General features: G+C 50.5%; 94 protein-coding genes (1 of these 94 only partly in view). 39 read left to right on the forward strand and 55 right to left on the reverse strand.

Annotated features, from left to right (window positions below; translation table 11 throughout):
- The 3 genes in view from NT073_RS19760 to NT073_RS19770 are tightly spaced (each overlapping or abutting the next) and all read right to left on the reverse strand, a layout consistent with a single transcriptional unit that may run on beyond the window.
- Positions 1-24, reverse strand: the beginning of a protein-coding gene (locus NT073_RS19760) for a xanthine dehydrogenase family protein molybdopterin-binding subunit (RefSeq protein WP_297376841.1). 2,223 nt of this gene lie to the left of the window's left edge; the window shows 24 of its 2,247 coding nt (coding positions 1-24); its start codon is at positions 22-24; its stop codon lies off the left edge, out of view.
- Positions 21-1,016, reverse strand: a complete 996-nt coding sequence (locus NT073_RS19765; protein ID WP_297376843.1) for a xanthine dehydrogenase family protein subunit M — start codon at positions 1,014-1,016, stop codon at positions 21-23. Before NT073_RS19765 ends, NT073_RS19760 begins: the two co-directional genes overlap by 4 nt.
- Positions 1,013-1,555 carry a 2Fe-2S iron-sulfur cluster-binding protein gene (locus NT073_RS19770; RefSeq protein ID WP_297376844.1) on the reverse strand — a complete coding sequence of 181 codons (543 nt, stop codon included), beginning with the start codon at positions 1,553-1,555 and terminating at the stop codon, positions 1,013-1,015. The genes NT073_RS19765 and NT073_RS19770 overlap by 4 nt, the downstream gene beginning before the upstream one ends.
- 228 nt (positions 1,556-1,783) lie before the next feature.
- Between NT073_RS19770 and NT073_RS19775 the strand changes: the two genes are divergently transcribed.
- Entirely contained in the window at positions 1,784-2,749 is a 966-nt protein-coding gene (locus NT073_RS19775; RefSeq protein WP_297376846.1) for a YihY/virulence factor BrkB family protein, read from the forward strand.
- Between the two features lie 12 nt (positions 2,750-2,761).
- Here NT073_RS19775 and NT073_RS19780 read toward each other — a convergent pair whose 3' ends face one another.
- The 6 genes from NT073_RS19780 to alaS form a co-directional block, all read right to left on the reverse strand.
- Positions 2,762-4,621 (reverse strand): STN and carboxypeptidase regulatory-like domain-containing protein, encoded by a 1,860-nt coding sequence (locus NT073_RS19780; RefSeq protein ID WP_297376848.1) that lies wholly within the window; start codon positions 4,619-4,621, stop codon positions 2,762-2,764.
- 50 nt (positions 4,622-4,671) lie between these two features.
- Positions 4,672-5,727 (reverse strand): FecR domain-containing protein, encoded by a 1,056-nt coding sequence (locus tag NT073_RS19785; protein ID WP_297376850.1) that lies wholly within the window; start codon positions 5,725-5,727, stop codon positions 4,672-4,674.
- Entirely contained in the window at positions 5,706-6,347 is a 642-nt protein-coding gene (locus NT073_RS19790; protein WP_297376852.1) for an RNA polymerase sigma-70 factor, read from the reverse strand. Before NT073_RS19790 ends, NT073_RS19785 begins: the two co-directional genes overlap by 22 nt.
- 160 nt (positions 6,348-6,507) lie before the next feature.
- Positions 6,508-7,350: a glutamate racemase gene (murI, locus tag NT073_RS19795; RefSeq protein WP_297376854.1), complete on the reverse strand. Its 843-nt coding sequence runs from the start codon at positions 7,348-7,350 to the stop codon at positions 6,508-6,510.
- Positions 7,350-8,765 carry an amidohydrolase family protein gene (locus NT073_RS19800; protein WP_297376856.1) on the reverse strand — a complete coding sequence of 472 codons (1,416 nt, stop codon included), beginning with the start codon at positions 8,763-8,765 and terminating at the stop codon, positions 7,350-7,352. The genes murI and NT073_RS19800 overlap by 1 nt, the downstream gene beginning before the upstream one ends.
- Positions 8,766-8,901: 136 nt before the next feature.
- A complete protein-coding gene (gene alaS / locus NT073_RS19805; protein WP_297376858.1) occupies positions 8,902-11,559 on the reverse strand; it encodes an alanine--tRNA ligase in 2,658 nt (885 codons plus the stop codon).
- A 119-nt stretch (positions 11,560-11,678) separates the two neighbouring features.
- On the opposite strand from alaS, the gene NT073_RS19810 reads away from it, so the two are divergent.
- The gene (locus tag NT073_RS19810; RefSeq protein ID WP_297376860.1) at positions 11,679-12,053 is read left to right on the forward strand and encodes a MerR family transcriptional regulator; all 375 of its coding nucleotides are present in this window, start codon (positions 11,679-11,681) and stop codon (positions 12,051-12,053) included.
- Between the two features lie 53 nt (positions 12,054-12,106).
- On the opposite strand, the gene NT073_RS19815 is transcribed toward NT073_RS19810, so the two are convergent.
- Positions 12,107-12,580, reverse strand: a complete 474-nt coding sequence (locus NT073_RS19815) for a YdeI/OmpD-associated family protein (RefSeq protein ID WP_297376861.1) — start codon at positions 12,578-12,580, stop codon at positions 12,107-12,109.
- Positions 12,581-12,791: 211 nt separating this feature from the next.
- Between NT073_RS19815 and dprA the strand changes: the two genes are divergently transcribed.
- The 3 genes from dprA to NT073_RS19830 all read left to right on the forward strand — a co-directional run bounded on the left by dprA (position 12,792) and on the right by NT073_RS19830 (position 15,220).
- Entirely contained in the window at positions 12,792-13,904 is a 1,113-nt protein-coding gene (dprA, locus tag NT073_RS19820; protein WP_297376863.1) for a DNA-processing protein DprA, read from the forward strand.
- A 99-nt stretch (positions 13,905-14,003) separates the two neighbouring features.
- Positions 14,004-14,996 carry a glycoside hydrolase family 43 protein gene (locus NT073_RS19825; RefSeq protein WP_297376865.1) on the forward strand — a complete coding sequence of 331 codons (993 nt, stop codon included), beginning with the start codon at positions 14,004-14,006 and terminating at the stop codon, positions 14,994-14,996.
- A gap of 95 nt (positions 14,997-15,091) precedes the next feature.
- Entirely contained in the window at positions 15,092-15,220 is a 129-nt protein-coding gene (locus tag NT073_RS19830) for a 30S ribosomal protein THX (protein WP_297376867.1), read from the forward strand.
- Between the two features lie 68 nt (positions 15,221-15,288).
- Here the strand turns inward: NT073_RS19830 and NT073_RS19835 are convergent, their stop codons facing one another.
- Positions 15,289-17,928: a hypothetical protein gene (locus NT073_RS19835; RefSeq protein WP_297376869.1), complete on the reverse strand. Its 2,640-nt coding sequence runs from the start codon at positions 17,926-17,928 to the stop codon at positions 15,289-15,291.
- Positions 17,929-18,106: 178 nt separating this feature from the next.
- Here NT073_RS19835 and NT073_RS19840 point away from each other — a divergent pair, with 178 nt between their 5' ends.
- Positions 18,107-18,391, forward strand: coding sequence for a hypothetical protein (locus NT073_RS19840; protein ID WP_297376871.1), 285 nt, complete (start codon positions 18,107-18,109; stop codon positions 18,389-18,391).
- A 144-nt stretch (positions 18,392-18,535) separates the two neighbouring features.
- Here the strand turns inward: NT073_RS19840 and frr are convergent, their stop codons facing one another.
- The 6 genes from frr to dusB all read right to left on the reverse strand — a co-directional run bounded on the left by frr (position 18,536) and on the right by dusB (position 23,500).
- Positions 18,536-19,096 (reverse strand): ribosome recycling factor, encoded by a 561-nt coding sequence (frr, locus tag NT073_RS19845; RefSeq protein WP_297376873.1) that lies wholly within the window; start codon positions 19,094-19,096, stop codon positions 18,536-18,538.
- Positions 19,097-19,209: 113 nt separating this feature from the next.
- Complete coding sequence (pyrH, locus tag NT073_RS19850; protein ID WP_297376875.1) at positions 19,210-19,944, reverse strand: UMP kinase; 735 nt, start codon at positions 19,942-19,944, stop codon at positions 19,210-19,212.
- Positions 19,945-20,006: 62 nt separating this feature from the next.
- Positions 20,007-20,960 (reverse strand): sugar phosphate isomerase/epimerase family protein, encoded by a 954-nt coding sequence (locus tag NT073_RS19855; protein ID WP_297376877.1) that lies wholly within the window; start codon positions 20,958-20,960, stop codon positions 20,007-20,009.
- A 16-nt stretch (positions 20,961-20,976) separates the two neighbouring features.
- The gene (locus NT073_RS19860) at positions 20,977-21,483 is read right to left on the reverse strand and encodes a biotin/lipoyl-containing protein (protein WP_297376879.1); all 507 of its coding nucleotides are present in this window, start codon (positions 21,481-21,483) and stop codon (positions 20,977-20,979) included.
- Positions 21,484-21,560: 77 nt separating this feature from the next.
- Positions 21,561-22,469, reverse strand: coding sequence for a DMT family transporter (locus NT073_RS19865; protein ID WP_297376881.1), 909 nt, complete (start codon positions 22,467-22,469; stop codon positions 21,561-21,563).
- Positions 22,470-22,510: 41 nt separating this feature from the next.
- Entirely contained in the window at positions 22,511-23,500 is a 990-nt protein-coding gene (gene dusB / locus NT073_RS19870) for a tRNA dihydrouridine synthase DusB (RefSeq protein ID WP_297376883.1), read from the reverse strand.
- 266 nt (positions 23,501-23,766) lie between these two features.
- Between dusB and NT073_RS19875 the strand changes: the two genes are divergently transcribed.
- The 8 genes from NT073_RS19875 (at position 23,767) to NT073_RS19910 (ending at position 33,839) form a co-directional block, all read left to right on the forward strand.
- Positions 23,767-24,666: a CPBP family intramembrane glutamic endopeptidase gene (locus NT073_RS19875; protein ID WP_297377067.1), complete on the forward strand. Its 900-nt coding sequence runs from the start codon at positions 23,767-23,769 to the stop codon at positions 24,664-24,666.
- Positions 24,667-24,715: 49 nt separating this feature from the next.
- Positions 24,716-24,934, forward strand: coding sequence for a DUF2007 domain-containing protein (locus tag NT073_RS19880; protein WP_297377069.1), 219 nt, complete (start codon positions 24,716-24,718; stop codon positions 24,932-24,934).
- A complete protein-coding gene (locus tag NT073_RS19885) occupies positions 24,915-25,748 on the forward strand; it encodes a phosphatidate cytidylyltransferase (RefSeq protein ID WP_297376885.1) in 834 nt (277 codons plus the stop codon). Before NT073_RS19880 ends, NT073_RS19885 begins: the two co-directional genes overlap by 20 nt.
- Positions 25,749-25,859: 111 nt before the next feature.
- A complete protein-coding gene (locus NT073_RS19890) occupies positions 25,860-26,588 on the forward strand; it encodes a carboxypeptidase-like regulatory domain-containing protein (protein ID WP_297376887.1) in 729 nt (242 codons plus the stop codon).
- An 81-nt stretch (positions 26,589-26,669) separates the two neighbouring features.
- The gene (locus tag NT073_RS19895) at positions 26,670-28,385 is read left to right on the forward strand and encodes a tetratricopeptide repeat protein (protein WP_297376889.1); all 1,716 of its coding nucleotides are present in this window, start codon (positions 26,670-26,672) and stop codon (positions 28,383-28,385) included.
- Between the two features lie 251 nt (positions 28,386-28,636).
- Complete coding sequence (locus tag NT073_RS19900; protein WP_297376891.1) at positions 28,637-31,432, forward strand: TonB-dependent receptor; 2,796 nt, start codon at positions 28,637-28,639, stop codon at positions 31,430-31,432.
- 27 nt (positions 31,433-31,459) lie between these two features.
- A complete protein-coding gene (locus tag NT073_RS19905) occupies positions 31,460-32,731 on the forward strand; it encodes a right-handed parallel beta-helix repeat-containing protein (RefSeq protein WP_297376893.1) in 1,272 nt (423 codons plus the stop codon).
- 85 nt (positions 32,732-32,816) lie between these two features.
- A complete protein-coding gene (locus NT073_RS19910) occupies positions 32,817-33,839 on the forward strand; it encodes a phytase (RefSeq protein WP_297376895.1) in 1,023 nt (340 codons plus the stop codon).
- Positions 33,840-33,884: 45 nt separating this feature from the next.
- On the opposite strand, the gene NT073_RS19915 is transcribed toward NT073_RS19910, so the two are convergent.
- Positions 33,885-34,667, reverse strand: a complete 783-nt coding sequence (locus tag NT073_RS19915; RefSeq protein WP_297376897.1) for a UDP-2,3-diacylglucosamine diphosphatase — start codon at positions 34,665-34,667, stop codon at positions 33,885-33,887.
- Between the two features lie 130 nt (positions 34,668-34,797).
- Here NT073_RS19915 and NT073_RS19920 point away from each other — a divergent pair, with 130 nt between their 5' ends.
- From NT073_RS19920 to NT073_RS19930, 3 genes are all read left to right on the forward strand, one after another.
- Positions 34,798-36,120 carry a hypothetical protein gene (locus tag NT073_RS19920; protein WP_297376899.1) on the forward strand — a complete coding sequence of 441 codons (1,323 nt, stop codon included), beginning with the start codon at positions 34,798-34,800 and terminating at the stop codon, positions 36,118-36,120.
- An 87-nt stretch (positions 36,121-36,207) separates the two neighbouring features.
- Positions 36,208-36,978 carry a hypothetical protein gene (locus NT073_RS19925; RefSeq protein WP_297376902.1) on the forward strand — a complete coding sequence of 257 codons (771 nt, stop codon included), beginning with the start codon at positions 36,208-36,210 and terminating at the stop codon, positions 36,976-36,978.
- Positions 36,979-37,114: 136 nt separating this feature from the next.
- Positions 37,115-38,017 (forward strand): Nif3-like dinuclear metal center hexameric protein, encoded by a 903-nt coding sequence (locus tag NT073_RS19930; RefSeq protein ID WP_297376904.1) that lies wholly within the window; start codon positions 37,115-37,117, stop codon positions 38,015-38,017.
- 111 nt (positions 38,018-38,128) lie between these two features.
- On the opposite strand, the gene bioB is transcribed toward NT073_RS19930, so the two are convergent.
- The 7 genes from bioB to NT073_RS19965 form a co-directional block, all read right to left on the reverse strand.
- Positions 38,129-39,121, reverse strand: coding sequence for a biotin synthase BioB (bioB, locus tag NT073_RS19935; RefSeq protein WP_297376907.1), 993 nt, complete (start codon positions 39,119-39,121; stop codon positions 38,129-38,131).
- Between the two features lie 107 nt (positions 39,122-39,228).
- On the reverse strand, positions 39,229-40,416 hold the full coding sequence (locus tag NT073_RS19940; protein ID WP_297376909.1) for an acyltransferase family protein: 1,188 nt from the start codon (positions 40,414-40,416) through the stop codon (positions 39,229-39,231).
- A 118-nt stretch (positions 40,417-40,534) separates the two neighbouring features.
- Positions 40,535-41,734: an AraC family transcriptional regulator gene (locus NT073_RS19945; protein ID WP_297376910.1), complete on the reverse strand. Its 1,200-nt coding sequence runs from the start codon at positions 41,732-41,734 to the stop codon at positions 40,535-40,537.
- A gap of 103 nt (positions 41,735-41,837) precedes the next feature.
- The gene (gene sppA, locus NT073_RS19950) at positions 41,838-43,607 is read right to left on the reverse strand and encodes a signal peptide peptidase SppA (protein ID WP_297376911.1); all 1,770 of its coding nucleotides are present in this window, start codon (positions 43,605-43,607) and stop codon (positions 41,838-41,840) included.
- A 119-nt stretch (positions 43,608-43,726) separates the two neighbouring features.
- Positions 43,727-44,329 carry an inorganic pyrophosphatase gene (locus NT073_RS19955; RefSeq protein WP_297376913.1) on the reverse strand — a complete coding sequence of 201 codons (603 nt, stop codon included), beginning with the start codon at positions 44,327-44,329 and terminating at the stop codon, positions 43,727-43,729.
- Positions 44,330-44,379: 50 nt separating this feature from the next.
- On the reverse strand, positions 44,380-45,375 hold the full coding sequence (locus NT073_RS19960) for a glycosyltransferase family 2 protein (protein ID WP_297376915.1): 996 nt from the start codon (positions 45,373-45,375) through the stop codon (positions 44,380-44,382).
- 84 nt (positions 45,376-45,459) lie between these two features.
- Entirely contained in the window at positions 45,460-46,206 is a 747-nt protein-coding gene (locus NT073_RS19965; protein WP_297376917.1) for a methyltransferase, read from the reverse strand.
- 593 nt (positions 46,207-46,799) lie between these two features.
- Between NT073_RS19965 and NT073_RS19970 the strand changes: the two genes are divergently transcribed.
- From NT073_RS19970 to NT073_RS20005, 8 genes are read left to right on the forward strand one after another with little or no spacing between them, the layout of a single operon-like run.
- Positions 46,800-49,889 (forward strand): TonB-dependent receptor, encoded by a 3,090-nt coding sequence (locus NT073_RS19970; RefSeq protein WP_297376919.1) that lies wholly within the window; start codon positions 46,800-46,802, stop codon positions 49,887-49,889.
- 18 nt (positions 49,890-49,907) lie between these two features.
- Positions 49,908-51,350, forward strand: a complete 1,443-nt coding sequence (locus NT073_RS19975; protein WP_297376921.1) for a RagB/SusD family nutrient uptake outer membrane protein — start codon at positions 49,908-49,910, stop codon at positions 51,348-51,350.
- A 36-nt stretch (positions 51,351-51,386) separates the two neighbouring features.
- Positions 51,387-52,520 carry a glycoside hydrolase family protein gene (locus NT073_RS19980; protein ID WP_297376923.1) on the forward strand — a complete coding sequence of 378 codons (1,134 nt, stop codon included), beginning with the start codon at positions 51,387-51,389 and terminating at the stop codon, positions 52,518-52,520.
- Between the two features lie 34 nt (positions 52,521-52,554).
- Positions 52,555-55,128 (forward strand): glycerophosphoryl diester phosphodiesterase, encoded by a 2,574-nt coding sequence (locus tag NT073_RS19985; RefSeq protein WP_297376924.1) that lies wholly within the window; start codon positions 52,555-52,557, stop codon positions 55,126-55,128.
- A 27-nt stretch (positions 55,129-55,155) separates the two neighbouring features.
- Positions 55,156-56,880, forward strand: coding sequence for a sodium:solute symporter family protein (locus tag NT073_RS19990; RefSeq protein WP_297376926.1), 1,725 nt, complete (start codon positions 55,156-55,158; stop codon positions 56,878-56,880).
- An 18-nt stretch (positions 56,881-56,898) separates the two neighbouring features.
- Positions 56,899-58,953, forward strand: a complete 2,055-nt coding sequence (locus NT073_RS19995) for a glycoside hydrolase family 2 TIM barrel-domain containing protein (RefSeq protein WP_297376927.1) — start codon at positions 56,899-56,901, stop codon at positions 58,951-58,953.
- Positions 58,931-61,225 carry an FAD-dependent oxidoreductase gene (locus NT073_RS20000; RefSeq protein ID WP_297376929.1) on the forward strand — a complete coding sequence of 765 codons (2,295 nt, stop codon included), beginning with the start codon at positions 58,931-58,933 and terminating at the stop codon, positions 61,223-61,225. The genes NT073_RS19995 and NT073_RS20000 overlap by 23 nt, the downstream gene beginning before the upstream one ends.
- Positions 61,226-61,250: 25 nt before the next feature.
- Complete coding sequence (locus tag NT073_RS20005) at positions 61,251-63,191, forward strand: cellulase N-terminal Ig-like domain-containing protein (protein ID WP_297376931.1); 1,941 nt, start codon at positions 61,251-61,253, stop codon at positions 63,189-63,191.
- A 78-nt stretch (positions 63,192-63,269) separates the two neighbouring features.
- Here the strand turns inward: NT073_RS20005 and NT073_RS20010 are convergent, their stop codons facing one another.
- The 6 genes from NT073_RS20010 to NT073_RS20035 form a co-directional block, all read right to left on the reverse strand.
- Positions 63,270-63,908 carry a ribonuclease H family protein gene (locus NT073_RS20010; protein WP_297376933.1) on the reverse strand — a complete coding sequence of 213 codons (639 nt, stop codon included), beginning with the start codon at positions 63,906-63,908 and terminating at the stop codon, positions 63,270-63,272.
- 124 nt (positions 63,909-64,032) lie between these two features.
- A complete protein-coding gene (locus NT073_RS20015; protein ID WP_297376935.1) occupies positions 64,033-65,001 on the reverse strand; it encodes an MBL fold metallo-hydrolase in 969 nt (322 codons plus the stop codon).
- Between the two features lie 75 nt (positions 65,002-65,076).
- Positions 65,077-66,339, reverse strand: a complete 1,263-nt coding sequence (pepT, locus tag NT073_RS20020; protein WP_297376936.1) for a peptidase T — start codon at positions 66,337-66,339, stop codon at positions 65,077-65,079.
- A gap of 62 nt (positions 66,340-66,401) precedes the next feature.
- On the reverse strand, positions 66,402-66,875 hold the full coding sequence (locus NT073_RS20025; protein ID WP_297376938.1) for a nucleoside triphosphate pyrophosphohydrolase family protein: 474 nt from the start codon (positions 66,873-66,875) through the stop codon (positions 66,402-66,404).
- A 99-nt stretch (positions 66,876-66,974) separates the two neighbouring features.
- The gene (locus tag NT073_RS20030; protein WP_297376941.1) at positions 66,975-67,538 is read right to left on the reverse strand and encodes a hypothetical protein; all 564 of its coding nucleotides are present in this window, start codon (positions 67,536-67,538) and stop codon (positions 66,975-66,977) included.
- Positions 67,539-67,624: 86 nt separating this feature from the next.
- On the reverse strand, positions 67,625-68,671 hold the full coding sequence (locus NT073_RS20035) for a cytochrome c peroxidase (RefSeq protein WP_297376943.1): 1,047 nt from the start codon (positions 68,669-68,671) through the stop codon (positions 67,625-67,627).
- A gap of 223 nt (positions 68,672-68,894) precedes the next feature.
- Between NT073_RS20035 and NT073_RS20040 the strand changes: the two genes are divergently transcribed.
- On the forward strand, positions 68,895-69,806 hold the full coding sequence (locus tag NT073_RS20040; protein ID WP_297376945.1) for a hypothetical protein: 912 nt from the start codon (positions 68,895-68,897) through the stop codon (positions 69,804-69,806).
- 20 nt (positions 69,807-69,826) lie between these two features.
- Here NT073_RS20040 and NT073_RS20045 read toward each other — a convergent pair whose 3' ends face one another.
- The 6 genes from NT073_RS20045 to aroQ all read right to left on the reverse strand — a co-directional run bounded on the left by NT073_RS20045 (position 69,827) and on the right by aroQ (position 76,958).
- Positions 69,827-71,011 carry a M20/M25/M40 family metallo-hydrolase gene (locus tag NT073_RS20045; RefSeq protein WP_297376946.1) on the reverse strand — a complete coding sequence of 395 codons (1,185 nt, stop codon included), beginning with the start codon at positions 71,009-71,011 and terminating at the stop codon, positions 69,827-69,829.
- A 108-nt stretch (positions 71,012-71,119) separates the two neighbouring features.
- Positions 71,120-73,309, reverse strand: coding sequence for a glutamine synthetase III (locus NT073_RS20050; protein ID WP_297376948.1), 2,190 nt, complete (start codon positions 73,307-73,309; stop codon positions 71,120-71,122).
- 128 nt (positions 73,310-73,437) lie between these two features.
- Positions 73,438-74,472, reverse strand: a complete 1,035-nt coding sequence (locus NT073_RS20055; RefSeq protein ID WP_297376950.1) for a glutamine synthetase beta-grasp domain-containing protein — start codon at positions 74,470-74,472, stop codon at positions 73,438-73,440.
- A gap of 331 nt (positions 74,473-74,803) precedes the next feature.
- Positions 74,804-75,379 (reverse strand): MarC family protein, encoded by a 576-nt coding sequence (locus tag NT073_RS20060; protein ID WP_297376952.1) that lies wholly within the window; start codon positions 75,377-75,379, stop codon positions 74,804-74,806.
- Positions 75,380-75,454: 75 nt separating this feature from the next.
- Positions 75,455-76,465, reverse strand: a complete 1,011-nt coding sequence (locus NT073_RS20065; protein ID WP_297376954.1) for an aminotransferase class V-fold PLP-dependent enzyme — start codon at positions 76,463-76,465, stop codon at positions 75,455-75,457.
- Positions 76,466-76,529: 64 nt separating this feature from the next.
- The gene (gene aroQ / locus NT073_RS20070) at positions 76,530-76,958 is read right to left on the reverse strand and encodes a type II 3-dehydroquinate dehydratase (protein ID WP_297376956.1); all 429 of its coding nucleotides are present in this window, start codon (positions 76,956-76,958) and stop codon (positions 76,530-76,532) included.
- Between the two features lie 78 nt (positions 76,959-77,036).
- Between aroQ and xerD the strand changes: the two genes are divergently transcribed.
- Positions 77,037-77,954 (forward strand): site-specific tyrosine recombinase XerD, encoded by a 918-nt coding sequence (gene xerD, locus NT073_RS20075; protein ID WP_297376958.1) that lies wholly within the window; start codon positions 77,037-77,039, stop codon positions 77,952-77,954.
- A gap of 1 nt (position 77,955) precedes the next feature.
- Here xerD and NT073_RS20080 read toward each other — a convergent pair whose 3' ends face one another.
- Positions 77,956-78,492, reverse strand: a complete 537-nt coding sequence (locus tag NT073_RS20080; protein WP_297376960.1) for a hypothetical protein — start codon at positions 78,490-78,492, stop codon at positions 77,956-77,958.
- A gap of 76 nt (positions 78,493-78,568) precedes the next feature.
- On the opposite strand from NT073_RS20080, the gene NT073_RS20085 reads away from it, so the two are divergent.
- Positions 78,569-79,765: an aminotransferase class V-fold PLP-dependent enzyme gene (locus tag NT073_RS20085; protein WP_297376962.1), complete on the forward strand. Its 1,197-nt coding sequence runs from the start codon at positions 78,569-78,571 to the stop codon at positions 79,763-79,765.
- Between the two features lie 51 nt (positions 79,766-79,816).
- Here NT073_RS20085 and NT073_RS20090 read toward each other — a convergent pair whose 3' ends face one another.
- The 3 genes from NT073_RS20090 to NT073_RS20100 are packed head-to-tail and all read right to left on the reverse strand — an operon-like array spanning position 79,817 to position 80,972.
- Positions 79,817-80,206 carry a VOC family protein gene (locus tag NT073_RS20090; RefSeq protein ID WP_297376964.1) on the reverse strand — a complete coding sequence of 130 codons (390 nt, stop codon included), beginning with the start codon at positions 80,204-80,206 and terminating at the stop codon, positions 79,817-79,819.
- An 11-nt stretch (positions 80,207-80,217) separates the two neighbouring features.
- Entirely contained in the window at positions 80,218-80,412 is a 195-nt protein-coding gene (locus tag NT073_RS20095; RefSeq protein ID WP_297376966.1) for a hypothetical protein, read from the reverse strand.
- A 56-nt stretch (positions 80,413-80,468) separates the two neighbouring features.
- Positions 80,469-80,972, reverse strand: coding sequence for a histidine phosphatase family protein (locus tag NT073_RS20100; protein WP_297376968.1), 504 nt, complete (start codon positions 80,970-80,972; stop codon positions 80,469-80,471).
- A 259-nt stretch (positions 80,973-81,231) separates the two neighbouring features.
- Here NT073_RS20100 and asnS point away from each other — a divergent pair, with 259 nt between their 5' ends.
- The 4 genes from asnS (at position 81,232) to NT073_RS20120 (ending at position 85,708) form a co-directional block, all read left to right on the forward strand.
- Complete coding sequence (gene asnS / locus NT073_RS20105; protein WP_297376970.1) at positions 81,232-82,671, forward strand: asparagine--tRNA ligase; 1,440 nt, start codon at positions 81,232-81,234, stop codon at positions 82,669-82,671.
- A gap of 89 nt (positions 82,672-82,760) precedes the next feature.
- Positions 82,761-83,843 carry a complex I subunit 1 family protein gene (locus tag NT073_RS20110; RefSeq protein ID WP_297376972.1) on the forward strand — a complete coding sequence of 361 codons (1,083 nt, stop codon included), beginning with the start codon at positions 82,761-82,763 and terminating at the stop codon, positions 83,841-83,843.
- Positions 83,844-83,942: 99 nt separating this feature from the next.
- Positions 83,943-84,758, forward strand: coding sequence for an ion transporter (locus NT073_RS20115; protein WP_297376974.1), 816 nt, complete (start codon positions 83,943-83,945; stop codon positions 84,756-84,758).
- A 257-nt stretch (positions 84,759-85,015) separates the two neighbouring features.
- Positions 85,016-85,708 (forward strand): phosphatase PAP2-related protein, encoded by a 693-nt coding sequence (locus NT073_RS20120; protein ID WP_297376975.1) that lies wholly within the window; start codon positions 85,016-85,018, stop codon positions 85,706-85,708.
- On the opposite strand, the gene NT073_RS20125 is transcribed toward NT073_RS20120, so the two are convergent.
- Entirely contained in the window at positions 85,687-86,736 is a 1,050-nt protein-coding gene (locus NT073_RS20125) for a BamA/TamA family outer membrane protein (protein ID WP_297376977.1), read from the reverse strand. The two genes, NT073_RS20120 and NT073_RS20125, sit on opposite strands and share 22 nt — an antisense overlap.
- 268 nt (positions 86,737-87,004) lie before the next feature.
- On the opposite strand from NT073_RS20125, the gene NT073_RS20130 reads away from it, so the two are divergent.
- The 5 genes from NT073_RS20130 (at position 87,005) to NT073_RS20150 (ending at position 93,629) form a co-directional block, all read left to right on the forward strand.
- Positions 87,005-87,820, forward strand: coding sequence for a phytanoyl-CoA dioxygenase family protein (locus tag NT073_RS20130; protein ID WP_297376979.1), 816 nt, complete (start codon positions 87,005-87,007; stop codon positions 87,818-87,820).
- A 120-nt stretch (positions 87,821-87,940) separates the two neighbouring features.
- Positions 87,941-88,714, forward strand: a complete 774-nt coding sequence (locus NT073_RS20135) for an SDR family oxidoreductase (RefSeq protein WP_297376981.1) — start codon at positions 87,941-87,943, stop codon at positions 88,712-88,714.
- 282 nt (positions 88,715-88,996) lie between these two features.
- The gene (locus NT073_RS20140; protein WP_297376983.1) at positions 88,997-90,454 is read left to right on the forward strand and encodes a DEAD/DEAH box helicase; all 1,458 of its coding nucleotides are present in this window, start codon (positions 88,997-88,999) and stop codon (positions 90,452-90,454) included.
- A 123-nt stretch (positions 90,455-90,577) separates the two neighbouring features.
- Positions 90,578-92,734: a PQQ-binding-like beta-propeller repeat protein gene (locus NT073_RS20145; RefSeq protein ID WP_297376985.1), complete on the forward strand. Its 2,157-nt coding sequence runs from the start codon at positions 90,578-90,580 to the stop codon at positions 92,732-92,734.
- Between the two features lie 121 nt (positions 92,735-92,855).
- On the forward strand, positions 92,856-93,629 hold the full coding sequence (locus tag NT073_RS20150; protein WP_297376987.1) for a DUF2490 domain-containing protein: 774 nt from the start codon (positions 92,856-92,858) through the stop codon (positions 93,627-93,629).
- Positions 93,630-93,664: 35 nt separating this feature from the next.
- Here NT073_RS20150 and NT073_RS20155 read toward each other — a convergent pair whose 3' ends face one another.
- The 5 genes from NT073_RS20155 to NT073_RS20175 all read right to left on the reverse strand — a co-directional run bounded on the left by NT073_RS20155 (position 93,665) and on the right by NT073_RS20175 (position 103,735).
- A complete protein-coding gene (locus NT073_RS20155; protein WP_297376989.1) occupies positions 93,665-95,614 on the reverse strand; it encodes a heparinase II/III family protein in 1,950 nt (649 codons plus the stop codon).
- Positions 95,615-95,832: 218 nt separating this feature from the next.
- Entirely contained in the window at positions 95,833-97,455 is a 1,623-nt protein-coding gene (locus NT073_RS20160; protein ID WP_297376992.1) for a RagB/SusD family nutrient uptake outer membrane protein, read from the reverse strand.
- A 36-nt stretch (positions 97,456-97,491) separates the two neighbouring features.
- Positions 97,492-100,614, reverse strand: coding sequence for a TonB-dependent receptor (locus NT073_RS20165; RefSeq protein ID WP_297376994.1), 3,123 nt, complete (start codon positions 100,612-100,614; stop codon positions 97,492-97,494).
- Between the two features lie 537 nt (positions 100,615-101,151).
- Entirely contained in the window at positions 101,152-103,038 is a 1,887-nt protein-coding gene (locus NT073_RS20170; RefSeq protein WP_297376996.1) for a heparinase II/III family protein, read from the reverse strand.
- Between the two features lie 37 nt (positions 103,039-103,075).
- Positions 103,076-103,735: a GDSL-type esterase/lipase family protein gene (locus NT073_RS20175; protein WP_297376998.1), complete on the reverse strand. Its 660-nt coding sequence runs from the start codon at positions 103,733-103,735 to the stop codon at positions 103,076-103,078.
- A gap of 447 nt (positions 103,736-104,182) precedes the next feature.
- Between NT073_RS20175 and NT073_RS20180 the strand changes: the two genes are divergently transcribed.
- Complete coding sequence (locus NT073_RS20180) at positions 104,183-105,175, forward strand: beta-1,6-N-acetylglucosaminyltransferase (RefSeq protein ID WP_297377000.1); 993 nt, start codon at positions 104,183-104,185, stop codon at positions 105,173-105,175.
- Positions 105,176-105,179: 4 nt separating this feature from the next.
- Here the strand turns inward: NT073_RS20180 and NT073_RS20185 are convergent, their stop codons facing one another.
- The 8 genes from NT073_RS20185 to NT073_RS20220 all read right to left on the reverse strand — a co-directional run bounded on the left by NT073_RS20185 (position 105,180) and on the right by NT073_RS20220 (position 113,474).
- Positions 105,180-106,202 (reverse strand): glycosyltransferase, encoded by a 1,023-nt coding sequence (locus tag NT073_RS20185; protein WP_297377001.1) that lies wholly within the window; start codon positions 106,200-106,202, stop codon positions 105,180-105,182.
- Between the two features lie 110 nt (positions 106,203-106,312).
- Positions 106,313-107,323 (reverse strand): polysaccharide deacetylase family protein, encoded by a 1,011-nt coding sequence (locus NT073_RS20190; protein WP_297377002.1) that lies wholly within the window; start codon positions 107,321-107,323, stop codon positions 106,313-106,315.
- A 5-nt stretch (positions 107,324-107,328) separates the two neighbouring features.
- On the reverse strand, positions 107,329-108,093 hold the full coding sequence (locus NT073_RS20195; protein ID WP_297377004.1) for a methyltransferase domain-containing protein: 765 nt from the start codon (positions 108,091-108,093) through the stop codon (positions 107,329-107,331).
- Between the two features lie 27 nt (positions 108,094-108,120).
- Positions 108,121-108,990, reverse strand: coding sequence for a glycosyltransferase (locus tag NT073_RS20200; protein WP_297377006.1), 870 nt, complete (start codon positions 108,988-108,990; stop codon positions 108,121-108,123).
- A 3-nt stretch (positions 108,991-108,993) separates the two neighbouring features.
- Positions 108,994-110,259 carry a glycosyltransferase gene (locus NT073_RS20205; RefSeq protein WP_297377008.1) on the reverse strand — a complete coding sequence of 422 codons (1,266 nt, stop codon included), beginning with the start codon at positions 110,257-110,259 and terminating at the stop codon, positions 108,994-108,996.
- The gene (locus NT073_RS20210) at positions 110,256-111,551 is read right to left on the reverse strand and encodes an ABC transporter ATP-binding protein (RefSeq protein ID WP_297377010.1); all 1,296 of its coding nucleotides are present in this window, start codon (positions 111,549-111,551) and stop codon (positions 110,256-110,258) included. Before NT073_RS20210 ends, NT073_RS20205 begins: the two co-directional genes overlap by 4 nt.
- Before the next feature lie 10 nt (positions 111,552-111,561).
- Positions 111,562-112,422 (reverse strand): ABC transporter permease, encoded by an 861-nt coding sequence (locus NT073_RS20215; protein ID WP_297377012.1) that lies wholly within the window; start codon positions 112,420-112,422, stop codon positions 111,562-111,564.
- A 380-nt stretch (positions 112,423-112,802) separates the two neighbouring features.
- Positions 112,803-113,474: a glycosyltransferase family 2 protein gene (locus NT073_RS20220; RefSeq protein WP_297377014.1), complete on the reverse strand. Its 672-nt coding sequence runs from the start codon at positions 113,472-113,474 to the stop codon at positions 112,803-112,805.
- 1,392 nt (positions 113,475-114,866) lie between these two features.
- Between NT073_RS20220 and NT073_RS20225 the strand changes: the two genes are divergently transcribed.
- Positions 114,867-115,199 (forward strand): YegP family protein, encoded by a 333-nt coding sequence (locus NT073_RS20225; RefSeq protein ID WP_297377016.1) that lies wholly within the window; start codon positions 114,867-114,869, stop codon positions 115,197-115,199.
- Positions 115,200-115,343 lie beyond the last annotated feature (144 nt).

Consider the following 115,343-nt stretch of genomic DNA (forward strand, 5'->3'; position numbering starts at 1 on the left):
ATTGGTTACTAATGGCGTACTCATGCAGTTGGTTCAAGTTTAGCGGCCTGGCCCAGTGCCCGCACAATGGCGCGTTTTGCCAGTTCGATTTTAAATGCGTTATGTTCATAACCCTGTGCTCCGGCCAGCAGCAATTCGGCTGCGGCCTGAAAGTTTTCTTTGGTAGCGGGTTTTCCTACCAGTGCGGCTTCGGCTTCGGGCTTGCGCCAGGGTTTATGCGCTACCCCACCCAGGGCAATCCGGGCAGCGGTGATGGTCCCGCCCTCTATTTCCAGCGCAGCCGCTACCGACACCAGCGCAAAGGCATACGAGGCCCGGTCGCGGAGTTTCAGATACTGGAAGTATTCGGGAAACCCTTTGGCGGGCAGATCTATGGAGGTGATCAGTTCGCCCGGTTCGAGCGTATTGTCGATGTTGGGGGTATCGCCGGGCAAGCGGTGAAACTCCGCAAACGGAATAGTTCGCTCGCCATTACTGCCCGTCACCCTGACCTCCGCTTCGAGAGCCGCCAAGGCTACACACATATCAGACGGGTGGGTAGCAATGCAGTGGTTACTCGCCCCCAGAATGGCATGGATTCGGTTGTAGCCGTTAAGGGCTGAGCAACCGGAACCGGGTTCGCGCTTGTTGCAGGGTGTGGCCGTATCGTAAAAATAGTAGCAACGAGTGCGCTGGAGCAGGTTTCCGCCATCGGTAGCCATGTTGCGCAACTGGGGCGATGCCCCCGCTAATATAGCCTGCGACAAAAGTGGATAGCGCTCAATAACTTGCTCGTTATAGGCCGTATCGGCATTTGTGACCAGCGCTCCTAACCGAAGGCCGCCGTTTACGTTGTCCGAAATGGTGGTCAAAGGCAGCCGGGTAATGTCGATCAGATGCGTTGGACGTTCTACATTTTCCTTCATCAGGTCAATAAGATTGGTGCCACCGGCAATGAATTTGGCGGTTGACTCCGATGCCCGTTCGCGCACGGCGGTATCTACGGCATCCGTTCGGGAGTAGGTGAAGCTGTTCATGCGTTTTTCTGGTTCATTACGTCCTCAATGGCATCCACGATGTTTGTGTAGGCCCCACAACGGCAGATGTTGCCGCTCATCAACTCCTGGATATCGGCTGTCGTTTTCGCTTTGCCTTCGTTCATAAGGCCCACTGCTGAGCAAATCTGGCCGGGTGTACAGTATCCGCACTGAAACGCGTCGTGCTCAATAAACGCCTTTTGGAGCGGATGTAGTTGATCCCCACTGCTGCTGTTTTCAAGATGGGCGATTCCTTCGATGGTCGTAATCTGAGCGCCTTCCTGCATGATGGCGAGTGTCAGGCAGGAGTTGATGCGTTTGCCATTTACCAATACGGTGCAGGCACCACATTGTCCATGATCACAGCCTTTTTTGGTGCCGGTCAGGTCCATATACTCCCGCAGCGCATCGAGTAAGGTGGTCCAGGGAGAAATTTGCAATTCGGTTTCGGTGCCATTAACCGTCAGTTTCACAGCGTGAACGGGAGGCAGAGAGGGAGGCCGCACATCGGGCGGGTAGGATTCCACAGCAGGATTCATAACAGTTAAAGTAAGTCGAGATATACTGTCGAAACTCCTGTGTAGGTCGGTTGTTTTGAAATCTAACCAAATGGTAAAATATCCGATAGACTTAATTCATCAACTTTTCCGAAACCAGTCCGCCAACAACTCCCCCGCATTCTGGTTGTTTCTACAGGAATCATAGGTATCAGCCGTCCACCCTCGCAGGTGTCGTTTGCCGGTACCGACGCAAACCACTCAACGAATATGACTGCCAACACGCTTAAACTCTTCTTTACCAACGCCTGGATCGTTATCAGGGACGCCTTCAATGGCTTTTTAAATGATCGGTGTTTGAAGCTTAGCGCAGCCCTGGCGTACTACACCGTCTTTTCGCTGGCCCCGCTGTTAGTATTGATCATTTCGGTAGTGAGTATTTTCCTGGGGCAGGACGCCATTCAGGGTCAAATTTTCTCGCAGATAAACGGGCTGGTGGGCAACGAGGCCGCCAAACAGATTCAGGACATGATCAAAAGTGTGAGTCTGTCCGGTAAAACCAACACCGCTCTGGCCATTGGCATCATTACGCTGGTGATTGGTGCCACTAGTATTTTTGTCGAAATACAGGATTCAGTCAACCTCATCTGGCGGGTGAAAGCGAAACCAAAACGGGGCTGGCTGAAACTGATTAAAGACCGGCTTTTGTCGTCGTCACTGGTTGTCAGTCTGGGTTTTCTGCTGCTTGTTTCGCTGATTGTAAACGGTCTCATATTAGCCATGAGCGACTTTCTGTCGCGCTATCTGCCCGGCATTGGCGTTTATCTGGTCAGCGGTTTTAACTTCCTGATCAGCACGGCGGTGGTGAGTGTTTTGTTTGCCATTATTTTCAAGGTGCTGCCCGACGCCAAAATCTCCTGGAAAGATGTGCGCTGGGGTGCCTTTTTTACCGCCTTACTCTTTATGCTGGGGCGCTACCTGATTGGGCTGTACATCGAAACAACCAGTACCAGTTCGGCCTACGGGGCCGCCGGTTCGCTCATCGTAATCCTGACCTGGATTTATTACACGGCGGCTATTCTGTACTTCGGGGCGGAATTCACCCAGGCCTATGCCAATCATTTCGGGATAAAAATCGAACCGGCCGACTATGCCGTGTATGTAGAACAGACTGAACGGGAACGGGATGTAGCAGTGATCCCTATCGAAAAGAAGGTTGAAGAAAGCAAAAAATAGCCTTCCTAACTCCTACGAATTCCCGAACCGAAGCCCCACCTGAAATCCTACCCAACCCCAGTGGTGGCTGGTACTGAAGCCATCCGTGCCTTCGGAGAAAATCGGGACGTTTGGCCGACGAGGAGGTGGCGTTGTGGTATCACCACTGAAATACCAGTTGAAGGAGGGGCCATAGGCCAGAGACAGGAGCCTGCTGACTTTTGTCTCGAAGAGAGCACTCAGTCGAATCTGATTGTTCCAACCGCCATTTGTGGGCTGGTTGACATAGAAATGATGATGGTGCGTTCCTTCGAGCGTAAAGAGGGTCGATCGCGACAGCGAGAAGCCCGTACCCAGTCCATAGCCTGCGGTTAAATCTGAACTCCCCTCCCGCTCAAAATTATAGCCTGTCGTAATAACATTGTAGAACTGGCGAACACCTGTTCGATAGGTCAGGTTAAGCAGGCTGACTTCAGTAGCCGCCACTTCAAACCGTCGATAACCCCCTTTTTTCACGTGGCTGAACAGGCCAATCGGGACACCACCTACGGAATCGGCTAAATTGATGAGGCCAATCTGGTGCCCATCCCGAACCGACCGCGCCCGGTTAACGATGCCGCTCACCTGCCAGCCCTGAACGTCACCCAGCGCCACGTTGGCCAGCCCCGCCAGCTGAAGCCCGTAAACCGACTTCCCGGCCACATTGAACAAACCACCGACCTGAATGATGTGCGTCAGCTCACCCGCGTTTACATTAAACAGACCACCCAGCTGAACACCCTGCGCCTGTTGCATATTGGCGTTAAATAATCCGGCGGCCTGTACACCCTGCACCGTACCACCATCGAGATTAAACAGGCCGCCCAGCTGCACACCACTGACGTTGCTCCCTACTATATTCCCCAGACCACCTGCCTGAAAACCAGCCACATCGGCCCGAACGAGATTGAACAAGCCACCAACTTCAAACGCCCGCACACCAAACGAATACCCAATCAAGGCATTGACCGAGATGCGGTTGCTGATGCGTCCGCTCAGGCGGTGATTGGTACCGATAAAGGGTAGAAACGATACCTGCCAGTCGCGGTAGAGGGTATCACGGTTCAGGTTTACATCGTGGATGGATTGCTGGGCCGTTACAAAAAGCCGAGTAAGGTGCTCACGTCCCTGTTCCAGAACGGATTTTGGTCGTGGCCGAACCGTTGAATCCTGTCCGGGAGCGGGCAGGTCGACCGTTACGGTGGCCAGCGTATTCACGGGACGGATCGTATCTTCCGTTACCCGGATGGGTAGTGTTTTCAACGATAGCCGGGGCGGAATGGGCGTCATCCGAATACTTACCGAATGCGAAGTCCGCGAGCGAATCAGAACAGTTTCGCCCACATACGCCTGCTTTCGAACGTCCAGACGAACCGCGGAAAGATCTGTTGGTAGCCGAAGGCGGTAGTAGCCAAAAGGATTACTTACGGTAGAGGCCAGGGTCGACTTTTCAAAAATACTGGCCTGAGCAATTCGTTCACCGGTTTGCTCGTCCAGAATGTAGCCGTCGAGCAGAAAGTTTTTTAGGCTTGGTTCAGGCGCGTCATTACGCACCAGAATGACGTGGTTTGCCCGAGATTTAAATGTTACCTGACTTTGAAAGACTCGGTAGAGCACTTCGCGAATCGGTACGTTTGTTAGCCGGACCGTAACTACCGCTTTGCCGTCGATGCGAGCGGGGTTGTACGAAAACTCGAAACGCCCGGCCCGGCTAATCTCGCGCAGCGCATTTTCAAGGGTCGCGTTTCGGATGTCGACCGTTATAAGGCGTTCAAGCGGTGGAACGCCCTGGGCCACTAGTCGGGTTTGGATAAAAATAGACAGCAGTAGAACACAAAGTCGAAGAGAATTCATCAGAAGGTTATTTTTCACCTCATGACAGCTGTCGGCCTGTTTACCCCTATTCACTGGCAACCGGCTCCTTCTAAAATTACCTGTCTACCCACATAACGTACCTGTAAGCCAAGGGTTTCGGCGGTCACATTCAGAACGGTTGCCAACGGCATTTTATCGAAACGAGTTGTCAGCAGACAGTTGCCGAGTTTGGCATTGGCCAGTTGAACATCGGCATTATAGTACTGATTGATGGCCTGAACGACGTCGCGCAGCGGTTCTTTATCGAACACCAGCACACCCGTTTTATAGGCAAAAGCGTTTGGTGAAGCCGGTAACCGTCGCATGGTATCGACCGAAGCTTCAAAAGTGGCTTTTTGGTTTTTCGTCAGCAAAACAGCTTTTCGACCACTCGAAAACCGGACTTTCCCGGTCCTTACGGTCACGCTTACATTCGCATCGTACGCCCGAACAGTAAATGATGTTCCCAAAACTTGGACGACACTCTGGCGGGCGGCAATATGAAATGGTCGGGAAGCATCGGGGGTTACCTCGAAGAATGCCTCACCAGTCAACGTAACGTCCCGGCGTTCCTCGGCAAAAGCTGTCGGATACCGCAATGTCGAGTGCCGGTTCAGAAAAATATGAGTGCCATCGGGCAATGTCTTGCTAATTGGCTGCTCATTGGCCGTCAGCGCCACCATTCCTTCGGCCGGGTGGTGCTGACCATAAAACCTGAGCTTAACTATCAGCCAGCCCATACCTGCTAAGAGCGTCAGCATGGCCGCCATACGCCATAACGATATCATGCCAGGCACTCGCCGTTCCGGCTGCAAAACGGGCAGCGGTTTGACAATCGGGCCCTGCCGTCTGGCTGGATTTCGATCCGATACGCGCATTTTTTGCTGAACAGACCGCCAGGCTGCATCAGTATCGACCTCGGTGGGGTCCGGCTCTGCCGCATCCCAGATGTGTTCGAATCGGTCGAAATCGTCGGGGTTGGGCTCTGTAGGGCCGGAGGTTCGGGTAGAAAGCCACTGCCTCACCCGCGCCGATTCGGCTGGATCGGTTTCGCCCGCCAGAAACTTGCCCAGCAGGGCGTCGTCTATGGGTTGTTGATCGGCCATTGCTCAGGGTGACTTAGCAGCCACAGGATTAAAAGAGGTAAATACTCACTCAGTTCAGTACGTAAAATGCGCAGGGCCTTCCCAATCTGGTTCTCAACGGTTTTAATTGAAATACCTAGCTGATCGGCAATTTCCCCATATTTCAGCTCGTCGAACCGACTCAGCGTGAACACCAGCCGGCATTGTTCGGGTAGTTTCTGAATCGCCCGCTGTATCCGGTCAGAAAGTTCATCGCCCAGGAGCGTCTGCATAGGCGACTCCCCCAGTGTTTCGCCCAGGTACCGGGTATGCTCACGGTGCTCATTCCGTACGGAAACGTGCTTGATTCGGTTCAGGCAGCGATTATGGACGGCCCGGTAGAAATACGCTTTCAGCGAAATGGCAATGTTTATGTTCTCTCGTTTTTCCCAAACGGTCAGAAACATGGCCTGCACTTCCTCTTCGGCTTCGTCTGGGTCGGGCACCAACTGGCGGGCATAACGGCAAAGGGGTGCGTAGTACTGCCGAAAGACAGCCTCGAACGCACGCTCATTGCCATCGCGAATGGCCGAAAGGATGTCCTGTTCGTTCGGTAGCACAACGAAAGGTTTGTGGATGATAGGAGGCTGTAAAGCTATCATTTTTCGCGCAACACACAATTGGTCGGCCCTATGACAACTGGTCGGCGGTACACCCCTACGGGCGTTGACACTATTTTTTTGGTGGACTACGAAGATGAGCTGTCAGGATGGTTACTGACTAGGCGGAAAGCAGATTTTTAGGGCAGCCGCGGAGTTCTCGTTATAAAGCCAGATGAATCGACTGGATGGCTTCGCCGTAAAAAACAGTTGCCTGCCGGTCAAAATCCTCGGTTGAATCGGTAGTTAAAAATGTTCTATGCCCGTGTTTGCTGCACTTGGCGTCAATTTCGGGGTGCCGAACGAGGTAATCGGCCAGGCTATTGGACACGATACCACCCTGGCTCAGGATAGTTGTGCTGGGTGGTGCATACTGTTTTATTTTATCAAGCAATAGCGGGTAATGGGTGCAGGCCAGCAGGATTGTATCTATGCCGGGGGCTTGTGCCAGCAGGCGTTCGATGTGCTGATTAACGAAATAGTCAGCGCCGGGACTATCGTATTCGCCATTCTCGACCAGCGGCACCCACATGGGACAGGCTTCCTGAAAAACGTGCAGGTCTGGAAAGAACTTCTCAATTTCAACCAGATACGACTCCGACGTTACGGTGCCACGCGTCGCCAGAACGCCAACGTTTCCCGTTTTCGAGTACGTGCCAATGACTTCGGTAGTGGGTCGAATAACGCCCAGCACGCGTCGGTCGGGACCATCCAGTCCGGGAGCGAGCGTGGGTAAGTCGAGTTGTTGGATATTCCGCAGGGCTTTTGCCGAAGCGGTATTACAGGCCAGAATAACCAGTTGGCAGCCCCGGTCGAAGAGGTGCTGGACGCATTCGAGGGTATATTGGTAAACAGTATCGAACGAGCGGGTGCCGTAGGGCGTCCGGGCGTTGTCGCCAAGGTAGATGTAGTCGTACTGGGGTAATTTCTGGACGATTTCGCGCAAAACGGTCAAACCACCGTAACCGGAGTCAAACACGCCAATGGGTTGAGAAGATACTGTCATTAATTTGTGCTGGCCTTCTTTTTTGCGTCGGCCAGTAACGTATCCAACGCCGTTCGGTTGTACACGGTTCCGCGCAAAATGACCGTATTTATCGCCTGGGTAGCGCTTATATCGAGCAATGGATTTTTGTCGAGCAAAACAATATCGGCGCTCTTTCCAGCCGAGATACCGCCGAACTGCTTCGTTTTTGCCAGGAACTCAGGCCCCGGAATAATGGCCGATTGTAGGGCTTGCAGGGGTGTTAATCCGGCTTTTACAAAATACTGAAGTTCATGGTGCAGCCCTAAACCCGGATACACGTAAGAATTCAGGAAGCCCGAATCCGTACCGGCCATGATCGTCACCCCCGCTTTGTGCAGCAATGGAAGCAACGAACTGGATTTTTCATAAACCGCGTGTCGTTCAGCAATGGCTTCGGGGCTATCCTTTGCCACCCGATTGACCCGCCACGCATAGGTGTTTTTCAGCCCCTGGCCAATGTATTGCAGGTAGCTGTCCTGCTGGTGATTATCCTGATCCAGATAGGCCACGGTCCGGCTAATCGTGAGCGTTGGCACGACGAACGTTCCGTTTTTAGCCATTCGCTGATAAACAGCCAGGGCAGTGGGTTCGTCGAAACTTTGCATCACCATTGGCGATGCAACGCGGGCGGTGAGTTGCCCGGCGGCCACTTTTTCGGCCACTTCCTTATCGCGGGTCGAGCCGGCTTTGAGCACGTAGCTCATGTGCTCAACAGACCCCAACCCCGCCGATGATACCTGATCCATCGTTAACGCAAACGGCACGTGACCGGAGGTTTTCATGCCCCGTTTGCGGGTTTTCTGCAAAATGTAAAGGTAAATTTTGGGCGTGATGGTGTTGTCGGTAATCTTCACAAAATCGACTTTCAGGCCTTGTAGCGAGTCGAGCATGTGGTCGACTTCGGCGGGTGTACTTACTTCCAGATCACCAATCCAGCTTGATTTATACCCTTCCAGTTTGGGGCCGGAAGTGAACAGGGTCGGCCCCGCCAGGGTGCCTTTATTGATTTCGTCGCGCCATTGCAGAACCGATGGACTCAGGTCGGCAGCGGCATCCCGAATGGCAGTAATGCCGTGGGCGATGTAAAGCGGGAACAGGTTTTTATTCTCTTCGATGAGGGTGTCGCCACCGCCAAAATGGACGTGCATATCCCACAATCCCGGAATGATGAACTTTCTCTTTGCGTCGACAATCGTTTTAGCCTGGAAGTTTTTGGCCTGTGCTTCATCAAAAACGCCAACAATCGTTTTACCTCGAATGACGATGATTTTCTTCGTCAGAATGTTGCCGGTTCGTACTTCAATCAAGTTTCCCGATTTAATCAGGATATCAACGGTTTGCTTCTGGGCTAACGCGAGGTTGGTGATCAGGAGACAAAAGAGAATGCTTCGCATGAATGGTGGAGGTTAAAGGTTATTACACAGAGATGCACAGAGAGAAACGGAGATGCACAGAGATTTTTTTATTAATTTCTCCGTGCATCTCCGTTTCTCTCTGCGAATCTCTGTGTAATAAAAATGTGAAATAATCTTACCCGAGCAATTCTTTACCCTGCGCCAAGGCCGCATCAAGGCCCGATAGATCAGTGCCGCCCGCCGTCGCGAAAAACGGCTGACCACCGCCACCGCCTTTGATATTTTTAGCTAGCTCTTTTACAACCTGACCAGCATTCAGTTTTTTGTCCTGAATGAGTGAATCGGGCAGCATGACCGCCAGTTGGGGTTTGCCGTTGATGTCGGCACCCAGCACCAGGGCCAGGTTATCGACTTTCGCTTTCAGGTCGTAGGCCAGTTGCTTGAGGGCATCGGCGTTAGGGACTTCCACGCGCTCCACGAGTACCATATGGCCGTTAACAGCCTGTACTTTGGTGAGCAGTTCGTTTTTCAACTGCTGGACTTTCTCGTTCTGCAATGCTTCGACCTGCTTTTGTAAAGCCGCCCGTTCGTCGAGTATTGACTGAACCGCTTTCACGACGTCTTTGGGCGCTTTCAGCAACTCCTTCAACTCCGAAACGACGGCCATCTGTTCATTCACCAACGCTTCGGCACCCTTCGACGTTTTACCTTCGACCCGACGAATACCCGTCGATACAGAGCCTTCGCCCGTGAACTTGAACAGACCGATGTGGCCCGTTGCCGGTACGTGGGTGCCCCCACAGAGTTCGACTGAATAATTTGGGTCGAAGGTGATGACCCGAACGAAATCGCCGTACTTCTCACCAAACAGGGCCGTGGCGCCTAATTCTTTTGCCTGAGCGATGGGTACGTTTCGCTTCTCATCCAGCTTTATATCCTCGCGGATTTTTTCGTTTACGATGCGCTCCACTTCGGCGAGTTGCTCATCCGTCACTTTGCTGAAGTGCGAGAAGTCGAAACGCAGGGCATCGGGACCAACGTAGGAGCCTTTTTGTCCCACATGGGTGCCTAACACCTCACGCAAGGCAGCGTGAAGCAGGTGAGTTGCCGAATGGTTGCTGCTGGTCAGGCCGCGACGATTGGTGTTGATAACGGCATAAACCGAATCCGCTTCGGTGAGCAGTTCGTCAATGCCCGTAACATCCTGAACGATATGAATGGTCAGGTCATTTTCTTTTTTGGTGTCCAGCACAGTCAGGGTACCGATTTGGTCGGAGCCAGCAAAAAGTTCAAGCGTACCGGTATCGCCAATCTGGCCACCCGATTCAGCGTAGAATGGTGTTTTGTCAAGCACCACCTGCACCTGCGTTCCCTGCTTGTTCTGAATCTTGCGGTACTTAACAATCTGGGCGTAGGCTTCGGGTTGATCGTAGCCGACAAACTCAACGCGGTCTGTTTCGTTCACGTCAAGCCAGTCGCCCGCCGACGAGGACGCATCTTTCCGCGACCGGGCTTTCTGCTCCTGCAAGGCTTTCTGAAAACCGGCTTCATCAATCGAAAGTCCTTTTTCGCGGGCAATCAATGCTGTGAGGTCGGCCGGAAAACCGAAGGTGTCGTTCAGTTCAAAGACCGTTTCGCCGGGGATCTCCGTCTTGCCGTCGGTCGTTAGCTGGCCGATGATCTGGTCAAGGCGACCCAGGCCGGTTCCGAGTGTCCGCAGAAAGGAAATTTCCTCTTCCCGAATTACCGTTGCGACGAAATCCCGCTGGGCGGTGAGTTCGGGGAATACATCGGCAAACTGCATGGCCAGCGTTGGCACGAGCTTGGTCATGAACGGCTCGGTCAGGTTCAGGTACGAATAGCCGTACCGGATAGCCCGGCGCAGAATCCGCCGAATTACGTAACCGGCTTTGGCATTGGAGGGAACCAGTCCGTCGGCAATGGCGAAGGAAACAGCCCGGATATGGTCGGAAATCACGCGCATAGCCACGTCCGTCATGCCAGTACCGGCGGTATACGCGATGCCCGAAATTTCTTCGATCACCTTGATGGTGCCTGTAAATACGTCGGTATCGTAGTTTGACCGTTTGTTCTGGATGGCCATGCACAGGCGCTCGAAACCCATACCCGTATCGACGTGGCGGGCGGGTAGTGCCTCCAGTGAGCCATCGGCTTTCCGGTTAAACTGCATGAACACGAGGTTCCAGATTTCGACAACCTGCGGATGGTCAGCGTTGACAAGCTCCTTGCCGGGCTTTTCGGCGATTTCTTCAGGCGTGCGCAAGTCGACGTGAATCTCCGAGCAAGGACCGCACGGGCCTGTATCGCCCATTTCCCAGAAGTTATCTTTCTTGTTGCCGTAAATGATCCGGTCTTCGCCCACGATGGGTTTCCAAAGGTCGAACGCTTCCTGATCGAAAGGGACATTATCTTTCGCATCACCCTGAAACACCGACACATACAGCCGATCTTTGGGCAGTTTATAGACCTCCGTCAGCAACTCCCACGCCCAGGTAATGGCTTCTTTCTTGAAATAATCACCGAACGACCAGTTGCCCAGCATCTCGAACATGGTGTGGTGGTAGGTGTCGAACCCAACATCTTCCAGATCGTTATGCTTACCCGATACGCGCAGGCATTTCTGGGTATCGGCCACCCGTTTGGACGGGGGCGTTCCGTTGCCTAGAAAGAAATCTTTAAATTGAGCCATCCCCGAATTGTTGAACATCAGCGTCGGGTCGTTTTTAGCGACCAACGGAGCCGAGGCAACAATCAGGTGTTGTTTAGATTGGAAGAAGTCGAGAAAATGCCGACGAATTTCGTGGGAAGTCATTTTTTAGTCAGTAAGTCTTTATAGTCAGTAAGTCGGTAAGCGGCTTACTGACTTACTGACTGTTCTGCAAATTTACGCCAAAACTTGCGTTTATTAAGAGGGCTTTCCAAGTTTGCGGTATGGAAAACGGCGGCAAGTTGTATTATGGGATTAAGGAAGTGGCAGAAATGTTTGACATTAATGCATCTAAACTGCGGTACTACGAAAAGGAATTTCCGACCTTTCAACCCAAAAAAAACCGCTCCGGCGACCGGGTGTACACTCAGGCCGACATCGACCATCTGAAGGAGATCCTTGAGCTCACTAACGAAAAAGGCTACACCCTGCCCGGAGCACGTGAGTACCTCAAAACGCGCGAAGCCAACCGACGCGAACACGCGCTATACATCAACAAACTCAAACGTATAAAGACTTTTCTGGAGAAAATGCGGGCTGGACTGGATAAGCCGGAACCCAAACTCGAGGAAGAGAAAGAAGACGCAGACGTTGACTGATGGTTGCCACATTCCTGGTTACGAGACACTACGTCCAGCACCATTCATGTTGATTAGCGCTTGTTCCTAACCAGCTTATCAATTGTTTCGGCTATGCGCTCAATTTTCGCTGCTTCCGTTTTAGCCGAATAGATCCAGTCAATCAGGTCACTTTGTTCAGTCTCCGAATACGTTAAAAACGTTTTGTAGGCGGCTGGTTCGTCCTGTAAACAAAGGTGCAGTTCTTCGGGAAGCGCCGTTGGCAGGTCATCGGCATACAAAATCACCAGTATCGAATCGCCAGCCTGCTTGCCAATCTTTTTACGGATTTCAGCCCGAACGGGTAAAAAAAGCTTCCCATCACCCATGGGCATCAACTTATGGCGACTTATGGCAAAGCCATCAATCGTCCCCCGAACGCGGACCCACCCAAAGTACGCATGGGGGTTTGGCAGAATTTCCGGGATAGCCGCATAAGTCCAGCCACCTTTACCAGGAAATTTTTCGAGGATGTAGGTTTTATTGACCAGGGGCGTTTCCAGTTTCATAGTATCTTTTTAAAAATGATCATCGCTGAAATGTCAGTATTGTCCGGTTTTCCAGAGCCTTCTCTAGTTAATTACCGCCAGACCTGAATCTACTGAATTACATCTAAACGTTCATCAATACAGATCAAACTGGTTTTTCACGACAGAAAACCGTAAGCTTGCAAACGTCACGTATCTCTCCTGTTTGTATACATAACCTGATTTCTGTTTCGTGTCCACCGATTCTCACCATCAAATTGCCCTGACGCTTGTTCCCGGTGTGGGTAGTATTCTAATCCGTCAGTTGATCAGTTATTGCGGCTCGGCAGCAGATGTCTTTACATCGCCATTAGCCCGTTTGATGAAGGTTCCGGGCATTGGCGAAGTTACAGCCCGCGCCATTCTTCGGCCCGATAGTCTGAAGGAGGCCGAACAGGTGATCAAAAGACTGGAGAAGCTGAACGCCACAGCGTTGTTTTACACCGACAAAGCGTACCCCGCCCGCCTGAAAACGCTGTACGATGCCCCTGCCCTGCTCTACTTTCAGGGCACCGGCAACCTGAATGCCCCGCGTACGATCGGGCTGGTGGGCACCCGGCAAGCCACCGATTATGGTCGACGGATCACCCACGAGATCGTAGAAGCAGTAGCGCCGTTGGGTGTTCATGTCATCAGTGGGCTGGCATACGGGATCGACATTGCCGCTCACCGGGCCAGCCTGACGCACAATTTGCCTACCATTGGCGTAATGGCCAGCGGACTGGATGTTATCTATCCGAATGTTCACCAGCGAACAGCGGCAGAAATGCTCGTTCAGGGCGGCTTGCTTACCGAAAGTCGCCCCGGCACGAAACCCGATGCGCATCTGTTTCCAGCCCGCAACCGGATCATCGCTGGCCTGAGCGATACCGTCGTCGTGGTGGAGGCAGCAGCCAAAGGAGGTGCGCTGATTACGGCCGAATACGCTAACAATTACCACCGTGAGGTTTTTGCCGTGCCCGGCCAGTTGAATCAGGCTTTTTCGGCGGGCTGCAACAAGCTTATCCGGGAGAACAAAGCCCAGATCTATACCAACCCGAAAGACATCATCGAAGCCATGAACTGGGATCAGTCCAGTGGGTCAGCCTCCCGAACGAAAACGCTTCCGACCTTGCCCCTGTCTATTACCGAAGAAGAAAGTCAGATTCTGGCTTTACTCCGGCAGGTTACCGACCTGCACGTGGATGAGTTAAGCTGGAAAAGTCAGATTCCAATGGGCCGACTGGCGTCCCTCCTGCTGACGCTCGAATTTCAGGGGTTCATTCGTTCGTTACCGGGCAAAAAGTATGCAGTCGTTTATAGCTGAATAATGTAATTACACCACCCAAGGACTTTAGCAGTGTAATTACATTATTCGCGCATTCGGCTTTACTTTTACAGCATTCCTAACAAATGTATATATTGTATGTCCCGCTTCAGTTTCATTCTTCTTCTGCTTACTCAACTCTCCATTTGTTCATTTGCCCAACAACCAGCCTCGGCAAGTAAAAAAAGTGGCAACCCTATTTTCCCCGGCTGGTATGCCGACCCTGAAGGTGTGCTTTTCAAAAAACAATACTGGGTCTATCCAACGTATTCGGCTCCCTACGAAAAACAGGTCTTTTTCGACGCCTTTTCGTCACCCGATCTAGTTACCTGGACAAAACACCCCCGCATTCTTGACTCTACGGCCGTTAAATGGGCAAAACGGGCCATGTGGGCGCCGGCTATCGTTGAAAAAGGTGGTAAGTATTTTCTGTTCTTCGGTGCCAATGACATTCACGACGACAAAAAAGAAGTTGGTGGCATTGGTGTAGCTGTTGCCGACAATCCGGCCGGTCCGTTTCGGGATTATCTGGGCAAACCGTTGGTTGGACAGATTCATAACGGAGCGCAGCCCATCGACCAGTTTGCATTTAAAGACAAAGACGGCCAGTATTACCTGCTCTATGGCGGCTGGGGACACTGCAACATTGCCCGGCTGAAGAACGACTTTACCGGTTTCCTGCCATTTGCCGATGGCACCATATTTCGCGAAATTACTCCCAAAGGATATGTCGAAGGGCCGACGATGTTTGTCAGAAACGGTAAATATTACTTCATGTGGTCGGAAGGGGGATGGACGGGACCTGACTACTCCGTTGCCTACGCCGTAGCCAACTCACCCTTTGGCCCCTTTGAGCGGGTGGGCAAGATTTTGCAGCAGGACCCCAAAGTAGCTACCGGAGCCGGCCACCACTCGGTTATTCAGGTTCCCGGCAAAGATGAGTGGTACATTGTCTATCACCGGCGCCCCTTGACAGAAACGGATGGCAACCACCGCGAAACCTGCATCGACAAAATGTATTTTAATTCCGACGGGACGATAAAACCCGTTAACATAACGGTTGAGGGCGTGGAAGCCCGGTTATTGAAGTAACGTAACCTTGTTTGTGGCCTAATTTCCAGCTCCGGCAAAACAATCGAAGCGGTTTTCGGTAGTGAACTATACACTAAACGAAAACCGCTTCGATTATGGGAAAAGGCGATAAGAAGTCAAAAAGAGGAAAAATTTCGAGGGGTTCGTACGGCAAAACTCGTCCCAGCAAATGGAACGATTCCACCTACAAAAAGCCGGAAGCAGACTCAACTAATTCATTGTAATACTGACCGTCCCGGTTGGGTGAGAATAGTTTTTCTCACCCAACCGGGACGGTTGCTGTTATATGTACCTACCGAGACTTGGCTCCTTTTGGATTTGCTCCTCCCGATTTTGGTTTTGCTGACTCAGCGACGGGTGTTACTTCAATCGGCGTTACAGGCAATACAGGTTCGGGCTCGTTTACAGGCTGTCCACGTCGGCGTCGGCCTTCAGTAAAGATTGTAAAACCGATAAGGCAAATCAGCAGCACATTACAAATCAAGTCGATGGTGTCGCCGGTATGCGCCAACGGAGGGTCGAACCGAAACTCAATAGTATGTTTACCGGCCGGAATCCGCAACGCCCGCAGCACATAGTTGGCCTGAAGATGGGGCACTGCCTTTCCATCGATAAACGCCTGCCAGTCTTCATGTCCCCGGTAGTAAACTTCCGAGAAAACAGCCAGTCCATCGCGGGCAGCGTTCGCCGTGTAGATCAACTTATCCGGCCGGTAGTTCGTCAGCTGGATAGTGCTGCCCGTATGGTCCATTGTGGCGGGTAGGTTACCCAGTTCAGCCGCGAATCGTTTATCAACAACGGCCGAATCCCGCGGATTGAGCGTTTTCATAGCCGCCAGTTCGTCGTCGGCATTAGCCACTTGCTGCACCGTACCCACAAACCAGGCCGCACCGAGTACGTCGGGGTTGGGAATCACCACCGGTCCCGGTTGCTGCTGCGGATTGGCCGGATCAGGCTGCCCCGGCTGGATCACGTACTTCGCATGCAGCATGTTCAGGATATGCAGCGTATTGGATTGAAAGGCATAATTGATCAACTCGTTGTAGCGACGTAGGCGCGTCGTGTTATAGCCCCCTACGGATCGGTGAAAGTAAGACGTCCGGTTCGTTTCCATGAACGAGCCCGTCTGATCGAACACCCGGTACCCCAGCGACTTATCCTGCAAAATCTGCTGATCGGCGGGCGTGGGCTCAAAGGGAACACTAGCTGCAGCTTTCGACACAAAATCAGCATTATTCAGAAAGCGCTTATCGACCGAAAACAGATCGAAGATGACAATTGCCAGCACAATCGGATAAAACAGACCGGCTTTAATCTTATTTGTCAGAAACAGCCACAGGGCTGCGGCTGTCAAAACAATTAAAATAACCGATCGGAACGCATCGGACCGCAACAGGCTCTGCCGGTCGCTGATAAGCGCTGACTGAAACTCACGGCCCGCTTCGCCGAAGATTCTGGACAGCATATCGCTGTCGTTCGGTGCCTGGAAACTAAAGAATGCACCACCAAGAACGGCCAGGACAAGTGCCACACCCGCCGTCAGGCCCAGACTAATAAGCAAAGGCTGCCGGAGTTGGGCCAGGGTCATTTTTTGCGTAATGATCGTTTGCAATCCCAGCGCAGCCCCGGCGGCAAAGAACAGTTGAGCCAGACAGAACGCCATCGTCATGGCCCGAAACTTATTGAGGTAGGGCAAATAGTCGAACAGAAATTCGTTGAAGAACAGTAGGTTTTTACCCCAGGCGAGCATGATCATCAGCACTGCGGCACTCAGCAGCCACCACCGGATTGGCTTTCGAATCACAAATAACCCCAACACAAATAGAAATAACAGAGCCGCCCCGGCATACGCAGGACCACCCACAATGGGCTGATCGCCCCAGTAGGTTGGCGCACCCAGTTCGGCCATTTGTTTAGCTGCCGCCGGGTCGATACCTCGGCTGGCCATGGCTTTATAAAACTCGGAATCGGTGGTCAATCCACCCCCCGCCGACGAGCCGCCCGCAGCGTTTGGCACGAGTAGCGTCAGCGTTTCGGCTTTGCCATAACTATACGTAAACGCGTAATTTTTGTCCAGACCGCCCGTCGATTCGCTGGCGGGTGCTTTTCCGTCCGGGTTAGTCGTTTTAGCCGTCAGTTCCGATTTACCGCGAATGGTCTCTTTTGTATACTGATTCAGGACCAGTACCCGCTTGGCAAAACTCCCGGCCCCCAGCGCACCGGCAACAGCCAGTGTAGCCAGCCCCAGCGCCATTTGCCGCCCTTTTCCGGCGCGGATCAGGGCAATGCTTTCGATGAGCACATACAGGCCCACCGTCATGAACAGGTAATAGGTGATCTGGATGTGGTTGGCGCCAAATTCCATACAGGTAAAGAAGCCCATGAGCGCAGCGCCAAGCCAGTATCGGCCCCGAAGTGCCAGAATTACCCCGGCCAGTACACCGGCTCCGTAACCCAGCGCAAATAGTTTGGAGACGTGCCCGGCTTCGAGACTTACAATACCGAATGTCCCGAATCCATAGGCGACGGCCCCCAGCACCGAAAGCCAGGGATTACAGCCAAGTACGACCAGCAGCACGTACATGCTCAGAAGTACGACGAAAATGACATTGGCCGTATTAGGCAGCGTTTCCACGACACCCATTACAGCTTTATAGACCAGAATATAAGGGTACCGGTAATCGATCATATAGGCGGGCATACCGCTGAAGACAGCGTCTGTCCATTGAGGTTTTTCGCCGGTTTGTTTAGCGATTTCGCGAATCTCGCGGGCTGATGCGACAGATTCCTGCACATCGTGCATGGCGAGCGTTTTGCCGGACATGACCGGCGAGAAGAAAACAACGGCCAGCACAAAAAGTCCAAGCACGGCAATCAGGTGCTGGACCAGGCCGGTTCGCCGGTTCGGTTGTAGTAAGGTTGGTTGGTTCATAAAATCAACTGGTACGTAGCCCAAAGATACGTCTTTGTACCAAAACGGATAACCTACCCGTCCGATTGTTAGACCAGAAAGCCCGCCGACACTTTTTATACCATCGTCAGTATCAGCTACAAACTAAAATTTAGGCCTGATACGCAACCCTTTGACACCACATTTCGTATAGGCTGACATGCGTTATATCGTTGTTTTTGCTCAGCAGGAAATAGGATATGCCGTCGGGTTCGACGACTCGTCCGACGCGTTCGACTTCTTATTTTGGGGGTATGAAGAATATGAATTGCTCCCCTACGGTATTTTCGACATGCTCACGGGCGATATCATGCCCTATGAGCATCGGGGCGAACGCACAGCCGACGTGGAGGAGCCCGTTATCCGTCGCATCGCGATGGATTATGTCAAATCGGCTGTTCGGCAGACGGGTTCAGGGCAAGTTAAAAAGAAGCTTAAACAATAATTTTAGTCGACCTAAATACGTTTCATTGCCCGCTACATATTAACTAAAAATAGTCTGTCTTAGCTATTCAGTGTAAACCAGCAAAAGCCGCTTCCTTTTAGGGTAAGCGGCTTTTGCTGCACTGGTAGTTTACCCGATACAGGGTTACACCACCATGATATCTTTCTCTTTTGCGACAAAGGTTTCTTCGATACGGGCAATGAAAGCGTCGGTTAGTTTCTGAACGCGCTCCTCGCCTACTTTCACAGCATCCTCCGACACGCCGTCTTTTACCAGTTTGCGAATGTCGTCGTTGGTATCCTTACGGATGTTACGGACGTTAACTTTTGCCGTTTCAACTTCCTGCTTTACTTTTTTCACCAGATCGCGCCGACGTTCTTCGGTAAGTGGCGGAATACTCAGGCGAATCTGTTCGCCGTCGTTGTTTGGGTTGAGGCCTAAGTTGGAGTTACGAATCGCCTTTTCGACCTCGCTGATGAGCTTTCTCTCGAACGGCTTGATAACAATGGTTCGGGCATCGGGGGTATTGATGGACGCAACCGTGTGGAGCGGTGACAGCATTCCGTAATATTCTACCTGTATCCCGTCGAGCATACCCGCGTTAGCCTTTCCTGCGCGAATTTTTGTCAGTTCAATGGCCAGGTGCTTGAGCGCCTTTTCCATTGTATCTTTTGCATCGTCGAGAAATAACTCGATTTCTTCCATGTTTTTAAGGTTATAAGTTATTGAGTTATTGGGTCATTGAGTTATAAAGCTATTACGTGCCAATAAGGCCCATTTAACTTACTAACTTACTAACTCTATAACCCTATAACTCTTTATTCAGGTAATTTCATGGTAATGAGTGTACCCTGATTGCCGTCGCCCTGTACCAGTTTGAGCAGACTTCCCTTCGTGTTCATGTTGAAAACGATAATAGGCAGGCTGTTTTCCTGACAGAGCGTAAAGGCTGTTAAGTCCATCACGCTCAGTTTCTTTTCGTAAACGTCTTCGAAGGTGATGGTGGTATACCGGGTAGCCGTTTTGTCTTTCATGGGGTCGGCTGTGTATACACCGTCAACTTTGGTGCCTTTCAGTACCACATCGGCTTCAATCTCGATAGCTCGTAGACTGGCCGTGGTATCGGTGGTGAAATAAGGACTTCCGGTACCGGCCGCGAAGATCACGACACGTCCTTTTTCGAGGTGACGCACCGCCCGCCGACGTACGTAGGGTTCGCAGACCTGCTCCATTTTAATGGCCGACATCACGCGGGTGTACATGCCGTGCTTTTCAAAGGAACTTTGCAGCGCCATAGCATTGATGACAGTTGCCAGCATACCCATGTAGTCGCCCTGAACCCGGTCGATACCCGAACGCTCACCGGATACCCCGCGGAAGATGTTCCCCCCACCAATTACAATGGCTACTTCGACACCTAAGTCAACGACTTGCTTAATTTCCTGGCTGTATTGCTCCAGTATAGCCGGGTCAATATTGTATCCGTTAGGCCCAGCCAGAGCCTCTCCGCTCAACTTGAGCAGGATGCGTTTATACGTTGTTTGCGATGTCATGAAGGGAAAATTTGCGGGCAAAGATAAGAAAAAGGCCGAACGTTCGGCCAGCAAAATTAATCTTAAGCTGATTTCCAGAGTTCATGAAGCCGATTTAAATCCCGTTTCATGGCGTTAAACACCTCTTTTTGGGGGACGGTCAAGCGGGTTGCGCCATGTTCGGCTCCACCCACCGGATACTCAATATGCAGAGAGACAGGCATCTGAATCTCATATTTCTTGAGCAGCGTAAAGTAACGCTTAAAATCAACGATACCTTCGCCCAGCGGTACGTCCTGTACGGTTGCTACCCCACTTTTCGTCGACCAGATAAAATCTTTAATGGCAATCGACTTGATAGACGGCTGTAGTAAGCGAAGGCCGTTGGGCCAGGACTGGCCACCCTCTACGGTGGCATGACGGATGTCATATTGTACGCCCATATACGATGGTACGGCCGTTTTCAGCATTTCCCAGATTTCCCAGACGGAGGCTCCTACCAGCAAACCCGCATGATTCTGGTAGCAGCCAATCAGATTCAGCGACTTGTTCAGTTCACCAAGTGCCCGCAGTTGCTGCTGAAACCCCACAATCGACTCCGGAATGGATTTTTGTTCGCCATACTGATACCACTTCATTCGGTACAGCTTAAATCCGGCTTTCGAAGCTGTTTTGAGCAACCGAACGTCAACGGCATTTGTGGCATCGCCCACCGCCGTTGTCATGAGCTTGGGCGGCAGACCTGCTTTTTTCAGGGCTTCGGCCGCTTTCGGCAAGTCATCATCAACCCGCTCAGGCCGCACATGCCCATCCGGCCGAACGGTTAAATCGACACCAGCGAAGCCCATTTCGGCCGCGGCACTGGCCATATCTGCATAGTTGAGAAACTGCAAATGCTTCGAGAAAATATGCACGTCGGGCAGCGGCAGGTCGGCTTTCTCGGTTTGTGCGGGAAGCGATGCGGTTACCAGCGGGAGCGCACTAGCGGCCAGGGCCGTTTGCTTAACAAAGCGTCGTCGGGTGTAGAGGGTATCCATACTAGCAAAAGCCAGCTTACGCAAATTCTACCAGTACCTGTCCCTTTTCGACTCGGTCACCTTTGTTAACGCGGATGCTTTTTACAGTACCCTCGCCGGGTGCTTTGAGCAGGTTTTCCATCTTCATAGCTTCCAGAATGAGCAGGCTATCTCCTTTTTGAATCACATCACCCGGTTGCACGCTGATGCCAACGATCAGCCCCGGCATGGGGGCTTTCAATTCATTGACCTTGCTGCTGGCTACTGAGCTCATTCCCATTTTTTCGAGCAGCAGATCGAAGCGATCTTTTAGCTGTACATGGTGAATATGGCCGTTTATCTTTAGGCTAACCGTTTTGTCAGCGGAATTGAGATCGATCACTTCGGCCGTAAACGACATATTCTTGTGCAGAATATGAAACGTCCGGTCGTTAAGTTTCACCAGATCCCAGTCAAAGGGCTCGCCAGTAACAACGGGCTGACCGTTCATAAAATCAATGCTAACGGATGGGGTTTCTGTATTGGTCAGGGTTGCCGTATACATATTCAAAAGCTTATTGTGTCGTATTGAAGTGGGGGCAGCGTTTGATCATTGACGCCTGCCATCGGTAAAATCACAAACTACGATTTATTTACTAACCAGATGCCGATTAAGCAGATACCCATCCCTGCAAATTGCACCAGATAGATTTTTTCGCCATCCAGCACACCCCACATGAGTGCCACAATGGGGATTAGGTACGTGACCGAGGCCGCAAATAAAGGCGAGGCCAGTTGCATGACTCGGTTGAAGAAGATTGACATCAGCCCTGAGCCAAACACGCCCAGCGTTACTAGCGCCCATAACGACCAGTTGCTGTGGCCCTCTACAACCCGACTAAAAAAATCGGTAGGGATCAGCGTGAGCAAGGCGATGGGTCCGGCAAAGGCAAAGAGCCAGGCCGTTGACACCAGAGCAGGCAAATGACTCAGATACCGGCCAATCAGGTTGGTATTCAATCCATAACAGATGGTAGCCAGGACAACCAGGAGCGCGTAGCCGTTAATCTGAAAGGTGCCGGTGGCACTGAAAAACACCAATAGCAGTGAACCCGCCAGCCCGAGTAAAATCCCGGCAACCTGTTTCAATTTCAGCGCCTGACCGAAGAATACAGCCCCCAGAATGAGCGTAAACAACGGGCTCAGTGAGTTGAGCGCACCAGCTAATGAACTGTTAAGGTGAGCCCCTGCTTCGGCAAAGAGGAATGCCGGAATCACAAACCCGATGATAGCCGATGCCAGCAACGCCACCCAGCGATGCCGGACCATAGTCCGAATATCCGGCTGCTGGCTTTGCCTGGCCAGAAAAGGGGAGAAAAATAAGAGCGCAAACACCAATCGACCAGCGGCTACCTGTTCGGGTGGGAAAGCCCCCAGACTTCGCTTGATGAGAATAAATGAACTCCCCCAAACCAGGGCCAGCGCACACAACAACACCCACGCCAGCAGAGGCCGATTTTGGGGAACAACAACAGGTTCTTCAGTAGTCATCAGCCATAAAAACAGAGTCGCGGATGTGTTCCGCGACCCTCTTAAACAAGTTCTGTAATGTAATTCTCCCGAATTTCGTCGAGAATATCACTCACGCCACTGTACGAATCGGTGGTAACCAGACGCATCCGGTAGGGTTTGAAATCAGGCAAGCCTTTGAAATAATTGGCGTAATGACGTCGCATCTCGAACAGACCCAGAATTTCACCTTTCCATCGGATCGAGAAATCCAGATGCTGGCGGCATACGGCAACCCGGTCGGCTACAGTTGGCGGGGGCAGGTGCTGACCCGTTTGGACGAAATGCTTGATCTCGTTGAAAACCCAAGGGTGTCCAATGCTGGCCCGGCCAATCATTACCCCATCCACGCCAAACCGGTTTTTGTACTCCACCGCTTTCTCGGGCGAGTCGATGTCGCCGTTTCCAAAGATTGGAATCTGGATGCGGGGGTTTTCTTTAATGCGCCCAATGAGCGTCCAGTCGGCTTCGCCTTTGTACATCTGCACCCGCGTGCGGCCGTGCACGGTGAGTGCTTTGATGCCAATATCCTGCAATCGTTCGGCCACTTCGCCCACGTTTTTGGTAGACTCGTCCCATCCCAGCCTGGTTTTTACTGTTACAGGCAAGTGGGTTGCTTTGACAACGGCATCGGTCATGCGCACCATCTTGGGAATATCCTGCAACAAAGCCGCTCCAGCACCCCGGCATGCCACATTTTTAACGGGGCAACCGTAGTTAATATCGATCAAATCCGGATTGGCGCGGGAGGCAATCCGGGCACATTCGCCCATCGTTTCCACATCGGAGCCGAAGAGCTGTATGCCAATTGGCCGTTCGTACTCGAAGATATCCAGTTTCTGCACACTCTTGGCGGCATCTCGAATGAGGCCTTCCGACGAGATGAATTCTGTGTACATCAAATCGGCGCCGTTTGCTTTACAAACCGCCCTAAAGGGTGGGTCGCTCACATCCTCCATAGGAGCCAGTAATAACGGGAAATCCGGTAGTTGTATATTGCCAACGTTGATCATTGTCTGTTTATGAGAGATGTCAGGTATTGAACCTGACCTGATTTCTAAAATTGATACCCAAAAATCTGTTCAATCCTAAAACCTGGCCCCGTCCTGATAGTGAATTTGGAGCAGGACACAAGCTAAGTTTTAGCACAATGCAAAGGCCAAATAGGTTCCCTAGCAAGATTTTTGCGAACTAGTCTGTAAATTTACAGGAAATTATGCAACCAAGTTATACGCCCCAAGGCGCTACATCACGACCACCCACACTCGGCGGCTTGTCTATGCTCGTCGGATTTGTGCTCATCGGGGGTGTTGTCAGCACACTAATCCTGTTTGTTCTCCTGGCGGTTGGCAAAGGCATGGGTCTTGCTGAAGCCCAGACATACCTGGCAGCATTGGCCACCCAACCAGCGAAATCGCCCGGTAGCTGGTACGAGTTAATGACACTGCAGGCCGTTAACCACCTCGGTACGTTTCTTTTGCCCAGCCTCGCCTACTGGTATTTGATCGAACGTCGCACCTGGTCGCAATTCAATCACCGGTCTTTATGGCATGTAGCGGGCATAGGGTTTGTCGCCGTTATCGTAATTGCCTTCATGCCGTTCGATGGGCTGATCATCGACTGGAACCAGAATCTGCATTTACCGGAGACACTCGCGCCGGTTGAGCAGTGGATTCGGGATAAGGAGAAGGGGCTGGAAGATATTACCAAATACCTCACGACCTTTCGCACGCCGGGGCAACTGCTGATGGCTTTTCTAGTGATTGCCATTATTCCAGCCATTGGCGAGGAAACTTTATTCCGCGGTATTCTGCAACGCAACCTAAGCTACTGGACGGGCAATGTTCACGTCGGCATTTGGCTGGCAGCTGCCTTGTTTAGTGCAATTCACGTACAATTTCTCGGTTTTTTTCCACGGATGCTCCTCGGAGCATTGTTTGGTTACCTTTATTTGTGGTCGGGTAATCTGTGGATTCCCATTCTGGCTCATTTTGTCAATAATGGCTTCACTGTGTTGATGGTTTATCTGCATCAGCAGAAAGTGACATCCATGAACATTGAAGATACGGAAACAGTACCTTTAGCTGGTGCATTGATTTCGGGAGCCTTTACGCTGGTATTACTTTATTATTTCAAAAAAAGTAATGACCAGCAGGAGGCAATTAGCTCGGAGCGCTGACCACATCAACCAATGAGCACTTCTACCGACAACCTAACCTCACATGAATATGACCGAAAAGTGGGAAATAATTTATTCAACACCGCTGCCTCACCGGGCCGAACTGGTAAAAGCGCTGTTGCTCGAACATGAAATCGCAGCCGTAGTTATCAACAAACAAAGCAGTAGCTACCCTACCTATGGCTGGGGCAAAAGCGAAGTGCATGTCCTAACCCAAGACGCTATTTTAGCCAAAGTAATCCTGGAGAATGAAGCAACGTTTAGCTAAACTTACGAACCTTCAACAACGGGTCATTGCGGCCGTAGCGGGAGTTCCCTTTATTTTATTCATGATCTGGTATGACGACTGGACGTTTGCCCTCCTCTTTTGTCTGGTGAGTGCGCTAACCCAGCGTGAATTTTACCGACTGCTCGGCCTCGACGGCTTCGAACCGCTAACGGCCTATGGTACGGTGGTGGGCACCATGATCTGCGTATTGGCTTATTTTATCGAAACGGACCGGATGGGCACGGGAAACTACTTTCTGATTTGCCCTGCTTCTTCGATGATCTTCCTCATTAAGCTGTACAAGAAGAAGGATATGAAGCCCTTTACCAATATTGGCTTTACGTTTCTGGGGATTATCTACGTAGCCATGCCGTTTGCCCTGCTCATCATTCTGGCGCTTCAGGGGGGCAAGTTTCACCCCATGATCATTACCGGCTGTTTACTGCTTCTGTGGGCAAGCGACATCGGTGCTTATTTTGCCGGGACCAAATTTGGCCGACGTAAACTGTTTGAGCGGGTATCGCCCAAGAAATCCTGGGAAGGCAGTATTGGCGGAGCAGCCGCTGCCGCACTGGTTGCCCTGGGCCTTACCTTTTGGGCACCCGAATTACGGCCCTGGCAATGGTACTGCGTAGGCGGCATTATCGTCGTAACCGGTACCTATGGCGACCTGGTAGAGTCATTATTTAAACGGAGTATCGCCATCAAGGATTCTGGCAGCAGTATTCCCGGACACGGCGGATTTCTGGATCGGTTCGATGGGTTGTTGCTGGCCGCCCCCTTTATTATCACGTTTCTGAAGCTGTTCGCCTGACATACTTGGAATTAAATTAAGACCTGAAAGCCTAAATCTTCTTAAAATTCGGGTAACAGAAACCATAACCTGCCTTTTCCTCGTTTACTTTGTAGTATGGTTCATTTGTCTATGAAGAAGTCATTGACGTTTTTGGTCTGTCTTCTGGTGCTTTCGGCGCTGGCGGGACTCTTTTCCACCGCGCAGGCGCAGGGGCAGGAACGGCAAATCACGTTCACCGGCTTCATTACCGGCGGCAAATCAAATGATGCCCTTCCGGGTGCGTATATTTATATACCCAAAGCAGGAAAAGGCGTCCTGTCCGCTCCCAATGGCTATTTTGCCCTGCCGGTATTTCCGGGCGATAGCATCATTTTCAGCTATGTCGGCTTCAGAACCCAGTACCATATTATTCCCCGTCGCCTAACTGAGCTTACGTATTCGGCGGTCGTAGCGTTGCAGGAAGATGTAAAAACGCTGGCCGAAGTGAAGGTTTACCCCTATGCAACGGAAGAATTGTTTAAGGAAGCCTTCGTTAACCTAAAGCTCCCCGACGAAAAAGAGCGCGAGAACTTAGCCCGCAATACCAGTCCTGAAGCCATTATGCGGCAAGCGGCCACCATGCCCATGGGTGCCCTGGCCAACCACCAGAACTTCGTGAATCAGCAGTTTTTTGGGCGGGAATCGCTAATTGGCCGTAGTGCAACGCCAACCTTCGCCTTTACAAACCCCTTTGCCTGGGCCAACTTTATTCGCTCCGTCAAGCGGGGTGATTTAAAGACCAAGGAATGGCGGAGTGAGCTGAACAAAGCCCCGCGCGAGAACATGACGCGGAAAGATATTCTCCAGGAGAACAACTGAGTACCTTATTTAGTAATAATTCCTTCACATTCCGAAAAGTCTGCGCCCTGTATCTTTATGGATTAAACTAATCCATATGGGATGCGCTACTTCTTTGCATTCAGCTCGCCCGCTCTCCTGCGCGTAAAACCGAACGTTTGCCTAAAGCCTGTTTATCTGGTTACGCTGTTTCTGTTGACTTCACTGGCCAGTGCCCAGTCAATCAGCAGGGAGACGGTGCAACTGACACAACAAAATCCTGACTCCACCTACCGGTTTCTGAAAAGCCAGTTAGATCGGACCATTAGCGAACAGAACACTCTCGCATCCGGTGACTATCTACAACGAATAGGCATACTGCTGTATCATCAGGGCAGCTACGCGCAGGCCATAGATCACCTGCTCCAGGCTCAGAAAATATTCCGTGCTGCCGAAGATGGCTACCGACTGGCCCGAAACCGCAACGAACTCGGCACCGTTTATTACTACAATGAACAGGTCGACCAGGCCCTAACGCAATTCAACGAGGCACTTGACTTCTACCAGCAGGAACGGAATCCCGCCGGGCTGGCCCAGACCTACGCTAACATTGGCCATATCTACGAAAAAAAGAAGGCGACCAAACAGGCTTTTTTTTACCAAAGATTAGCACTACAGTACGGCCGGATTATCAACGACTCGGGAAGCCTGACTAAGATATACGAGAATCTGGGGAGTATTTTTGAAGACGAAGCCCGCTATGATTCTGCTTATTTTTACTACCGGAAAGCCCTGACCCTCTCCCGAAAAAACGGCGACGAACTAGGTCAGATCGAAATTATCAATAATCTAGGCGACATTTTCCGGAAAACAGGCCGTTATCAGCAGGGTATGGAACTCTCCCGACAAGCCTTACAACAGGCCCGGCAGCACGGGGAACGCTACCAGTTAAGTGCCGCCCTTCGCGATATGGCCAAGACGTTTAAGCTCCTCAACCAACCCGATAGCGCCTATAAATACATTGAGCAAAGTCGGGATTTGACCGATGAAATCTATGCTGCCGCCAATAACCGGCAAATCACTCTGCTTCAAACCTTGTATGACGTGGAGCGGAAAGACAGCGAAATCACTCAACTCAATGCCCAAAAACGGATTGACCTCATCATCCTGTCGGCCAGTGGTGTGGTGCTGTTGTTGATCGGGGTTCTGGGCGTGGTGGTGATCAGTCGGCAGCGTCTCAAAATACGAAACGAGCGGGCTACCAATCAACAAAATCAGCAGATTTACCAAACGCAACATGAACTGATGCAGGTGGCCTTGAAAAACAAACAGTTGCAGGAAGAAAATCTGAAAGGACAGCTTGAGTTGAAAAGTAAAGAGCTAACCACCCACACACTACAAATCATTCAAAAAAATCAGGTACTGGAAGAAATAAAGAATGACCTGGCTACTATTCTGAAAGATGAAAAACGGGATCAGAAAAAGCAACTGCGGGCATTGGTCGATAAGATAAGTCTAAGCTTTAACCAGGATAAATACTGGGCTGATTTCCGAACCATTTTCGATCAGGTGCACCCGGCCTTTTTTCAGCAGTTGACCCAGCGTTTTCCGGAGTTGACCGCTACCGACATGCGGCTGGTTGCCTTACTGAAAATGAACATCAGTTCCGCGGATATAGCCACTTTACTCGGTATCTCGACCGATAGCCTCCGGGTGACGCGCTATCGGTTACGTAAAAAAGTCGGGCTTTCAGAAGGCGAACCCCTATCCACCTTCATTCACAGCTTTCCAGTACAAAGCCAGCTTTCACCCGGAAACAAGCTAATTCCAGTGTCTTAACAACTGGGTAACAGCTTGATAACAATAAGATAATGGCTATTTATACCCATAAAAATACGTTGATTACCAGACATTTATCTTAATTCACTTCATACTGTTGCCTGTCTGTTAACGCGTTTACACCCGTTGTTGCCTCTTTGTTAACGGGTCAAATTTGTCCGGCGCCCTGACTTTCCCACACCTTTGCAGCATCAATTCCAAAAGCGATTGAGCAACCCCAAAAACGTGGAATTGCCATTTTGCCAAACCGGATGAACCGACTTCTTCTACTCCTCACATGCCTTCTCGTTGTCGTTAACGCCCTTGCCGGAACAATCCGTGGACGGGTCGTTGATGCAACCACTGGCCAAACCGTTATTGGTGCCACGGTACAAATTGACAACACAAACTTCGCTTCGGTTTCGGGGCTCGACGGCTCGTTTATAATCAAAAATATTCCCGTCGGGTCGTATCGAATCCGCATCAGCTACGTTTCGTATCAAACCTTATTTCGTGACTTTGTTCTGAATCGTGATGGCGAGACAATAACGCTTGACTTACCCCTCGAAACGGAAACCAGCCGGGAAATCACCGAAGTGACTGTAAAAGCAAAACGGGATGGATCAGGTGACCAGACTGCCCGCGACCTCGAACGGAACGCACTACAAGTTACCAACATCGTTTCGGGGCGGACCATCGAACTATCTCCTGACTTGACGGTCGCCAATGTCATTCAACGCGTATCCGGCATTTCTATTGAGCGGAACAGCAATGGCGATGGGCAGTATGCTATTCTGCGGGGTATGGACAAACGCTACAATTACACGCTCGTTAACGGGGTGAAAATTCCCAGCCCCGACAATCGGTACCGATACGTACCGCTCGATATTTTCCCATCGGAACTCCTCGACCGGCTGGAAGTGTACAAAGCGCTGACCCCGAGTATGGAGGGCGATGCCATTGGCGGGGCCATCAACATGGTCATGAAAGACGCGCCGGATCACCCTACGGTTCTGGCCAATCTGGCTACGTGTTATAGCGAACTGTTTATGAACCGCCCGTTTGTTCATTTCGATGCAAAACAGATCAACAGCCAGTCGCCCTACGAGCAGTTTGGTAATCAGTACAGCACCCGCTTCGCTGACTTCAACAAAGCATCTTCAACCTATACTAGTCAAAGCCCACCACCCAACCTTATTGGCAGCTTCGCCATTGGCAACCGTTTCTTCGACCAACGTTTCGGTATTATGTTGGCAGGTAGCCTCCAAAACACGTACCGGGGCAGCAACAGCCTGTTTTTCAATGGCGACGTGGTCGATACCCTGCGCGGCATTACACTCAACAAGCAAAGTGAGCGGCAGTATTCGGAGTTGCAAACGCGGTATGGCCTGCACGCTAAAATGGACTTCCGCATCAATCGAGACGGCGGACCAGAAAACAACAAAATTCAGTGGTTCAACGCCCTAATCAGCCTGACCAACCAGCAGATACGGGAAACGAAATCGACGGAACTGGGCATTGGTGGTTTCGACCCGGTACTCGGTAACGCAACCCTCGGCTTCGAAACCCGCTCCCGACTTACGAAACAGAAAATTTATACGAGTACCCTTCAGGGTACGCATCAACTAACGCCCATTTTTGGTGTAACCTGGTCGGCGGTTTATTCGCTGGCCACCAACGAAGTGCCCGATCAAACGAATATCTCCCTGCTGGGTATCCGCACCAATTTCGTTGAAACCCGAACAACCGTTCAGGACGGGGCTCGCCGGTGGGAGCATAACTCGGATACTGATCTGGCCGGATACCTGAACCTCAACCTGAAAACAACCTTGGCCGGTATTGACGTTGAGTGGATGGCAGGGGGACTTTTTCGGGATAAGCAGCGCACTAATTTTTACAATAACTACACCATTCGGCCAGCGAATCCCTTTGCCAAATACGGCGTCGACTTCACTAGCTATAACCAGATCGTTTATTCCGTCCAGAATCCGTTAGGTTCAGTAGCTTCGGCGCTCAACTACGATGCCACCGAGCAGACCACCTCGGGTTATCTGCAATTTCGCACAACCGACCGGCCGCTCGAAGTAACCGGCGGGGTGCGCATCGAGCATACCAATCAGGGTTACGCCATGAAATTCCCGATTGGCGAAGACCAGCCCACCGGCAGCCAGATTTATACCGATGTGTTGCCGAGTCTGCACGTGCGGTATCGTCCCAACGTGCGCACAAACTGGCGTCTCTCCTACTTCCGGTCGTTGAACCGCCCCGGCTTCTTTGAAATCGTACCGTATCGGATCGTTAACGAAGAATACCAGGAACGCGGCAATCCGAACCTGAAACGAGCCCTTGCCAACAACATCGACCTGCGATACGAGTTTTTTCCCCGACCGCTGGAACAGTTCATGGTTGGCGTTTTTTACAAAGGCATTCAGGACCCTATCGAATACACCCTTCAAAAAGACGCCATTCGCGGCCAGGACTTGTATTATGGGCCGGGCAACTTCGGCAACGCAACCAACGTTGGCCTCGAACTGGATGCCATAAAGTACTTTCGGCAGTGGGGAATCAAGGCGAACTACACATATACAAATTCGAGCATCACAACGCCCAAATCGAAGCGAATCCGAAACGCACAGGGCGACCTGCAAACTATCACCGTCAATCAAACCCGCTCGCTATACGGCCAGTCGGCGCACGTAGCCAATCTTTCATTACTCTATAAAAACAGCGAACATGGGTGGGACGGCCAATTGGCGGCCAGTTACACCGGTCGTCGCATCAACACAGTATCGCAGTTTGTAAATAACGACCTGTACCAGAAGGGCTTCGTTCAAATGGATGCCTCGCTCGAAAAACGGTTTGGCAGAGCCAGCGCAGGCAATTCTTCATCGGGTTTTCTGCTGTTCATCAAAGCTAACAACCTGCTCAATACACCTACGGAGATTTTCATCAACAATCAAAGCAGCCGGAATTCTGATGTACCGAATCAGGATGTGTCGGGCAAAACCCTCATCCGGCGCGATTTTTATCAGCGCTCGTATGTGCTGGGCGTACGCTATAAGCTTTAATAAGTCATTACTAACCAATAAATTACCATGAAGAAAGTACTAATCCTGGCCGCATTTTCGGCGGCATTGCTGGCTGGTTGCTCCAAAAGCTCCGATACGACCACTACCGTTACGCCGACACCGGTTCCGGTGGTAAAAGAAGCTGTTTCGGGCGATGTGTCCGGCACCTGGGCCAAAGGGAGTACCTACAAAATTACCGGGCATTTACAGGTGCCTACCAGCCAGTCGCTGGTGATTGAAGAAGGCGTAAACATCGTATTCAGTGACTCGACCGTTAAGCCGGAGTTGATCGTCCGGGGAAATCTTTACGTGATGGGTACATCGGCAAGTCCAGTGAAATTTACGGTGCCTGATGCCTGGAAAACAACGGCCAACCAATGGGGTAACTTATGGGGCGGTATCATTGCCGCGCCAACCTGTGCTGAAATGCTGATCGACAACGCCATTCTTGAATACGGGGGCGCCGTAACGACCGAAAGCTCACCCTCGGTGAAAGCCGGTCTGTATAAAGCTACCGCCGGAAGTCACGTACCGGCCGTCAACTATTCCAATGTGAACGGTAAACTGGTGATTGTCAATAGCCGATTGAATAACCAGAACGAAGACGGTTTTTATGTTGAAGGCGGTAAAGTGATCATTGCCAACAACAAAATCTACACACAGGGCGTCTCAGGTGGCGATGCCATCAATATTAAATCGGGTGTTCAGGCCGATGTGGCCTTCAACCTGGTTTATAGCCCAAACACAAACGCCCTAAAGCTCTCGAATGCCGGCGACCGCTCGCCACAAGCGTACATTGTTGCGTATAACAACACGATTGTGAACGCGGGCTGGCGCCGACCAACGATCAAAGGCGGTTCGATTTGGGTAGAACTGGGCGTACGGGCCGATTTGTACAACAACCTGCTGGCCAATGACCGATTCGGTTTTAAGCGTGATCCCAAGAATGCGGAGGATGCTCGCTCGAAGGTCAGCAATAACCTGTACTACGGCTATACGCAGGATGGCGTTACGGGTTTCCAACCCACAACCGAAATCCTGGCCGGTACCAGTGATATCATCAGCAAAACCGTTGGCGATAACGATCCAAAATTTGTGAATTACCCACTTTCGACCGATTCTAAAAACGCGGTGTTCAACACAGCCTGGGATTTCCGACTACAGAGCGGTTCGCCAGCTGTTGGCAAAGGCACATCGAGCTTCACGCGGTTGTATGCCGACGGACTTTCGTTTGCGAATGGTACACTGTATAAATCACCAGCTCCATCAACGACCATTGGTGCTTTTGGAACCAACTAAGTGAGCGGCAACTAATCAAAACCGGGTTACGCTGAGTAGAACCATGAAATTCACTCGGCGTAATTCGCTGGAATACTCTTTATACATGAAACATCAACTGCCGTTACTTTTTATCTTTTTTTTAGTTGCCTGCCAGTCAACAGCCCAGAAAGTTGTTCAGCCGGTTTTTATTACGGATACCGTCCGGCATGACACCGACGACCCCGCTATCTGGATTAACCCAGCCGATCCGGCTAAAAGTCTCGTTATTGGAACAGATAAGGATCAGGACGGCGGTTTGTATGTCTTTGATCTGAAAGGCAAGATTGTGCGTGAGGTTCACGACCTCAAACGTCCCGACAATGTTGACGTGGCTTATGGGTTGATGCTGGGCGGCAAACCCACCGATATTGCCGTTACAACCGAACGATTTACGCACAAGCTCCGGATTTTCTCGCTACCCGACATGAAACCCGTAGACAACGGTGGCCTCGACATGTTTGTGGGCGAAACCGGGGAAGGGTTTCGGGATTTGATGGGCATTTCGCTCTATACAAATCCAAAAGGTATTCTTTATGCTATGGTAGGTCGCAAATCCGGCCCGACAGATGGTTCATACATTGGCCAATATCAACTCGAAGACGATGGTGCCGGACAGATTAAGGCTTCGCTGATCCGGAAGTTCGGTCAGTACAGCGGCAAAAAGGAAATCGAATCCATCGCCGTGGATAATGAGTTGGGCTTTGTTTATTATTCCGATGAAGGCGTTGGTGTCCGGAAGTACTATGCTGACCCTGAGAAAGGGAGTCAGGAATTAGCGCTTTTTGCAAAAACAGGCTTTGCTGAAGACCATGAGGGTATTTCTATCTACAAAACAGGTCCCAAAACCGGCTATATCCTGGTATCGGACCAGGGAGCCAATCAGTTCCATATCTTCAAACGCGAAGGAGAACCGGGCAACCCGAATGAACACAAACTTCTTAAAATCGTTAAAGTAGCGGCCCAGGTAAGCGACGGCTCCGACGTCACGAACGTGCCTCTTGGCAAGCAGTTTCCCCACGGTCTGTTCGTGGTCATGTCTGAAGGTAAAACCTTTCACTATTACCGCTGGGAAGACATTATTAAATGATATAGGATGTATTTCTTTCGCGTTAGATACGTCTTGCATCATACATCATTTTACCGCCCACGTTTTCAGGCTTAACTCGCTTCCGTTGAATACGGCGTAGGTTTTGGCAAATACCCATTCGCCGAGATTTATGTATCGGCTCGATGGCGTAACGGCCAGATCGAGCGGCAAATGGCGGTGACCAAAAATATAATAGTCGTGGTGCTGCCTGGCTTCTACTTCACGGCAGTACTGCATGAGCCATTCCCGGTCTTCGCCCAGGAAATGATCCTCCCCTTTCTCCTGATTACTCAGTCGGCTTCGGCGCGACCACGCCTGAGCCAACCCAACACCCAGGTCGGGGTGTAGCCAGCGAAACAGCCCGCGGGCCAGTCTGCTCTCAAACACCGTTTTCAGGCGTTTATAGATGAAATCGCCGGGACCAAGGCCATCGCCGTGGCCGATAAAAAACTGTTTGCCGTTGATGTCGTACCGGCGCGGGTTTCGATAGACAGGAATACCCAACTCCTTAGTGAAGTAGTCGTTCATCCACATATCGTGATTACCGGTGAAAAGGATAATCCGCGTACCAGCATCGGTAAGTTCCGCCAGCTTTCCCTGCAACCGGATAAATCCTTTGGGGATGGTGTGCTTGTATTCAAACCAGAAATCAAATACATCACCTACCAGAAAAATCACATCAGCATCGTGTCGGATAGCGTCCAGCCAGGCTACCACGGCCCGTTCCCGGTCGAGGCTCTGCTGGATGGACGGCGTACCGAGGTGAAAATCGGACGCAAAATAAACGTTACGGCCAGTGGCAAGCGAAATGGTTTCGATATCAGACATGCATACAGGAATTCGACCGTAAAACTACACAACGATTACCGTTCACTCAGTGAACCGGACCAGATGTCGATAAAAAATACATCTTTAATCCTCCCCTTTCGTTCATGGGGCGCTTAATCTCTTTCGACAGATGAGTGGTCTATTTCGAACGCTATCCATCGCGCTATTGCTGACATGGCCGGGCTATCGGCTTCAGGCTCAGCAATCGGCACAGCTGATTGCTGAGCTGGATTCTATTCATAGAAGAATTCTGAATACCTCCTGTGCGAACCAACAGGTGATATCCAACAGAGCCATGAACCTGTATCTGTCTGACAGGGTTGGGAGTTACCTCGCTGACTACAAAAACCTCTCATTTTACAAAAACTACGTTACCTTCAACACAAGGGACGGCGTCTTTTCACTGAATCACAACTTCTTTCAGGCAACCGGTGTCGACGAACCCGTAAGGTCATTTCTTGTCGTGGGTGTTAAAGCCAATGTCATGAACGCCCTGGCGTCGACCTTTACGGATAAGCCGTTTAGGAATGAATTGGGCGCTACGCTGAAAAAAGCCTGGATTGGAAAACCTAAAACCACGATAAATAATTGCCGGGAGAAAAACCTGATGGATACGAAGCGATCATCTATATTAAACTTGCTCAAACGTGAGATCGAAAACAAAGAAGCCGACTTCATTAAATCTATTGACTCACTTAAACAGGAAGGCCTTTCTGATTCGACTCTGGCTCACATCAAAGCGGAATTGAGTCAGAACTTCTATGCTGGTTTACGAGATGAGTTCTCGCGAAGGTTTGCTTCTTTACAATACCTTGAACTGGCTGAAACTGCACGGTATAAGCAGATTACTACGCATTGGACAACCCTCAACGCATACTTACCCTTTATCCTCCAGCGCTATACCGTAGCCAGTTCATTCGCTCAAGTGGCGGAAACCAAAAAAAACTATCCGTTTGAGCTTTCACTTATTCATACACGATTTTGGGAGTCAAAAAAAAGGGGTAGGCTATTTCTTTCCTTCGAGGGCCGTATTGTCCTGAACAATTCTATACAGAGTTTTTCAAGAGAAACTATCAGCTATAGTCAGTATACAAGTTTAGGGGGACTTGACACGCTTACCCTAAAACAGCGGGCAATCCGATCACTCTACATTGGCGACTACGCTTCTTTCCTCACACCCGGCGCAAAGATCAGCTTTGTTTACTACCCGGCAGAGTCGCACATTGGCCTGAGTTCATCGCTTGAACAAAATATGGGCACTTACCGCGCTTTAAACTGGACGATTGGTATCCCGGTCGTATTGATTGACAAAGCCGGAGCCCCATCGGCCAATTTTGAGTTTCAGCTTAACTATTCTGACGTTACTCGTTCTTTTCTACCCGGACGGAAAACGAGTGACCGCCTTAGTATTGGGCTGACCATTGCCGTTCCTTTCAGTAAAATCATTTATTGACAAGCTGTGTCTGTGCGACAAAAACATCTACACTACTCATCTGGTATGTAAGAAAACGCTAATTTTGGGCTTTCTCAAAATCATCCCATGAAAATCAAATCACTGATACTGGCTTTTCCGGTTTTGTGTCTAGCCTGCAGCAGCCCCGCTCCTACTACCGATCCTGCTAACCAAATGGACGCCAGCCCGGTAGTGGCTAAACAAGTCGCTGGTGTCAATGCACTATCGACCGATGCTAACTACGACGAACCATGTACCCTACTCGGGGAAGAGTATGTTCGCCGAACATTTAATCTGGACGAAACAACGAAACTGGAAGAATCGATCGAGCATTCCGGTTGTGGCTTTGAATGGGCTGGCAACAAAGTTGTTGTGTCGTTCGGTGGTAAACGCCCCTACTCGTCTACCTTCCTGGCCGAGTATATCTTTGATAAACAGTTTCAGGGTAAGCCAGCCCTTGCCATGACGGAGCCGGTTGAAACGGCCAATGATTCGACCATCAGCGGTCCTGAAACAGAAGGTACCAACGCGGAGACGTCTGCTGAAACAACCGTACCGGAAGAGACAAAACACACGACAGCCGACAACCACCCCCAACATGCTGGTGTTACATCCGCAGCGCCAGCCCTTACCGGCCATGCAGTGAGCACGGGTCACTTTGAAGCAGTTTCGAACATTGGTGATAAAGCCGTTTGGGATGCATCAACGGGTGCTATGCACGTTTTATATAACAATCACATCATCAGTGTTACTGTTGAGTCGAAAGACAAAGCCGATGTTAAGAAAGAGCGTGCTCAAAGTCTGGCCGAAGTTTTAATCGATAAGATCGCTGAGAACGAATACACGAAGCGGTTGTAAATGGCATTTCGACACAAAAAAGGGTAGCGGGCGTTGTCTGCTGCCCTTTTTTGCGTAAATGACCGTCCCAATCAAACCAGTTTTGACATCAACTCTTTCACGCTTAACACTCGTTAACCAAAACTACCCAATGACTATGCAGGAACTATCCGGCAGACGAGAATTTGTACGTGTAATGACGAAAGCGGTCGGGGGGTCTTTCCTTCTTCCTACCTTTTCCCTTCATCACCCAGCCCCTCGTGAGCAGCAAGTGTTTACCGTTGGCCAGATTATGGAGTTAATCCTTAAAACGATTCCCGGCGCTCCCTTTCCCAAAACGGTTGATACGCTGAAATCAGGTACGTCGTCTCAAAAGGTGACGGGAATTGTTTCCACAATGTTTGCAACGGTCGATGTTATTGAGAAAGCGATTGCTGCCGGGGCGAACTTCATCATTGCTCACGAACCAACGTTTTACAACCATGCCGACGAGACGGACTGGCTTGAGAACAGCGACGTTTATCGCTATAAGCATAACTTACTGACAAAGAATGGGATTGCACTCTGGCGTTTTCACGACTACCTCCACTCCCACCGCCCAGATGGCATCCAGGCGGGTATGTTGGCAACTCTGGGATGGACAACGTATGCCAGTGCGGCTAACTCACACGTGTTGACCATGCCTGCTACCCCATTGAGCCAACTCATCAGCCACGCGAAAAGTAAACTGGAAATCAAACAGCTGCGGGTTGTGGGTGACCCAGGCCAATCCTGTCAGCGAATTTTATTTATGCCAGGTGCATCGGGTGGGCGGAGCCAGATAACCGCAATTGAAAAAGAAAAACCAGACGTCATTTTTTGCGGAGAAACCAGCGAATGGGAAACACCCGAGTATGTCCGTGACGCCCGGCGTCAGGGCAAAAAATTAGCTCTGGTTATTCTGGGCCACATCATGAGTGAAGCGGCCGGTATGGAATGGGTCGTTTCCTGGCTAAAGCCCCAACTGCCCGGCGTTAAAATTTCATACATACCCTCAGGTAACGAATTTACGTATCTGTAACGGGGAATAGTGACTGAAGCTGGAAGGCGTGCTACGGTTTCAACCGTAGCACGCCTTCACAAACAAACCCCTTGTTAGACGATTCTGCCTAGTAAAGGTCAAGCTATCAACTTATACGGGTATTTGCTCAAAAACAACGGCAGGCTGACTGGCGTCTTTGAAGGCTTTTCGAGGACGGATATTCAGGGTCTGGAAAAGTTGCTGATCGGCGTCCTCGTTCGGGTTTGGCGTTGTTAGGAGTTTATCCCCGGCAAAGATGGAGTTGGCTCCGGCGAGGAAGCACAGCGCTTGCTCTTCGGTATTCATTCGTACCCGCCCGGCCGACAGTCGGACCATGGCTTTTGGCATGATGATACGAGCCGTGGCTATCATCCGAATCATTTCCCAGACCGATACTCGTGGCTGGTCTTCCAGGGGTGTACCCTCTACCGGTACCAGTGCATTGACTGGCACCGATTCGGGATGTTGCGGCAGTGTTGCCAGCGTATGCAGCATACCAATCCGGTCGTGGTCCGACTCGCCCATGCCAATAATACCACCGGAGCAAACAGATATACCGGCTTTACGGGCGTGGCCCAGCGTATCCAATCGGTCATCGTACGTGCGGGTACTGATAATATCTCCGTAGAACTCTTCGCTGGTATCGAGGTTGTGATTGTAGGCGTACAGGCCAGCGTCTTTCAGTTTCTGAGCCTGGGTTTCGGTGAGCATTCCAAGAGTGCAACACACTTCGAGTCCCATCTCATTGACGCCATGTACCATGTCGAGTACTTTATCAAAGTCGCTGTTGTCGCGCACTTCGCGCCAGGCTGCGCCCATGCAAAAACGGGTACTGCCAGTATCTTTAGCGCGTTGAGCGGCCGTCAGCACCTCATCCACCTCCATCAGCTTGTGTACCTTCACGGCGGTATGATACCGCGCAGCCTGCGGACAGTAAGCACAGTCTTCCGGGCAGCCACCCGTTTTAACCGACAGTAAGGTGCAGACCTGTACTTCCTGCGGATCATGATGTTGACGATGAACTGTGGCGGCCCGGTACATCAGGTCCAGCACGGGCGAATTATAGATTTCGGCGATTTCAGCGCGAGTCCAATCGGTACGCATGGATTTACTTTTTTAATGATAAGCTCCTAAAAAAGGAGCAGTGAAACGCGTTAGCCTAATGGCTATGAGTTATCAAAAATCGCAAATCAAATGTCATAAACCAACAATCATTTTAACCCAAAGAATACTCTCATCAACTTAAACGGCCGGATCAGTAACATATAGATAGCGATACAGACAAGAAGTGTGGCAAAGCTGATGACAAAAAAACCACTGTAAAGACCTAACGATGTTTGGGTTATGATATAATACCCAACGAGTACGATAACCGTTTGATGCAGGATATAGAAGGGATAAACGGCTTCGTTCAGGTGCGGCAAAATCGGATGATTCACATTAAGATACCGATACCCATAGGCAACAGTGGTTAACACCGAAAACCACGTCAACCCAAGTCGATTAAAGCTAAACAATGTAGTCAGTAGTTTCGATGCCTCAACGGTATCGTCACTGATCAAGGCTCGGGAACCATACATAATGATCGTACAGATCACCGTAGCCGCCAGGAAGTAAAGACGCTGGTCGGTGATGATCTGCCAGAAACTTTTTCGGCTGATCAGGATAAAACCGAGCCAGAAGAGCAGCAGGTTATTCATGAAATAAGCCCAGTCATTTATCAGCGCGTGGGTTTCGTGGGGAAAGAATCCGCCAAGAACCACATCATTCAGCAGTAAAAAGCCAACGAGCCAGAGTGCTCCACCGGGCCGGGCAATAAGCCGACCGATCCGATCGACGAAACGCTGGCCCGACTCGCGTTTTAGCCACTGAAACACAGGAATACTTATCAGTGAATACAGAAATAGGTAACAGACAAACCAGAGATGATGCCAGCTAAAGGCACCACCCGTGCCGCCATCTTCGTACGGTTGGAAGTTGAAAACTTCGGGGTAAAACGCCAGATAACTACCGGAAAATCGTCCCCTAAACAGCCACTCAATGTAGATTTGAGGGGGTACGATTACGAACATGCCAAAAACCAGCGGCACAAACAATCGCCGGACGCGCTCACCAGCATAGGCACCATACGAGCGTTTTTTCAGGGCAAAGAAGGTACCGGCTCCTGAGATAAAGAATAATAACGGCATCCGCCAGCGATGCAGCCACCGCATCACGACTTCCATTGGTACGCTATGTTCAGCACTTTTTATATGCCAGTTCCACGACACGTAAATCATGCCGGTATGGTAGAATAGCAGGGTCACAATGGCAATTACCCTGAGCCAGTCGAGGTCATGACGCCGGGTAGAAATCGCATTTATTACTGATGAAGTAGCTGGAGCTGAGGTTGGATGCATGATTTTTTGCTTTACGGGGTTGATGCAGCAAAGGTGCGCTCCAGAGGCTTTACAAGCCCTATTTCCCGACGAGTAAGCACTTCGCGCCTATCGGGACGAACTAATAATATCTGCTACCCTACCGCTCGGCCCCCTGCCCAAGCCCTTTTACCCGAAACTGCGCCGGTGTCTGGTTGGTCAATCGTTTGAAGGCTGTATGGAAAGCAGACGGCGAATTGTATCCCACCCGTTCGGCAATTTCATCGATTTTCAGGTTACTGGTAGCCGGTTCACTCAGTAATTGCCGGGCCTCGGCAATACGGTACGCAGCCAGCCAGTCGAAGAACGTTTGCCCCAGTCGGTCGTTCAGCAACTGCGACAGATGATGCGGACTGGTATCTAACCGGGCGGCCAGTTTCGGTAATGACAGATCACTGTCGAGGTAGGGTTTCTCCGTTTCGAGCAGGCGAGCGAGTTTACGTAAAACGGCATCTTCGACCTCTTCAGACAGCGCCGATTTCTCATATTTCTTTTTTGGTTCCGCAAGGGACTCTTCCGCAAAGACCGTTTGTTCGGGTTGTGCCGTGTTCAGCAAAAAATCCGACTCCTGCATTACCAGAAAACTGATTGCGTAGATGGTAGCAGCCATATACGTAGCCAGCAGATAATCGCCTACATCGTGGTAAAACTGAGGTTTTACCAGCACGATCAGGAAGGGTACTAATGCGAAGAGCAAACTTAATAAGCGTAATGACGTATGTATTGAGGAGTCCGTTTTTTTACCCGCTGTGCGATTAGCCGTTCGAATGGTCAGGAGAGCCAGCGCGGCATATACCACACAGCTGAGCAGTGTCAATTCATTAATAAAATCGCGCAGACCCGTAAAATCATCAGACCAGTAGGGCTCTTGGTGAATGAAAGGCAATTCGGGATGTTGCGCGTTTATGTAGGCATTGTATTTGACCTCCAGCGGCTGATAATGCCAGGTTACTGAGTTCACCAGCCAGATAGCGAAGGGCAACAAGTGCCATCCCCAACGAAGCGGCAACCGTTGCCAGAGTCGGCTGTAAATAAAAAAATAGAATAACGGCCCCAGCGCAAAATTGAAAGGCTCAGCAAAATCGCTGGTCCACAATGCCCTAAATGTGTAGTTCGTATAGTTTAGGAATATTTCACCACTGACCGCTGAAAGCGCCAGTGTAAAAAAACCCAGACAGCGATTTCCTACGCTTTTCGACCGCAGACCGGTTAAGAAAAAAACACCAAGAAAAATCCCCTGGGCTACACCCAGAAAGATGATGAGGGCAAACAGGTCAAGATGTATAGGAAGGGTCTGCATCAGGATAACGTTGCTGATTGCAAGGTAAACAAAAAGGCCTATACACCGGGCCACTAGGGGTGGCTTTAACGCGTACAGGCCTGAATCAGGTACGTAAAACGAGTTATCGAATGTCTACTTCGAAAGGCAATCGCATCTGAATACCCTGCATCGTTTTGAGTTTTTTCAGGTACTTCACATACGGAGCCAGTTCACCAAGCTGAGCCTGAATCTTCGCATCTTCGTCATTACCGAACGACATCATCAACTGCTCGAAGAACTCCTTTTTGCGGGGCTGATACTTTAGTTTGTAATCACCCTCTTTCAGTTTAGCCGTTTGAGCCGCCAGTTTTACAGCGTCGTCAAGTCCGCCAAGCTGATCGACCAAGCCAATGGCTTTTCCCTGCGAGCCCGTCCAGACGCGGCCACCGGCAATGGCCCGAAGGCTGTCAATCGGCAGTTTTCGTCCGGCTGCGGCTTTGCCCGTAAACTCGGCATAGATTCGTTCAGTAGCCCGCTGCATCGTCTGCTTCTGGAAGGGTGTCATTTCATGCGTACCCGTCGGGAAGTCAGCGTTGGTATTGGTTTTTACCCGGTCGTAGGTGACACCGAGTTTGTCTTTAAAGAAATTCTCGGTGTTGAACAGCAACGAAAAGACGCCAATAGAGCCCGTTATGGTGTTTGGCTGAGCTACAATTTTGTCGCAGCCCATCAGCATATAATACCCGCCAGAAGCCGCATAGTCGGACATAGATCCAATAACAGGCTTACTTTTTCGGGCAAGCTGCACTTCGCGGTACATCACATCCGACGCCAGAGCACTGCCTCCGCCAGAGTTGACCCGTAACACAATCGCTTTTACTTTATCGTCGAGACGGGCTTTCCGAAGTTCTTCCACGATCGTCTCGGAGCCAATGCTATTCTCGCCACTCTTGCCCGACTGAATATCACCCGAAGCCACAATGACGGCAATCCGGCTTGAGCCCGTCCCTTCCGACTCTGCATCAACTTTTTCCGAATTTTCGTATTTGCTCAGCGATACGTAGTTGATCTTTTTCTTCTCGTCGACGCCCAGTTGCTTCTTCATAACGCTTTCCAGCTCATCCTGATAACCGATGTTGGTCACAAGTTTTGTACGAAGTGCATCGGCGGGTTTCTGGATGGTCAACTCATCGGCATAGCGTTTGAGCGAATCGACCCGCAGGTTCCGGCTCTGCGCTATCCGAACCAGCATGTGGTCGTTTACGGAGTTCAGAAACGAGTTTACCTGTTTCCGGTTAGGATCGCTCATATCTTCGCGGATAAACGGCTCTACGGCACTTTTAAACTCGCCTACTTTGAAGATTTCGGGTTTGATGCCCAGTTTATCGAGGGTTCCTTTAAAGAAAGAAAGTTCGGCATTCAAGCCGTTCCATTCCAGATCGCCCGCCGGATTCAGGTATATTTTATCGGCAACCGATGCGATGTAGTACCCTTTTTCGGTCATCGTTTCGGCATAGGCATAGACAAATTTTTTCGACTGTTTAAAGTCGATCAGTGCGTTACGAACCTCTTCGAGAGATGCCCAGCCAGCCGCCGGACTTTCCGTTTGCAGGTAGATCCCTTTGATTTTGTCGTCGTCTTTTGCCTCTTTCAGCGTCTGCTTTAATTCGATAAGTCCAATGGCATCTCCACCGCCACTTATGGGTCCGAATCCCTTGAACGGATTATCGACACTCCGCTCTTCGATCGGCTTGTCCAGGTCTAACTTTAAGACGGTGTTTTCTTTAACGGTTGTTTTTTTATCCGAAGATGACAAGGCCGTTCCTAATCCTATAAGGAGTAAAAAGCCTACAAAGGAAAACAACAGCAGGCCAACGATTGTAGCCAGAACATATTTAAGAAACTGTCGCATGAATTATAATTAATGTAAAGCCTTTACAAATCGGGCTATATACAAATATAGCCCGGAAGTAAGTTTCCGGGCTATAAAAATGTTAAGTACGCGAAAATAGCGGACGAATGGTGTAAACCTTACATCAGCTTATAATCGTTGATCGAGGTCTGAATTACTTCCCAGGCTTCTTCCTGCCCGTAGATGTTGGCCAGTTCCATCACTGCCGGTTCGTCGGGCAGGTTTTTGTAGGTCATGAAGTAATGGCGTAACCGTTTTACAACGCCTTCGGGCAGTTGAGCCAGTTCTGTAAACTGACCGTACATAGCATCTCCTTTCAGCACGGCGATAATTTTATCGTCTGCTTCGCCTTTGTCGATCAACCGGAAACCACCAATGGGGATAGCCTGTAAAATAAGGTCACCGTGGGTAATTTCACGTTCCGTCAGAACGCAGATGTCGAGGGGATCTCCATCGCCCAGTTCAACTGTCCGGCCGGATTTTTCACTGGCCAGGCGGGCAATCTGTTCACCACAAAAGGTTTGTGGAATAAAACCGTACAAGGCTGGTAGAACGTTGGAATATTGCTGAGGCCGGTCAATTTTGAGGTAGCCAGTTGTTTTATCGATTTCATACTTAACGGTATCCGTCGGTACGATTTCGATAAAGCACGTTACTTGTTTGGGCGCTAACTCGCCAATTGAAATACCGTGCCAGGGATGGGCTTTAAAATTACTCTTCATTGGTTGGTTGTATTACTAATTTATTCTATTGATTGAAAAAGAAAAGCCGTTTAAACCGGCACATTTTGGTCAGTAAATCCTATCTTTTCGGCTACCAGTTGATCTGTTGAGCGATTTAAGCTCTGGCGAACGAGCATTTCGCCCAGAAAACCTGCCAGAAACAATTGCACGCCAAGAATAATCGCAACAAGGCCGAAGAAGAACAGTGGGTTGTCGGTCACATTTCGAAACTTCTCCCCCTTTGAAATATTGATAAGCTTCTCGATAATGAGCCAGATGGCAAGTACCGAGCCGATAAAAAAGGACAGCGTCCCAAAGGTTCCAAAGAAATGCATGGGCCGTTTGCTGAACCGATGGACAAACCCTATTACGAGTACATCCAGAAAGCCGTTCACAAAACGCTCCAAACCAAATTTGGTAGTACCATATTTCCGGGCCCGGTGCTGCACAACTTTCTCCCCAATGCGGCTAAATCCATCCCAGTTGGCTACAATGGGCAAATTCCGGTGCATATCGCCATACAGCGACGGTGCAATGGTTTTGACTACTTTTTGCCGATAGGCTTTTAGGCCGCAGTTAAAATCGTGCAGTTGTACCCCGGATATCCAGCGCGAAACAGCATTGAACAGCTTGGTAGGCAGCGTTTTGGTGATCGGATCGTATCGCTTCTGCTTCCAGCCCGAAACAAGATCGTATTTCTCCGCCGTAATCATTCGGTACAGCTCCGGTATTTCGTCCGGGCTATCCTGTAAATCGGCGTCCATGGTAATGACCACCTGTCCCCGAACGGCCAGAAAGCCGGTTTGTAAGGCCGCCGTTTTACCATAATTTCGATTAAATCGGATGCCCCGCACATTCGGGTTACCGCCTGCTAACTGCTCAACAACGTTCCATGAATTATCCGTACTGCCATCATCGACGAACAGGATTTCGTAGGTATACTGGTGCTCCGTCACGACCCTTACAATCCAGTCGTGCAGTTCGGGCAGCGACTCATCTTCGTTGTAAAGCGGAATCAAAACGGTTAGTTGAAGCGGTTCTGGCATATATATTCTAAACGCAAGGTCGAACCGCACGGGCGGCCCCACGCCGAAACAGGCGCAAAGATTTTTGCAAAGGTCGCAGAGTTTTCAGAAAATCAGGTAAAAATCCCGGAGTAATGCCCGAAAATCTGATGAATACGTTTCTTTTGACTGTGATTTCGCCTGATCGGCCACATCAGCACGCTCATAAATTATCAGCATTTCTTCTTCAGGTCTCCTTTCTGTATACGAATAGCCGCTCACAACCCGAAATGCGGGCTTTTGAGCGTTGTGCCGTAAAGACAGGCGTTTAAAGGCATATAGACCTGCTTTTCGGGCAATTTCGGCCAATAAATCTGTTTCATAAGGCGGCAGCAACACCCACCATTGCCCCGTTGGCTTCATCAGCCTGACAACAGTTTCGACTAATTCGGGAAAAGGTAAGTCGCCGGTATGCAAAGCCCGGTTAACGGCCGCATCCGTTGAACGAAGGTGATTGGTATAAAACGGCGGATTGGTCAGAATCCGATCATACCGAATAGCGGGCCGGTAATCCTGTATACGACCCTGCATAACCTGAATCCGGTCAGCGAACGGGCTGGTCCCTACGTTTTGGGTAGCCTGACTGTAGGCGGCATCATCTATTTCAACCGCATCGATATTAGCCATTGGATTTCGTTGGGCAGCCATAAGCGCCAGTAAACCCGTACCGGTTCCAATGTCCAGCAGGTGTGTCACCCGATCAGTTGTCTCATCGCCATTAACATCAGCGTAGGCTCCCAATACGCAGGCGTCCGTGCAGACTTTCATAGCCGTACGATCCTGCTGAATGGTGAATTGCTTAAATGAGAACATACATGGACCGAAATTTTGCCACAATCTAACGAGTATACAGATTTTCTGTAAAACCCGATTAATTGAATTCTTGCCCCTTCTTCTCTAACCGGCAGTGATCAGACAGGGGGTAACGTGGTTCCTGCTGACAAAAAAAGTAAATAAGGCGCCTACTACAAACTGGTACTCAACCAAAATCAAAATTTCAATACACGTTTATTCCCTGACCGTGCTTGTGATACTTGACCAAATGGAGGCATTTCCGTTGTCTGCAATGGTCTCCATAGTTCCAGAACAGACCTAAGTTATTTTGCAATAAATCAAGAAATACAACCAAGCAAACAATTTATTTATTCACCCCAATTTGGGAGCGTTCCCAAAAAATGGGAGCGTTCCCACTAAGAAATATTAATACCGGAACCAACATATTGCACTATACTTGACAATAATTGTGCTCTATTAAGATTAGAAGCGAAATAAGTAGCACCTTACTGAACAATTACGTCTAGCCGATCAGATAATCTTTCGCTGTAATGAGTGCTGACTTGACTCAACGACGATCAGCTTGAATTGTATTTTTCAATTAAAACCCTTTAAACTACCCCGCACTGCTTATGCCATTTTCTACCACTAGTTCAGTCCAGTCAAAAATCGGGTGGCTCGTATGCCTGCTGCTCGTCTTGGAGCTGTCCGCGCTGGCCCAATCAAAGCGGCCCGTTACGGTCAGCGGTTTGGTTACATCAGTTGAAAGTAGCCAGGGAGTACCCGGCGCCAACGTTATGGTTAAAAACACCCAGCAAGGTACTACGACCAATGCCAACGGTGAGTTTACGCTGGCGGCTCCGGCAGGTTCGCTCGTGCTGATCGTTTCGTCGATTGGCTACCAGACGCAGGAAGTACCGGTTTCGGGCCAGAGCAAGCTAACCATCGCCCTGCAACCGGATAATCGTTCATTGAACGAGGTCATCGTTGTAGGCTACGGTACGGTAAAGAAGAGTGACCTGACCGGCTCGGTTTCGTCAGTGAGAGCTGCTGAACTAAAACAAACACCGATTGCCAATTTCGTTCAGGGCCTTCAGGCCCGGGCTTCGGGGGTACAGGTTACCCAGAACTCAGGCGCACCGGGGGGTAGCATCAGCGTTCGCATTCGGGGCAATAACTCGATCAGCGGCAGCAGCGAACCGCTCTATGTGGTCGATGGATTCCCCATAGCCGGGGGCGACAACCCGGTGGCAGGGGGCGGCAGCGGACTCGGGAATGACAATGGCAACCGGCTCTCGGTGCTATCGACGCTGAACCCCAATGATATAGAGTCAATGGAGGTACTGAAAGATGCCTCGGCCACCGCTATTTACGGTACGCGCGGAGCCAATGGCGTCGTACTGATTACAACCAAACGGGGAAAAGCCGGAAAAACCCGCGTAAGCTACGATGGCTATTACGGGCAGCAGCAAATCCGGAAAACGCTGGATGTGATGAATGCCACGCAGTTTGCACAATACGAAAACGAAATTGCCGGCACACCACTCTACCCCAACCCCGATCAGTTAGGGAAGGGCACCGACTGGCAGTCACTTATTTTCCGGAAAGCGCCAATGCAGAGTCACCAGCTGTCCGTATCGGGCGGCAACGAGCGCTCGCAGTTTGCACTGTCGATGAATTATTTCGATCAGGACGGGATCATCATCAACTCCAACTTCAAGCGGGGATCGGTGCGGGTCAACCTGGACAATACGATCAATAAAAACTTTAAAATAGGCACGAGCCTGACGTATACCTACTCCGTTAATAATGGGGCCATTACCGCCACACTGGGCGATGGAGGTCCGTCGGGAGGAATTATTCTGTCGGCCCTTACCGCTCCGCCCGTCTTTTCACCCTATAATGCCGACGGCACACCGACTATTTTCACGAACCGCTACCTGGACCTCAACAACCCCATTGCGCTGGCTACGGAGGTGCTGAACCGAAATACGACCCGTCGGTTTCTGGGCAACATCTTTGCCGACTGGACTATTACCAATGGCTTAACCTACCGGGCCTCGTTTGGGGGCGACCTTGTGACGGATACCCGCGACTCGTACGTTACCCGCAACATCCGGGCCGGTTCGCAGGTGAACGGCATTGGTGGTAAAGGAAATGCCAACACCAATACGGTACTGCACGAGAGTCTGCTGAATTACCACCGGCTGTTTGGGACGCATGACGTAAATCTGACCGGCGTATTTTCGACCCAGGGTCAGGCACAAACCTCCGATGCCATGACCGGCCAGCAGTTTCCCAACGATCTTGTGTTGAACAATAACCTCTCGCAGGCGTCTATTCTAACCATTGCCAGCAACAAACAAGCCTGGCGCTTAGATTCATACACCGGTCGGATCAATTATAATTATAAAAGTAAGTACCTGCTGACGCTGACGGGTCGTGTCGACGGCTCAAGCCGGTTTGGCAACAATAACAAATATGGCTTTTTCCCTTCAGTAGCGGGGGCCTGGCGGGTGTCGGAAGAAGGATTTATGCATGGACAGCAGGTGTTGAGTGATCTGAAGCTTCGGGCCAGTTTTGGTATAACGGGCAACGCCGATATTCCCCTTTACAACTCCTTATCGCGACTCAATTCGGTTGGTAATTACAATTTCAATAATGTGCGTACCATTGGGATTGCTGCGGCCAACATTAGCAACCCCGACCTGAAATGGGAGAAAAGTGCGCAGGCCGATATCGGGCTGGATTTCGGCTTGCTAAACAACCGGATTCAGGTAACGGCCGATGTGTATTACAAAAAAACAACGGATCTGCTGCTGTCGCGGACCATTCCGCTCTCGTCGGGCTTTGGGTCGGTATTTGGCAATTTCGGCTCGGTCGAGAACCGGGGCATTGAAGTAACTGTCAATGCGGGTGTACTGAATGGCCCACTGAAGTGGGATATTAACGGCAACATATCGGCCAACCGCAATAAGCTCACGCTCATCGACGGAACCCGTACCGAAATTATTCCCGGTGGTGGCGATGGCTCCATTGGCGCTTTCACCAATAACAGCATCCTGCGGGTAGGCGCGCCCATCGGTTCATTCTATGGGTATGTCTTCGATGGTATTTACCAAACCGGCGACAACATCCCGACGGGGCGCATTCCGGGCAATATCCGCTATCGTGACCTGAATGGCGACGGAGCCATTTCGGGAGCCGATCAGACCATTATCGGCAACCCGAACCCAAACTATATCTTCGGCATCAACAATACCCTGAAGTACAAAGGCTTCGACCTGAGCCTGTTCGTACAGGGTGTACAGGGCAATCAGATCTTTGCCGTGTCGAGAGTCCGGCTGGAGGCCGGGGCGGGTACCATCAATCAGTACGCCAGCTACGTAAACCGCTGGACACCCACCAATCCGTCGAACGAGTACCTGAAAGCCTCGACGGGGCAGCGGGTCAACCAGTCCGACATTCACATTGAAGATGGCTCATTTGTTCGCTTCAAGAACATAACCCTCGGTTACACGATCCCTGCCGTTGGCAAACTGGCCTGGTTAGCGAATTCGCGGGTGTATGTGAGTGCCAACAATTTCGCTACCCTGACCAGGTATTCGGGCTATGACCCGGAGGTAAACACCGCCGGGCAGAACAACCTCAACCTCGGCGTGGACAACATCGGGTTCCCCGTGTCCAAGTCGTTCATTGCTGGTCTTCAACTCAACTTCTAACCGTAGCCAACACCGATCATGAAATTTACCCGTATCAGTTCCTTTCTGGGGATGACCTTTTTGCTGGCGCAACTGAGTGCCTGTCAGTTAACCGAAACGCCCTATTCCTTCGTTTCGCCACAGCAGTTTTATACCTCGGCTTCCGATGCCGAAGCGGCTCTGACAGCTGCTTATACGCCCGTCACCGATCTGTACGGCCGGGTGGGTACGCAATTGCCCGACTACTCCGCCGATCAGTCGTTTCCGAGGGCCGTCGTCGGCCGCGACCAACTGACGGTGTTCTCCTACGATGCCACCATGGACCTGATTGGTGGCTACTGGCAGCATTGCTTTAACGGGATTAACCGGGCCAATCAGGTACTCGATAATGTCCCGAAGATCGCGATGGACGATACCCGAAAGAAGCAGATTCTGGCCGAAGCCTATTTTTTGCGCGGGCTGTACTACTTCCACCTCGTTAAAACCTTTGGCGAAGTCCCTATCAAACAGACTAGTACCAAAGATATAGCGTCGACGGAAGCCCCCAAAAGCAAAGTTGAAGATGTGTATGCGCTTATTGTCAAGGATTTTGAACAGGCGATGAAAGATCTGCCCGCCACGCCGAAAGACCGGGGCCGGGCGGCAATCGGGGCCGCTCAGGGCTTGCTGGCAAAAGCACACCTGTATGCCGGAAACTGGGCGAAAGCGGCCGAAAATGCCCAGGCTGTTATCCAGTCGAACCGCTACAGCCTGATGCCCAATGTACTGGACCTGTACAATCCACTGAAAGAGGATGCGGCCCGGACAGAGCAGATTTTTGCGGCTGAATATTCAGCCCTGAGTGGGCTGAACGGGTCCGATCTGGTGGGTTTTTATGCTCCGGCCAATTCGCCCCCGGTTTTCTCGAAAACGGCTTTTGGTTCAGCCTTCGGCTATATGTCGTTCTACAATTCGTTCAATCCCGTCGATAAGCGTCGGCAATTGCTCGATACGGCCTACGTTAATTCAGCCGGCAAGCTGATTGGTCAGGCAGATGCTACGCTGAAAGACCGGGTGATTATCAAGAAGTTTCTGGACCCCAACTCCAACGGAGCCAACGGCGAAAACAACTTCCCGATTCTGAGACTGGCCGACGTGTACCTCATTGCGGCCGAGGCCGAAGCGCGGCAGAATGGCCCGACAGCCGTAGCCTATACCGCCATCAACACCGTTCGTCGGCGGGCGGGCATCCCCGACCTGACGCCGGGCCTGGGCAAAGATGCGTTTATCGAAGCCGTGCTGCAGGAACGGTCTTGGGAGCTATTCGTCGAAGCCGATCGATGGTATGACCTCACCCGCACGGGCAAATTCAAGATGGTGGCCAATGTGCTAAACTCGTACTATCCGTCGAGGCCGGTCCAGGACAAGCACCGATACTTTCCCATCCCGAACGTGGAAGTGCTGAGCAATTCAAAACTGGAGCAAAATCCAGCCTGGAAATAACCGAACATTCCTTACCCTATTCCCTTGTTGTCAACTATGACAGACCGACGCACGTTTCTGGCTTCTGCCGCCGGGTTGTTCCTGACGGGCTCCGCTATGGGGGCACTCGGGCACAACCCGACCCGCCAGAAGTCCGATACCCTCGATCTTAACGCGCTGATGCAGCCCATACAACCCCGTTCAATCCTGCGCGACCCCGACTGGTTTATCTGGGGCGGTGGCATGGTACGCACTGCCGACGGCGTTTGTCATATGCTGTTTGCCCGCTGGCCCCGTAAAGAAGGGTTCAATGCTTGGGTGACGCACTCCGAAATTGCCCACGCCACCAGCAACGACCCACTTGGTTCCTGGACCGTGACGGGCTCGATTTTTGAGCGCCGACCCGGCTTCTGGGATGCGGATAACCTGCACAACCCGCTGATCCAGGAATTCGACGGCAAGTATTACCTCTATTACTCGGGCAATTTCGGTCCACGCAACGGCACCAAAGACGGCTGGTGGATTCACCGGAACAACCAGCGGCTGGGGGTAGCCGTTGCCGACCATCCGGCCGGTCCGTGGAAACGCTTCGACAAGCCGCTGCTCGACAGAACCCCCGGCTCCTTCGATGGGTTGCTGGTCAATAGCCCCACCGTAGCCCGCAGCCGGGCCGGGCAATACGTGATGGTTTACAAAGGCGTGAGTGAGGGGCCTATGCCGTTTGGCGGCAAGGTTAGGATGGGACTGGCTACAGCAACAAACCCGCTGGGTCCCTGGAAAAAGGAGAACATAACCCTCTTCGATCATCCGACGGAGCCGTTTCCAACCGACGATAACTTCATTTGGTATCAGCCAACTGGGAACGGCGAGGGCCGCTTTTACGCCATTGTGAAAGACTATCGGGGCTTTTACACCAAGCAGGCCCGTCCGGGTTCAGTAGAAAAAGAGTCACTGGTACTGTTTACGTCTGAAACCGGACGCGACTGGACATTGGCCGCCCATCCCTTTGTGTCGGACTTTCACCTGCGCTGGGCCAACGGGTCTGTCAGCGACCGGCTCCACCGGCTCGATCAGCCGCAAGTCTGGCTCGAAAACGGCAAACCATCGGTGCTGTTTCTGGCCGTGAAAGCAAAAGATGACGCCGATGACTCAGATATATCGTACAACATTCAGATTAAGCTAAAATCCTGACATAGCCGAGGGCGCTATCGTAAATACTCATTCCATGCACTCTATCTGGAAAATTGCACTTATAAGCGTAGGCTGGCTTACGGTACGGGCTCAATCGAATCCGCCAATAGAACTGGCAAACGAGCGTGTCAGGATCAGTTGGAAAAACACCCCGGCTGGCTGGGCCATCGGCCAGGTGGCCGTGCGAAAAGGCGCGAACTGGGTAAACCTGTCCGCACCGTCCGGCGAAAACACGCTGCTGTATGCCGCAGATAAGCCTTCCGATAAGCCCGATACCACCTTCAAGGATATTACGGGCCAGCCTTTCCCCGCAGAAAGATACCATTATCAGCAGAAACAATGGGCTGAAAGCACCAACCCGGTGTCACTGAACAAGGCGGGCAAGGCGCTGCATTTTTTTCCGAAAGAAGCGAAACAGACACGTCCGAACAGCCTGTCGTTTCAGCACGACACAGAAGCGGCTATGGTCAGCACGGTCTGGTCATTCGATCCCCGATTCCCGTCGGACATTGTGGTGAAACAGACCGTCACCGCCAGAAAGCCGGGGTATTTTTCGCTGGCCAGTCCGACGATGTTCAGTGTTTCGGAGCAAAATCTGGGCTGGGCAACCATTCCGGGCTATTTTCAGGGCAACAAACTCCAGCCGAACTTCGCGCTGGCCTACGCCTACGGGCATGGCATTCCGACGATTCCGGCCGTTTACCGGGAGCGCTGCGCCAGCACCCTTTGCCCGATGGTGACGACAAAAACCGGCGTTACCATCGCGGTTATTCCGGAGCCGGGCCTATCGCGCGACCCCTGGGCCGTGGATAAAAGCACGCAGATCGACTGGGAGATTGGCTTGTCGCACATGAACCGGAAGGCGCAGCTTTCACCAACGCTCTACTACCCTGTGCTGGGACAGCCAAAATCCAGCCTGCAACCCGGCGAAAGCATCAGCTATACATTCCGGTACAGCCTGACGGATGGCGACTGGTTCAAAGCCCTCAACCATGCCGTATACGACATCTATCAATTCAGGGAAACGCTGGCGCTGCGGCAGTCAACCCAATCGCTGACGGAGCGTATCCAGAAGATGCACCACTACCTCACCGATCCGAAAACCTCGCTTTGGAATATCGAGGAGTTTGAGGGCAAAAAACTGGGTGCTCAGTCGTACCTGGGTGGCGTTGTCGGTTCCGACAGAGATGCCATGAAAAACTCCGACTACGGCGCCATGTGGATGCTTGCCAACGCCACCCACGACCCGCTCCTGACCGAAAACGTGCTTCCCTACGCCGAAAACTTCAAGCTGGCCCAGCAGGAAACCGGCACCAGTTTTTTCAAAGGGGCTCCCGAAGGACAGTATTATCTGGCGAAGTCGAAGAAGTTTGTGGAGGAATGGGGCTCCGTCGTGGAGCCGATTGGCCTGACGTATTACACCCTGCTCGACATGGGCAACATGCTCCTCTTCGACCCGGCCAATACGGAACTCAAAGAGCGGCTGCGACTAGGTGCCGACCGGTTGCTGACCTGGCAGAAACCCGATGGCCGCTGGGCGGTGGCCTACGACCGGAACACCGAACAGGAGATCTTCACCGATGTTCAGGATGTGCGCCCCACCTTTTACGGGCTGATTGTTGCCTACCGAATCCTGAAAGACCCGAAATACCTGGCTTCCGCCCGAAAAGGGGCCGACTGGTTCATCAAAAACGCGGTCGAGACGGGGAGTTTTCTGGGGGTCTGTGGCGATGCGCGCTACGCGCCCGATTTCGCAACGGGCCAGTCGGCGCAGGCGTTGCTGGATTTATATGACCTGACGAACGACATCCGCTACCAGCATTCGGCGATTACGGTGGCCAAAATTTACACGACCTCTATTTACACCCACCCCATTGCCAGCCATAAACCGAAAACGGTCAATGGGATTCCGCGCGAAGACTGGGAAATCAGCCAGACGGGCTTGAGCTTTGAGCATGGCGGCATTTTTGGCTCGGCCACGCGGCTGGGACCTATTCAGTTGTGCAGCCACGCGGGCTTGTTCATCCGCATGTATCAACTGACAAAAGAGCCGATTTTTGCGGACATGGCCCGGTCAGGCGCTATCGGCCGGGATGCCTTTGTCGACCCGAAAACGAGTGTGGCGTCTTACTACTGGGAACGGATGAACAAAGGATCGGGGCCGTATCCCCACCATGCCTGGTGGCAGATCGGCTGGCTTACCGACTACCTGATGGCCGAAGCTGAACTCCGCTCGGCGGGAAACGTCACGTTTCCGCGCGGGTTCGTTACGCCTAAAGTAGGGCCGCACCAGACATACGGTTTCCGTGCGGGTGCTGTGTATGGCCAACCCGCCAGTCTGCTTGTTCAGGAAGGGCTGGTGCAGCCAGATAGCCCGGTTATCGACTACATCCTGACCCGCTCTGCCGATCAGAAAAAGCTGTTTATCGTTTTGCAGAACAATCGGGCGCAGGCCACGAAGACAACGGTAAAGCTGAACCCGGCCGTCCTCCAGAAAACTTTCGCCAAGGCCCGCTGGCTCCCGACAAACCAGGCTGTTCCTCCAGGCGACATCACCCTCGAACTACCGGGTTTTGGACAGCAGGTGCTGGAAGTGGAGTTAAGATAAACGTATTTTTTGATAGGTTTTCAGCTTATGAATACAACCATTGATACCGCCGTTATCGTTATTTTTTCGGCCTTTGTGCTGGTCATCGGCATGTTGTTTGCCCGTACCGGCCGCAACCTAAAGTCTTTCTTTGCCGGGGGCGAAGCAGTGCCCTGGTTCATTGGGGGGCTGTCGCTGTTCATGAGCTTTTTTTCGGCAGGTACGTTCGTCGCGTGGGGAAGCATTGCCTATAAATACGGTTGGGTGGCCATCACCATTCAGTGGACCATGTGCATTGGGGCCATCATCACCGGACTTTGGCTGGCCCCCCGCTGGAAAAAAACAGGGGCTCTTACAGCCGCCGAGTTCATTCGGAAGCGGCTGGGGCTACCCGTCCAGAAAACCTATATCTTCATTTTCACTCTGGTCAGCATCTTTATTAAGGGATCGGTGCTGTATCCGGTGGCGAAGCTGGTGAGCGTATCACTAAGTCTTCCGCTGGTACCCACCACCATTGGTCTGGGCATTTTCATGATTGCCTATACGGCCGTTGGTGGCCTTTGGGCCGTGATGGTGACCGATATTCTTCAGTTTGTTGTGCTGTCGGCCGCCGTATTCATCCTGATGCCACTGGCGTTCGATAAAGTCGGCGGGTTCGACGCATTCACCCAGAAAGTACCCGCTACTTTTTTTGAACCGCTCAACGGCGAATACACCTTCGGATTTGTGCTGGCATTTATATTCTACCACATCGCTTACATTGGTGGAAACTGGACGTTCGTGCAGCGGTACACCAGCGTCGACAGTCCTAAATCGGCCCGTAAAGTGGCGTTTCTGTTTGCCGGGCTTTACCTCGTCAGCCCGATTATCTGGATGCTGCCACCCATGATCTACAAGGCCATCAACCCATCGCTGGTGGGGCTCGACACGGAGAATGCGTACCTCGAAATCTGCCGATTGGTATTGCCACCCGGCCTGCTGGGGCTAATGCTCACAGGCATGTATTTCTCTACGTCGGCGAGCGCCAACACCGCGCTCAATGTGGTATCGGCGGTCTTCACGAATGACATTTACAAAGGCATCATCAACCCCGGAGCCACCGACCGGCAACTTATCCGGGTAGCCCGGCTGTCGTCGTGGGGGTTCGGTATGGGCATGATCGGCATTGCGCTGCTAGTACCTTATGTGGGCGGCATTGTCGAAGTGGTGCTGAGCATTGGGGCCGTAACCGGTGGTCCTCTGTTGGCTCCGGCCATCTGGGCGCTATTCTCCAAACGGCAAACGGGCCGCACCACCTTATGGATAACCTGTTCAACACTTGGCCTGAACCTGGTTTTTAAGCTTATCCTCCCGGTGCTAATCGGTTTCAAACTGAGCCGGGCCGAAGAAATGGTGATGGGCATGGGCGTACCCATTTTGCTGCTGGCCATTGCGGAATGGCTGGCGTCGCGCCAGACCACCGTTAGTGCTGACTACCTGCGCTGTGTGCAGGAAAAAGCCGACACACCCGTGATTTCGTCGGACGATGCGGCTTCGGAGGCACTGGAAACAAAACGGCAAAATCGTTTTGGGCTGAAAGTTATTGCGGGTGCGCTGGCGTTCACGGCACTCATGCTGCTGGGGCTCAGCCTGCTCACGGCGCAGGGGGCGGGCGTAACAGCGCTTATTGCCATCCTCATTTTGTGCGGTGCCGCGTTTTCGTGGTTTGCCGCCCTCCGCATTCAGGTACTTCCCGAACCTACACCCCTGATGCGGGAAGTTAATCACCCCTAAACTTACCTTAACCTAGCTATGCGTCAACGACTTCTTTTTTTGGTACTGATAACGCTTTGCGCTTCTGCCAGTTTTGCCCAATACACCATCCGCGACCCGAACGCAATTCCGCTGCATGGCGAATGGCGATTTGCCCTTGACCCCGTCGATGCGGGCGAACGGGGCAACTGGTATCGGGACGATGCCTCCCTGAATCGGTGGGAGAAGGTCACGGTGCCGCACTGCTTCTCGGTCGATCCCCGCTTTCAGTTTTACACCGGAACAGCCTGGTACCGCCGGACTTTTCCGTTTCAATCCACTCCCGGCAAACGGGTTATCCTGCATTTCGATGCGGCTTATTACGCAACGTCGGTCTGGGTAAACAACCGAAAAGTCGGGACGCACGAAGGCGGCTATACCCCGTTTCAGTTCGACATTACCGACTTTCTGCAAGCAGAATCGGCCACCGGCGCGTTGAACACCATCGCTGTTTCGGTTAATAACAATACCTGGAAAACAACGACCATACCTGGCGCGAAGGATAACAACCTGCCCGAATCGTTTCCGGGCTGGCTCAACTACGGTGGCCTGATCCGGCCCGTTTACCTGACCGTAGAGCCGGAAGTATATGTCGAAAACGTCAAAGCGGAAGCTAGTCCAGACTTAGTGAAAGGCACCGCGACGTTAGTCCTTAAAACCCGAATTCGGAACGCGGGCAAACAGGCTATCACGCCAAAACTGGCCTTCCGGGTGGAACAAAACGGCAAACCTGTTGTGCTGACCTGGAAGCAGCCAGCGGGTTCTGTTGCCGCTGGCCAAACGACGGTACTGGAAGCCGAAACGGTTCTAAAGGCCGCCGACGTAAAACTTTGGAGCGTCGATCAGCCCACCTTGTACGATCTTCAAGTCGTTTCCGCCACCGATACCGTTCGGACGCATTTCGGTATTCGAAAAGTAGAGGTTCGCAACGCACAACTGCTGCTAAACGGACAGCCGATCAAGGTAGCGGGCGGAAACCGCGTCGTTGACCATACGGGTCTGGGCTCGCTGGAACCCGACTGGCTGGTGGAAAAAGACATGCGCCTGATGAAAGAAGCGGGTATGGAACTGCACCGGCTCACCCATTATACACCCTCTGAAACTGTGTACGACTGGGCCGACCGCAACGGGATGCTGATCATCAGCGAAGCGGGCAACTGGCAGCTGACGCCCCGGCAAATGGATAACGATACCATGCGCACCAAGTTTCGGCAGCAGTTTCGGGAGATGGCCGAGCGCGACTGGAATCACCCCAGCGTGATTGCCTACAGCGTGGGTAACGAATACCTGTCTGAGCAACCGGCAGGCCAGCGGTGGACTAAAGACATGATCGCTTACGCCCGCGAACTCGACCCTACGCGTCTGTACACCTTCGCATCCATGCGATTGAATACCCTGCCCAAAAAACCGGAAGATGAAGCCAGCCAATACTGCGACTTCATCTCGACCAATACCTATGGCAATCACGCCAACATCCTGAAACACATCCACTCGCTTTATCCCGACAAGCCGATTTTTGTCAGTGAATACGGCACGCGGGCCGATGGAAAAGAGGGCGAAGCCGGTCAGGTAACGCACATCGAGAAGTTCCTGGCCGATATCCGGCCACTGCCGTATGTAGTGGGTGCATCGTGGTGGTCGTTCAACGATTACCTGAGTCGGCACGACGGTACCAACCCGGACGGCACCCGACCGTGGGGGCTCGTTCGGGGCGACCGCTCGAAACGGTTGCTTTATAAGGCACACCAGACCGGCATGGCCCCCGTTACTATTGAAAAAGTAAGCTGGACGACGGGCGGTGAGGGTGTTCACAATGTTACCCTGCGCATTACCGCCCGTCCTGATTTCCCGGCCTACACCCTCAAAAAATACCAGTTGAAAGTAGATAAAATGCGGCTGACTATTCCCGATTTGCAGCCGGGCCAACAGGCCAACCTTACGCTCCCGGTGCGTGGTTTTGACAAGACGCTAACCGTCGAGGTCATCAAACCAACCGGCTTTTCAATTCTTACCCAAACGATTGATTCAACGAATGATACGCGAGCAAGCAACTGATAAACGTACACTCAAGAGCATTCACCACGAAGCCGACCTGCTGGTTGTTGGCGGGGGGCTATCCGGCGTCTGCTGCGCGCTGACAGCGGCCCGGGCGGGCATTCGCGTGCTGCTGGTGCAGGACAGGCCCGTGCTGGGCGGCAACTCCTCCAGCGAAGTGCGGCTCTGGGTGCTGGGGGCCACCTCCCACATGGGCAACAACAACCGCTGGGCTCGCGAAGGGGGTGCCATCGACGAAATTCTGCTCGAAAACTTATACAGAAATCCCGAAGGTAACGCGCTTATTTACGACACCATTCTGCTCGAAAAAGTAGTACTGGAACCCAACATTACACTGCTGCTGAACACGGCCGTTTATGCGGTGGAGATGGATCCGAACAGCGGGTCAGAAACCAGTAGCCGTATCAAATCTGTGAGTGCTTTCTGCTCGCAAAACAGCACTACCTACGAGTTGACCGCTCCCCTCTTTTGCGATGCTTCCGGCGATGGTATCATGGCTTTTCAGGCGGGTGCGGCCTTTCGGATGGGGGCCGAATCGAAAGAGGAGTTTGGTGAAAAGTTCGCCCCCTCCGCCGATTACGGCGAGTTGCTGGGCCATTCCATGTACTTCTACTCGAAAGATACGGGGAAGCCGGTTCGGTTTGTGCCGCCCGCTTATGCCTTGCAGGACATCACCCAAATCCCCCGTTTCCGCTCGTTCAACGTCAATGACTACGGCTGTCGGCTGTGGTGGATCGAATATGGCGGACGGCTGGACACCGTTCACGACACCGAAACCATCAAGTGGGAACTCTGGAAAGTGGTGTATGGCGTGTGGAACCACATCAAAAATTCGGGTCAGTTTCCGGAGGCTCAAAACCTGACACTCGAATGGGTTGGGCAGATTCCCGGCAAACGCGAGAGCCGTCGATTTGAGGGTGATTACATGCTGACCCAGGCCGATATTGTGGAGCAACGCACCCACGATGATGCCGTAGCGTATGGCGGCTGGTCGATCGACCTGCACCCGGCAGACGGGGTGTTTAGCGAAAAGCCGGGCTGCAACCAGTGGCACAGCAAAGGCATTTACCAGATTCCATATCGGTGCCTCTACAGCCGAAACGTCGGTAACCTCTTTTTGGCGGGCCGTATCATCAGCGCGTCACACGTGGCCTTTGGCTCGTCGCGGGTGATGGGCACGAGCGCCTACGTGGGGCAGGCCGTGGGCATGGCCGCAGCCGTTTGCATCCGGCAGCAACTTCGTCCGGCCAACCTCACCGGCGAGCAATTAAAAACGCTGCAAACGGAGTTGATGAAGACAGGCCACCACATTCCCGGCCTTCGGTTACAGGACGGGCAGGATGTGGTTCATATGGCCCGACTATCGGCTTCCAGCGAACTGACGCTAAGTGAACTACCTCACGACGGACCATTGATCCCATTGCGCCATTCGGCGGCACAGATGCTGCCCCTCACACCCGGTCCCGTTCCGAAACTGACGTTCTGGGCTACAGCCGCGCAAGACACCACCCTGACCGTCGAACTCCGCCGAAGCAGTCGCCCCGAAAACCACACGCCCGACGTTACACTGGAAACCAAACAGGTTGCGCTGCATACCGGAAAACAGTCGGTCAGCCTGCACTTCGATGCGTCAATGACCGACACAGCCTATGCCTTTATCTGTTTTAGCGAAAACAAAGCCGTTTCCATTCAGGGTAGCCAGTTACGCGTAACAGGCCTGTTATCGGTGTTCAACAAAACCAACCCGGCGGTATCGAACTACGGCAGGCAGGAGCCCACCAACGACATTGGCGTCGATACGTTTGAGTTCTGGACACCCGAACGCCGACCTAATGGCCATAATATCGCCTTGCAGATTGAGCCGCCACTGAGCCCTTTTGCCGTAACAAACACTCGAAACGGTGTTCAACGACCCACCTATCAGCCTAACGCCTGGGTCGCTGATCGTCAGGATACGAACCCAACGTTAACGCTTCAGTGGGATAGCCCCAAACAGATTCGAGAAGTCGTGTTGCACTTCGATACCGATTTTGACCATCCACTGGAATCGGTGCTGATGAACCACCCCGAAACAGCGATGCCGTTCTGTGTCCGGGATTTTATCCTTTGCAACGACCGCAACGAGCGCATTTACGAACAGACCGGCAATTACCTCAGCCAACAGGTTATCCGGTTTGACGAGCCGGTGGAGACCAGAAGCCTGAGCCTACACCTCAGCGCCATGAATGGAGCGGCTCCCGCTTCGCTGCTGGAAATCAGGTGCTATGAATAAGCCATTGACCAGACCCTTCTCCTCTATGCTTATCCTCAGAACGACACTACTGCTTCTCTACTTTTTCTTGAGCCATAAGGCCTTGGCTCAGGTCAATCCGCTGGCGGTACCGCTGGTCAATCAGGCGGGGTATAATCGTGGTGAAGCCAAACGGTTTGTCTGCTACGAAGCCGCCGACGGTACTCCTTTTCAGCTCATTCGGCAATCGGACAAAGCCGTTGTCTTTAGCGGAAAGATTACAGATCGGGCGGGCGATTTCTCCGCATTCAACCCAAAAGACGCCAGGGCGGAGTACGTGGTGAGCATCAAAGGCCGGGCACCGAGTGTACCCTTTCGCATTGCCGACCACCTGATCGAAGGCATTTCCTCGAAACTGGCCTACGATTTTTTCGTGGATGTTCGCGGATCGGAAGACCCCGTCCATTCGAACGAAGCGAAGGTGTACGGCGGTGGCCCCTCCCGCGATCAGGGGTCGTACGGGCTTGAAACAACCTTCGAAACACTTTTCTATGCATCAAACCCGGCCCTGTTCGATCGCTGGACAACGGAACTCGGCGACAAAAAAACGGCTGATCTGATCGACCTCATCCTCTGGCATGGCGAGTTTGCCTATCATCATGTGGATTACAACGGCCCGGTGGCTAATCGGCACGGCACGCTTGGCTACGAAGGTCAGCCGCGTATGAACTACGACTACTGGAACACCCTCGACCAGCTGGCTGCGGTTTGTGCGGCTTACCATACATTTCTAAAGCCCTACCTGCCCCGGCAAACCTACCTGAACTACCGAAACGAGTGCCGTAAACGCTGGCAGGCTTACGACCGGCACAAAGTAGTTCGGCACTGGACACAAAGCACCAAATGGGTAGACGAAGGCTTTCAGGAATTCAACGAAATGGGTAACGCCTTCGGGCAGTCGGTGTTCAGTAACCTGTTCATGTACCTTTCGGAGAAGGAGGACGCCGACGGGCAGCCCGATCAGTACCTTCACTGGGCACAGGAAAGCGCCGAAGACATCATCAAAAACTGGGACTTCACCAATCCCCGGCATATGTGGTGGATTCGGAATGCCGAGCACATTACCCCACAGGCACTGGCCTTTTTCCTGCTCGTTGCCCCCGACAAAGCCCCCAAAGGCACCCGCGAGAAACTCATGGCCTGGCGCGACCACATGAAGCAGAAAACCGCCAATTTCTGGCAGTACCGGGTTCACAGCGAAACGGAATGGGCGCACCCCCATACCAAAGAACTGGGTGGCGCTCCGGCCCTGGGCGGTTCGATGTTTGCCGTAGCCCATCTGCTCGGCGACCGCGAGCTACGTACTATTGGCTGGTCGCAGGTGAATTTCGTATTCGGACTCAATCCTGTCGGGGCGCACTTGAGCAATAAAAGCCCTGAACGGCTGGCCATTAATGGCTACTGGGAAGGGGTGGAAAACGGCTGGCCGAGCGCGCACCCCAATGGCTACGGCCTGCTGGGCAAGGTACGCGGCACCCTCGACGGTACGCCACTCGACGCCCAGTTCCCCCGACCCGGCAGAGCTATACCGGCCAACGATTCGACAGCCGGAAAAGGTGATCACATTGGCCAGAACGCGTATGCTACCGAAGGCTGGGCCATCTCGAACCGGGGCTGGATGACTACCCTCACCTTTGCCCCTCTGGGTACGCAGAAAATCCGGGCTCTGGACACTACAGGAAAAAAGCCGTTACAAACCGGAAAAGCCGGGCAAACCGTCGTCCTCGAACTGACCGCAGCCTTAAATCAAGACCCTGCAAAAGCCGAAGCAGGCTGGGTGTTGGTAAGCCTCGATGGTAGCGCCCCCATTCAGGTGCTCGTTCAGGAAACCACCCCCGACTCGGGAGTTTTTACGGCGCGTTACCAACTTCCAACTGGTGCAAAACAAGCTGTCATATCCTACGGCTATTGGGGACTGGGCGTAAAAAACACTATTCGAATCCGTTAATCGCTAAAAAACCTACGAAGGAGTTCAGTTCAATCGAATAATCGGGCAAACCGGTTAAATCCTGTTAAAATCCCGGTCCTATTTCCGCCCGAAGTCGGCCGGGTTCTCGCCCCAGACGGTAGTTTCCCACTTTAAAACAGGATTGGCGAATCGGTGTGTCTTTAACCAGGTTTCGGCCCGCTCCAGCAATTGGAAGAGTTCAGCGTTGCGGGATGTTTCTTCAAGTTTAGTATTGGCCTTTTTCTTAGTCACCCAGCCAATGGCCGTTCGGGAATCGGAATAAACCGGAATGTTGCTATTCTTTTGATACAGCAATGCCAAGGCGTGGACAATGGCCAGAAACTCACCGATGTTGTTTGTCCCATCGGCATAAGGTCCCATCAGGAACAGCTTTTGCCTGGTTGCCAGGTAGATGCCCTGATACTCCATATCGCCGGTAGCGGTGTTCCAGGCCGCATCGACCACCAGGCTATCCTGAATGGGCAAACCAACTAATTCAGTTAATTTCCCCTGCTTACCCGTTACTTTGGGTGCCTGGCCAATGTGTACATGTGGCTTTTCCTTGAAGGCTTTCAGGGCAGCGGGTTTACTGTCAAATGACTTGAACAGGGGTTTGGCAAATCCGTCTGTCTGGGCTTTGGCTTCGTCCCAACTATCATAAACGCCCGGTTTTCGGCCTTGCCAGACAACATAAAATTTAGGCTTTTTCTGAGCCATAGACTATCTTCTTTTTCTCAAAAGTAAGTACACAATTACGTTTGAGAAATAATCTTACGGACAAAAACGGATTTAACGCAAAAAGCCCTGCCTAGGCAGGGCTTTTTGTATCATGCAATGTCGACTAGTCGTTCTGCTTCACAATCGACCAGATTGCGTAACCAACCACGCCGGTCAATATGCCAAGGCCAAGTACCCTAGCTACGTGGAATGAGGTCGGTGCGGGCATATCTACGATGCCATCTTCGTCGGTAATGGCCGGTTGTTTTACGTACCGGCCTTCCGATGGAATGGAACGGGCTTCAAACTCGTGCGCCAGTTTATTTAACCCCAGTTTCAGGTCGAGGCCCCGTACGGATACGCCATGCCCCGTTCCGGCAGCTGCCGGATTCAGGTTATTTAACTTCTGTACCGATTCTTTGGCAGCTTCCCAGTCGCAGGTGAAGTAGGCTGGAGGGCCATGAAACTCCTCCCGTTGGGTAGCCACCGCCGTAATGGCGTTCTGGTTTGTCGTTACGAAGGCATCGCCGGCAATGAGCGTTCGGTCCTTATCCCGAAACAGGGAAATGTGGCCCGGTGCGTGGCCCGGCGTATGAATTGCACGCCAGCCGGGTAATTCAGGGATCTCTCCATTGTCCGGAAGCGCTTTAACCTGGTCTCCAAAGTCCATTGGGCCAATGGGAAACACCCACGACATATACGACATGCCGCCCCCGCCAATGGCTGGATCTGGTGGCGGATAGCTTGATTTACCCTGTAAAAAGGGCAGCTCAAGTTTGTGGGCGTACACGGGTACATCCCAGTCTTTCAGCAGCGTTTTCAGCGAACCAGTATGGTCGGCATGGCCGTGCGTCAGGATGATTGCGTCGGGTTGGGTACCGGGGCCAAATAACTCTTCTGCCCGCTTTTTTATCTGGCTGGCATAGCCCATAAAGCCTGCGTCGACCAGCACCCAATGGTTACCGTGACCGGGCGTACCGATAAAAAATACGTTTACAAACAATGTTTTTATACCCGCTACATCGGCAGTAACATCATAGGGTGTTTTACCGTCGGTGTCGACTGATACCTCCTGTTCTAATTGAGTTTCCATGAGCGTTGAGTTTAATTTCCCTTTAACCCATGGAAACAATAGATTGTTTCTTGATGTGTAGGAATGGAAACAGCATTAGCTGCGTTCTTCCCATACCTGCGCTACGTTGACAATCACCTCAACGGCTTTCTGCATATCCTGCACCGATACCCACTCCTGCCGGGAGTGGAAGGCATGTTCACCAGCAAAGATGTTCGGGCAGGGCAAGCCCATAAACGACAGCCTAGACCCGTCCGTACCGCCCCGTATGCTGCGCCGTCGGGCTGAAAGCCCCGCCCGTCGAATGGCTTCAAGTGCGTTGTCGACTACGGCGGGGTGCTGGTCCAGCACGTCTTTCATGTTGCGGTACTGCTCTTTTACGACAAACTGAGCCGACGAACCGGGGTAATTGGCCAGCACATCATTCAATTGATTTTGCAGGTACGTTTCCTTTTCCTGCAAACCTACTTCGGTGAAATCGCGGATGATAAACTCCAGAACGGCTTTATCCTGATTGCCTTCCAAGCGCGTTGGATGCACGAACCCTTCCTTCTCCTCCGTCGTTTCGGGCGACAGGGCATCTTTCGGTAAAACAGCCAGCACATCGGCGGCAATTTTCAGGGCATTTTCGAGTTTGCCTTTGGCAAAGCCGGGGTGCGTACTAACGCCCTGAATGGTGATCTTGACGGCATCGGCCGAAAAGGTCTCGTCTTCGAGTGTGCCCAGGGATTCTCCGTCGATGGTATAACCAAAATCGGCTCCGAGTTTGGCTATATCTACCTTTTCGGTACCGCGCCCCACTTCTTCATCGGGCGTAAACAGCAACCGGATACGGCCGTGTTTTATGTCCGGATGTGCCAGTAAATAGGCAGTGGCCGCCATGATTTCGGCCAGCCCGGCTTTGTTATCTGCCCCCAGCAGGGTTGTCCCGCTGGCGGTGATGATGTCGTTCCCAATCTGGCTGGTCAAATCAGGATGATCGGCTACGCGGATAAGCTGGGTCGGATCATCCGGCAGGATAATATCATCGCCATTCCATTGCCGGTGAATGATGGGTTTTACCCCGGCCCCGGTCACGTCGGGCGATGTATCGACATGGGAGCAAAAGCAGATCGTTGGTATATTCGACTTTTCAGAATTGGCCGGAATGGTGGCGTACACGTAGCCCCACTCGTCCATTTCGGCATCGGTGATGCCCAGATCGAACAGTTCCTGCACCAATACCCGGCTGAGGTCCTTCTGTTTTTCGGTACTCGGATTCGTTGTCGATTGCGGGTCCGACTGGGTGTCTATCTGCACATACCGCAGAAAGCGTTCGACTAAGCCGGGCTGATTTTCAGATGCTTGATAGTTCTCCATTCACGTATTTCCTCGAATTTCAATGGTTTGGTTAAGCGATGGCGTCGTGGATTATAAATCACTTACTGAACATTTTGCAGTATGCCTTCCAGATCGGCGGGGGAGTAATTGACGCTTTTGAGCGTTTTACGGTCGGCATCGCGGTAAACCAGGTATTTACCATCCGATTCGATATAGTGGCAGGGCACTCCTTTGGCCTGATACTGGGCTACGGTGGCTTCGGCTTCTTCAACGGTCACGCAGGCTTTGCTCATGTTCGACCGTTGTACTTCGTCGAATAAGGTTTTGAATGAGTCGCCGAGGCCGAATTCAAGAACCGCGCCCGACAGCACATACTGCAAATCGCAAAGGGCATCGGCTACGGCGACAATATCGCCCTCGGCAATGGCTTCACGAAGTTCATCCAGCTCTTCGGCAAGCAACGAAACCCGCAGTTGACTACGTGCTTCGGATGGAATTTGGGGGGTTTCTAAAATAGGGGCATGAAAGGTGCGGTGGAATTCCGCCACCTGGTTCAGTGAGTCCGGTTGTTGCATAGTCTGGTGGTTAGGCGTTATGCATGAAGCGTGTAGAATGAAGAATTCAGGAATGTCCTTCAATTCTTTACTCTACACGCTTCATACTTAACTAGTACGTTATTCTTCGTCCTCGGCGCTGGAGAACGAGTAAAGGGTGGTGTCTAATGAAAGCGTATTGGCCTGAAAATGAGTGATGAATCCTTCGATCACTTCGTCGGTTATTTCGTCAACGTTCAGACACACGTCGAGGGCAATGCCATAATCGGAATCCATATCGACTTCTACGTGTTCCTGCACCTTAACCGTCTCCGTTTCTTCGATCTCCTCGATGATTTCGGTTAAGGCTGTTTCGGCTTCCTCTTCCAGCTCGGGCGTAATTTTATAATTTGACTTACGCTCTTCGGGCGGCACGTAGGTCGGGAAGGTTTTCTGAACTTCCTCAACGGCCATTTCATAAACTAAACTGCTATGGTGAAGCCGTAGCGTGTAGACCAGTGTATCGAAAATAACCTCCTGGCCCTGGTATTTTCCCGGAAACTGAATGTGGCGGCATTCGCCTTCTTCCAGTACGTCCAAATCGTCATCTTCTACATAGATAAACGATTTGCCTTCCTGGAGGCACTCCTCTTTGAGTGCGCTGATTTCCTCAGGGTCGAACCCATCATTTTTATAATTTGCCATGTGACAAAGCTACTATTTCTAACTCAGAAACCATACCGGCATCCCGTTGATGAGCGACTATCCGAGCGCACGGACAACTAAAGGCATTACCGGAACGGATCGCCGTACTTTGGGTCCTGGATGATGGCCGTATCGGTTAGTGTGTTCAGGAAGGCGATCATGGCCGCCACATCCTGAGGAGGTACGCCATGCGCTGGTACAGGCTGAGGGCCGCTGAACATAGCATTTAAGTCAGTTATCGTTCCTGCGTGAAATAAAAACTTTCGGGTACCAATGTTCCGCAATGATCCGCTTTTAAAGCGGTTTTGACCATTGATGCCCGATTCGACTGGAAAGGCAAAACCCCCGGCGGGTGTCGATGTAATAAACATGGGGGGCGTGTGGCAACCCGCACAGGCAATACCCCCTCCTCCCGGACCCGGGTTGGGGGCGGTCAGAAAAATCTGCTCGCCACGCGCTTCGGCAGCTGTGAAGGCTTCCAAACCCTGTTTTACCCGGTCGTATTTTGATTGATAGGAAACGATGGACCGCTCAAACTGCGCCAGTGCTTTGGCAATCCGTACCGAGTCAATTACGGGACTGCCAAACGCTTTCTGAAATAAATCCGGATAGTAGGTCAATGACTTGACCCGGTTTTCGAGCTCGGTCAGCGTCAGGCCCATTTCCAGCGGATTCTGAATGGGCTGTAAGGCTTGTTTTTCGACAGTAGGCACGCGCTCATCCCAGAACATTCGCCCCGATTTGTAAAAACGGATATTAAGTAACGACATTGAATTGCGTGTTGTACGGGCGTTGGCAAACCCTTTACTTAATGCCACGTCATCATCAAAAGCAGTGACTTGCTTGTGACAACTCCCGCAGCTAACCGTCCGATTCAGAGACAGGTTTTTATCATAAAATAGCACCCGTCCCAGCGTAGCGCCATCATTTGTTATTGGATTATTTGCCGGACTATTGTCTGTAGCCACCAGTGCCTGTTGAATATGCGCTGGTAGCTCAACCAGATAATTATACGAGACCAGTTCGGGCCGGGCAGAACCCGCAGACACGGCTGAGTCGAGAGGCTCACCTGGTTTAGCACAACTTTGCAGAATTAATAGCGATATGGCAAGAATGAAGCGTAGTTTTTTCATGTAATATGGGTTTACATCCTTAAACGACATTCGTCTGAAAACCCTACGGCTTACTTTCCTTTATGCCCCAACTTATTGATTTATTACCTCAAGCAGGTGTATTTTTTAGGTGTAATCTCTTTCCCTACACCAATGAATATCAGCGCTTCGGCAACATCCTTCGCACCAGTTGCGTACCTGTCAGTGTAACTTTGTCTAGTTTCCTGTAAAACCATCATTACCAATGAAACACATCTCGCTTCTTTCTTTTCTGGTCGCCTTATCCATGTGGGCGCAGGCACAGGAGGTTGTGATCGATACAACTTATTACGCCCCACCACCCGTTGTGCGTCGACGTGTCCTGATGGCTGATCCCGACCAGAACGTGAACACATCGAAAGCCCGTAGGCAAGCTGACAAGCGGCACGAATTACTCGAACAGCTCAATGAAGTCCAAACTTGGTACGTTGGAGCAGAAGGTGGCCTTCGCAGCGATGGCGGTATACTTAGTAACTCCCTCGACGGATTGGTGAGCACCCTTACCCAGACCAAAATAAACTGGGGCGTTTACCTTGGCTACACGTACCGAAACGGCTGGGCTTTTGAAACCGGTTATACGCAGTCGCCAACTCACCTGAATATCACAATTGCCAACGGCTCAAAACCGTTGGTTTTTAACTACCAGAATACCGGATTCGGCATTCCGTTCCGGATAAAACGGCGAATCGGTCTGGGCTCCCGCGTAGCTAATGGCACCGGTTTCTGGCTCACGGCAGGAGCCTGGCTTGTCCCCAACGGCAGCGGCCAGATGGGTGAGTTTAGCCTGATTGGGTACACGTACCGGGGGCGGAACCGCTCCGATACGATTAGGTTGACCAATACAACAACCGTATCGAAGAGTATTACGGGGCTTGCGGAACTGGGAGTAGAATATGCCGCCCGCTTATCTCCGCAACTCGAACTTGGGTTCTATATGCGTAAATACTGGGGCTTGGGTAATGCCCTCCGGTCTGACCTGGCTTATACCGTCAATAAAACGTCCTTACAAACTGCTACGGTCGTTGCAAATGGTACCGGCTGGGGATTTGGTGCGTCGTTACGGTATATCTACGGTCGGCAGTATGAAATGAAGAAATCGGCAAAACTAACCCGCTGATTTTTACGGTTCACGAACAGCTAAACGTTTTCATCGTCGTTCACCCATTTCCGGACAACTGCTTCGGCAAGGTCGATAGCGGTGTAAACCGGCGTCGGGTCAACATGGGTCAGCGTATCGTTGAGCTGATGAATACGGGGCATTTGTCCTTTTTCATCCAGCGCACAGAGTGTCAGCACGGGAATTTTATTCCGGACGAACCAGACACTATCGAAGTCGGCGGTATGCAACTGCCCTACCTGCGCCCTGTCCCGGAAGGCTTCGGTTTTGAGCAATTGGCGGGCAATCCGGGTAGGCGCGTTATTATACCGGATCAGTTCGGCGGTGCCGGTTTGTTCCACAATGGTTAGTGTTCCGGCACCCAGCGTGTCGAAGTTTATGGCGAGCGTCTGCGCCCGATTCCAATTCTTTATATGGGTTCCCACGTACTGATAAGCGCCAATCATTCCCACCTCTTCGGCGCTTGTCAATACGACCTCAATGCTCATATCGGTTAACTTAGCCTGAATGAGCTGATCGGCGGTAGCGAGGGCGGCTGCAACACCCGTTGCATTATCGCTGGCACCGTTGGTATATCCTTTAAGCCAATACCCCACGGTGCCAATTATCGCCTGTGCGACGAAATAGGCCATCAGACTATACCGCAGGTACGAAATATATGGCCGTCCAATTCCTGCGACTTCCAGCAATACCATTGCTCCCGCCAGCAACATAAGCCATAACGATACGATGAGCGATAACCGGAAGCGACCCTGTTGGTTCGGGCCATACAGCAGAGATACCGGCGCGGTATCGTAATGCGCCATCAGAATGACTTTTCGGGCTGTTGCCCCTGCGGCAGGCCAACGGCCAATTACGTTGTAGGCCGTATGCTGCACCGGAAACCGCGTGATGAATGAGTACCGCCAGTTGAAATAGAGCCACCCTAGCCAGATAAAGTACCAAACTAATCCGATAGCCACCCCCGTGACCGGAATTAACGCCAGTCCTGTCAACAACCCACCCATGAGCCAGTAAACAACAGTAGCATAGGTTTTTGGTGTTTCGAATGCCTGTTTCTCAACCGAAACGCCCATCTCTGTCAGATAGCCCTCTAACAAACTGGCAGCTTTGGCTTCATTAGCGGTAGCGGCTCCCCGATGGGGCAAGGCCGTAAGTTCCTCCAATATTGTCTGAACCGACGGACGGCCCTGTGAACTTCTCATCAGTTAATTAATTTACGGGGATTCAATTTAACCTATTTACAAACATGGGGTTATTGGCCATTCCTGAAGATATGGCCAATAACCCCATGTTCATTCAAAGAAGATGGATTACTTCACAAAAAGCAGTTCCCGGTATTTCACCAGCGGCCAGTCTTCATCATCGACGACCTCTTCGAGTTTGTCCACTTCATACCGAATCAGATCGAAATGATCTTTTACCTCCGTCGCATAGAGTTTAGCGCGTTCGCTGGTATCGGTCACATTGTTCGCTTTCTTCCGCGACTCAATCATGGCTTCGACGCCTTTTTTAATCATGATAACACGGGTAGAGATTTCGCGCAAAATGTCCTTAATCGGCTCGGCTTCGGCGGTCATGCCCAATTCCACAAGATTCCGGGCTGTTTCGGCCAGTTTATTCTGGTATTTCAACGCGGTTGACACCACGTGGTTCATGGCCAGATCGCCCATCACCCGCGATTCTATCTGCACATTCTTGATATATTTCTCCAGCTCGATCTCGTAGCGTGACTCCACTTCGGCATGGTTCATAACGCCCGTCCGCTCGAACAGGGCCAGCGATTCGGGCTGAACAAACACACCCAGTGCTTCGGGCGATGATTTTATATTTGATAATCCCCGGCTGGCGGCTTCTTCTACCCACTCATCCGAGTAGCCGTTCCCTTCGAACAGAATCCGTTTAGAGTTGGCATAGTACTCTTTCAGGATGTCGACAATTGCCAGTTCTTTCTTCTCACCCCGTGCCAGACGCGCATCGAGATCAAATTTGAATTTATTGAGCTGATCGGCCACAATCGCATTTAAAACCGTCATGGTGGATGCGGAGTTAGCCGAACTTCCTACCGCCCGGAACTCAAATTTATTACCCGTAAAGGCAAACGGCGATGTTCGATTACGGTCAGTATTGTCGCGCATCAGGCTTGGAATCCGGTTTAGGCCCAGTTTGTAATACACATTATCGCCCTTGTTGACTGTTACTTCCGATTTGGTTTCCAGATCATTCAGGGTCTGCGTCAGGGCTTCACCCAGGAATACGGACACAATGGCGGGCGGTGCTTCATTCGCCCCAAGGCGGTGCTCATTCCCGGCCGAGGCAATACTGGCCCGCAGTAAATCGGCATTGTCATGAACAGCCTTAACCACATTGACCAGAAACGTCAGAAACCGAAGACTCTCTTTTGGTTTGGTGCTGGGAGCCAGCAGATTCACGCCGGTATTGGTCCCCATCGACCAGTTGTTGTGCTTACCGGAGCCGTTGACACCCGCGAATGGCTTTTCATGAAAAAGTACCTTTAGGTTATGCTTCGCAGCAATTTTCTCCATCAGGTCCATCAGAAGCGCGTTATGATCGACGGCCAGGTTGACCTCTTCAAACGTTGGCGCTACTTCAAACTGGCCCGGCGCTACCTCATTATGCCGGGTTCGGACCGGCATGCCCAGTTTCATGGATTCGAACTCAAAGTCGACCATAAACGCATTGACACGCGGAGGAATCGACCCAAAATAGTGGTCTTCCAGCTGTTGCCCACGGGCGGGTGCGTGCCCGAATACGGTGCGGCCCGCCAGCACTAGATCAGGCCGGGCATAGAACAACGCCCGGTCAACAACGAAATATTCCTGCTCAGGTCCCAGCGTTGGAGTTACTTTGGTAATGTTCCGGTCAAAATACTGACAAACGGCCGTGGCGGCTTTGTCCAGTGCATTCAGGGCTTTAAGGAGTGGCGTTTTATAATCCAGAGCCTCACCCGTATAGGAAATAAAGACAGAAGGAATACACAGGGTTTTACCCCCGGCCCCATTATCCATCAAAAACGCGGGCGACGAGGGGTCCCAGCCGGTATAGCCTCGCGCTTCGAAGGTGTTGCGAAGACCGCCATTGGGGAACGACGATGCATCGGGCTCCTGCTGCACCAGAGCACTTCCTTTAAATTTCTCGACGGCTTTCCCTTCCATGGTGATGTCGAAGAAGGCATCGTGTTTTTCGGCGGTTTCACCCGTCAACGGCTGAAACCAGTGGGTATAGTGCGTCGCTCCTTTCGACGTGGCCCACGATTTCATGGCTCCTGCTACCTCATCGGCAATATTTCTGTCTATCTGGCCATTCGTATTAATGGCTTCTGTAACTTTTAGATACGCTTCGGGCGACAGCAAGGCCCGCATCACTTCACTGCTAAAGGTGTAACTACCAAAAAAATCGCCGACGCGCTCAGTTGGTGCGGCTACCGGTACGGCATGGCGACTCTGAGCAACTTCAAGAGCTTTGAAACGAAAATTAGACATTGAAAAGGCTTTATGATTTAGGTTTAAAATTTTAGCCAAACATACACGCCTTATAAACAGATTACAATGGAAACAACAAAAAAGCCCGGCCATTCTGGTAGCCGGGCTTTGATATATATGGATTCTGACTAAACTGTTTCCAGTACGTCAGCCGATTTAACAGTTTTGATGATCACAGCGGCAACTTTGTAGGGATCAGCCGCCGAGTTTGGCCGACGATCTTCCAGCCAGCCTTTCCAGCCGCGCTCCACAGTGGCGATGGGGATACGGATCGAAGCACCCCGGTCGGAGATACCGTACGAGAACTGATCGATCGACTGGGTTTCGTGTTTACCCGTCAGGCGCTGCTCGTTGTCTGCACCGTAAACGGCGATGTGCGCTTTGATCACATCGGCTGGCGAGAACGAATTACAGATTTTATCGTAAACCTCTTTACTTCCCGATGTACGCAGGGCGGTATTCGAGAAGTTAGCGTGCATACCCGAACCATTCCAGTCGGTAGCACCCAGTGGCTTACAATGCCAGTTGATAGAAATGCCGTATTTCTCACCGATGCGCTCCAGCAAATAGCGGGCTACCCAAATCTGGTCGCCAGCATCTTTAGCTCCTTTGGCAAAAATCTGGAACTCCCACTGACCCGTGGCTACTTCAGCATTGATACCCTCTACATTCAAACCAGCTTCCAGACATACATCAAGGTGTTCTTCGATGATGTTCCGGCCATAGGCATTTTGAGCACCTACCGAGCAATAGTATGGACCCTGCGGACGGGTTGGGAAACCTTCAGCCGGGAAGCCAAGTGGCTTGTCAATAGCCATATCCCACAGGAAGTACTCCTGCTCAAAGCCAAACCAGAAATCGTTGTCATCATCCTCAATTGTAGCACGGCCATTCGAAACGTGTGGCGTACCGTCGGCATTGAGAACTTCACACATCACGAGATAACCGTTCTTACGCTGTGGATCAGGGCAGATAAAAACCGGCTTCAACAGACAGTCGGAAGAACCGCCCTCAGCTTGTCCGGTTGATGAACCATCGAACGACCACATTGGGCAATCTTCGAGGCTACCCGAGAAATCAGCCTCAATTTTAGTTTTGGAACGTAAGCTTTGGGTGGGCTTGTAGCCGTCGAGCCAAATGTATTCTAACTTAGCCTTTGCCATGATGTACAAGTGGATTAATTGAATAGGGGTTTTGTCACAATACTTTCAGCAAATATAGTATCGGTTTACAATAAAAAATAAATGCCATTAGCGCCTTATACCGTATTTCTTACTGATTTTATGGAATTATTATAATTAAAGTTTGTTCTGTACATTATTTCGCAACATTTGACCCTTTTTTTTATCAGTTTCTAATTTCAGCCAGCTATCAAAAAAAAGGCATGCCCAAACGCAAAGTTGCTTTGCGTTTGGGCATGCCAGCTTAAAAAAATGGTAATATTCCTTAAATGTATCTTTTCAGCAACCGGAAGCCAGTTGTTGATAACAATCTTTATAATCCAGGTATCAAGTTGGTTTTGACGAGTTTGATGGCGATGGCCAGTAGAATAATCCCGAATATCTTACGCAAGACCGCCAGCCCACCCGAGCCTAGGCGGGTTTCGAGCCAGCCCGATGATTTGAGCACGACATAAATCAGCACGAGGTTGAGCACAATCCCGATCACTATATTCAGCGTCTGGTACTCGGCCCGTAATGAAATGATAGTTGTCAGGGTACCTGCTCCGGCAATCAGTGGAAAGGCAATCGGAACAATGTGCGTAGCCCCTCCACTGGTTTCTTCGGACTTGAAAATGGTCCGCCCCAGAATCATTTCCAGCCCAATCAAAAAGATAATCAGTCCCCCCGCTACGGCAAACGACTGAACATCGACGCCAAACAGTTTCAGAATCCTCTCCCCAACAAACAGAAAGGAGATCATCAACACACCCGAAGCAAACGTAGCTCGCTCCGATTCTATTTTACCGGCTTTTTTACGCAGGTCAATAATGACTGGCAACGACCCGACAACGTCGATGACGGAAAAGAGAATGAGCGTGACCGAAGCAATTTCTTTAAAACTTAACATGGCAGGACAGAAACAGGCTGTTTGTTATGCGTCTACTCAATAAGCGGCTACTTAGCCGCTGCGCCTGTTCATGCCTTAGTATGACCGAAGAAACTGCGTTAAGGTTCCAATCTCCTCGTCTGTTATAGCCGGGAAGTTGGCGATTCGGAAGGTTGTGCTCTTCCAGTCGCCGTAACCGTTGCCCAGTGTAATGCCCTTATGCTGAGCCGCTTTTTTTACGTTAGCCACTTCCTGCTCATCGCCCTGCACCGCAATAACGGTGTCAGACCGGGTGGCGGGGTCGTTGATAAGAAGGCGGAATGGCGTAGACGACATCTCCTTCTCAAAAAACGTGTACCAGTCAGCAGCCCGCCTTTTTGTGATCCCATCCACGAGACCAATAGGTGGTATTTGCTGCAACACCCGCATCAGCATATAGATGCCTAAGCCGTTAGGTGTATAGGGCGTTTGAAATTTCGAGAAATTCTCGTGAATAAACAGGAGACTATTGTAATGAGCGCTCTCCCCTATTTCTTCGGCCTGTTTCAGGGCGGCTGGCGAGTAAACAAGCACCGCCAGACCCGCCGGAAGCCCAAAACATTTCTGAACGGAGGCAAACCAGACATCGGCCAGCGACCAGTCGAACTTAACCCCTGCCATGGACGAAACGGCGTCGACTGCAATCAGGGCCGAAAAGTCCCGCCGAAACTGGGCCAGTGTCTCCATGCTGACCTGCGTACCGTTAGATGTCTCGTTCTGCACAATACACAGCACATCGGCGTCACTTAAACTGATCGGAGGTTTTATCTTGTAGGCGTATTCAGCCCATTTTTTGCCAAAGGCCCCATTGTAAGGGTGCAGGCTAGATACGGCCGTGAGCGACTGAGCTACAATTTCCCAGCATTCCGTTGCCGACGATACCAGTGCAATGTGATAATCGGCCGGGATATCGAGTTTTTCATGGAGCAGCCTGACGGTCTCTTTCACAATATCCATAAACCCGGCACTACGGTGGTTCAGGCTTACAATGCCCTGACGCACCGCATCAGCAGCATAATCGGCAACCTGCGGGTAAACTTTCGACGGACCGGGGTAGAAGGTGATCATGATGATGTAAGATGTAGGGGTATAGGATGTAGGGTATTAGTATCTGCAAAAAATATATCCTACATCATACTTCATACTTCAGTAAATACCGCACCGCCATCTCGTATCCCATCAGGCCAAGACCAACGACAACGCCTTTGCATTTGGCCGATAAATAACTGTGATGCCGGAACGATTCGCGGGCATGAACATTTGAGATATGTACCTCTACAGCGGGCGCCGTAACGGCCGACAGGGCATCTGCAATAGCGATAGAGGTATGGGTGTATGCCCCGGCATTAATGACGATGCCATCTATGTCGAAGCCCAGTTCATGAATTTTATCAATCAGTTCGCCTTCGTGATTCGACTGAAAATAGCGAAGTTGCACGTCGGGAAACTGGGCTTCGAGCGTTTCCAGATACTCCAAGAAGGAGCGATTACCATAAATTGTCGGTTCGCGCTTGCCCAACAGGTTGAGATTGGGGCCGTTAATGATAAGAATTTGTTTCATCGTGCAGCACCGACCGGGACGATCGGCTGTAAACTAGTTAACTTTCTATTCAGCCGACCGGGACGGTCGGCACTACGTATGTGGCAAAGTTATATAAACGCCTTTAAGAACTACCTCAAACTCGAACGGTCGCTGGCCGAAAATTCGGTAGAGGCCTACCTGCACGATGCCGAAAAACTATACCAATACATACTCCTGACCGACCCCGCCCGGACGCCCATGCAGGTTACGGAGAAAGAATTGATGAACTTCCTGAAGTATCTGGGTGAGTTGGGTTTATCGGCGCACAGTCAGGCCCGGATGCTGTCGGGCATAAAATCGTTTTTCAAGTACTTGCTTCTCGAAGGATTAATTGAGCGTGACCCAACTCAGTTATTAGAATCCCCCAAACTGGGCCGTAAGCTTCCAGATACCCTGAGTTTTCCTGAAATAGAAGATATGCTGGCGGCCATTGACCTTTCCACGCCCGGCGGCACCCGCGACCGGGCCATGCTGGAGGTGCTGTATAGTTCGGGGCTGCGCGTTTCTGAACTGCTGAACCTGCGTTTGACAAACTGTTTTTTTACCGAAGGTTTTGTGCGCGTTCTGGGAAAGGGCGATAAAGTACGGCTCGTACCAATTGGCGAAGATGCCATGCATTACACCCGTATTTATGTTGAACACGTTCGGCAAAAACTCGATGTGCAAAAAGGCGATGAGGATACTATTTTTCTCAATCTGCGCGGCAAACAGCTTTCACGAATTTCGGTCTTTACAACCATTAAGAAACTGGCCTCCGACGTGGGCATCAAAAAAACGATTAGTCCCCACACCTTCCGGCATTCGTTCGCAACGCACCTCATTGAAGGGGGCGCCGACTTGCGGGCCGTTCAGCAAATGCTTGGCCATGAATCCATCACCACAACCGAAATCTACACCCATCTGGACCGGGATTATTTACAACAAACCCTGAAAGAGTATCACCCCAGAGCCAAGGAACAGCAGATGCGGAGGTAAATCAGGCTTCGATAGACGCTTTTTCACCAACAAACTGTTGATGCGGGTGCTTGAACAAGACATTGAACGAGGTCAGGCTCCCATAAATACGGGTAATGTATTGCTGGATATTTACCTTTTCTTCATCGTCAATACTACTGGCGTTCACGCGCTGTTCCAGAACCCGAAGGCGGTCGCGCACCATCACGATCTTATGAAAAAAGGCGTCAATCGGCATTTCTTTCGAGGACAAATCAGCTCGGCCGGGTTTAAAAATGAGCTTACCCCCTTTCCATTTATCGCCCAGCGGAACAACTTCTGTCTGGTCGGCCCAGCGCAGGAGAACACGCGTAATCGACTGCTCTACGTCGAATAAGCTGACCAGGTCATTATCCGGTTCTATGGCCTCAATGATGGTCAGGGGTGCGTCGAATTTAAGTATCTTCACGCCCTGTTCGAAGAAGGTGACGATGTATCCGGTTGATTTCAGATTAATGACGACGCCGTTGCCGAACTCCTCGTGCTGAATGCGTGAACCAATGCCCAACAGGGTATTCATAAAAGGAACTGTTTATACATTTCATCGACGTATTTACAAACCCCGTGCCAGAACAATTAACTGATCAGCCTTTTCTATGCGTACTGTCGCGTCTCAACTAACTACCCAAAAAGATAAGTTCTCTCTACCAGACGGCATTCACTACCTGAACTGTGCCACGCGTGCTCCCCTTAGCCGAACGGTGGAGCAGGCTGGCCTTGATGCCATCCACCGCGACAGCAACCCATTTGGACTGCGTCCCGACGACTTTTTCAGTGGGGCTATTCGTGTTCGAGCCTTATTCTCCGACCTCATTAACAACCCGGACCCGGATCGAATTGCAGTGGTACCTTCCGTTTCGTATGGCATGGCAGTGGTGGCAAGAAATCTGCCAAACAAGCCCGGCATCAGGGCCGGTCAACACATTGTACTGGTTGGCAGTGAATTCCCCAGTGATGTGTATGCCTGGGATCGGGTTTGTATTGAATTGGGGCTGACGATTAAAACCGTTCCGATGCCCGATGAGTTTCCGCGGGGTCCACGCTGGAACGAACGGCTGCTGGACGCGATCGACAGCCATACGGCACTGGTAATCGCTCCTCCTGTTCACTGGATGTATGGTATCCGCTTTGACCTGGAGGCAGTAGGGCAACGGGCGCGCGAAGTAGGTGCCTGGCTAGCCGTAGATGGCACGCAGGCGATTGGGGCCTTGCCGGTCAACATGGCGGCTATTCAACCCGACGCCGTAGTTTGTGCAGGCTATAAATGGCTGATGGGGCCCTACTCCCTTGGTCTGGCCTACTATGGACCAGCTTTTGATGACGGTACTCCGCTGGAAGAAGGCTGGATGAATCGGTTGGACAGCAATCAGTTTCATAAACTGATGGATTATCAGCCCGTTTATCGCCCTAAAGCGTACCGGTATAATGTAGGTGAACACACGCATTTTGTGCAGATGCCCATGCTCGAAACCTCGCTGGAGCAACTTCTCGACTGGCAACCGGAGCGGATACAAACCTACACAAATGAGCTTATGCAGGATGCCTGGCCCGCCCTGGAACAACTTGGTTGCCAGATCGAACCGCTTAACGGAACTCAGGGCCGAAGCCATCATCTGGTCGGCTTGTGGTTGCCCGAACACACCGACCCAATGGCTGTGCAGCAGGCACTACAAGCCGAAAAAGTATCCGTGTCGGCCAGAGCCCGTGCATTACGCATTGCCCCGCATGTTTACAACACACCTGAGGATGCGGACGCACTGGTACGGGTCCTGACAAAAGTGTTGACTATGTAGAGACGTAAGGTATTACCGGTCCGCCGACCGTCCGCGGCTGCGGTGCGGTCTCTATAGTTCGTAAAATTCCAATGGTAAATCATCTGGGTCGGCGAAGAACGTAAACCGCTTTCCGGTATGAGCGTCTACCCGGACCGGCTCAGTTTCTACTCCGTTTTCGTTCAGGTGCACTATAGCGGCATCGAGGTTTGGTACGGCAAAGGCTAAATGGCGTAGGCCCAGCGCTTCAGGTCGGGACGGACGTTTAGGCGGATCTGGAAACGAAAACAGTTCGATTATATACTGACCGTTCAATGCCAGATCAAGCTTGTATGAATTTCGCTCGGCCCGAAAATACTCTCCCAGAATAGACAAACCCAATATTTCCGTGTAGAACCGCTTCGATCTTTCGTAATCCGAGCAGATAAGGGCAATGTGATGAACTGCAGCGAGGTTGAGCATATGGATATGGACTAGGGCGTGAGTAACGTATCGGTAGCCAACGTATCTGTCGCTACGCCGTCTTTTACCGTGGGTAAAGCGCGTTCGACTTCCCGGCGTTTGTTCCAGGGTGCCGTAGTTCGACGTCCCATATCAATGGCAATTAAAATGACGATTGATGTAAAAAGAATAAAAACGGTGATGAAAATTTTACGGTTTCGGTTCATACCATGCTTTAAGTTATTCCTGTAATGCGAGAATCTTAGCGACGGCATTACGCCAATTAGTCCTGCGAAAGTTGCCGGGGAGCTATCTGAAAGGCGACTCTCCCTGTCCTGCCTGATACTTCCGACCAGTTGACATCGTCAAATGTAACCGCAACAACGGCTCCTTTGCTCATGGAGCCAATACTTTGGTGGGTTAAAAACTCTGCCAGATACGACACATCAGGATTATGGCCCACAATCATTGCCGATTTCAGATGATCAGGCAATGCATTGATGGCTGCCAGATAAGCTTTGGGCCCACCGTCAAATAACAGGTTATTCAGTTGAATCGTTGCCGGATCAAACCCAATCTGCTCGGCAATTACTTTGGCAGTATCTTTGGCACGAGGGGCCGTACTGCTGATCAATACATCGGGCACAATTGCCTTTTCGTGAAGGTATCGGCCTATCCGGGCAGCGGCCATGATTCCATCGGAGGTTAATTGACGATCGTGGTCGGCCATAAAAACAGCGCGATCTTCCGCTTTGGCATGTCGAACGATAAAGAGTGTAATTGGCATCTTAGAGAAAGGTAGACTGCAAAAATAAGAGGGTATTATGCCCCTAACCAACCAGTAACCAACAAGTTTCCCATATGGCTTGTTTTTTTACTCATATCAAAAAAAACTAAAGTTGAAATAAACCTGAAGAATGTATTATCGCGCAAACGCCCCAGGCTGCACGGCTTCAACTTTGCAGGTGTATGAATCTATTTGTGGGCGTTTCGCGTGACAATCCGTACTTTTGCGCCCACAATCACTATCCGGTCGCTGTTTTAGTATGAGTTATCAATCCATTCAACAGTTATTAAAAACCGCCCCAACTGGCACAGAAGTGACCGTTAAGGGGTGGGTACGTACCAAGCGGGAAAGTAAAAACGCAGTCTTTATCGCCCTGAATGATGGCTCTACCATCAATACCATTCAGGCGGTGGCCGAAGCGGGTCAACTTCCCGAAGAAACCCTGAAACTCATAACGACCGGTGCTTGTCTGGCCGTTACGGGTCAGTTAGTAGAATCGCAGGGAGCCGGACAGGCGGTTGAGGTTAAAATTGCCAACGTGACTATTTACGGCACCGCCGACCCCGATAAGTATCCGCTGCAACCTAAACGGCATTCGCTGGAGTTCCTGCGCGAAATTGCCCACCTGCGGCCCCGTACCAATACATTCAGTGCTATATTACGCATCCGGCACGCCCTGGCATTCGCCGTCCATAAATACTTCAACGACAACGGGTTCTATTATTTGAACACCCCCATCATTACGGCTTCCGATGCCGAAGGAGCCGGTGAAATGTTTCGGGTGACAACCCTCGACGCGACGAAGCCTCCTTTAACGGAAGACGGCAAGGTCGATTACAGCCAGGACTTCTTTGGCCGCGAAACCAACCTGACCGTATCGGGTCAGTTGGAAGGCGAACTGGGCGCAATGGCGCTGGGCAAAATTTATACGTTTGGCCCTACGTTCCGGGCCGAAAACTCCAACACCACCCGTCACCTTGCCGAGTTCTGGATGATTGAGCCTGAAATGGCTTTTTATGAACTGGAAGACAACATGAATCTGGCCGAGGATTTTGTCAAAACCGTTATACGGTACGCACTGCAACACTGCGCCGACGATCTTACCTTCCTGGATTCGCGGTTGAAAGATGAAGAAAAGACTAAGAAAAAGGAAGAGCAGAGCGAGTTGGGTTTACTCGAAAAACTTCAGTTTGTGATCAGTAACGAATTCGTTCGGCTGACGTATACCGAGGCCATCGATATTCTGGTGAATTCCAAACCAGCGAAGAAAGGCCAGTTCCAATACGAAGTAAGCTGGGGCGTCGATTTACAGTCGGAGCATGAACGGTATCTGGTGGAAAAGCATTTCAAGAAACCGGTGATCCTGACCAACTATCCCCGCGAAATCAAAGCGTTTTACATGAAGCAGGATCCGGATGGTAAAACCGTTCGGGCCATGGACGTTCTATTCCCGGGCATCGGCGAAATCATTGGCGGCTCCCAGCGTGAGGACGACCTCGACAAGCTCACTGCCCGAATGCAGGAAGTAGGCATTGAACCCGAAGCCCTGTGGTGGTACCTCGACACGCGCCGATTCGGCTCGGCACCCCACGCCGGCTTTGGCCTCGGATTCGAGCGACTGGTGTTGTTCGTAACGGGCATGGGCAACATCCGCGATGTGATCCCCTTCCCGCGCGCTCCAAAAACGGCTGAATTTTAATTTTTAGCTGATAAGTCAGTAAGTGGCGAATACCAAAGCACAACCAGCTCATCAGCCACTTACTGACTTACCGACTTACTGACTTACGCATGCTTGCACTCCCCATTTTTCTCGCGCTGGCCTCTGGCTTTGTAGTCGTTGGTGTTTACACGGAACGAAAGGTTTCTGCATTCATGCAGGACCGGCTTGGTCCGATGGAAACGGGTAAATGGGGATTGCTTCAGCTTTTTGCCGACTTACTGAAACTCCTTCAGAAAGAAGATATCGTTCCAACGGCGGCCGACCGACGGCTTTTTTTGCTGGCCCCAGCCATTATTTTCGCGTCGGTCTTCGCGGGTTTTGCGGTACTTCCTCTGTCGCCGGATTTACAGGGTTCTGGGGCATCCGTTGGCGTTTTCTACCTGATGGCTATTGTTTCCTTCGACGTAGTCGGTATCCTGATGGCGGGTTGGGGCTCCAATAACAAGTACTCGCTCTTCGGTGCCATGCGGTCGGTAGCACAGATTATTTCCTACGAGATACCGCTTGGGCTTACTATTCTGTGCGTGGTCATGATTTGCCAGACGCTCAACTTGCAGACGTTAAGTTTCCAGCAGGGTATTTACACCCACGAAACAAACTACCTTTTCGGCTTAAAAGCATTGGGTATCGATGTTACCGGCTGGGGGGGAATTTTCTCCTGGAACATCCTTCGGAACCCCTTTTTACTCATTGCCTACGTCATCTTTTTCATTTGTACACTAGCCGAAAGTAACCGGGCGCCCTTCGACCTGCCCGAAGGCGAATCGGAAATCGTGGCCGGCTTTCATACCGAATATTCGGGGATGCGCTTTGCGTTGCTCTACCTGTCTGAATACGCCATGATGCTGCTTGTCTCTTTTCTGGGAGCCGTACTGTTTCTGGGAAGCTGGAATACGCCCCTGCCCAACATCGGGCCGGTCAGGCTGGCCGACTGGACGAGCGGAGCACCGGGCACCTTATGGGGTAACCTGACGGGTGGTTTCTGGCTGCTTTCCAAAGTATTTTTTGCGGTGCTGCTGCAAATGTGGGTGCGCTGGACGTTTCCCCGGGTTCGGGTCGATCAGATGATGTATTTATGCTGGAAAGTACTAACCCCGGTTGGCTTGGTTCTCTTGCTCATTTCGGGTATCTGGCGGTTATTAATGGTGTGAACCCGGCCCATCAATTCCCGCAACCGCCTAAGTAGCCCTCACTTACGATACAATACAATGGTATACAGGGAGTTGAGCTTATAAAACGACACCAATACTATGGAATCCCGATGGCAACGTTTTCGGCACAGACTGCACGAGATAATCTTTGAAGCCGATACCTGGGCTGGCCGGGCTTTCGACATTACGCTGCTTTTTTTGATAATGCTGAGTGTACTCGCTGTTATTCTGGAGAGCATACCCGCGCTGGCTCGTTCGTATGGGCAGTATTTCGATACTATAGAGTGGCTTTTTACCGGTCTTTTTACGATTGAATATCTGCTCCGTATTATCAGTATCCGGCAACCTATGCGCTATATGACCAGCTTTTTCGGGCTCGTCGATCTGCTGGCTATTTTGCCAAGTTATCTTGGCTTATTTTTGTTTGGTGCGCATGAGCTGGCGGCTGTCCGTATTCTTAGGCTGCTCCGTATTTTTCGAATCTTGAAACTGGGCGAATACACCTCTGCCGCATCAATACTCGCCTATTCATTACGGGAAAGCCAGGCCAAAATTACTGTCTTCTTCGTCGCCATTTTTACTTTAGTCGTTACACTTGGCTCTATGATGTATGTGGTAGAAGGGCACGCCAACGGTTTTGAGAGCATTCCACTGAGCATTTATTGGGCGGTTATTACGATCACAACCGTCGGCTACGGCGATATTGTACCGAGCACGGCCATGGGCAAATTCATCGCTACCATTATCATGCTACTCGGGTATGTCATTATCGCGGTGCCAACCGGTATTGTAGCGGTTAGCCTAACGGCGGCCAACAAAAAGTACGAGATTTCAACCCAGGCTTGTCCAAATTGCGGACGGCAAGGCCACGACCCCGATGCTGTCCATTGTAAATATTGTGGCAGTGCTCTGTAACCCGACATTGGTTTCCAAAACCATCTGCTAAGATCTTTCTCTGGCCAATTGCCCTTACGTTACTTTTTCGGTTTATCTACTGAGGAACTGTGCACAAAGCGGTTCCATTGATCGTTTTTGTGCTCTTTACAATGGCGTCATGCTGCTTCTCCTGAACAGAAGCTTTGTTAACTATTCCCAGTCAGTTGGGTTCGATTAGAAGATAAACGTTAATTTTTCTTTCTACTTCGTAAATTTGCGGCCTTTTACAAGTTTACATGTCAATTCTAACACCTAATCCAATCGGCGATTTTGTCTGGCAAAAAGCCTGGCAATTCCCGTCATTTCGCAGGAAATTCATACTGGGCATCATCCTCGTCCTAATCTTGTTGCTCACGTTTCCGTATTTCTTTCAAACGATTCAGCAGCATTCTGGCCCGGTCTTAAACGATTGGGTACTTAATCAGCTACCCGCACAGGATGTATCCCTGGGTATCTTTTTATCAATATGGGCCACGGCTTTGTTGTTGTTGATCCGCGCCCGGCGAAGTCCCGCCATTTTTATGATGTTCATCTACAGTTACCTGATAGTCAGCCTGTCACGAATGATCAGTATCAACCTGGTGCCCCTCGATCCACCGGTAGGGCTTATTCCGTTGATCGACCCGCTGAGTAATGCCTTTTACGGCAAGACGTTCATCACCAAGGACCTGTTTTATTCAGGCCATACATCGACTATCTTTTTGATGTTCTTATGTTTACGCCGACGGTGGGACCGCCTTTTTGCCTTTGTTGGCACCCTCATTGTAGGAAGTTTACTGCTGGTTCAACACGTTCATTACACCATCGATGTAGTGGGTGCATTTGTCTTCACTTATCCTCTTTACTGGCTCGGGAAAAAGTTTGCTCTGAGCGGTTGGAACACGCTCACTTTAGAGGATAACAAGGTTCAGAACGCTTCGCCTAACTGAAAGTACAGTCCGTGGGAATGACTCTGCCCAATTCCCCATCCGTAATCAACGCGGAGATTAAGTCGCTCTTTACGGTTAAGCGCCAGCCGTAATCCTCCGCCGTAGGAATAGTTGAGGTCCTGAAAATTCAGGTCGAATAAATGATTTCCCACATTACCAACACCGGCAAACCCTACGGCGCCAAGTCGCCAGATTATCGGAACTCTGTATTCGGCCTGTACCACTACCTGGTTTTTACTTCGGAAACGACCATCGTAAAACCCTCTCATGCTGTTGGAGCCCCCAAAGCTCGCCAGGCTCCGTAGCGGGGTATCGCCCGAATTAAAAAAGCCGTAGGCCTGAATCGCGAACACCTGTTGCCGGTAAAGCTGAATAAAGCGCCGAAAATCAACTACATAGTTTGTGTAGCGAAAGTTTGAACCCAGAATCGGCGAAAACGTATTGAAATAGACTTGTAAAAAACCACCTTTATCCGGGGCAAAGGCATTATTTCGGGAATCGTAGGTGATACTCAGCCCACCACCCGATACATGGTAGGGGCTCCGCCCGGGCACAGCCAACTGGTCGAAAAGGCCACCGGGCAGATAATCAACATCCAGCAAGCGCTGATATTCATACAGTATGCCCACAAATATTCGCTCTCTGAGCTTGCGCTGGGCATGTAGGTAAATGTAATACTGCTGGAAGGTGTAGGCCTCTTCCTGGCTGTCTGGCGCATCTTTACCCAGGCCCCAGAACTTATCCGGAAAATGGCTGTAGGATAGTTGATAATTCAGGATTACCCGTTCGCCGGGGAAGTAAGTAGTACCATTGATGGCCGCGATAAATTGTTTCCGCAACGAGTACAGGGCGAGCATCTGCGCATTGGATGTTCGGGTGATGGTATCGTGCCGGTTGAATTGGAATGTGAAGGAGCCCGCTAACCCAACCGACCAATCTGTTTCAATAGATCGGGCAATTAAGGGTAGAAGTAGGGTATTTCTGGTTTTTACAAGTTGATTTGGTACGGCTTCGCGGGGTAACTTCAAACTATCTGACTGGCCGAACGAGGCATGCAAACCTCCCGCCAACAAGCTGATTAACAGCAAAATCAACCTTCTATAAAGTAAACTATGCACAAGAACTCAAATGACCGTTTATTAAAGTCACATTAATTAAATTGCGGCAAAGTAATCCTAAAATTGTAAATTTCGTAGATTTGAGCCTTTAATAAACCGTTAAACTTGCGCTCATCCAGTTAGAGCGCGGTCGCCGGTCGGCATCAAGGATGGAACCTCCGAATTGTAAACCACCGATATGAGCAAATTAGACTTGCCGCCCTTTACATTGGGCGAAACGATTACCCCCGAACAACGCCAGTTTTTCAACAAAAATGGCGTCATCGTATTTCGCAATTTTATTCACCCCGAAACCGTCAAGTTATTCATCAGCGAGGTTGAACGAATAGAGAAAGAATGGCTTGCCGAAGGACGTGATAAAGTCAATGGTGTACCCCTCAAATTTGGTCAGGACGAAGAGGGAAGCCCAATGATTCAGCGGATGTGTTTCCTGTCGCAACACAGTACGGCACTCCATGAGTTTTTGCAGGACCCACGCCTGCAAGCCGTTGTTGACCTGCTCCAGCCATACGAAGGACGCATCGCTGAAATCGAAAAAGATGGTCTCATTCTGAACCACTATGTTCGGACGCCTAACAGTAAATTTTCGCAGATGGGCTGGCATACGGATAGCCCCCGCGATATTTTCCTGGGTCAGCGGATCATGCCGATGCTGAATGTGGGCATTCACCTGAACGCTACGCCTTACGAAAATGGCGGGTTACGCGTTATTCCAGGTACGCACAAGCAGGGCATTTTCAAAATGCTGTTCCGCAAAAAGTATTTTGTTGATAACGACCCCGACAAACATGAAATCGGATTTGATATCAACGCGGGCGATTTATCGGTACACGATGGTCGGCTTTGGCACCGGGCGCAGCAGTCACCTTTCGTTGGTGAAGCGAGCCGTCGGCGGGTGATGTACGTTCCTGTTGTAACGGGTAAGTACATGCCGAAAAACGAAAATAGCAAGACGCCGTTCTATCACCGGTTTATTTCTAAAGTAAACATTTAATAGTCAGTAAGCCGATAAGTTAGTAAGTCCGTAAGTAGTTGATGCCGAAGTAACACTCATGCGTCAGCCACTTACGGACTTACTAACTTATCGACTTACTGACTTCATAATTTAATTCTCATGGCCTACGCCTTAATTACAGGAGCCAGTAAAGGCATTGGCCTGGCCATTGCCCAGGAACTGGCCCGCCGAAAGTTTGACCTGTTACTGGTGGCCCGGTCCGAATCGCTGCTGATGCAGATTGCGGGTCAGCTAGCCAACGAACATGGAATCAAAACCGATTACCTCGGCGTTGACCTAGCCGAAACGGGTGCTGCCCGAAAGCTTTTCGACTGGTGCAGCCAAAAGCAGTACTCGGTTCAGATGCTGGTCAATAACGCTGGATACGGATTGAGTGGCCCTTTCGAGAAACACGCCCTTGCTGAGCACATCAACATGATGAATGTCAACATGACGGCGCTCATTGAGCTAAGTTATCTGTTCTTACCCCAGCTCCGTCAACAGTCCAAAGCGTATATCCTGAATATTGGCAGTTCAGCGGCTTATCAGGCTGTGCCAAAATTAAGCCTTTACTCAGCCTCTAAATCATTCGTTCTCCAGTTTAGCCGCGGCCTGCATCAGGAACTGAAACGTACATCCGTTTCGGTAACCTGCGTCTGTCCGGGCTCTACTGACACTAACTTTGTTGATCGGGCACAGATCGGCGACAAGGGACGAAAAGCCGCTGAGAAAGTAAATATGACGCCCGAAGAAGTAGCCCGGCAGGCTGTAGAAGCTACTCTGTCCGGTAAAACCGAAGTCGTAACCGGATTCCTCAATAAAGCCGGGAAGTTTATGGCCTGGCTGCTGCCCAAAGGGCTGGTCGAGCAAACGGCCGGAAGCATTTACGAGTAAACGTCAATATTATAAATCCCTAAAGACCGCCCTGTAGCAGAGTGCGGTCTTTTTTCTATTGAATCAGGTAAGGATTTGCAACACACTTAGCTGATCAAAACCATATTCCTGGATAGACAACCACGAGTGAATCCACCAAACGGGTAGCTAATGGCCTAAGATTCGCTAGAATGGCACTTTATTTGTAATACTGCCGTTGTACCCATATAACTTTACAAAGACGTTGGATGCTGGACTCTGATTTTGACTCTATTCCATTGCCTGCCGACGTCCATCCAACACATGCAATTTTCCGAATTATCATTAATTGATCCTATCCTGAAGGCACTAACCGAAGAAGGATACACCAACCCGACACCCATCCAGGAAAAAGCCATACCAATCTTGTTAAGCCGCCGGGACCTTTTAGGCTGCGCCCAAACCGGAACCGGTAAAACAGCCGCTTTTGCCATCCCTATTTTACAACTGCTAAGCGAAGAACGGAGTAAGAGCGCTGGCGGTCCACGCCGGATTAAAACCCTTATTCTGACACCCACCCGCGAGTTAGCCATTCAGATCGCCGAAAGCTTTACAGCCTATGGCCGTCACCTGAACATCCGTAATACGGTTATTTTTGGTGGTGTTTCGCAGCATTCGCAGGTGAACACGCTCAAAGCGGGTGTTGATGTACTGATTGCTACCCCCGGTCGTTTACTCGACCTTATGAACCAGGGTTTTATATCGCTTCGGGATGTGCAGTTCTTTGTCCTTGACGAAGCCGACCGGATGCTGGATATGGGCTTTATCCATGACGTTAAGAAAGTCATTACCAAATTACCTACGCATCGGCAGTCGCTGTTTTTCTCGGCAACGATGCCCCCCGATGTTGCCAAGCTTGCTGATACGATCTTAAATAACCCGGCAAAAGTAGAAGTAACACCCGTTTCCTCGACGGCCGACACTATTGAACAGGCTATGTACTTTGTCGGAAAAGAAGATAAGCGCAAACTGCTTGTTCATATCCTCGACGATAAAAACATCAAATCTGCGCTGGTTTTTGCCCGTACCAAACACGGCGCTGACAAAGTCGTAAAAGATTTGCTGAAAGCAGGTATTGGTGCTGAAGCCATTCACGGCAACAAATCGCAAAATGCTCGCCAGCGTGCCCTCTCGAACTTCAAAAGCCGGGAAACACGGGTGCTGGTTGCAACCGATATTGCTGCTCGTGGAATCGACGTCGACGAACTGTCGCATGTGATCAATTACGAACTGCCTAATATTCCGGAAACCTACGTTCACCGGATTGGCCGGACGGGCCGCGCGGGCCATGATGGGATTGCTCTGTCGTTCTGCGATGCCGAAGAAACCGAGTATCTGCGCGACATCCATAAGCTGATTGGCAAACGGGTTCCGGTAATTGACAACCATCCTTACGTACTCGACATTGCTACAGCAACCGTTACGCCGGCTCCTGCCCGACAGGGACAAGGTCGGGGTGGCAACGGCGGCAATCGAAACGGGGGCGGTCGTTCGGGCGGTTCCGGTTCATTCAATCGGAACGGGAACAACAATAATAGCCGTCGGGCAGACAACAGCGGACCAGCCCGCTCAGCAGACCAACGGCCTTCGTCTTCGGACGGCTCTTACCGCCGGGAAGAAAACAGTGCACCGAAACGCCCCAGCAGTCGTCCGTCGCAGCCCCAAAGCCGGGGCACTGGCAACAGTCGCTTCAGTAACTCCAGTTCCGATAAAAATTATTAAGTAAGCCCTGAGCCCCGGATGCTATCCGGGGCTTTTTGTTTACCAGCGAATCTTCCGGGGTTGCGTAGAGAAACTATCGTTCATGCTTTTGATGTAGATTTGTTAGACTACTCCTTTAGCTTCATGAAACGACTACTTCTTGCGCTTAGCGGGCTGGCTGTACTGGCAGTCGGCTGGTCTCAGCTTCGGCAAAACACCACCGATACAAAACCGAACGATTACACAAACTGGGGTGAGTACCTTGGCGGTCCCGATCGCAGCCATTATTCAGCGCTGACCCAGATAACCCCCGAAAACGTTCAGAATCTGAAAGTCGCCTGGACCTACTCGGCACCGGACAGCGGTCAGATTCAGGCCAATCCAATCATTGTCGACGGGGTTTTATACAGCGTAACTCCAACGGTACAGGCCATCGCCCTGGATGCCGCCACGGGTAAAGAAATCTGGAAGTTTGGCAGTCCAACAAAGCAGTCCCTTAGTACAAGCCGGGGGGTCACCTATTGGCAAGCCGCCAAACCAACGGCTGTAGGCGAGTCCGAAGCCCGGATTTTATACACCGTCGGCTCACTGCTCTACGCCCTGGATGCTAAAACAGGGAAACCTATTCCGAGTTTTGGGCAGGATGGGCATATCGACTTGCACGAGGGTCTGGGCGAGCAGGCAAAAGATAAGTTCGTTATATCCAATACGCCCGGCACCATCTTCGAAGACCTGATCATCATGCCTGTTCGCTTATCGGAAGGGGCCGATGCGGCACCAGGTCATGTGCGGGCGTTTAATGTCCGTACGGGGAAGCTGGTTTGGACGTTTCATACCATTCCGCAGCCCGGCGAATACGGCTACGATACCTGGCCCAAAAACGCTTATAAAAATACAGATGTTGGCGGTGCCAATAACTGGTCGGGTATGTCAGTCGATCGGCCCAGGGGTATTCTTTACGTACCAACCGGATCGGCGGCTTTTGACTTTTACGGCGGTAACCGAAAAGGGCAAAACCTCTTTGCCAACTGTTTGCTCGCCCTCGACGCCCGCACCGGCAAACGACTCTGGCACTTTCAGGCCGTTCACCACGACATCTGGGACCGCGACTTTCCGGCTCCGCCAAACTTGCTGACGGTAACCAGCAAAGGTCCCGACGGTCGCTCCCGGCGTGTGGATGCTGTGGCGCAGGTAACCAAGTCGGGCCACGTACTGGTATTTGACCGGGTAACGGGCAAGCCGCTCTTCCCGATCAAAGAAATGCCAATGCCCAAATCCGACGTTCCGGGCGAGGAAGCCTGGCCTACGCAGCCTGTTCCTACCCGCCCCGCCCCGTTTGCCCGGCAGAATTTCACCGAAGCCGACCTGAACCCCTATTCTGAAGACCGTGACACCTTACTGGCACAGTTCCGGCGGAGTCGCAAAGGAACCTTCCAGCCGTTAAGCCGACAGGGTACGTTTATTTACCCTGGTCTCGACGGTGGGGCTGAGTGGGGGGGTGCCGCCACCGACCCCAGCGGAATTATGTACGTCAATGCGAACGAAGCGGCCTGGCTCATTGCCCTGAACCAAACGCCCAAACAAGACGAACTAGCTCATTTAACGCTCGGCAACCGGCTTTATACTACCACCTGTTCGGGCTGCCATGGTGCCCAACGCAAGGGAAATGCAACCAGTGGTTACCCATCGCTGGTAAACATCGGCCAGCGACGCGACCGGGCATATGTAACACAGGTTATCAGCCACGGAAAAGGCATGATGCCGGGCTTTACTCAGCTGTCGACGGCCGAAAAACAGGCACTGGTTGGCTTTCTGTTCGATGACGAAAAGATTGAAGCATCTGTTCAGGCATCGAAGGGAAGCAAGGCTCCCTTTGTTCCTTACAAAATCTCAGGCTATATAAAGTTTCTTGACAGCAAAGGCCTGTCGGGCATCGCGCCCCCCTGGGGAACGCTGAACGCCATTGACCTCAACACGGGAGAATATCTCTGGAAAATTCCGCTTGGCGAAGAGCCTGAACTAGCAAAAAAAGGAATCCGCAATACGGGTTCCGAGAACTACGGCGGCCCGGTTGTAACAGCCAGCGGCTTGTTGTTTATTGGGGCAACTAAGGACGGCAAGTTCCGGGCGTTCGATAAACGCACCGGAAAACAACTATGGGAAACAACCTTGCCTGCGGCTGGTTTTGCGACTCCGGCTACTTATCAGGTTGGAAACAAACAGTACGTTGTTATTGCCTGTGGTGGCGGCAAACTGGGTGCAAAGAAGGGCAATCAATACGTAGCCTTCGCTTTACCATAATCGAAAGGCAGGAATTACGGTGTCGCGACTAAATCGCTCATTGGAGAGCCAGTCGGTACTAATTTCAAACCTATCGGGTCAGAAAGCACTTATTAAATAAGTGCTTTCTAAAAATCACCTGATGCGATTTCGTTTCCTTCTTTTCTTTACCCTACTCTCAATCAGCGGTTTCGGGCAGCAAAACCGAATCATTGACCGCAACGCCATTGGCTGGTATACGTATAACGGTGACCATAAGCTTACTAAACGATGGGCACTACATACTGAATACCAATGGCGCCGGGTGGAGCTGATTGAGTCCTGGCAGCAGTCACTCGCCCGACTCGGACTGGTATATAAGCTGAATGATCAGGTTAAGCTGGCGGGCGGCTATACATTCTTTACGACTTTTCCTTATGGTGATTACCCCGTGGCCGATGCAGGTGTGCCGACCATCGAAAACCGAACACACCAGGATATTCAGCTACGTGCTACCGTTGGAATTGTAGCGTTAAGCCACCGCTTCCGGCTCGAACAGCGGTGGCTTGGTACGGGGGCCGACGCGAATCCACGTCATATCGAAAGCTGGGAATACCAGAATCGGGGCCGCTACCAGATTTCGGGTACCATTCCACTGAAAGGCTCCACGCTGGATGACGGCGAATTTTACGTAAACTTCTTCGATGAGATTTTTATTGGGTTCGGCCGAAATGTCGAGCAGAACGTCTTTAACCAGAATCGAATTTCGGGTGGTCTGGGCTACCAGTTTAGTGATGCGTTCAAAATTGAGTTAAATTATCTCAACCAGATTTCGCAACACCCCGAACTGGAACTAGTCACCCAAAAGCCCGTCTTCGAAATCAACAACGGCTTTCGCCTAAATGTAAACTACGATCTGGATTTCAGCAAAAAATAAGGCTTTTGCAGAGTCGCTACGAGACCTCCGCAAAATCACTTGGCCGCTATTTCAAACATCAGTTTATCAGCTGGTTTAGGCGAGAGCACCCGAAAATTGATCCGGTAGATCGTATCACCCCACTTTGTAACGATACCCCGGTCTTCAGGTGCTTCGAGCTTCACTTTTTCAACAGTTGGCTGCATTTGTTTCGGGTTAAAATGCACAATGAAGTCTTTAGCCGTTCCGGCTTTCGGAGTATAATGTATGATCAGTTCGCCAGGTTTACCAATCTCGGCCGGGTAGCAGGTCATCAGGTGCTGCGTCAGTGAGTTAACCTGACTTAAACTGATAACATCCTCTACCTTAACGCCCTTGCCCCGGTTTAAACGAATAGACCGCTGCCAGCTTTTAATACCCGCTTCTTTTGGATATGACTTGGCAATATCAACCCCAAACAGTGTAGACGTATTGTCTGATTTGTATGTAACATTGGTAGCCTCAAATGCCCTTCCCGGAAGTTGATTCACTCCATTTACGGTCGGAAGGTTGTGGAAATCGGAGCAGTTGTACCAAATATCGTACCGCCTGGCGCTGAACGTTTTGGCCGTGTACGTGCCCCGTCCGACGTCAATCAACAGCGGCTGTCCATTGTAATACACCACATAATTGCCGATGTCATTGTGGTTATGGCTTTCGTCGTTATGCCCGCCTTTGGCCGCTACGTAAAAACCATCCGTTGTGCCGCCCTGATCGCGGGCGGCAAATACCTGAAGGTCCGGCAGCCACACATTTTTGGGCAATGGTAACCCCTGAACAGCCTTTTGGAATTCATCTTGCATAAACAGGGCGTAGAAATGCCGAAAATAATGAAACTTGCCAATGTCGCCCACTTCTGGTTTGCGGTAAAAAGCCCCGAATTTCATCATATCCGGATCATTAATGGCTTTTCCATACCGGTAGATCATGGTGGCAGCCATACCAGGTTGCGGATCGGCATCGGCAAAATTTAGAAAGTATTTCTCGCTGATCTGTGCCCGGTAGATGAATCGGCCCATGTTCTTAAACTTATCATCGGCATACACATACTCAAAGGCATTGTTGCTGGCCGTGTTGAGCATGGCAATATTGTCGTACAGCGAAGCAGCTGCGGCTCCCCAGTAACTTGGTCCCTCATCGCATCCGCCATCCTGCGGGTATGGATTAAGAAACTCATCCAGTACGGTTAGCAGCTTGTGTACGGAGGCCGTCCGTTTGCTGTCGTCTTTCTCCAGCAACAGCACCGCATTAAGCCAGTTCGAGCAAATCCACGGATTCCAGTTGTTGGGCGCGCGCCCGGCGGCTGTTTTTGTCATCCAGCCGTGTGGTTTTGTCATGAGTGGCTGAAAAATACGGTAATTGGTTTCGTTGTAAATCCGCTTTCGGATTTGCGGAGAAACGGCATCAAGTTTATCGCCCAGGTAGAAATCTACCCAGGCCAGATAAGTAGCCGTTTCGGCCGCGAATAGATCGACAAACGGTTTGGACACATCCATCAAGCCTGCGTACTCCTTCGACTTCGGCAGGTGGGCCGATGCACCCCAGAAAGACTCTTCGCAAATTGACCAGACGCCGTCAATAATCTGGTCAACAAAACGTCCTTTGTTTTCATAAATTTCGGCCAGTAGTAAGGTACCCAGCACTTCGCGTTTTTCGAAACTTACGGCCTGATACTGGTCCCGGTCGCCGGTTCGCTCAATCAATAGTGATTTCGTTGCAGGCACGTAAGGCCACTGGTACCCAAGGTACGATTCCGCTTTTTTGAGATACGATTTCATCATCGTCTGATCCGCTTTGGCCCAGCCTGCCCGATCGTCACGACGCGGAAAAGGAGCCCATTTTGCCTGCGGAATCAACACGCTCTGCAACGCTTCTTTCGAAAATTTACCGCTCAACAGATTCTGCTTCTGTGCAAAAGCGGATAAGCTCACCAGTCCGACAAAAGCTAAAAAAAAGATTTTTTTCATACGAAAGAGAAGTAAAGACCCGGAATGGTTAATGGGTGGTAGTTATTGATTAGCCGTTAATAGTTATACTGTACCGGGTAGCAGGTATCTAATTCTGAGTCTAGCTTTATCGCCAATAACTACTAACCATTAACCAAAAACGGCAGTAGGTCTTTTATAGAAGAAAGCCTACTGCCGTCGGATTAGTTGGTTTGAGATAAAAGCTATCTGGCTAGTTATTACCAGCCCGGATTCTGTTTCAGGGACGGATTCAGGGCAATTTCGTTAATGGGCAATGGCCACAGATAATCTTTCTTGGCATCGAACTTACGGAAACTGGCATCCTGAACCAGAATGTAGTTGTCGGCGGTGAGCCGAACAGCGGCTACCGTACCAAACTCCGTTTTGAAAAAGAAATTTCCTAATACAGGTTTGGGCAGTTCAACTTCGGCCGTTTTCCAGCGGATCAGGTCCCAATACCGGAATCCCTCCTGCGCCAATTCGACCCGACGTTCCCGACGGATTTCGTCGCGCATGGTCAGATCGTTTGCCGTTACGAATGAGTTGGTCAGTTTTGCCACACCACCCCGCTGTCGCAGCCGATTGACGGTAAGGTCGAGGTCGGCGTCACTAATCGTTCCATTCAGTTCAAAGAGGGCTTCGGCATAGGTTACCAGAACTTCGGCATACCGAATGATGGGCCGGTCGATGGTTGAGGCTTGCGTGTTCCAGTCGTCGATGTTAGCCGTTTTGCGGAACATAAATCCCGTTTTATTGAACACCAGTGGCGCAATATCAAAAATGGGTTTGGTGGTCATCATCGGATCACCACGCTTCATGAACGTATCACTCATCCGGATGTCGCGGTCACGGAACACATCGACTGACGCCACCGGCGCTTTGTAGAGGGGTGATTTGGTGATGGGCAATCCATCTTTCATCAGGTATGAATCGGCCAGACTTTTTGTCGGATTCATATTTCCGTTTTCGAGTGAACCCCGGTAATAGGAATGGGTAACGACGCGCTCCGTCAGTGATACACCAAACTGCTTCACTAGAATATTCTCGGGATTCTGGCGCCCTTCGCCCGGCATTTGAAACAGATCGAAATACTGCCCGGTATACAGGTTGTGCTGCTTGCTGTCAATCACCGCCTTGGCGGCATCCGCAGCCGCTTTCAGGTGTTTGGTTGGATCACCATAGGCATGAAATTTAGCCCGCGTTCCTTCAAACAGGGCAACTCTTGCCTTAAATGCCAGCGCGGTGGTATTGCTGACACGGCCAAAATCAGCCGTTCCCAATGTTGTATGAGTCGGCAGTTTTTGGGCAGCAAAGTCAAGATCCTGATAAATCTGTTCGAAGATGGCCTCGCGCGGACTAGCCGGGGCGGTTAATTCGGCCGACGACTCGTCGAGTGTTTTCAGAATAAGGGGAACTTCACCGTAACGCTGCACCAGCGCAAAATAACCCCATGCTCTGAAGAAACGAGCCTCAGCCGAATACCGGTCAATAACCGTTTGCGCTGCATTTCCAGATGCGCGGGGCGCTTTCTCAACGATGTTGTTGGCTGCCCGGATCAGGTTGTAGTTGTTGTTGTAATTTCCATCGGTGGCCGGGGCCAGCCGAGAACCATCACTGATATTGTTAGATGCCAGCCCAATGGCGTCATCCGACCAGACATCATCTGTCGACCAGCCGGGAAGGAAGGTATAGAGGTAATTGGCTGCGGCTTTAAGGTCGCCTTCCGAGCGCCAGAAAGTCTGGTCGCTGATTGATGTTTCGGGCAGGCGTTCCACCTCACAGGCGGGTAAGCCCATGGCCATACCCAGGGCAACAATTATGTATCTAAAACTTTTTTTCATGGCTAACTAATGATTCGTTCTACGTGAGTCGGTTCATTAAAAGGAGACGTTCAGCCCCACCGAAGCGGTGGCAAAGAATGGGTAATCATTCTCGACACCATCACGCATTTCGGGATCGTAATACCCTTGGAATGCCTTCAACCCGGACACCGTAAATAAATCCTGTCCTGAGAAGAAGAAGCGAGCCTGGCTTATTCGTACCTTCTGCGTCAATGTACTTGGCAGTGTGTAGCCAAACTGCAGGTTTTTCATCCGCATGTAGCTGGCATTGAGCACCCATTTATCGGAAGATAAGTAGTTATGTGTTGCACCAACATACGGCCTTGGGTACAGCGCATTGGGATTTTCGGGGGTCCAGTAATCGTTGTGAATGGCCAAAGCCTGTTTCCAGGTAACTAGCAAGGGAGCGATCGACTCTGTGTTTGGCCGGTAACTGCGCTTACCCACCCCCTGCATAAAGACGGTGAGATCAAACCCTTTCCACTGGGCACTTAACGTCAGACCAAACTGAAGACGTGGCTGGGTGGTACCAATCAGTACCAGATCGCCATGATCGGCAATTGAGCCTTTACCGACATTGATTCTACTGTCGCCGTTTAAGTCCACGTATTTAATATCCCCCGCCCCGGTCCGGTTATCCTGAAACGCCCAGTTTTTTACCTCATCAGCCGACTGGAAATAGCCCGCCGTCTGATACCCCCAAATGGTGTTGATAGGGTAGCCTTCGATCAAGTTGTTCGTGCCGGCACCAACTACCGTCCGCCCGGCATAACTCACCAGTTTGTTGAAGTTATCAGACAGGTTAACGGCTACGGAATAGGTGAAATCTTTACCGATCCGATCACGGTATTTAACTTCTGTTTCCCAACCCCACGATTTCAGTTCGCCGTTATTCTGCCTTGGCGTACCGATACCGATCGTGCCGGGTAGTTGCAGCGGAGTAAGCATATTACGGTTAAACTTCACGTAGTAATCGGCAGTCAGTTGCAGCCGGTTCTGGAAGAAGCCCAGATCGATTCCAACGTCGCTGGTTTCGATGGTTTCCCAGGAAAGAGCGGCCGAGGGGATTGAGCCCTGAAAGATATAGGATGTTCGGGCATCACCCAGTACCAGCGCCGAACCGCGACTTAGCTGGCTCAGGTAGTCATAGTTTCCAATGTTATCGCCCAAAGCACCGCCCAAACGTCCCCACGATGCCCGAAGTTTAAATTCGGTGAACAGCGGTAATGCCTTGGCGAACCAGTCTTCGCGCTGGAGGTTCCAGCCAGCCGAAGCCGAGGGGAAAATCTTGGTTCGCAAACCGGAGGCCAGTTTGGAACTCTCATCCTGACGCAGTGTAGCCTCAAACAGGTATTTACCGTCGAAATTATAATTGAACCGGCCGAATACCGACTGGAATGCGCGGGCCCGTACGTATTCGCTGTTGCTTTTTGTACGGTCGTCGCCCAGATTCAGGGTTGGCAAGTCATTACTTACCAGGTTTGAGGAAGCCGTGGCGACCCCTTCCTCGCGGTAATCTTCCCACTGATAACCGCCCAGTATCGAAAAATTATGCTTCTCTCCTAACTTGTACTCATAAGTAGCCAGAAACTGAAGATTCGTGTTGCGAACCAGTTCGTTGGTTACCTGATAGGAATTGGGATTATTCGCATAGCTTAAAATCCGGGATTTACCCCAGAGCGGTACGGTACGGGCAAACTGCTGCCGGAGTGACGGCCGATACTGAACACCGGCCACACTGCGTAACGTGAGCCCTTTAACAAAGTTTGCCGCCTGGAGCGTTACTACGCCATCGAACTGGCGTTTGTTCTGGTTGTTATACCCACCCGATTCGAGCAACCCATAGGCCGTAGCCGCCGACCCAGCGCCATTATACCGTCCTTCGGGTGTAAAGAAAGGCGTTCTGGTTCGAAGCCGGTACACCTGATACAGCAACCCGCTTCCATTGGCATCGGTAGATGACTGCCTGACCTGTTCCAGCGAGTACGACAGGCGGGTATCGAGCGAGAGATGTTTGGTAAGCTGAGCCCCCAAATTGAGCCGGACGTTATACCGCTTCATGTTATCCGGGCCTATTTTAAATACCCCCTGTTTCTCATAGTACCCCGCCGAAAGCAGGAAATTCACTTTATCGCTACCACCCCGTGCGGTAAAGTTGTGAGTTTTCATGGCCGTGTATTTCCGCAACAACTGGTCTGTCAGTGACTGTTGATTATAATACAGATAGGTGCCCGTATCGGCCGGATTGACAACATAGGGGATGTTGTTACGAATACGCTGCAAATCATCCTCGGTATATTCAGGTGCGCTACCCGAGTTTGCCCGTGCCAGGTTGGAGAACTGGGCTTCTTCCAGCAAGCTCATGCGGCCCGGTACATTAATAGACCAGTCGGTACCATATTGAGCCAGATAGTCGAAGGTTACTTTACCTGATTTACCTTTCTTGGTCGTAACCAACACAACCCCGCCCGCGGCCTGCGCGCCGTAGATTGCCGCTGCTGCTGCATCTTTCAGTACGCTGATACTTTCGATATCGTTGGGGTTCAACGTAGTCATGGTCGAAATAGGAACACTCACACCATCCAGAATGACCAGCGGATCAACGTTGCCGTTGGCCGACGTAACACCCCGTATCTGAAGTCGAATAGATTCATTACCGGGCTGTCCACTCTGACGGGTAATCGTGAGTCCGGGCGTAACACCCTGCAAGGCATTAGCCAGGTTTGTTGTTGGCCGGTATTGAAGTGCTTTGGAATCGACTGTCGATACGGCTCCCGTCAGGTTCACTTTTTTCTGGGTGCCATAGCCAACAACAACAACTTCCTCGAGTGCCTTATCGTCGTTTTGCAACTGCACGTTAATGACTGAACGATTGTTTACGTCGACCTCCTGCCGAACGTAGCCAACAAAACTGACGATCAGCACGGCTTTACCGGAAGGCACGCTGATCTTGAACTGGCCGGTTGCATCCGTCGTCGTACCACGTGACGTACCTTTAATAACGACACTTACGCCGGGCAGTGCGTCGCCTTTTTCGTCAGTAATTTTTCCGGATACGGGCTGGTCTGCTGAGCTTGCCGAAACGGAAATACTGACAACCATGTGTAAAATGAAGAGCCATACAAGCGCTGCCCTTCGGAAGAGGTAAATGTTTCGCATAGTTAGTTTAACATAAAAGTTGAAAATTGACTTAAGTGAATCCTCTAGAGTAACTGCTTACGAGCGTCAACCGGTCTGTGAGACTTATGTCAGCCCGCTTGACCATTCATTATTCTTACTTTTAAAAGTTCACTTTTCAGCTGACCCTCTTTAATGTCTATTTAATCAAACCAAAGCTTATGAGAAGCTTACAGTAAATAAATAGACAATACAATTTGAGCCTTTTTCCATACAGAGTTCAATTTAAACAGGGTTTACTTATAGATGTGGCGTTTTTTTTTTGCAACCGTTCCCACAAACGGTTGCGGCTCCGATTCTGTAAAAACTTTATCTTTAATACATATTTAATATCCTCTTTTCTTCCGGACAGTTGCCAGGGCTCATCTTGAGCCTAGTCTATGCCTAACGTCTTTCCGCTTCCAATAACACTCAGCTCTTAGCCAAAATACGCAACCCACGATAGGCCGAAAAACAAATTGGGTGTAGCCTGATGACTACACCCAATTTGATACCTTAATGGCAATACACTCGTTCTACCTAGCGCGGCCACTGGGCCAATGATTTCGGAGCTTGCTTTTTCTGACTGGCTGAAGAGCCCGGCGTGAGAACCACGCGAATGGCCGACTTTGTATTAGCCGGAATTTTTACATCGAACCCTACCAGCATTGTTCCCGGATTTGGGGCATCATATTCATGGACAGGCACCGTTGACCAGGTTTTGAAGTCAATCTGGCCAGGCTCCATAACCTGAATCGTCAGCACTTTGCCATCTTTGGTCAGTTCAGCCCGATTAGTTCCTGTCAACTTCACGCTCGCGGGGGTCAGGAGTGTCCATCGTACTGTAGTCTCAACGGGTGTTGTTTCGAGTTCATCCTGAACGACTACATAGGCATTGTCTACAATAGCTATACCCCGGCTCGCCTTGGCCAGTGACTGCCTGTACACACTCGACAGATCGAATTGAGCACTCTTAAAATCAGTGGACGAGGAGTGGGCTATAAGCGGTGCTTTCCCATCAACTGCCTGCAATTCATCATTGACACTTAGGGTATTGTGCGCGAAATTATTGTAACGTAGGATCTGCCATCGTTGCGAGTTCTGCCGCATGTTCCACAAATCTACTCCTTTAGATTCCAGTGATTCATATTCCTGCATACCAAAATCCATTGCCCAGCGCACACCATCGGCCTCCATCACAAATGAACCAACATCCATATGCGCGTGACTTGTTGAAGGGCTTCCCCCCTTTATGCCGACAAAAATTGCCGCCGGGTCGGACCAGGATGTGCGCATCAGGGCAACAGGCGTTTTACCTTCGCCAACCCACATGGTTGATTTAGGCTCCTTTATCCGGGTTATCCCTATTCCATTGCCCCAGAGCAGAGCCGCAGGCAGCAATCGATCCCGAAGTTGTTTTTTCAGATCACCATTCATTAACCGGCTGCGTTCAATCCAGAGCAACGAGGAGTCATTACGTTTTTTTGCGAACCAGAACATAGCGGGTTGTAACTCACCATTCAAGCCTGAGTCCGAATAATTAAACGCATTGCCCGACGGTCCTGTCATGTTTTCCAGGTAAGCCGCCGTTTGCAGAAAACCGGGTTGTGCCGATAGCCCGAAGTCACTCCCAAAAAGTTTATCGAGGGCACTTATGAGCATGACATTGAAACTCGTTCCATAACCCCAGTAACTATAGCCTTCAGGATATGCCCCATCGGGTTTGTAATCGCCCATGGGTAGTACCACCGAGGCAACAGCCCGGTTGATTAACATCCGTGACTGTTCCGGCTGATCTTCGTAGAGGGCAATGGCTGCGTAGGTGATACCGGCATTACACACCTGATTCCAATTATTGGTACTTTTCAGCCAGCTATTGTACTTCGTATCCAGAGATGGCTCGATGCCTTTATTCAGGATCGCTTGTTTGATAGACAGACGCGATTGTTCGGACAAATCGTTGTACAGCCAGTCGTAGCCTATCGAAACAGCCATTGTCATTTCGGCTACGTCCAGAAAATGTGAGGGGTTCCAATCGGAGAAGGCCGCTATGGTTAATAGTTCGATTTCAGCCCGTTTCAGATATTTCTCCTGGTGGGTCATCCGCCAGGCATATGATAAGTAGAAAATCCGGCGTAGTGCTTCCCTCGATTTATCAAGCAGTCGACGACCAATTTGAATCCGTTTCAGCGGCTCGACACTCACCAATTGATCGCACTCGGTCAGAATAGCCTGGTTAAGTTTCTCCCAGCTTTTATCAGCACCGATTGCTCGTTTCAGCCCCTCCTCTTCCCCTTTCAGCAGCAACAGCCTTGGGTGACCGGCTACCGAAACGGCAGACGTGAGCGGGTTTGTTTGCGCTCTGACCGCTACCTGTACAAGCAGAACGGCCAACAAAGTTTTACAAAACGAATTAAACGAAAGCATAGCGACTGGCGTAAGTGTGTAAACGTTAAAGCGCTACTTATTTTCCGGCATTCATTAATACGGCCTTCATCTGCTCAGCAACAAGCTGATTACCAGCCTCGTTCAGATGCACACGGTCGGTGGTAAGAACCCCTTTCTCTTTGTTTTCGGGGTTATTTTTAAGGTTGTAGTCCAGGAAGGCCTTACGTAAATCGACCAGCGGTAAGTTCTGGCGTTTGGCGAGGTCACGGATCAACTGGCTGTACTGATTCAGATCCCCATCCTGCTGATTACTGAAGTCGGTTTTTTCACCGATGGTGGCTGGCGTACACAAGATGACGCGGGCATTGGCCGCTTTCAGCTTTTTGACCACTGCTTCATAAAATTTCATAAACTTATCAGGGTCTGTACCCGTACCATAGGAGGCTTTATGCCAAACGTCATTGACACCTACCCAAACCACCACCACATCGGGCTGCTTCGCCAAGACATCTTCATCCATTCGAAGAAAGAGGTCATAAATCTTGTTACCACCGATCCCCGCGCCAATTAGTTCGAACTGGTCGGCAGGTATCATTTTACGAAGTCGGTCAATATAACCGCCAGGATTCACACCCGCCTGGGTGATGGAATCGCCAAAGAACACGACACGAGTGGGTTTGGCTGCGCTCATAGCCAACAGCCCCAGGGTTAACAAAAAAAGCAGAGGTTTTATCATTGTAGTCATACTACATAAAGCAGCCAACGAATTACCAATACTCACAACGACGGCGTTTCTGTTTATGAAATCATCAACCGGCGTTACCTGTATCTTGTGATATCCAGGTGATGGAAGCGTAAATTAGTTATCTATATAAAAGTTATTATGATATGAATACCGTATATAAACAGCAAGCACTAAATCTAGGATTTATACACATTAATTCGTTTTTAATGTATTATAATTACCATATTTAATATATTGCACACTTTCATTAAAAATAAGTTATTCAAAATAGATATAGATTCATTATTAACTCATAATTTCCCACAAAAATTACATCAGACCAGCTCCATATGCTATATATAAAACCATATTCATTAGCTGATTAACGTTTGTCAGTAGTTGATAATTTACCGTGCGTATTCCTACTATATCTGTAGAGTTTTCTTTTATTTAGCGTCAATGCAATACAAACTATATTTAATACTTGCTCATGACAAGCCTTTACAACTTCAGGCGTTGGTCAATAAATTAAACGATGACCGTTCTATTTTCGTGATTCATATTGATAAGGACTCAACTATTAGCAGTTTTAAATCAATGATAAACGCGGAAAACGTTTATTTTCTTGAAGACAGACTATCATGTATTTGGGGAAATATATCGATTGTACGAGCTACTTTATTACTAATTGAATTTGCCTTAAATCTAGGAAAAGATGGACACTTAATATTATTGTCTGGTGCCTGTATGCCTCTTGTATCAAACGCAGCCATAACAAGCTTCCTATCAGCTAATAAGAATGTAAATTTTATAGACATATATAAGGCTGAACAATTTTTAGATCCAGAGGAAAGCTCAAGACGGTTCTTTTCCTATACTACTCATTTCAGACCAAGATTAGCCGTCAGTATCAAGCCAATTCATTCCATTAGTTCGTTTCTTTATGAATTAAGACGAGTGGTGAAATTTGTGCTATTAGTTTTGACGGAAAAAAGATATACTGAATTAGTAAATCTGAAAGAGTTTACACAAAAACGAACGTCTTTTTTTTCGGAAAACTATGGAGGGAGCCAGTGGTGGGCATTTACACGTTCAACGGCTAAAGCAATTCTGGATCATACGAAAAATAATCCCGAACATTTAAATCAATACACATTCACGCACGCTCCCGACGAGATCTTTTTCCAGACCTTGGTTATGAACTTACCAGAAGTCTTAAAAAAAGTAGCTTTCAAGCCTTCTCTTACTTATGCAAACTGGTCGAGAAAAGGCGTTCATCTTCCCGTTACATTTAAACGGGAAGACTTAAACGAACTGGCTGAGGCAAAATCAGAAAATTATTTGTTTGCCCGAAAATTTGACATCGGAGTTGATGATTTTTTTATCACCGAATTACCAATAGTTGATCATAGTACAGAAACTATAATGTCAAAGCCTATTTCAGCATCCTGACTGATTAGTGTCCAATTGGACGGGTATTAGCTAGTTTTGGCGGGGGTACAATTGTCTGAATCGCCATTTTAGCATACAGTTTACAAACGCGCAACACAATGCCAACATCTGTGTGCAGGTCCAGAATTCCTTTAACATAGGTTTCAACCTGTTTGTAATTACGGGTCCGATCCCATAATGCGCTTGCTTTACCTAATTCATAACCTGCCCAGATTCGGGTCGATTGGCGCGAAACTCTAGCTCTGTCGGCATCGGGCAAATGTTCACTTATTACCTTGGAAAGGAATTTTAAGTCACGAACCGTTTGTCCAGCCATTGTTTTAGCATTCGATATAGAGTCATTATGGACGCGGTATTCGGCTAGCACCTCCGGCGTATAGGCAACCGGATAATAGCGGGCAATGCGTACCCACATTTCCCAGTCTTCGCCGTAGGTCACGCCATAGAAAGACCCTAATTTCTCATATACAGATCGTCTTACCACCTTGCAGGCATATTGAAGACACTGCTGTCTAGCAATAGTATAGAGCCAGTCGGGAATAACCCCTTCGGTCTCCATCACGGGATTTTGTTCGGAAAGCGGATTTCCGTTTTCATCGATGTGTATGAACCGGCTAAAAGCTGCACCTATTTCGGGATATTTCCTGAAGAGCTCATCCATTTTGCGGTAAAAGCCTGGTCGGGCCCGGTCATCACCGTGCAGCAGATGCACCAGTTGCCCTTTTGCGCGGTTAATACATGTTTCAAAATTACGCAGACTACCTACATTTTGTGGCTGTCGATAATACAGAACACGTCCCTGCCCAATACTGGCCACCAGTGCGGCTACATCAGCATCTGTGCTGGCATCGTCCACTACTTCAATCTGCATTTGGTCAGCACCGGGGTCCTGCGCCAGTACCGAGCTGAGCGTTTCGCGCAGGTAGTTCGAACAGTTGTAAACGGGTATCATTACCGACCAAAGCGGCCGGTTCATCTCTTCTGGTAATGAAGGTATTACGGGCGGGTGTTGCGGAATGCGGTCCATTTTAAACGTTTTTTTAGTCAATGCATTGTTCCTGAGAAAGCAGTGTATACCGCTTCAGGTAGTATGTAATTGACGGAATGACACAGATATACGGTTATTATCGACTACGTTCAAGAGCGTGAGTACCACGCGTCGAGCTTCTTTCCAAACGTCGGCTTATCCCAGTTACACACCTGGAAACGATTCAGCCTCAACGGGTTAGTTTGACTTGTTACAGCTCCCTCCTCGGTGGTTACCGCCGTCGAGAGCCCTTCTTCTCTGACAAGTGTCACACTCGTTTCATTGTAATTGCCGTACGGATAAGCGAACACCTTTACCGGGCTGCCCATCTGTTGGTGAAGGTATTGGTTACCCCCGCTGATTTCGGTGGCTTGCTCACGGGCAGGCCGTTCACCCAATGCCGGATGATTCATAGTATGTGAACCAATGGTAAATAGTGAGTTCGATGCTAACGCATGCAGGTGATCGGGCGTCATGCAACGCAGGGTGGCTGGTATTTCGTTTGGCAAGACGGCCCATTCTCTCAATCTGGCCATCTGTACTTGCTGCTCCTCTGCCGACATCGTCTTTAAACGCTGCCAGATCTTTTCGTATATAGAACACCGTTCAGTAGGTGTATTTACACAGGCTGCCCAGGTCTTTTGCTTCTCCCGGAGCAACGGAGTAAGTACGGTTTCGCTGCTCAGATCGGCGGTCAACAGCTCATTTCCGATTGGTATCTGCAACAGGTCTGGAAGTTTTGGCGCATCGACAAGTATTGTCTGTAACTCATCCCACCAGAATGGAGCCTGACTTTCACAATGCCGGGTGGCGATGAAAAAGGTAGCAGGCACCTTATATTTTTCCAAAAGGGGTTTTGCCTGGACGAAGTTATCAATGTAGCCGTCATCGAAGGTCAGCACAACGCTCCGGTCCTTAACCGACCGGGCTGCTATATCCCGACGCAATTCCGGCAGCGAGATTGGGCGCCAATACTGACAGATTTCTGCCAGCTGCTGCTCAAAATTTTCAGCGCTAACGGCCAATTGCCACGGGTCGCACGGCAAGGTGTCTACCCGGTGATACATCAGAATCAGCGCCTTACTTGCCGACGTCCGATTGAAGAACTTATGCCACCACATCCTGATCAAGAGATATGCGATTTAATAGCCTTCACTGTAATAATTACCGGATAGTTGGGGTCTTTTGCCGCCAATTGCTCCTTGGTCAGTTCGGATACGCCCACCCCATACAGGAAACTCGTAGCGACGAAAACATTTCCATGCTGCTCAATCTCAACGGATTGCTCTGAAAAAACTTCGCCCATCATCCGACGCATTGACGTGGCCGTAAATGACCAGAACCACGTACTTTGCCATTCATCACTGGCTATTTGCGAAATTCCAGGCGAGGTAAGCAGCAATACGCCACCGGGCTTCAGGATTCGTTCGCAGGTTTTCAGCGCATCTTTCGCATTATAAATCAAATGCAGCGTTTGCGTCAGCACGATGCAGTCGAAACTATTGTCCGGAATATGCGGTGCATCGCTCAGATCGCCCACAATCGTTGCTACAGGGTTGTTGCTATGAATATGCAGGACATCGCTCTTCGTAACCTGCTTGCCGCCAAAGCGGAGTGTGTATTCATTATCCCCGATCTCAAGTACCCTTCCCTGTATACAACCGGCCTTCTGCTGAAGGAAATTTTCGATATAATACCGGTCTACCGGTCCGCCCCGATCATACCCGAATTGAGTACTGAATGGCGTTGTGCGGTTAAAATCGCCAAACTTAACCTGCCCAACTGGTGGCGTAAATGCTTTGTATACCCCTAGCTCCTTCAACCAGCGTAAAGCAAAAGCAGGGGCATTTTTTTTAATAAACGTTTTGATAGGCTTGCCGTTAAATGTCAAACAAAAACAAACAATACTCGTACTTCCCTAAGGCGTTTCCGGTAAACGGTCAACCTGACTTTCGTAGTAATCTTTCCAAATCTGCTGCCCCCGCTGGTAAGCCTCTCTTTCCGATTCATCTTTCAGCAGTTCCTGTTGCCGTCCCAGCACAGTCAATACAGCAGCGAGCATCCTGGTATTACTGGCCGACATACTTTTGGGTAGTATCCGGTAAGCCGCCACTTTATTCGTGTGGTGAAGTACGGGGTAGGTTCGGGCTAGCCTAAAGTACATATCATAATCCTCGCAGGCTTTCAGGGATGTATCAAAGGTATAAGAGTCAAGAACGGTACGTCGATACATCACCGTTGCGTGCATACCAATGTAATTACCCTCCAGAAGCCGGAGGTAGTGATTGGTGTCAACGAACTGGGCTTCGGACGAAATAAGTTGCTTGTTTATCGTGACCTTATCGTGACCGCCCGACACAAAAGCAGCGGCCGGGTTCTTTATCATCAGGCGCAAACCGGTATCAATACAAGCTGGATACAGCCAGTCGTCGGCATCCAGGAAGATTAAAAAATCCCCCCGACTGGCCTTGATACCGGTGTTGCGGGCCGCAGACAATCCCTGATTCTCCTGATAGACGTACTGAACGTTTCGGTACCGGGCCGACACCTCACGGGTGTTATCCGTCGACCCATCGTCTACAACAATAATCTCAATGGGATCTACCATTTGGGCCAGCCTACTAGCAGGCGACCATGTTTGCTGAAGGACGCTGTCGATCGCATCGGCCAGAAACTGCCCGTGGTTGTAGCAGGTAATGACTACTGTAACCAAAGGAGGCTTTCCTGTTAGCGTGTTATAAATGCGTTGCCCCCATCGGAAAAGACGAGCTAAATACGATTTGACCATACGCTATACGTTCGGTTGAGACGGACGATTACGATTTTTGAGATAAAAAAGCACACCAGACAAAGCCCCTCTTATTTCCATACCTATGGTCTGATGGCGGAAGCCATAGGCGGGAAACCCCGCTTTAAGGTAATGCAGGTAATAAAGTGGCAGGCTTTTAAATACGTGTCGGCGGTACCCTGCCGAGGGATGATAGGCCTGCTGAATAAGAGCGGCTGCGGTATGTCCGCGCATATAGCTAAACAGCTGTTTTTTCAGCGCAGGCAGCTCCTGCCGGTGTTTATGAAACACAACAGCTCTTGGGTTGTAATGCACCGAGTAGCCATGCGTCAGTATCCGGAACCACATTTCCGAGTCGCCATTGCAGCCAGCAGCACCAACATCGAGCCGCTCGTCGAAATACCCGGTTGTTGCGAACAGATCCCGCCGGAAAGCCATGTTGGCTCCCGCTCCGATTTCCCAGATGGGTGGCCCCGCCGAGAGCGTATGGTCGAGGTAAGCGGCATCGTAGGTTTTATCAACATAACCCCGGTTAAAGCTCCAGTGCTTTTCGAAAATCAGCTGTGCTTCAGTGTTTAGCTCGGCGGCAATCACCAGCCCGGTCATGGCGGCAACGTTCGTATCCTGAAAGGTTTTCCAGATGTGGTACGCCCAGTGTGCGTGCACCTGCACATCGTCGTCGACATACGCCATAACAGGCATTGTCGCCATCCGAATCCCCGAATTACGTGCAATATCAAGCCCTGGACGAGGTTCATGGCAGTATATAACATCCGGAAACTTCTCCACAACACGCGCGGTACTGTTGTCTGTCGGGGCATTATCGACAACAACAATCTCGGCTGGCTTGCACGGCAGATCTTTTAACGCCTGAAGGGCAATCTGCAAATCGGCTGCCCGATTTCGGGTGCAGATCACTACCGAGATCGGCACTTCGGCAGGCAGCGACTCCAGGTCGTAGGTGCTTAATGTGGTCGAAAGGGCTTCCTGTACATTGGCTGGCCGGGTAGCAGCCATTCCATTGGTCAGGGCATTCTCTGCTTGTGATGCCCGGTAAGCCCGCAGGGTGGGCTCTATGGCCTGCCAGCCTTTCTCGGCTAACTCAGCAGCTGTTACCCGTTCACCCGGCTCAACGAACAAATGCCCAAGGGGTATTTGCCGCCACCAGAACACCAGATACCACCCCGTTTCATTGGTTGGTACTGGGGGTAAGTCCATTGATTCGGCAAGTTGGATGTGTCTGATCTGATACACAAATGATTGCTTCATAGAGAAAGGCTAAGCGGCTGGTTTTCGGGCTTATGCATCAGTGTCAACGGGAACTTTGGTCGAACGGACCCCCACCATTTACCGGTGAAATTCATTCCATCTCCCCGGAAATCTTCGACATCGAACGACAGGCAATTCTGATAGTCGAAGTAATCTTCCCATGAATTTCGGTAGGCGATCAGCGAAATCGAATAGGACCCATCATTTAAGAAATTTCCGGGAATTTCGCACGTGGCCTCCACCAACCCCCGTTTGCAGTCGGTAAAGGGGGTCATGATGTCGAAAACGCATTCGCCCGTCTGATTCATCAGTTGAAAACCCATCAGTAAACGGAGCTCGTCCTGACAGACCCAGAAATTGAATTTCAGGGTTAAAGGCGTACGCACATCGACCAGCGCATTTTCCGTTTCTTTTTGCGGGACCAGTTCAACCGATTTAAGCCGAATCCAGTGATTCCCGGGGGCCTCCTCGGGCGTCTGCCAAACCTGACTCAACTGATTGGTCTGCGACTGATTGCTATACTGGTTCAAGATCGACTGTATGGGTCCGCTGGCAACTACCTGCCCTTTTTTCAACCACAAAATATGCTTACATAGCTGACTGACAGCCTGCATATTGTGACTTACAAAGAGAATTGTCCGTCCTTCGGTGCGGGTAAATTCCTGCATTTTGGCAAGGCACTTTTTTTGAAATTCGGCATCCCCCACGGCCAGCACTTCATCTACGATCAGGATATCAGAATCCAGATGGGCAGCTACCGCAAATGCCAGACGCACGTACATGCCCGACGAATAGCGTTTGACGGGTGTGTCCACGAACTGGCCAATACCGGAGAACTCGACGATTTCGTCGAACCGGCGCCGGATTTCATGTCGCTTCATTCCCAGCACGTAGCCGCTCAGGTAGATATTCTCGCGCCCCGATAAGTCCTGGTGAAATCCAGTCCCAACCTCCAGCATACTGCTTAGTCGGCCTCGTCCCCGAACGGTGCCGTGCGTTGGCCGAATAATCCGCGAAATAACTTTAAGAAGCGTTGACTTTCCGGAGCCATTGCCACCAACGATACCCCAAACGTCTCCTTCCACAACATCCAGGTTTACCTTACGCAACGCCCAGATATGCGATGCCTGCGACTCATTTTCAACAGTCGAGTTCAGGCCGAACGGATCGTCCTGATTACGGACAGAAGTTGACCACCAGCGGTGGAGGTCTCTTTTAAATGAACCCGTACCAATTGTCCCTAACTGATACAGTTTCGATATATTATCGACTTGGATTGCGAGCTTGGTCATGAATTCGTTTTTAAAGGATATCCATCAGAGCATCCTTCTGCTTGTTAAAGAGAAACAACCCAACCAATAAACAGGCTACGGTACAGACCAGACTATATACCAGTTGAGCACTCGTGAACGTACCCTCTCCCAGCAAACCATATCGAAACAATTCAAACATGGGTGTCATTGGATTGATAGCCAGAATCCACCGTACCTTCACCGGTATAATATCCATAGGATAAATGACGGGGGTTACGTACATCATTATACGCATCAGTATCGGCACCACATTCATTAAATCGCGGTATTTGGCCGTTATGACCGAGAAGATCAAGCCACCGGCCAGCCCCAGTAAAGCCACGACGATCAGAATTCCGGGCAGAGCAAATGCCCAAGCATTTAAATGTATGGTTACATCGGTTCGGAAAGAATAAAAAATCAAAAACGCAGCCAGCAAAGCCAATTGAACAAGCAATCGCATGAGTTGGGCACTTACAAAGGCAAAGGGCATCACCAACCGGGGAAAGTACACTTTACTGAATAGATCAGCGTTGGTTGTGAAAGTTGTTGAGGTTCCGGTAAATACATCGTTGAAGAGGCCCCACAGTATCGTTCCTGTCAGGTAAAACAAGACGGGCGGCACCGTTCCGGTTGAGATACCGACAAGTTTACTAAAAACCAGCACATACGTGAATACCGTAAGAAGTGGTTGCAACAGGGTCCAGACAGGGCCAAGCAAGGTTTGCTGATAGCTTAGGAGGAAATCCCGCCTTACCAGCCGGGCTAATAGATTTCGATATGTCCAAACCTCACGTAAATCCAACTGCCACCACCGGGTATTGTTGGTTATCTGCCAGTCCCATTCAGACTGCTTATCTGTTCTATTCATACTATCTTTATAATAGATAATCCAGTATTCGGCTTCTACGATGGTTTTGTCTGTAAACTAACCTAAAAGTGTGTTCTATTTTGTTGTTTTAGTATCGGAAAGATAAAAATGATCAGTATCTATGTTTTCTCTTTTCGGTTTATGTAAAGCACAATTATACAAAATAAATTTAAATAAAACCTTGGTGAATATGCGATAAAATGACGGACCCGAATAAAGTCGGTATGCTTCCCGGATGGTACCCAGTATATAATCGGTATTCCCGGAATCTTTCCAGGCATTAAATGCGCCGTACATTCCATAGCGAACATACACCGATTTACTATGCTGTAAGACCGTTTTCTTATGTTCTTCGGGCAAGTAGTTCTGAATAACCGCTATTACCGAACGTAAATCCCGCAGCGCATGCCCCGTTGCAATTTTCTGATCACTAATGGATTGCGGACGTCCGCGGTACTCGGCCAGCACTTCCGGCGTATAGGCAACCGGATAATAGCGGGCAATGCGTACCCACATTTCCCAGTCTTCGCCATAGGTGACTCCGTAAAACCTCCCAAATGTTCATAGACCGAACGTTTGACAACCATCGATACATACTGAAGCCGGTCCTGCTGCGCTATACGGATTAGCCAATTATCCAGCAGACCATCGTCCGGTCGTTCGGGGTCGCTGCATTGACGGTCATTGCCCCATGCATCTATATAAGCGTATCGACAGGCTGCTGCTCCTATGGTTGGAAAGGCCTCAAACAAGCTGCCCATTTTAGTATAGAAGCCCGGACGTACGCGGTCATCTCCATGTAATAAATGTACTAGATAACCTCTGGAACGATTCAGACAGGTTTCGAAATTACGTAAACTGCCAACGTTATGTGGCTGCCTGTAATACGACACCCTGCCTTTACCAAGGGTAGCCACGAGGCCTGCAACATCGGCGTCAGTGCTGGCATCATCTACCACTTCAATCTGCATTTGATCTTCGCCCGGATCTTGGGCCAACACCGATAAAAGCGTTTCCTTCAGAAAAAATGCGCAGTTATAGGCAGGGATCATTACCGACCAAAGCGGCCGGTGCACAAGCTCGTTTACTGGGTGGATAGTTGGAGGCACTAGAGGAATTCTGTCCATCAATACTATTTGTTACTCTATTCTGATTTTATCTTAACTAGTGGTTAACTTAAAAAGGATATTAGTCAATAATAACGAAGACATAAATACCTTTAAGCTATACTTCTTCTAGTTATAAATACTATAATACTCAATATTGGTTATACTAAAATTTTTTCGTTGCTGGCAGGAGGGAAAAACTATCGTACGAGCACTTTTTATCTATTTTATAAAAAAATTCCATTTAGGTATCCTATAATACAAACGCTGCTTAAGTCTATTTTAATCTCGTAAAATTCACATGAATGAAAAAAAGTATAAAGAATATTAGTACTTAAACTCCTAATTAGAAGACCTATAAGGATTGCTTCAACAGTTCGAAATAATAGAATTTTTCTGCAATAGGATAACCAAAACATAGCCAGATTCTATACGTACTAAGCTTAAGTTTACAATAATCAGTATTGGCTTAATAATGTTAATTAATCAGTATTTTAGTAGTTGACAATTTATTTATATTTTATATGACATATGATAATTTGTTTTTTACTGATAAAGAACCAATAAGAAAGTACACGTCACTTGCTAAATTTACCATTCAGCAAGCAGTTTACGAATAATCTAGTTGTTAAAAACAATCAAAAATATACAATGTAAGTAGTTAATTATAAGCAGTTTAGACGAATTCTATTTTAGAAATTTTTTGTTTAAGCAACTTAGATTAAGACACCTTATAAGTGATAAAAAGCAACATACCTAGTTAGACAAACGTCATTTATCTTATCAAAAAGGCTATTGTAACACACAAAGTATTAGTTATAATATTCTTAAAGTACATACGTTTTAGGGCAAAAAAGTACAGCTAAATTACCAATGAGTATGTCTTCTTTTAGCTTTTTTTATATTGTTCTTATTCTTCCGAACACTAGGGCAAATTTCACAAATATCATAAGCGTATTTCTCTAACTAATATCATAATAATAACAGAACTGCTCTTTCCGGCCTGAGAACGCAGTTTACGCGCGGGCTCAAATTGTTCCAGCGGTCAAAATCTTACGCAGTTACACTTTAAATCCACACTTTTGTTTTATGCCCCTTTTTACCAGCAAACTGTTACTGTGGAAAACATGCAAATAACGACCCCAATCAGCTTATACGAAAGCAGTATAAATCGACATCTTCCCCCCTTTTGTCACCTAACCAAGCGTGAATAATACTAACTACTCATTTAGTGCATGAAAGGCTTGTTATCGGGGCTGTCAACTGGTTACGAAGTCAGTTAGTAGTCCATTTTGAACACCCAATTTCTCGTAATACTTAACTTAAATAATACAAACCATGGGTAGATTTGTAATTACGACCAGAAAAAATGGAGAATTTCAATTTAATCTGAAGGCCGGTAACGGGCAAATCATTCTAACAAGCGAAGGTTATTCCTCCAAATCTGCTTGTCAGAATGGCGTTGAATCAGTTAAAATCAACTCGCAGGACGACGCAAAGTTTGATCGAAAAGTATCGTCTAATGGGAAGCATTATTTTAGTTTGAAAGCCAGTAATGGGCAAATTATAGGATCAAGCGAGTTATATGAGAGCGAAGCGTCAAGGGATAAAGGCATTGCCTCCGTTAAGCATAACGCCCCCAGCGCTGATATTGACATACAGACGGTTTAGATGAACAATTTTTCTGAAAGCGTCTTAACATGGACTAACGAGTGGTCTCGATGTACTTACAGGCTTACTCGTTAGTCTACTCTGCAGTTCGATGTCGGAGCCATCGCCGTACCTTTTTGCGGACATGCCCTGATTTGACTACAA

Source organism: Spirosoma sp., from assembly GCF_026391055.1.
In the GTDB taxonomy this organism is placed as follows: domain Bacteria; phylum Bacteroidota; class Bacteroidia; order Cytophagales; family Spirosomataceae; genus Spirosoma.

Coding starts and splice junctions, on each gene's coding strand:
- NT073_RS19775 (WP_297376846.1), top strand. CDS start 1,784: ATGACTGCCAACACGCTTAAACTCTTCTTTACCAACGCCTGGATCGTT.
- NT073_RS20120 (WP_297376975.1), top strand. CDS start 85,016: ATGTCAATTCTAACACCTAATCCAATCGGCGATTTTGTCTGGCAAAAA.
- sppA (WP_297376911.1), bottom strand. CDS start 43,607: ATGCGACAGTTTCTTAAATATGTTCTGGCTACAATCGTTGGCCTGCTG.
- NT073_RS19800 (WP_297376856.1), bottom strand. CDS start 8,765: ATGCGAAGCATTCTCTTTTGTCTCCTGATCACCAACCTCGCGTTAGCC.
- NT073_RS19895 (WP_297376889.1), top strand. CDS start 26,670: ATGCGCTACTTCTTTGCATTCAGCTCGCCCGCTCTCCTGCGCGTAAAA.
- NT073_RS19955 (WP_297376913.1), bottom strand. CDS start 44,329: ATGAAGAGTAATTTTAAAGCCCATCCCTGGCACGGTATTTCAATTGGC.
- NT073_RS20225 (WP_297377016.1), top strand. CDS start 114,867: ATGGGTAGATTTGTAATTACGACCAGAAAAAATGGAGAATTTCAATTT.
- NT073_RS19900 (WP_297376891.1), top strand. CDS start 28,637: ATGAACCGACTTCTTCTACTCCTCACATGCCTTCTCGTTGTCGTTAAC.
- NT073_RS19780 (WP_297376848.1), bottom strand. CDS start 4,621: ATGAATTCTCTTCGACTTTGTGTTCTACTGCTGTCTATTTTTATCCAA.
- NT073_RS20150 (WP_297376987.1), top strand. CDS start 92,856: ATGCGATTTCGTTTCCTTCTTTTCTTTACCCTACTCTCAATCAGCGGT.
- NT073_RS19940 (WP_297376909.1), bottom strand. CDS start 40,416: ATGCATCCAACCTCAGCTCCAGCTACTTCATCAGTAATAAATGCGATT.
- NT073_RS20220 (WP_297377014.1), bottom strand. CDS start 113,474: ATGATCCCTGCCTATAACTGCGCATTTTTTCTGAAGGAAACGCTTTTA.
- NT073_RS19920 (WP_297376899.1), top strand. CDS start 34,798: ATGAGTGGTCTATTTCGAACGCTATCCATCGCGCTATTGCTGACATGG.
- NT073_RS20025 (WP_297376938.1), bottom strand. CDS start 66,875: ATGCAACAACCGGACTCACTGAACCAGGTGGCGGAATTCCACCGCACC.
- NT073_RS20095 (WP_297376966.1), bottom strand. CDS start 80,412: ATGAACCGAAACCGTAAAATTTTCATCACCGTTTTTATTCTTTTTACA.
- NT073_RS19915 (WP_297376897.1), bottom strand. CDS start 34,667: ATGTCTGATATCGAAACCATTTCGCTTGCCACTGGCCGTAACGTTTAT.
- alaS (WP_297376858.1), bottom strand. CDS start 11,559: ATGACTTCCCACGAAATTCGTCGGCATTTTCTCGACTTCTTCCAATCT.
- NT073_RS20090 (WP_297376964.1), bottom strand. CDS start 80,206: ATGCTCAACCTCGCTGCAGTTCATCACATTGCCCTTATCTGCTCGGAT.
- NT073_RS19930 (WP_297376904.1), top strand. CDS start 37,115: ATGCAGGAACTATCCGGCAGACGAGAATTTGTACGTGTAATGACGAAA.
- NT073_RS19810 (WP_297376860.1), top strand. CDS start 11,679: ATGGAAAACGGCGGCAAGTTGTATTATGGGATTAAGGAAGTGGCAGAA.
- pepT (WP_297376936.1), bottom strand. CDS start 66,339: ATGGAGAACTATCAAGCATCTGAAAATCAGCCCGGCTTAGTCGAACGC.
- NT073_RS19990 (WP_297376926.1), top strand. CDS start 55,156: ATGAATACAACCATTGATACCGCCGTTATCGTTATTTTTTCGGCCTTT.
- asnS (WP_297376970.1), top strand. CDS start 81,232: ATGAGTTATCAATCCATTCAACAGTTATTAAAAACCGCCCCAACTGGC.
- NT073_RS19840 (WP_297376871.1), top strand. CDS start 18,107: ATGCGTTATATCGTTGTTTTTGCTCAGCAGGAAATAGGATATGCCGTC.
- NT073_RS19885 (WP_297376885.1), top strand. CDS start 24,915: ATGAAGCAACGTTTAGCTAAACTTACGAACCTTCAACAACGGGTCATT.
- NT073_RS20015 (WP_297376935.1), bottom strand. CDS start 65,001: ATGGAAACTCAATTAGAACAGGAGGTATCAGTCGACACCGACGGTAAA.
- dusB (WP_297376883.1), bottom strand. CDS start 23,500: ATGATCAACGTTGGCAATATACAACTACCGGATTTCCCGTTATTACTG.
- NT073_RS20200 (WP_297377006.1), bottom strand. CDS start 108,990: ATGGTCAAATCGTATTTAGCTCGTCTTTTCCGATGGGGGCAACGCATT.
- NT073_RS20185 (WP_297377001.1), bottom strand. CDS start 106,202: ATGGACCGCATTCCGCAACACCCGCCCGTAATACCTTCATTACCAGAA.
- NT073_RS19890 (WP_297376887.1), top strand. CDS start 25,860: ATGAAGAAGTCATTGACGTTTTTGGTCTGTCTTCTGGTGCTTTCGGCG.
- NT073_RS20060 (WP_297376952.1), bottom strand. CDS start 75,379: ATGTTAAGTTTTAAAGAAATTGCTTCGGTCACGCTCATTCTCTTTTCC.
- NT073_RS20145 (WP_297376985.1), top strand. CDS start 90,578: ATGAAACGACTACTTCTTGCGCTTAGCGGGCTGGCTGTACTGGCAGTC.
- NT073_RS19860 (WP_297376879.1), bottom strand. CDS start 21,483: ATGTATACGGCAACCCTGACCAATACAGAAACCCCATCCGTTAGCATT.
- pyrH (WP_297376875.1), bottom strand. CDS start 19,944: ATGACATCGCAAACAACGTATAAACGCATCCTGCTCAAGTTGAGCGGA.
- NT073_RS19855 (WP_297376877.1), bottom strand. CDS start 20,960: ATGGATACCCTCTACACCCGACGACGCTTTGTTAAGCAAACGGCCCTG.
- NT073_RS20165 (WP_297376994.1), bottom strand. CDS start 100,614: ATGCGAAACATTTACCTCTTCCGAAGGGCAGCGCTTGTATGGCTCTTC.
- NT073_RS19970 (WP_297376919.1), top strand. CDS start 46,800: ATGCCATTTTCTACCACTAGTTCAGTCCAGTCAAAAATCGGGTGGCTC.
- xerD (WP_297376958.1), top strand. CDS start 77,037: ATGTGGCAAAGTTATATAAACGCCTTTAAGAACTACCTCAAACTCGAA.
- bioB (WP_297376907.1), bottom strand. CDS start 39,121: ATGCGTACCGATTGGACTCGCGCTGAAATCGCCGAAATCTATAATTCG.
- NT073_RS20205 (WP_297377008.1), bottom strand. CDS start 110,259: ATGAAGCAATCATTTGTGTATCAGATCAGACACATCCAACTTGCCGAA.
- NT073_RS20050 (WP_297376948.1), bottom strand. CDS start 73,309: ATGTCTAATTTTCGTTTCAAAGCTCTTGAAGTTGCTCAGAGTCGCCAT.
- NT073_RS20040 (WP_297376945.1), top strand. CDS start 68,895: ATGAAACACATCTCGCTTCTTTCTTTTCTGGTCGCCTTATCCATGTGG.
- NT073_RS19830 (WP_297376867.1), top strand. CDS start 15,092: ATGGGAAAAGGCGATAAGAAGTCAAAAAGAGGAAAAATTTCGAGGGGT.
- NT073_RS20045 (WP_297376946.1), bottom strand. CDS start 71,011: ATGAGAAGTTCACAGGGCCGTCCGTCGGTTCAGACAATATTGGAGGAA.
- NT073_RS20005 (WP_297376931.1), top strand. CDS start 61,251: ATGCTTATCCTCAGAACGACACTACTGCTTCTCTACTTTTTCTTGAGC.
- NT073_RS20130 (WP_297376979.1), top strand. CDS start 87,005: ATGAGCAAATTAGACTTGCCGCCCTTTACATTGGGCGAAACGATTACC.
- NT073_RS19925 (WP_297376902.1), top strand. CDS start 36,208: ATGAAAATCAAATCACTGATACTGGCTTTTCCGGTTTTGTGTCTAGCC.
- NT073_RS20080 (WP_297376960.1), bottom strand. CDS start 78,492: ATGAATACCCTGTTGGGCATTGGTTCACGCATTCAGCACGAGGAGTTC.
- NT073_RS20055 (WP_297376950.1), bottom strand. CDS start 74,472: ATGGCAAAGGCTAAGTTAGAATACATTTGGCTCGACGGCTACAAGCCC.
- NT073_RS19975 (WP_297376921.1), top strand. CDS start 49,908: ATGAAATTTACCCGTATCAGTTCCTTTCTGGGGATGACCTTTTTGCTG.
- NT073_RS19875 (WP_297377067.1), top strand. CDS start 23,767: ATGCTCGTCGGATTTGTGCTCATCGGGGGTGTTGTCAGCACACTAATC.
- NT073_RS20160 (WP_297376992.1), bottom strand. CDS start 97,455: ATGAAAAAAAGTTTTAGATACATAATTGTTGCCCTGGGTATGGCCATG.
- NT073_RS20190 (WP_297377002.1), bottom strand. CDS start 107,323: ATGTGGTGGCATAAGTTCTTCAATCGGACGTCGGCAAGTAAGGCGCTG.
- NT073_RS19815 (WP_297376861.1), bottom strand. CDS start 12,580: ATGAAACTGGAAACGCCCCTGGTCAATAAAACCTACATCCTCGAAAAA.
- NT073_RS19910 (WP_297376895.1), top strand. CDS start 32,817: ATGAAACATCAACTGCCGTTACTTTTTATCTTTTTTTTAGTTGCCTGC.
- frr (WP_297376873.1), bottom strand. CDS start 19,096: ATGGAAGAAATCGAGTTATTTCTCGACGATGCAAAAGATACAATGGAA.
- NT073_RS20110 (WP_297376972.1), top strand. CDS start 82,761: ATGCTTGCACTCCCCATTTTTCTCGCGCTGGCCTCTGGCTTTGTAGTC.
- NT073_RS20135 (WP_297376981.1), top strand. CDS start 87,941: ATGGCCTACGCCTTAATTACAGGAGCCAGTAAAGGCATTGGCCTGGCC.
- NT073_RS20000 (WP_297376929.1), top strand. CDS start 58,931: ATGATACGCGAGCAAGCAACTGATAAACGTACACTCAAGAGCATTCAC.
- NT073_RS19765 (WP_297376843.1), bottom strand. CDS start 1,016: ATGAACAGCTTCACCTACTCCCGAACGGATGCCGTAGATACCGCCGTG.
- NT073_RS20035 (WP_297376943.1), bottom strand. CDS start 68,671: ATGAAAAAACTACGCTTCATTCTTGCCATATCGCTATTAATTCTGCAA.
- NT073_RS20085 (WP_297376962.1), top strand. CDS start 78,569: ATGCGTACTGTCGCGTCTCAACTAACTACCCAAAAAGATAAGTTCTCT.
- NT073_RS19905 (WP_297376893.1), top strand. CDS start 31,460: ATGAAGAAAGTACTAATCCTGGCCGCATTTTCGGCGGCATTGCTGGCT.
- NT073_RS20170 (WP_297376996.1), bottom strand. CDS start 103,038: ATGCTTTCGTTTAATTCGTTTTGTAAAACTTTGTTGGCCGTTCTGCTT.
- NT073_RS20210 (WP_297377010.1), bottom strand. CDS start 111,551: ATGACCAAGCTCGCAATCCAAGTCGATAATATATCGAAACTGTATCAG.
- NT073_RS19785 (WP_297376850.1), bottom strand. CDS start 5,727: ATGGCCGATCAACAACCCATAGACGACGCCCTGCTGGGCAAGTTTCTG.
- NT073_RS20115 (WP_297376974.1), top strand. CDS start 83,943: ATGGAATCCCGATGGCAACGTTTTCGGCACAGACTGCACGAGATAATC.
- NT073_RS19960 (WP_297376915.1), bottom strand. CDS start 45,375: ATGCCAGAACCGCTTCAACTAACCGTTTTGATTCCGCTTTACAACGAA.
- NT073_RS20065 (WP_297376954.1), bottom strand. CDS start 76,465: ATGATCACCTTCTACCCCGGTCCGTCGAAAGTTTACCCGCAGGTTGCC.
- NT073_RS20010 (WP_297376933.1), bottom strand. CDS start 63,908: ATGGCTCAGAAAAAGCCTAAATTTTATGTTGTCTGGCAAGGCCGAAAA.
- NT073_RS20140 (WP_297376983.1), top strand. CDS start 88,997: ATGCAATTTTCCGAATTATCATTAATTGATCCTATCCTGAAGGCACTA.
- NT073_RS20180 (WP_297377000.1), top strand. CDS start 104,183: ATGCAATACAAACTATATTTAATACTTGCTCATGACAAGCCTTTACAA.
- NT073_RS19995 (WP_297376927.1), top strand. CDS start 56,899: ATGCGTCAACGACTTCTTTTTTTGGTACTGATAACGCTTTGCGCTTCT.
- NT073_RS20175 (WP_297376998.1), bottom strand. CDS start 103,735: ATGATAAAACCTCTGCTTTTTTTGTTAACCCTGGGGCTGTTGGCTATG.
- murI (WP_297376854.1), bottom strand. CDS start 7,350: ATGACAGTATCTTCTCAACCCATTGGCGTGTTTGACTCCGGTTACGGT.
- aroQ (WP_297376956.1), bottom strand. CDS start 76,958: ATGAAACAAATTCTTATCATTAACGGCCCCAATCTCAACCTGTTGGGC.
- NT073_RS19980 (WP_297376923.1), top strand. CDS start 51,387: ATGACAGACCGACGCACGTTTCTGGCTTCTGCCGCCGGGTTGTTCCTG.
- NT073_RS20100 (WP_297376968.1), bottom strand. CDS start 80,972: ATGCCAATTACACTCTTTATCGTTCGACATGCCAAAGCGGAAGATCGC.
- NT073_RS19770 (WP_297376844.1), bottom strand. CDS start 1,555: ATGAATCCTGCTGTGGAATCCTACCCGCCCGATGTGCGGCCTCCCTCT.
- NT073_RS19835 (WP_297376869.1), bottom strand. CDS start 17,928: ATGAACCAACCAACCTTACTACAACCGAACCGGCGAACCGGCCTGGTC.
- NT073_RS20155 (WP_297376989.1), bottom strand. CDS start 95,614: ATGAAAAAAATCTTTTTTTTAGCTTTTGTCGGACTGGTGAGCTTATCC.
- NT073_RS19825 (WP_297376865.1), top strand. CDS start 14,004: ATGTCCCGCTTCAGTTTCATTCTTCTTCTGCTTACTCAACTCTCCATT.
- NT073_RS19985 (WP_297376924.1), top strand. CDS start 52,555: ATGCACTCTATCTGGAAAATTGCACTTATAAGCGTAGGCTGGCTTACG.
- NT073_RS19865 (WP_297376881.1), bottom strand. CDS start 22,469: ATGACTACTGAAGAACCTGTTGTTGTTCCCCAAAATCGGCCTCTGCTG.
- NT073_RS19790 (WP_297376852.1), bottom strand. CDS start 6,347: ATGATAGCTTTACAGCCTCCTATCATCCACAAACCTTTCGTTGTGCTA.
- NT073_RS20215 (WP_297377012.1), bottom strand. CDS start 112,422: ATGAATAGAACAGATAAGCAGTCTGAATGGGACTGGCAGATAACCAAC.
- NT073_RS19880 (WP_297377069.1), top strand. CDS start 24,716: ATGACCGAAAAGTGGGAAATAATTTATTCAACACCGCTGCCTCACCGG.
- NT073_RS19945 (WP_297376910.1), bottom strand. CDS start 41,734: ATGCAGACCCTTCCTATACATCTTGACCTGTTTGCCCTCATCATCTTT.
- NT073_RS19965 (WP_297376917.1), bottom strand. CDS start 46,206: ATGTTCTCATTTAAGCAATTCACCATTCAGCAGGATCGTACGGCTATG.
- NT073_RS20030 (WP_297376941.1), bottom strand. CDS start 67,538: ATGGCAAATTATAAAAATGATGGGTTCGACCCTGAGGAAATCAGCGCA.